119 protein-coding genes, 1 tRNA gene, 1 other RNA gene, 6 pseudogenes, 1 riboswitch and 2 other annotated features (1 of these 130 running past the window's edge) are annotated in these 115343 nt (G+C 37.3%); of the genes and pseudogenes, 101 read left to right on the top strand and 26 right to left on the bottom strand.

Annotated features, from left to right (window positions below; genetic code table 11):
* The 4 genes from BM350_RS19185 to BM350_RS19170 all read left to right on the top strand — a co-directional run.
* Window positions 1-140 carry the 3' end of a hypothetical protein gene (locus BM350_RS19185; protein WP_090915917.1) on the top strand. The gene continues 250 nt to the left of window position 1, outside the view, so 140 of the gene's 390 nt are visible here — the last part of the coding sequence; the start codon falls outside the window, past its left edge; the stop codon is at window positions 138-140.
* 46 nt (window positions 141-186) lie between these two features.
* On the top strand, window positions 187-411 hold the full coding sequence (locus BM350_RS19180) for a hypothetical protein (RefSeq protein WP_090915918.1): 225 nt from the start codon (window positions 187-189) through the stop codon (window positions 409-411).
* A 108-nt stretch (window positions 412-519) separates the two neighbouring features.
* On the top strand, window positions 520-1278 hold the full coding sequence (locus BM350_RS19175) for a MerR family transcriptional regulator (RefSeq protein ID WP_090915920.1): 759 nt from the start codon (window positions 520-522) through the stop codon (window positions 1276-1278).
* The gene (locus BM350_RS19170; protein WP_090915922.1) at window positions 1278-1889 is read left to right on the top strand and encodes a hypothetical protein; all 612 of its coding nucleotides are present in this window, start codon (window positions 1278-1280) and stop codon (window positions 1887-1889) included. Before BM350_RS19175 ends, BM350_RS19170 begins: the two co-directional genes overlap by 1 nt.
* 18 nt (window positions 1890-1907) lie before the next feature.
* Here the strand turns inward: BM350_RS19170 and BM350_RS19165 are convergent, their stop codons facing one another.
* The gene (locus BM350_RS19165) at window positions 1908-3317 is read right to left on the bottom strand and encodes a branched-chain amino acid transporter BcaP (RefSeq protein ID WP_090915924.1); all 1410 of its coding nucleotides are present in this window, start codon (window positions 3315-3317) and stop codon (window positions 1908-1910) included.
* A 254-nt stretch (window positions 3318-3571) separates the two neighbouring features.
* Here BM350_RS19165 and uvrB point away from each other — a divergent pair, with 254 nt between their 5' ends.
* From uvrB to BM350_RS19085, 16 genes and pseudogenes are all read left to right on the top strand, one after another.
* The gene (uvrB, locus tag BM350_RS19160) at window positions 3572-5554 is read left to right on the top strand and encodes an excinuclease ABC subunit UvrB (protein ID WP_090915926.1); all 1983 of its coding nucleotides are present in this window, start codon (window positions 3572-3574) and stop codon (window positions 5552-5554) included.
* A gap of 5 nt (window positions 5555-5559) precedes the next feature.
* Window positions 5560-8430: an excinuclease ABC subunit UvrA gene (gene uvrA, locus BM350_RS19155; RefSeq protein ID WP_090915928.1), complete on the top strand. Its 2871-nt coding sequence runs from the start codon at window positions 5560-5562 to the stop codon at window positions 8428-8430.
* Window positions 8431-8507: 77 nt separating this feature from the next.
* A complete protein-coding gene (locus tag BM350_RS19150; RefSeq protein WP_090915930.1) occupies window positions 8508-8819 on the top strand; it encodes a magnetosome magnetite crystal formation protein family in 312 nt (103 codons plus the stop codon).
* Between the two features lie 150 nt (window positions 8820-8969).
* The gene (locus BM350_RS19145) at window positions 8970-9344 is read left to right on the top strand and encodes a phage holin family protein (RefSeq protein WP_090915932.1); all 375 of its coding nucleotides are present in this window, start codon (window positions 8970-8972) and stop codon (window positions 9342-9344) included.
* Window positions 9345-9515: 171 nt separating this feature from the next.
* Window positions 9516-10445: an HPr(Ser) kinase/phosphatase gene (hprK, locus tag BM350_RS19140; protein ID WP_090915934.1), complete on the top strand. Its 930-nt coding sequence runs from the start codon at window positions 9516-9518 to the stop codon at window positions 10443-10445.
* 52 nt (window positions 10446-10497) lie between these two features.
* The gene (gene lgt / locus BM350_RS19135; RefSeq protein ID WP_090915936.1) at window positions 10498-11310 is read left to right on the top strand and encodes a prolipoprotein diacylglyceryl transferase; all 813 of its coding nucleotides are present in this window, start codon (window positions 10498-10500) and stop codon (window positions 11308-11310) included.
* A 397-nt stretch (window positions 11311-11707) separates the two neighbouring features.
* Window positions 11708-12355 (top strand): pyrophosphatase PpaX, encoded by a 648-nt coding sequence (ppaX, locus tag BM350_RS19130; RefSeq protein ID WP_090916132.1) that lies wholly within the window; start codon window positions 11708-11710, stop codon window positions 12353-12355.
* Between the two features lie 15 nt (window positions 12356-12370).
* A complete protein-coding gene (locus BM350_RS19125) occupies window positions 12371-12883 on the top strand; it encodes an acyltransferase (protein ID WP_090916134.1) in 513 nt (170 codons plus the stop codon).
* 122 nt (window positions 12884-13005) lie between these two features.
* The gene (locus tag BM350_RS19120) at window positions 13006-14517 is read left to right on the top strand and encodes a tetratricopeptide repeat protein (RefSeq protein WP_090915938.1); all 1512 of its coding nucleotides are present in this window, start codon (window positions 13006-13008) and stop codon (window positions 14515-14517) included.
* A gap of 84 nt (window positions 14518-14601) precedes the next feature.
* Complete coding sequence (gene trxB / locus BM350_RS19115; RefSeq protein ID WP_139207673.1) at window positions 14602-15552, top strand: thioredoxin-disulfide reductase; 951 nt, start codon at window positions 14602-14604, stop codon at window positions 15550-15552.
* Between the two features lie 68 nt (window positions 15553-15620).
* Window positions 15621-15737 (top strand): annotated as a pseudogene (locus BM350_RS19110) (LUD domain-containing protein); the annotation flags it as partial.
* 190 nt (window positions 15738-15927) lie between these two features.
* Window positions 15928-16386, top strand: a complete 459-nt coding sequence (locus BM350_RS19105) for an NUDIX hydrolase (RefSeq protein WP_090915942.1) — start codon at window positions 15928-15930, stop codon at window positions 16384-16386.
* A gap of 18 nt (window positions 16387-16404) precedes the next feature.
* Complete coding sequence (gene rapZ, locus BM350_RS19100) at window positions 16405-17286, top strand: RNase adapter RapZ (RefSeq protein ID WP_090915944.1); 882 nt, start codon at window positions 16405-16407, stop codon at window positions 17284-17286.
* Window positions 17287-17289: 3 nt separating this feature from the next.
* Window positions 17290-18243 (top strand): gluconeogenesis factor YvcK family protein, encoded by a 954-nt coding sequence (locus BM350_RS19095; protein WP_090916136.1) that lies wholly within the window; start codon window positions 17290-17292, stop codon window positions 18241-18243.
* Between the two features lie 109 nt (window positions 18244-18352).
* A complete protein-coding gene (whiA, locus tag BM350_RS19090) occupies window positions 18353-19303 on the top strand; it encodes a DNA-binding protein WhiA (protein ID WP_090915945.1) in 951 nt (316 codons plus the stop codon).
* A gap of 21 nt (window positions 19304-19324) precedes the next feature.
* Window positions 19325-19582: an HPr family phosphocarrier protein gene (locus BM350_RS19085; RefSeq protein ID WP_090915947.1), complete on the top strand. Its 258-nt coding sequence runs from the start codon at window positions 19325-19327 to the stop codon at window positions 19580-19582.
* 146 nt (window positions 19583-19728) lie between these two features.
* Here the strand turns inward: BM350_RS19085 and BM350_RS27890 are convergent, their stop codons facing one another.
* The 9 genes from BM350_RS27890 to BM350_RS19045 form a co-directional block, all read right to left on the bottom strand.
* The gene (locus BM350_RS27890; RefSeq protein ID WP_280141398.1) at window positions 19729-19863 is read right to left on the bottom strand and encodes a hypothetical protein; all 135 of its coding nucleotides are present in this window, start codon (window positions 19861-19863) and stop codon (window positions 19729-19731) included.
* Between the two features lie 11 nt (window positions 19864-19874).
* Window positions 19875-20456, bottom strand: coding sequence for an ATP-dependent Clp endopeptidase proteolytic subunit ClpP (gene clpP, locus BM350_RS19080; RefSeq protein ID WP_090915949.1), 582 nt, complete (start codon window positions 20454-20456; stop codon window positions 19875-19877).
* Window positions 20457-20839: 383 nt separating this feature from the next.
* Entirely contained in the window at window positions 20840-21715 is an 876-nt protein-coding gene (locus BM350_RS19075; protein WP_090915951.1) for a DUF421 domain-containing protein, read from the bottom strand.
* 20 nt (window positions 21716-21735) lie between these two features.
* The gene (locus BM350_RS19070) at window positions 21736-21942 is read right to left on the bottom strand and encodes a DUF1657 domain-containing protein (RefSeq protein WP_090915953.1); all 207 of its coding nucleotides are present in this window, start codon (window positions 21940-21942) and stop codon (window positions 21736-21738) included.
* 11 nt (window positions 21943-21953) lie between these two features.
* A complete protein-coding gene (spoVAE, locus tag BM350_RS19065; protein ID WP_090915955.1) occupies window positions 21954-22304 on the bottom strand; it encodes a stage V sporulation protein AE in 351 nt (116 codons plus the stop codon).
* Window positions 22305-22307: 3 nt separating this feature from the next.
* Window positions 22308-23318, bottom strand: coding sequence for a stage V sporulation protein AD (spoVAD, locus tag BM350_RS19060; protein WP_090915957.1), 1011 nt, complete (start codon window positions 23316-23318; stop codon window positions 22308-22310).
* A complete protein-coding gene (spoVAC, locus tag BM350_RS19055) occupies window positions 23319-23795 on the bottom strand; it encodes a stage V sporulation protein AC (RefSeq protein WP_090915958.1) in 477 nt (158 codons plus the stop codon).
* Between the two features lie 34 nt (window positions 23796-23829).
* Complete coding sequence (locus tag BM350_RS19050) at window positions 23830-24324, bottom strand: YhcN/YlaJ family sporulation lipoprotein (RefSeq protein WP_090915960.1); 495 nt, start codon at window positions 24322-24324, stop codon at window positions 23830-23832.
* 117 nt (window positions 24325-24441) lie between these two features.
* A complete protein-coding gene (locus BM350_RS19045) occupies window positions 24442-24648 on the bottom strand; it encodes a DUF1657 domain-containing protein (protein ID WP_090915962.1) in 207 nt (68 codons plus the stop codon).
* A gap of 326 nt (window positions 24649-24974) precedes the next feature.
* Between BM350_RS19045 and BM350_RS19040 the strand changes: the two genes are divergently transcribed.
* The 18 genes from BM350_RS19040 to ssrA all read left to right on the top strand — a co-directional run bounded on the left by BM350_RS19040 (window position 24975) and on the right by ssrA (window position 43943).
* On the top strand, window positions 24975-26888 hold the full coding sequence (locus BM350_RS19040) for an APC family permease (RefSeq protein ID WP_090915964.1): 1914 nt from the start codon (window positions 24975-24977) through the stop codon (window positions 26886-26888).
* A 296-nt stretch (window positions 26889-27184) separates the two neighbouring features.
* Window positions 27185-27260, top strand: a tRNA-Arg gene (locus tag BM350_RS19035).
* 350 nt (window positions 27261-27610) lie between these two features.
* Window positions 27611-28906, top strand: coding sequence for an RNA polymerase factor sigma-54 (gene rpoN / locus BM350_RS19030; protein ID WP_090915966.1), 1296 nt, complete (start codon window positions 27611-27613; stop codon window positions 28904-28906).
* Between the two features lie 9 nt (window positions 28907-28915).
* Window positions 28916-29164 (top strand): glutaredoxin family protein, encoded by a 249-nt coding sequence (locus BM350_RS19025; protein ID WP_090915968.1) that lies wholly within the window; start codon window positions 28916-28918, stop codon window positions 29162-29164.
* 132 nt (window positions 29165-29296) lie between these two features.
* Window positions 29297-30319, top strand: a complete 1023-nt coding sequence (locus BM350_RS19020) for a sugar-binding transcriptional regulator (RefSeq protein WP_090916139.1) — start codon at window positions 29297-29299, stop codon at window positions 30317-30319.
* Window positions 30320-30353: 34 nt separating this feature from the next.
* The gene (gene gap / locus BM350_RS19015; protein WP_020061700.1) at window positions 30354-31358 is read left to right on the top strand and encodes a type I glyceraldehyde-3-phosphate dehydrogenase; all 1005 of its coding nucleotides are present in this window, start codon (window positions 30354-30356) and stop codon (window positions 31356-31358) included.
* Window positions 31359-31492: 134 nt separating this feature from the next.
* On the top strand, window positions 31493-32677 hold the full coding sequence (locus BM350_RS19010) for a phosphoglycerate kinase (RefSeq protein WP_090915970.1): 1185 nt from the start codon (window positions 31493-31495) through the stop codon (window positions 32675-32677).
* A 31-nt stretch (window positions 32678-32708) separates the two neighbouring features.
* Complete coding sequence (gene tpiA / locus BM350_RS19005) at window positions 32709-33464, top strand: triose-phosphate isomerase (protein ID WP_090915972.1); 756 nt, start codon at window positions 32709-32711, stop codon at window positions 33462-33464.
* The gene (gene gpmI, locus BM350_RS19000; protein ID WP_090915974.1) at window positions 33461-34990 is read left to right on the top strand and encodes a 2,3-bisphosphoglycerate-independent phosphoglycerate mutase; all 1530 of its coding nucleotides are present in this window, start codon (window positions 33461-33463) and stop codon (window positions 34988-34990) included. Before tpiA ends, gpmI begins: the two co-directional genes overlap by 4 nt.
* Before the next feature lie 28 nt (window positions 34991-35018).
* Window positions 35019-36314, top strand: a complete 1296-nt coding sequence (gene eno, locus BM350_RS18995) for a phosphopyruvate hydratase (RefSeq protein ID WP_090915976.1) — start codon at window positions 35019-35021, stop codon at window positions 36312-36314.
* Between the two features lie 249 nt (window positions 36315-36563).
* A complete protein-coding gene (locus tag BM350_RS18990) occupies window positions 36564-37343 on the top strand; it encodes a DUF6612 family protein (RefSeq protein ID WP_090915978.1) in 780 nt (259 codons plus the stop codon).
* Between the two features lie 347 nt (window positions 37344-37690).
* Window positions 37691-38059: a CidA/LrgA family holin-like protein gene (locus tag BM350_RS18985; protein ID WP_090915980.1), complete on the top strand. Its 369-nt coding sequence runs from the start codon at window positions 37691-37693 to the stop codon at window positions 38057-38059.
* Window positions 38056-38745: an LrgB family protein gene (locus BM350_RS18980; protein ID WP_090915982.1), complete on the top strand. Its 690-nt coding sequence runs from the start codon at window positions 38056-38058 to the stop codon at window positions 38743-38745. The genes BM350_RS18985 and BM350_RS18980 overlap by 4 nt, the downstream gene beginning before the upstream one ends.
* 92 nt (window positions 38746-38837) lie before the next feature.
* Window positions 38838-39071, top strand: a complete 234-nt coding sequence (gene secG, locus BM350_RS18975; RefSeq protein ID WP_090915984.1) for a preprotein translocase subunit SecG — start codon at window positions 38838-38840, stop codon at window positions 39069-39071.
* 293 nt (window positions 39072-39364) lie between these two features.
* Window positions 39365-40105, top strand: a complete 741-nt coding sequence (locus tag BM350_RS18970) for an alpha/beta hydrolase (protein WP_090915986.1) — start codon at window positions 39365-39367, stop codon at window positions 40103-40105.
* Between the two features lie 462 nt (window positions 40106-40567).
* On the top strand, window positions 40568-42913 hold the full coding sequence (gene rnr, locus BM350_RS18965; RefSeq protein ID WP_090915987.1) for a ribonuclease R: 2346 nt from the start codon (window positions 40568-40570) through the stop codon (window positions 42911-42913).
* A 73-nt stretch (window positions 42914-42986) separates the two neighbouring features.
* The gene (gene smpB / locus BM350_RS18960; RefSeq protein ID WP_090915989.1) at window positions 42987-43454 is read left to right on the top strand and encodes an SsrA-binding protein SmpB; all 468 of its coding nucleotides are present in this window, start codon (window positions 42987-42989) and stop codon (window positions 43452-43454) included.
* Window positions 43455-43581: 127 nt separating this feature from the next.
* Window positions 43582-43943, top strand: a transfer-messenger RNA (tmRNA) gene (ssrA, locus tag BM350_RS18955).
* Between the two features lie 144 nt (window positions 43944-44087).
* On the opposite strand, the gene BM350_RS18950 is transcribed toward ssrA, so the two are convergent.
* Window positions 44088-44279 (bottom strand): hypothetical protein, encoded by a 192-nt coding sequence (locus tag BM350_RS18950; protein ID WP_090915991.1) that lies wholly within the window; start codon window positions 44277-44279, stop codon window positions 44088-44090.
* Between the two features lie 518 nt (window positions 44280-44797).
* Here BM350_RS18950 and BM350_RS18945 point away from each other — a divergent pair.
* The 6 genes and pseudogenes from BM350_RS18945 to BM350_RS18925 all read left to right on the top strand — a co-directional run bounded on the left by BM350_RS18945 (window position 44798) and on the right by BM350_RS18925 (window position 50272).
* A complete protein-coding gene (locus tag BM350_RS18945) occupies window positions 44798-45670 on the top strand; it encodes a YitT family protein (RefSeq protein WP_170857737.1) in 873 nt (290 codons plus the stop codon).
* Between the two features lie 517 nt (window positions 45671-46187).
* Window positions 46188-47156, top strand: a complete 969-nt coding sequence (locus BM350_RS18940) for a nuclease-related domain-containing protein (RefSeq protein ID WP_090915995.1) — start codon at window positions 46188-46190, stop codon at window positions 47154-47156.
* 256 nt (window positions 47157-47412) lie between these two features.
* A pseudogene (locus BM350_RS27685) lies at window positions 47413-48630 on the top strand (GW domain-containing glycosaminoglycan-binding protein); the annotation flags it as partial.
* Window positions 48622-49479: a GW domain-containing glycosaminoglycan-binding protein gene (locus tag BM350_RS27680; protein WP_280141400.1), complete on the top strand. Its 858-nt coding sequence runs from the start codon at window positions 48622-48624 to the stop codon at window positions 49477-49479. The pseudogene BM350_RS27685 and the gene BM350_RS27680, both read left to right, overlap by 9 nt.
* 183 nt (window positions 49480-49662) lie before the next feature.
* Window positions 49663-49821, top strand: coding sequence for a XapX domain-containing protein (locus tag BM350_RS18930; RefSeq protein ID WP_090915999.1), 159 nt, complete (start codon window positions 49663-49665; stop codon window positions 49819-49821).
* Between the two features lie 115 nt (window positions 49822-49936).
* Window positions 49937-50272, top strand: a complete 336-nt coding sequence (locus BM350_RS18925) for a zinc ribbon domain-containing protein YjdM (protein ID WP_090916001.1) — start codon at window positions 49937-49939, stop codon at window positions 50270-50272.
* 346 nt (window positions 50273-50618) lie between these two features.
* Here the strand turns inward: BM350_RS18925 and BM350_RS18920 are convergent, their stop codons facing one another.
* Entirely contained in the window at window positions 50619-51446 is an 828-nt protein-coding gene (locus BM350_RS18920) for a LysR family transcriptional regulator (protein ID WP_090916003.1), read from the bottom strand.
* A gap of 172 nt (window positions 51447-51618) precedes the next feature.
* Here BM350_RS18920 and BM350_RS18915 point away from each other — a divergent pair, with 172 nt between their 5' ends.
* From BM350_RS18915 to BM350_RS18885, 7 genes are all read left to right on the top strand, one after another.
* The gene (locus BM350_RS18915; protein WP_090916005.1) at window positions 51619-52359 is read left to right on the top strand and encodes an SDR family NAD(P)-dependent oxidoreductase; all 741 of its coding nucleotides are present in this window, start codon (window positions 51619-51621) and stop codon (window positions 52357-52359) included.
* A 154-nt stretch (window positions 52360-52513) separates the two neighbouring features.
* Window positions 52514-53029, top strand: a complete 516-nt coding sequence (locus BM350_RS18910) for a PadR family transcriptional regulator (protein WP_090916007.1) — start codon at window positions 52514-52516, stop codon at window positions 53027-53029.
* Window positions 53030-53451: 422 nt separating this feature from the next.
* Window positions 53452-53790, top strand: coding sequence for a heme oxygenase (locus BM350_RS18905; protein ID WP_090916009.1), 339 nt, complete (start codon window positions 53452-53454; stop codon window positions 53788-53790).
* 344 nt (window positions 53791-54134) lie between these two features.
* Window positions 54135-54725: a class I SAM-dependent methyltransferase gene (locus BM350_RS18900; RefSeq protein ID WP_090916010.1), complete on the top strand. Its 591-nt coding sequence runs from the start codon at window positions 54135-54137 to the stop codon at window positions 54723-54725.
* Window positions 54712-55296 (top strand): DedA family protein, encoded by a 585-nt coding sequence (locus BM350_RS18895; protein ID WP_090916011.1) that lies wholly within the window; start codon window positions 54712-54714, stop codon window positions 55294-55296. Before BM350_RS18900 ends, BM350_RS18895 begins: the two co-directional genes overlap by 14 nt.
* Window positions 55297-55375: 79 nt before the next feature.
* A complete protein-coding gene (locus tag BM350_RS18890; protein ID WP_090916013.1) occupies window positions 55376-56077 on the top strand; it encodes a response regulator transcription factor in 702 nt (233 codons plus the stop codon).
* A gap of 25 nt (window positions 56078-56102) precedes the next feature.
* On the top strand, window positions 56103-57578 hold the full coding sequence (locus tag BM350_RS18885; RefSeq protein WP_090916141.1) for a sensor histidine kinase: 1476 nt from the start codon (window positions 56103-56105) through the stop codon (window positions 57576-57578).
* A gap of 203 nt (window positions 57579-57781) precedes the next feature.
* Here the strand turns inward: BM350_RS18885 and BM350_RS18880 are convergent, their stop codons facing one another.
* A complete protein-coding gene (locus BM350_RS18880) occupies window positions 57782-58093 on the bottom strand; it encodes a heavy metal-binding domain-containing protein (RefSeq protein ID WP_090916015.1) in 312 nt (103 codons plus the stop codon).
* Window positions 58094-58509: 416 nt separating this feature from the next.
* On the opposite strand from BM350_RS18880, the pseudogene BM350_RS18875 reads away from it, so the two are divergent.
* The 7 genes and pseudogenes from BM350_RS18875 to BM350_RS18845 all read left to right on the top strand — a co-directional run bounded on the left by BM350_RS18875 (window position 58510) and on the right by BM350_RS18845 (window position 64311).
* A pseudogene (locus BM350_RS18875) lies at window positions 58510-58946 on the top strand (Rrf2 family transcriptional regulator).
* 63 nt (window positions 58947-59009) lie between these two features.
* Window positions 59010-59660: a DsbA family oxidoreductase gene (locus tag BM350_RS18870; RefSeq protein ID WP_090916017.1), complete on the top strand. Its 651-nt coding sequence runs from the start codon at window positions 59010-59012 to the stop codon at window positions 59658-59660.
* Window positions 59661-59708: 48 nt separating this feature from the next.
* The gene (locus BM350_RS18865) at window positions 59709-60311 is read left to right on the top strand and encodes a nitroreductase family protein (RefSeq protein WP_090916019.1); all 603 of its coding nucleotides are present in this window, start codon (window positions 59709-59711) and stop codon (window positions 60309-60311) included.
* 640 nt (window positions 60312-60951) lie between these two features.
* A complete protein-coding gene (locus tag BM350_RS18860) occupies window positions 60952-62010 on the top strand; it encodes an endonuclease/exonuclease/phosphatase family protein (protein ID WP_090916021.1) in 1059 nt (352 codons plus the stop codon).
* A gap of 191 nt (window positions 62011-62201) precedes the next feature.
* Window positions 62202-62753 carry a sigma-70 family RNA polymerase sigma factor gene (locus BM350_RS18855; RefSeq protein ID WP_090916023.1) on the top strand — a complete coding sequence of 184 codons (552 nt, stop codon included), beginning with the start codon at window positions 62202-62204 and terminating at the stop codon, window positions 62751-62753.
* Complete coding sequence (locus tag BM350_RS18850; protein ID WP_090916025.1) at window positions 62723-64117, top strand: DUF4179 domain-containing protein; 1395 nt, start codon at window positions 62723-62725, stop codon at window positions 64115-64117. The genes BM350_RS18855 and BM350_RS18850 overlap by 31 nt, the downstream gene beginning before the upstream one ends.
* Window positions 64118-64188: 71 nt before the next feature.
* Window positions 64189-64311 carry a DUF4023 domain-containing protein gene (locus BM350_RS18845; protein WP_035433200.1) on the top strand — a complete coding sequence of 41 codons (123 nt, stop codon included), beginning with the start codon at window positions 64189-64191 and terminating at the stop codon, window positions 64309-64311.
* A gap of 41 nt (window positions 64312-64352) precedes the next feature.
* On the opposite strand, the gene BM350_RS18840 is transcribed toward BM350_RS18845, so the two are convergent.
* Window positions 64353-64910, bottom strand: a complete 558-nt coding sequence (locus tag BM350_RS18840) for a DedA family protein (RefSeq protein WP_090916026.1) — start codon at window positions 64908-64910, stop codon at window positions 64353-64355.
* A 403-nt stretch (window positions 64911-65313) separates the two neighbouring features.
* Between BM350_RS18840 and BM350_RS18835 the strand changes: the two genes are divergently transcribed.
* The 4 genes and pseudogenes from BM350_RS18835 to BM350_RS18820 all read left to right on the top strand — a co-directional run bounded on the left by BM350_RS18835 (window position 65314) and on the right by BM350_RS18820 (window position 69485).
* Window positions 65314-65586, top strand: coding sequence for an ArsR/SmtB family transcription factor (locus BM350_RS18835; RefSeq protein WP_090916028.1), 273 nt, complete (start codon window positions 65314-65316; stop codon window positions 65584-65586).
* A 354-nt stretch (window positions 65587-65940) separates the two neighbouring features.
* Window positions 65941-66351, top strand: a pseudogene (locus BM350_RS18830) (alanine:cation symporter family protein); the annotation flags it as partial.
* A gap of 221 nt (window positions 66352-66572) precedes the next feature.
* On the top strand, window positions 66573-67997 hold the full coding sequence (locus tag BM350_RS18825; protein WP_090916030.1) for an alanine/glycine:cation symporter family protein: 1425 nt from the start codon (window positions 66573-66575) through the stop codon (window positions 67995-67997).
* Window positions 67998-68303: 306 nt separating this feature from the next.
* A complete protein-coding gene (locus BM350_RS18820; protein WP_090916032.1) occupies window positions 68304-69485 on the top strand; it encodes a NupC/NupG family nucleoside CNT transporter in 1182 nt (393 codons plus the stop codon).
* Between the two features lie 45 nt (window positions 69486-69530).
* On the opposite strand, the gene BM350_RS18815 is transcribed toward BM350_RS18820, so the two are convergent.
* Complete coding sequence (locus BM350_RS18815) at window positions 69531-70037, bottom strand: ferritin (RefSeq protein WP_090916034.1); 507 nt, start codon at window positions 70035-70037, stop codon at window positions 69531-69533.
* Between the two features lie 63 nt (window positions 70038-70100).
* The gene (locus BM350_RS18810) at window positions 70101-70415 is read right to left on the bottom strand and encodes a MazG nucleotide pyrophosphohydrolase domain-containing protein (protein WP_090916036.1); all 315 of its coding nucleotides are present in this window, start codon (window positions 70413-70415) and stop codon (window positions 70101-70103) included.
* A gap of 72 nt (window positions 70416-70487) precedes the next feature.
* Between BM350_RS18810 and BM350_RS18805 the strand changes: the two genes are divergently transcribed.
* Window positions 70488-71066, top strand: coding sequence for an LOG family protein (locus BM350_RS18805; protein WP_090916038.1), 579 nt, complete (start codon window positions 70488-70490; stop codon window positions 71064-71066).
* Between the two features lie 231 nt (window positions 71067-71297).
* Here the strand turns inward: BM350_RS18805 and BM350_RS18800 are convergent, their stop codons facing one another.
* Complete coding sequence (locus BM350_RS18800) at window positions 71298-71738, bottom strand: Dps family protein (RefSeq protein ID WP_090916040.1); 441 nt, start codon at window positions 71736-71738, stop codon at window positions 71298-71300.
* Between the two features lie 232 nt (window positions 71739-71970).
* On the opposite strand from BM350_RS18800, the gene BM350_RS18795 reads away from it, so the two are divergent.
* The 4 genes and pseudogenes from BM350_RS18795 to BM350_RS18785 all read left to right on the top strand — a co-directional run bounded on the left by BM350_RS18795 (window position 71971) and on the right by BM350_RS18785 (window position 75235).
* Window positions 71971-72405 carry a DUF3920 family protein gene (locus BM350_RS18795; protein WP_090916042.1) on the top strand — a complete coding sequence of 145 codons (435 nt, stop codon included), beginning with the start codon at window positions 71971-71973 and terminating at the stop codon, window positions 72403-72405.
* A 177-nt stretch (window positions 72406-72582) separates the two neighbouring features.
* Window positions 72583-72687: pseudogene (locus BM350_RS26390) on the top strand (MarR family transcriptional regulator); the annotation flags it as partial.
* A 49-nt stretch (window positions 72688-72736) separates the two neighbouring features.
* Entirely contained in the window at window positions 72737-73435 is a 699-nt protein-coding gene (locus tag BM350_RS18790) for a pirin family protein (protein ID WP_090916044.1), read from the top strand.
* A gap of 150 nt (window positions 73436-73585) precedes the next feature.
* Window positions 73586-75235, top strand: a complete 1650-nt coding sequence (locus BM350_RS18785) for a M4 family metallopeptidase (RefSeq protein ID WP_090916046.1) — start codon at window positions 73586-73588, stop codon at window positions 75233-75235.
* A gap of 165 nt (window positions 75236-75400) precedes the next feature.
* On the opposite strand, the gene BM350_RS18780 is transcribed toward BM350_RS18785, so the two are convergent.
* Window positions 75401-75715 carry a metal-sulfur cluster assembly factor gene (locus BM350_RS18780; RefSeq protein WP_090916048.1) on the bottom strand — a complete coding sequence of 105 codons (315 nt, stop codon included), beginning with the start codon at window positions 75713-75715 and terminating at the stop codon, window positions 75401-75403.
* Window positions 75716-76120: 405 nt separating this feature from the next.
* Here BM350_RS18780 and BM350_RS18775 point away from each other — a divergent pair, with 405 nt between their 5' ends.
* Window positions 76121-76708 carry a GNAT family N-acetyltransferase gene (locus BM350_RS18775; RefSeq protein WP_090916050.1) on the top strand — a complete coding sequence of 196 codons (588 nt, stop codon included), beginning with the start codon at window positions 76121-76123 and terminating at the stop codon, window positions 76706-76708.
* Between the two features lie 161 nt (window positions 76709-76869).
* On the opposite strand, the gene BM350_RS18770 is transcribed toward BM350_RS18775, so the two are convergent.
* The gene (locus BM350_RS18770) at window positions 76870-77670 is read right to left on the bottom strand and encodes a class I SAM-dependent methyltransferase (RefSeq protein WP_090916052.1); all 801 of its coding nucleotides are present in this window, start codon (window positions 77668-77670) and stop codon (window positions 76870-76872) included.
* A 118-nt stretch (window positions 77671-77788) separates the two neighbouring features.
* Window positions 77789-78061, top strand: a binding site (T-box leader).
* A 51-nt stretch (window positions 78062-78112) separates the two neighbouring features.
* On the opposite strand from BM350_RS18770, the gene metG reads away from it, so the two are divergent.
* Together metG and BM350_RS18760 are read left to right on the top strand one after the other, a co-directional pair.
* Window positions 78113-79753: a methionine--tRNA ligase gene (gene metG, locus BM350_RS18765; protein WP_090916054.1), complete on the top strand. Its 1641-nt coding sequence runs from the start codon at window positions 78113-78115 to the stop codon at window positions 79751-79753.
* Window positions 79754-79963: 210 nt separating this feature from the next.
* Window positions 79964-80578, top strand: a complete 615-nt coding sequence (locus BM350_RS18760) for a DedA family protein (protein ID WP_090916055.1) — start codon at window positions 79964-79966, stop codon at window positions 80576-80578.
* 113 nt (window positions 80579-80691) lie between these two features.
* On the opposite strand, the gene BM350_RS18755 is transcribed toward BM350_RS18760, so the two are convergent.
* From BM350_RS18755 to BM350_RS18745, 3 genes are all read right to left on the bottom strand, one after another.
* A complete protein-coding gene (locus BM350_RS18755; protein WP_090916057.1) occupies window positions 80692-81045 on the bottom strand; it encodes a hypothetical protein in 354 nt (117 codons plus the stop codon).
* A 347-nt stretch (window positions 81046-81392) separates the two neighbouring features.
* On the bottom strand, window positions 81393-81770 hold the full coding sequence (locus BM350_RS18750; RefSeq protein ID WP_090916059.1) for a DUF3938 domain-containing protein: 378 nt from the start codon (window positions 81768-81770) through the stop codon (window positions 81393-81395).
* A gap of 525 nt (window positions 81771-82295) precedes the next feature.
* Window positions 82296-83189 carry a YitT family protein gene (locus BM350_RS18745; protein WP_090916061.1) on the bottom strand — a complete coding sequence of 298 codons (894 nt, stop codon included), beginning with the start codon at window positions 83187-83189 and terminating at the stop codon, window positions 82296-82298.
* A 204-nt stretch (window positions 83190-83393) separates the two neighbouring features.
* Here BM350_RS18745 and BM350_RS18740 point away from each other — a divergent pair, with 204 nt between their 5' ends.
* The 4 genes from BM350_RS18740 to BM350_RS27035 all read left to right on the top strand — a co-directional run bounded on the left by BM350_RS18740 (window position 83394) and on the right by BM350_RS27035 (window position 87302).
* Window positions 83394-83678: a hypothetical protein gene (locus BM350_RS18740; RefSeq protein WP_090916063.1), complete on the top strand. Its 285-nt coding sequence runs from the start codon at window positions 83394-83396 to the stop codon at window positions 83676-83678.
* A gap of 28 nt (window positions 83679-83706) precedes the next feature.
* Window positions 83707-84504, top strand: coding sequence for a membrane protein insertase YidC (yidC, locus tag BM350_RS18735; RefSeq protein ID WP_090916065.1), 798 nt, complete (start codon window positions 83707-83709; stop codon window positions 84502-84504).
* A gap of 543 nt (window positions 84505-85047) precedes the next feature.
* Window positions 85048-85285: a binding site (T-box leader), on the top strand.
* A gap of 58 nt (window positions 85286-85343) precedes the next feature.
* Complete coding sequence (locus BM350_RS18730) at window positions 85344-86654, top strand: APC family permease (RefSeq protein ID WP_090916067.1); 1311 nt, start codon at window positions 85344-85346, stop codon at window positions 86652-86654.
* A gap of 474 nt (window positions 86655-87128) precedes the next feature.
* Entirely contained in the window at window positions 87129-87302 is a 174-nt protein-coding gene (locus BM350_RS27035; RefSeq protein WP_090916069.1) for a hypothetical protein, read from the top strand.
* Between the two features lie 21 nt (window positions 87303-87323).
* On the opposite strand, the gene BM350_RS18720 is transcribed toward BM350_RS27035, so the two are convergent.
* Window positions 87324-88082 carry a TrmB family transcriptional regulator gene (locus BM350_RS18720; RefSeq protein WP_090916071.1) on the bottom strand — a complete coding sequence of 253 codons (759 nt, stop codon included), beginning with the start codon at window positions 88080-88082 and terminating at the stop codon, window positions 87324-87326.
* Window positions 88083-88282: 200 nt separating this feature from the next.
* On the opposite strand from BM350_RS18720, the gene BM350_RS18715 reads away from it, so the two are divergent.
* The 3 genes from BM350_RS18715 (at window position 88283) to BM350_RS18705 (ending at window position 90314) form a co-directional block, all read left to right on the top strand.
* Window positions 88283-88585, top strand: a complete 303-nt coding sequence (locus BM350_RS18715; RefSeq protein WP_090916073.1) for an MTH1187 family thiamine-binding protein — start codon at window positions 88283-88285, stop codon at window positions 88583-88585.
* 102 nt (window positions 88586-88687) lie between these two features.
* A complete protein-coding gene (locus BM350_RS18710) occupies window positions 88688-88933 on the top strand; it encodes a YusU family protein (protein ID WP_090916075.1) in 246 nt (81 codons plus the stop codon).
* Between the two features lie 463 nt (window positions 88934-89396).
* Complete coding sequence (locus BM350_RS18705) at window positions 89397-90314, top strand: proline dehydrogenase family protein (protein ID WP_090916077.1); 918 nt, start codon at window positions 89397-89399, stop codon at window positions 90312-90314.
* A gap of 24 nt (window positions 90315-90338) precedes the next feature.
* Here BM350_RS18705 and BM350_RS18700 read toward each other — a convergent pair whose 3' ends face one another.
* Complete coding sequence (locus BM350_RS18700) at window positions 90339-91175, bottom strand: D-alanyl-D-alanine carboxypeptidase family protein (RefSeq protein ID WP_090916080.1); 837 nt, start codon at window positions 91173-91175, stop codon at window positions 90339-90341.
* A gap of 83 nt (window positions 91176-91258) precedes the next feature.
* Window positions 91259-91405: a YuzL family protein gene (locus tag BM350_RS18695; protein WP_090916082.1), complete on the bottom strand. Its 147-nt coding sequence runs from the start codon at window positions 91403-91405 to the stop codon at window positions 91259-91261.
* 220 nt (window positions 91406-91625) lie between these two features.
* On the opposite strand from BM350_RS18695, the gene BM350_RS18690 reads away from it, so the two are divergent.
* From BM350_RS18690 to BM350_RS18645, 10 genes and pseudogenes are all read left to right on the top strand, one after another.
* Window positions 91626-94007, top strand: coding sequence for a 3-hydroxyacyl-CoA dehydrogenase/enoyl-CoA hydratase family protein (locus BM350_RS18690; RefSeq protein ID WP_090916084.1), 2382 nt, complete (start codon window positions 91626-91628; stop codon window positions 94005-94007).
* Window positions 94008-94022: 15 nt separating this feature from the next.
* A complete protein-coding gene (locus tag BM350_RS18685; RefSeq protein ID WP_090916086.1) occupies window positions 94023-95198 on the top strand; it encodes an acetyl-CoA C-acetyltransferase in 1176 nt (391 codons plus the stop codon).
* A 344-nt stretch (window positions 95199-95542) separates the two neighbouring features.
* A complete protein-coding gene (locus BM350_RS18680) occupies window positions 95543-97327 on the top strand; it encodes an acyl-CoA dehydrogenase family protein (protein WP_090916088.1) in 1785 nt (594 codons plus the stop codon).
* 373 nt (window positions 97328-97700) lie between these two features.
* Window positions 97701-98111 carry a cytidine deaminase gene (locus tag BM350_RS18675; RefSeq protein ID WP_090916090.1) on the top strand — a complete coding sequence of 137 codons (411 nt, stop codon included), beginning with the start codon at window positions 97701-97703 and terminating at the stop codon, window positions 98109-98111.
* A 147-nt stretch (window positions 98112-98258) separates the two neighbouring features.
* Complete coding sequence (locus BM350_RS18670; RefSeq protein ID WP_090916092.1) at window positions 98259-98981, top strand: MBL fold metallo-hydrolase; 723 nt, start codon at window positions 98259-98261, stop codon at window positions 98979-98981.
* Window positions 98982-98984: 3 nt separating this feature from the next.
* Window positions 98985-99542 carry a TetR/AcrR family transcriptional regulator gene (locus tag BM350_RS18665; RefSeq protein WP_090916094.1) on the top strand — a complete coding sequence of 186 codons (558 nt, stop codon included), beginning with the start codon at window positions 98985-98987 and terminating at the stop codon, window positions 99540-99542.
* A gap of 141 nt (window positions 99543-99683) precedes the next feature.
* Window positions 99684-99869, top strand: coding sequence for a hypothetical protein (locus tag BM350_RS18660; protein WP_090916096.1), 186 nt, complete (start codon window positions 99684-99686; stop codon window positions 99867-99869).
* A gap of 13 nt (window positions 99870-99882) precedes the next feature.
* A complete protein-coding gene (locus tag BM350_RS18655; RefSeq protein WP_090916098.1) occupies window positions 99883-100131 on the top strand; it encodes a spore coat protein in 249 nt (82 codons plus the stop codon).
* 228 nt (window positions 100132-100359) lie between these two features.
* On the top strand, window positions 100360-101310 hold the full coding sequence (locus BM350_RS18650) for an L-lactate dehydrogenase (protein ID WP_090916100.1): 951 nt from the start codon (window positions 100360-100362) through the stop codon (window positions 101308-101310).
* Window positions 101311-101330: 20 nt separating this feature from the next.
* Window positions 101331-101561 (top strand): annotated as a pseudogene (locus BM350_RS18645) (PTS sugar transporter subunit IIC); the annotation flags it as partial.
* A 198-nt stretch (window positions 101562-101759) separates the two neighbouring features.
* Here the strand turns inward: BM350_RS18645 and BM350_RS18640 are convergent.
* Window positions 101760-102518: a phosphatase PAP2 family protein gene (locus BM350_RS18640; protein ID WP_348272209.1), complete on the bottom strand. Its 759-nt coding sequence runs from the start codon at window positions 102516-102518 to the stop codon at window positions 101760-101762.
* Between the two features lie 997 nt (window positions 102519-103515).
* Between BM350_RS18640 and BM350_RS18635 the strand changes: the two genes are divergently transcribed.
* The 14 genes from BM350_RS18635 to BM350_RS18565 form a co-directional block, all read left to right on the top strand.
* The gene (locus BM350_RS18635; RefSeq protein WP_090916105.1) at window positions 103516-103881 is read left to right on the top strand and encodes an arsenate reductase family protein; all 366 of its coding nucleotides are present in this window, start codon (window positions 103516-103518) and stop codon (window positions 103879-103881) included.
* A 41-nt stretch (window positions 103882-103922) separates the two neighbouring features.
* Window positions 103923-104306, top strand: a complete 384-nt coding sequence (gene gcvH / locus BM350_RS18630) for a glycine cleavage system protein GcvH (protein WP_090916106.1) — start codon at window positions 103923-103925, stop codon at window positions 104304-104306.
* A 425-nt stretch (window positions 104307-104731) separates the two neighbouring features.
* Window positions 104732-105076 carry a toprim domain-containing protein gene (locus BM350_RS18625; protein ID WP_090916108.1) on the top strand — a complete coding sequence of 115 codons (345 nt, stop codon included), beginning with the start codon at window positions 104732-104734 and terminating at the stop codon, window positions 105074-105076.
* Between the two features lie 11 nt (window positions 105077-105087).
* The gene (locus BM350_RS18620) at window positions 105088-105387 is read left to right on the top strand and encodes a thioredoxin family protein (protein ID WP_090916110.1); all 300 of its coding nucleotides are present in this window, start codon (window positions 105088-105090) and stop codon (window positions 105385-105387) included.
* A gap of 154 nt (window positions 105388-105541) precedes the next feature.
* A complete protein-coding gene (locus tag BM350_RS18615; protein ID WP_090916112.1) occupies window positions 105542-105886 on the top strand; it encodes a hypothetical protein in 345 nt (114 codons plus the stop codon).
* Between the two features lie 126 nt (window positions 105887-106012).
* Window positions 106013-106120: riboswitch (SAM riboswitch) on the top strand.
* 403 nt (window positions 106121-106523) lie between these two features.
* Window positions 106524-107549, top strand: a complete 1026-nt coding sequence (locus BM350_RS18605; RefSeq protein WP_090916114.1) for a methionine ABC transporter ATP-binding protein — start codon at window positions 106524-106526, stop codon at window positions 107547-107549.
* Window positions 107542-108207, top strand: coding sequence for a methionine ABC transporter permease (locus BM350_RS18600; protein WP_090916116.1), 666 nt, complete (start codon window positions 107542-107544; stop codon window positions 108205-108207). The genes BM350_RS18605 and BM350_RS18600 overlap by 8 nt, the downstream gene beginning before the upstream one ends.
* 78 nt (window positions 108208-108285) lie before the next feature.
* Window positions 108286-109098: a methionine ABC transporter substrate-binding lipoprotein MetQ gene (gene metQ, locus BM350_RS18595; protein ID WP_090916118.1), complete on the top strand. Its 813-nt coding sequence runs from the start codon at window positions 108286-108288 to the stop codon at window positions 109096-109098.
* Between the two features lie 237 nt (window positions 109099-109335).
* Complete coding sequence (gene sufC / locus BM350_RS18590; protein ID WP_090916120.1) at window positions 109336-110121, top strand: Fe-S cluster assembly ATPase SufC; 786 nt, start codon at window positions 109336-109338, stop codon at window positions 110119-110121.
* Between the two features lie 16 nt (window positions 110122-110137).
* The gene (sufD, locus tag BM350_RS18585; protein ID WP_090916122.1) at window positions 110138-111430 is read left to right on the top strand and encodes a Fe-S cluster assembly protein SufD; all 1293 of its coding nucleotides are present in this window, start codon (window positions 110138-110140) and stop codon (window positions 111428-111430) included.
* Window positions 111430-112650: a cysteine desulfurase SufS gene (sufS, locus tag BM350_RS18580; RefSeq protein WP_090916124.1), complete on the top strand. Its 1221-nt coding sequence runs from the start codon at window positions 111430-111432 to the stop codon at window positions 112648-112650. Before sufD ends, sufS begins: the two co-directional genes overlap by 1 nt.
* Window positions 112640-113071 (top strand): Fe-S cluster assembly sulfur transfer protein SufU, encoded by a 432-nt coding sequence (sufU, locus tag BM350_RS18575; RefSeq protein WP_090916126.1) that lies wholly within the window; start codon window positions 112640-112642, stop codon window positions 113069-113071. The genes sufS and sufU overlap by 11 nt, the downstream gene beginning before the upstream one ends.
* 49 nt (window positions 113072-113120) lie before the next feature.
* Complete coding sequence (sufB, locus tag BM350_RS18570; protein WP_090916128.1) at window positions 113121-114518, top strand: Fe-S cluster assembly protein SufB; 1398 nt, start codon at window positions 113121-113123, stop codon at window positions 114516-114518.
* A gap of 448 nt (window positions 114519-114966) precedes the next feature.
* The coding region (locus tag BM350_RS18565) for a thiol-activated cytolysin family protein (protein WP_211482633.1) at window positions 114967-115343 on the top strand (377 nt) is incomplete at its 3' end.

Genomic DNA, 115343 nt, shown 5'->3' with positions numbered 1-115343 from the left:
TCATTATTCTCATTTTCTATATTGGCATAAGTAAAATGGTCGGTAGAGAAACATTACCAATACAAGAAATGTTTCTTATCTGCTGCGCTTTGATGGTTGGGAGTTTTATTGTTGCAATGGCATTTGGAAAACGAGCGTGATAGGGTGCAGTGAGAATGAATAATGGTTTTGAAGGAGATATGAATCATGAAAAGACGAGTCGATGAATACGAATGGCATATAACAGGAAAAGCTTCTAGATACACCTTTCTGTTTTACAGTACATGCCTATTAATTTGGGCATTTTACGACATGATATCGAAAGGGAAAAAAGGTTGGGAGTTTCCAATTATGGCAACTGGTAGTGCAATCTTTTTTGCGATTTGTGCATGGGAGAAACGAAAACTTAAAAATCTTGAAGATGATGAATAAGAATGATTTCGATAAGAGCTGTTTACAAGAAGATGTAAACGGCTCTTTTTTATAAAACCTCTTGAAACTAACGTTACGTCACCTTTTATAATGAAAAATGAGAGGGTGATGGAAATGATTTCTATTCAACAGTTAACGAAGGAAACAAGTGTTACAGTAAGGACGCTTCGGTATTATGATCAGATCGGTTTGTTAGAGCCGAGCGGAAAGACGGAAGGCGGACATCGGTTATATAGTAAAGCTGATGTGGTGAAGTTACAACAAATTTTATTTTTTAAAGAAATGGGTTTTTCATTAAAAGAAATTATGAATATGTTAGAAATAGAGAGTCCTATTTTCAAGGATGTTTTGCAAAAGCAATTGTTGTTCGTGCGAGAAGAACAGAAGAAGTTTTCGCGTATGGAGAAAATGCTACAAGCTGTTTTGTATTCTACTGAGCTGGAAGGCGAACTTAATTGGGATATTATGTTTGAGCTTATGCAACTTTCGCAGCGGTCCCCGCGAATGCAGCAGCTATTTCAGCAACAAGTATTTTCACAGAAAGAAGAACATTTGCTTAAAAATTTGCCAAACATGAGTGAGCAAAATGCAGAAGTGCAAGAGTGGATTATTCTATTAAAGCGAATGCGGCAACTCATGCAGAAGAAAAAAGCACCAAGTGATGCGGAAGTACAAGGAATTACTGGAATCATTTTAGAAAAATGCAGGGAGATGGCAAACGGTGATGAGGCGTTTTTAGATAAATTGTGGGAAGTACGTAAATCAAAAGAAGAGTCGAAAAGGATGAATATGTATCCAATTGAAGAAGAGCTTTTGCAGTATATGGATACGGCTTTTGAAGTGTATATAGAAGGAGAGGAGACATAATGAATATACTAATCGAGTATCGCTGGGCATTTTTAATTGGCGCTGAAATTGTGTTTTGGAGTGCAGTGATTAGTTTCTTTTTGTTAAGGTATGCTTTTCAACTGCATAAAGCAAGTTTCATTGTAGGGATTGTATTATTGTTAAATGAATTATTTATTTTAACGTTAGGTGTCGTTGATTATTATGAAACAGGGAAGTTTTCTCAATTTCAAATTATTATCGTCATCATCTTATTGTATGCTGTTTTTTACGGAAAGAAAGATTTAAGGAAGCTAGATTTACGTATACAACGAATGATTGCAAAGTGGCGGGGAGAAGCACTGCCAATGACACAAGAGGAAGTAGAATTAACAGGCTGGGCATATACGAAGCAAGAGTTGTTACATTGGGGGATTCACTTTATTGTATTTGCGGGTGTGCACATTGTGTTTTTCTTTCTGTATGGATTAGTACCACTTGAAAACATATCAAGTTGGGATGCTGATATATTTTTAAATGAAACTGTGAATCGTGTAAGTAAAGTGTGGAGAATCGTTTTCGGTGTAGATACGTTTATTACGCTTTCTTACGTTGTTTTTCCGAAAAAGAAAAAAGAAGTGTTGTCCCGTTAAAGACAACACTTCTTTTTATTAGGCAACGTCTTCTTTTTGACCATCTTTCAGCGTACTATTTTTATAACCGTAGCTGAAATATACAACTAATCCGATAATTAACCAAACGACAAAGCCAATCCATGTTGTTGCAGGAAGTTGTAATGTTAAGTATCCGCAGAATAGAATTGCTAATATCGGAACCAATGGTACGAATGGTACTTTAAAAGCACGCGGCAAGTCTGGTTGTTTTTTTCGTAAGATGATAACGCCGATTGATACAACGATGAATGCGAATAATGTACCGATGTTTGTTAGCTCTGCTAGCTTGTCCAATGGAACAAATCCAGAAAAGAAAGCAACCATAGCTGCTGTAATCCAGCTGTTCATAACAGGTGTTTGCGTTTTTTGATTTACGCGAGAAAATGCTTTTGGTAGTAAGCCATCGCGGCTCATTGCATAAAATAAACGAGTTTGTCCATATAGCATAACGAGTAATACTGTTGTAATCCCAGCAATTGCTCCTAAAGAGATAAGTCCAGCAACCCAATCTTGATGAATATATTGCAAAGCATATGCAACAGGGTTCTTTACGTTTAATTGGTTGTAGGGAACGATTCCTGTCAATACTAATGAAACAACGATATATAAGATTGTGCAGATTGCTAAGGAAGCAATAATACCAATTGGCATATTACGCTGTGGATTTTTTACTTCTTCAGCAGCTGTTGATACAGCATCAAATCCGATATAAGCAAAGAATACAGTTGCTGCTCCAGTTGTTACGCCAGAGAAGCCAAATGGCATGAATGGCGTCCAGTTCTCAGGTTTTACATAGAAAGCACCAACGCCGATGAATAGAAGAACAACAAAAATTTTGATAGCTACCATAATGGCATTGAAGCGAGCTGATTTTTTTGCGCCTCTTGTTAATAACAATGTCATGATAAAAATAATACAAATTGCTGGTACGTCTACGTATGTGCCAGCTGCAGGATTATAAGCGCTGGTTAAAGCGTGAGGCAATTTAATACCAAATCCAGCTAATAATCCTTGGAAATATCCTGACCAACCAGATGCAACGGCTGAAGATGCCAATCCGTATTCTAGAATTAAGTCCCAACCTAAAATCCAAGCAATGATTTCTCCAAATGTTGCATAGCTGTAAGTGTAAGCACTACCTGATACCGGTACAGTTGAAGCAAATTCGGAATAACATAATGCCGCAAATACACAGGCTAAACCGGATAAAATAAACGATAAAATAAGTGCTGGTCCTGCATGTTTTGCTGCTGCAACGCCGGTAAGAACGAAGATGCCTGTTCCAATAATAGCGCCGACTCCTAACATTGTTAAATCAAATGCACCTAGCTCCTTTTTTAAAGAAGCGCCTTTCTGCTGCGATTGCGCTAGCAGTGCAGAAATCGATTTTTTTCGAAATAGATCCATATAAGCTCCCTCACCCTCTAGTTGTTGTAATATTCTGAACTTTACGTTCGATTTGTCGTATAATGTCGAATCTTTAAACGTATTGTAATATGAAAAGTGGGTGTTGTAAATATTAATTTTTTAGAAAATTCTACCTATACAAAAAATAATTCATTGTCGAATTGTTTATCGAATATTTGTTCGTTTTTTGGTTTTTTCATGAGTGTTCGTGTTAAAATAAAAATACAGATTTTTTACGAGGAGGGCGGATTTATTTGGAACATCAATTTGAAATTGTCTCAGAATATTCTCCGCAAGGTGATCAGCCAAGAGCGATAGAGCAGCTGGTAGCTGGGATCAAAAATGGTAAGAAACATCAAGTGTTGCTTGGAGCGACAGGAACGGGTAAGACATTTACGATTTCAAATGTCATTAAAGAAGTGAAGAAGCCAACACTTGTAATGGCTCATAATAAAACGTTAGCAGGACAGCTATACAGTGAGCTCAAAGATTTCTTTCCGAACAATGCGGTTGAATATTTTGTTAGTTACTACGACTATTATCAACCGGAAGCATATGTACCACAAACAGATACATTTATTGAAAAAGACGCAAAAATTAATGATGAGATTGATAAATTGCGTCACTCAGCGACATCGGCTTTATTTGAAAGAGATGATGTTATTATTGTAGCGAGTGTGTCTTGTATTTACGGTTTAGGTTCTCCAGAAGAATATAGTGAGCTTGTTGTTTCTTTACGCGTTGGTATGGAGAAAGATCGTAATCAATTGCTTCGTGAACTTGTTGATGTGCAGTATGGCCGTAATGATATTGACTTCCAGCGTGGGACGTTTCGCGTGCGCGGTGATGTAGTTGAAATTTTCCCGGCATCTCTTGATGAGCATTGTATCCGAATTGAATTTTTCGGTGATGAAATTGATCGTATCAGGGAAGTAAATGCATTAACAGGTGAAGTATTAGCAGAACGTGAGCATGTGGCAATCTTTCCGGCATCTCACTTCGTTACACGCGAAGAAAAGATGAAAGTTGCCATCGAAAATATTGAAAAAGAATTAGAAGCACGCTTAAAAGAATTAAATGATAACGGTAAATTGTTAGAAGCGCAGCGGATAGAGCAGCGGACACGTTACGATTTAGAAATGATGCGTGAGATGGGCTTTTGTTCAGGGATTGAGAACTACTCCCGTCATTTGACGCTTCGCCCAGCTGGTTCAACACCGTATACATTATTAGATTATTTTCCTAAAGATTTTCTCATCGTGATGGATGAGTCGCATGTATCAGTGCCACAAGTAAGAGCGATGTATAACGGAGATCAGGCGCGTAAGCAAGTGCTTGTTGATCATGGATTTCGTCTGCCATCAGCGCTTGATAACAGACCGCTTATGTTTGAAGAGTTTGAAGAGAAAACGAATCAAGTTGTGTATGTATCAGCAACGCCAGGTCCATATGAGCTTGAGCATTCACCAAAAGTGGTGGAACAAATTATTCGTCCAACAGGGCTTTTGGATCCAAAAATTGATGTTCGTCCAATAGAAGGACAAATTGATGATTTATTAGGAGAAATTCATGACCGAATTGCCAAGAATGAGCGAGTGCTAATTACGACATTAACAAAGAAAATGTCGGAGGATTTAACTGATTACTTGAAGGATGTTGGCATTAAAGTAAACTACTTGCATTCTGAAATCAAGACGTTGGAACGAATTGAAATTATTCGCGATCTTCGATTAGGAAAGTTTGATGTGCTTATTGGCATTAACTTACTTCGTGAAGGACTGGACATTCCCGAAGTATCGCTTGTAGCTATATTAGATGCAGATAAAGAAGGATTCCTTCGTTCAGAGCGTTCGCTTATTCAGACGATTGGTCGTGCAGCTCGTAATGCAAACGGTCATGTTGTGATGTATGCAGACCGAATTACAAAATCGATGGAAATTGCAATTGAAGAAACGAAGCGTCGTCGTCAAATTCAAGAAGCATATAATGAAAAGCATGGCATTACACCGAAAACAATTCAAAAAGAGGTGCGCGATGTCATCCGTGCAACGATGGCTGCGGAAGATACCGAAACGTATGAGACAGCACCACTAGTTTCTAAGAAAATGACGAAAAAAGAACGAGAAAATGTAATTGCAAAAATGGAAGCGGAAATGAAAGAAGCTGCAAAAGCGCTTGATTTTGAGCGAGCAGCTGAGCTTCGTGATTTATTATTAGAACTAAAAGCAGAAGGGTGAAGGCAATGAGTAAAGATTTTATCGTTGTAAAAGGTGCGAGAGCCCACAACTTAAAAAATATAGATGTCACCATTCCGAGAAATCAGCTTGTTGTTGTAACAGGGCTATCCGGTTCAGGGAAATCGTCGTTAGCGTTTGATACGATTTATGCAGAAGGACAGCGCCGTTATGTAGAATCGCTATCGGCGTATGCACGTCAATTTTTAGGGCAAATGGATAAACCGGATGTCGATGCAATTGAAGGGTTATCGCCGGCGATTTCAATTGACCAAAAAACGACGAGTCGCAATCCGCGTTCAACAGTTGGAACGGTGACGGAGATTTATGATTATTTACGTTTATTATTTGCGCGTGTCGGAACACCGATCTGTCCAAATCATGGCATTGAAATTACATCGCAAACAGTTGAGCAAATGGTAGATCGTATTTTAGAATATCCAGAACGTACGAAGCTGCAAGTGCTCGCACCGATTGTATCGGGACGTAAAGGTGCGCATGTGAAGCTATTAGAAGATATTAAAAAGCAAGGATATGTCCGCGTTCGCATTGATGGAGAAATGCTTGATATATCGGAAGAAATTACGTTAGATAAAAATAAAAAACATTCCATTGAAGTCGTGATTGACCGTATTGTGGTGAAAGAAGGAATTGCAGGTCGCCTTGCCGATTCATTAGAAACGGCTTTGAAGCTTGGTGAAGGCCGCGTTTTAATTGATGTGATTGGAGAAGAGGAGTTGCTGTTTAGTGAGCATCACGCTTGTCCGTATTGCGGGTTCTCCATCGGTGAACTTGAGCCGCGCATGTTTTCTTTCAACAGTCCGTTCGGTGCGTGTCCGTCTTGTGATGGACTTGGTTCAAAGTTAGAAGTAGATCTTGATTTAGTCATTCCAAACTGGGATTTATCATTAAACGATCATGCAATCGCACCTTGGGAGCCAACAAGCTCACAATATTATCCGCAATTGTTGCAGTCTGTTTGTAACCATTATGGCATTGATATGGATGCATCAGTAAAAGATATTCCGAAGCATTTGTTTGAAAAAGTGTTGTACGGAAGCGGAGAAGAAAAAGTGTATTTCCGCTATGTGAACGACTTTGGTCAAGTGAAGGAAAGCGAGATTATTTTTGAAGGTGTAGTTCCGAACATTGAGCGCCGTTACCGAGAAACGAGCTCCGATTATATTCGTGAGCAAATGGAAAAATATATGGCGGAGCAAGCTTGTCCAAAATGTAAAGGCGCTCGTTTGAAACCGGAAACTTTAGCTGTTTTTGTAGGTGGAAAAACGATTGCGGAAGTGGCGCAGTTTTCTGTGCAGGATGCGCACGAATTCTTTACAAATATCGAATTAACAGAAAAGCAACAAAGTATTGCGAAGCTGATTTTGCGCGAAATTAAAGAGCGTCTTAGCTTCTTAATTAACGTGGGACTTGATTATTTAACGCTTAGCCGTGCAGCTGGAACGTTATCGGGCGGAGAAGCGCAGCGCATTCGCTTAGCGACGCAAATTGGTTCGAGCTTAACAGGTGTATTATATATTCTTGATGAACCTTCTATCGGTTTACATCAGCGTGATAACGATCGCTTAATTCAAACACTGAAAAATATGCGTGATTTAGGAAATACACTTATCGTTGTTGAGCATGATGAAGATACGATGATGGCCGCGGATTATTTATTAGATATTGGTCCTGGTGCAGGTATTCATGGCGGGCAAGTTGTTTCAGCTGGGACGCCGCAAGAAGTGATGCAAGACGATAAGTCTTTAACAGGACAATACTTATCCGGTAAAAAGTTTATTCCAGTTCCGTTAGAGCGTCGTAAAGGTGATGGTCGTAAGATTGAGGTTATTGGGGCAAAGGAAAATAACTTAAAAAATGCGAAGATGTCCTTTCCGCTCGGTACATTTGTTGCTGTAACGGGTGTATCTGGTTCAGGAAAAAGTACATTAATTAATGAAGTGTTATATAAAGCAGTGGCTCAAAAATTATATAAATCGAAGAGTAAGCCTGGTATGCATAAGGAAATTAAGGGCCTTGAGCATTTAGATAAGGTAATTGATATTGATCAATCACCAATTGGTCGGACGCCGCGTTCTAACCCAGCAACATATACAGGTGTGTTTGATGATATTCGTGATGTGTTTGCGCAAACGAATGAAGCAAAGGTGCGCGGTTATCAAAAAGGCCGCTTTAGCTTTAACGTAAAAGGTGGCCGCTGCGAAGCGTGCCGCGGTGATGGAATTATTAAAATTGAAATGCACTTCTTACCAGATGTGTACGTTCCATGTGAAGTTTGTCATGGAAAACGTTATAATCGTGAAACACTGGAAGTAAAATATAAAGATAAAAATATTTCTCAAGTGTTAGAGATGACAATTGAAGATGGGGTAGAGTTCTTTGCTAATATCCCAAAAATTAAACGTAAGCTCCAAACGCTTGTGGATGTAGGGCTTGATTATATGAAGCTCGGTCAGCCGGCAACGACGTTATCGGGCGGAGAAGCACAGCGTGTGAAGTTAGCATCTGAGCTGCACCGCCGTTCAACAGGCCGCACGTTGTACATTTTAGATGAACCGACAACGGGGCTTCATGCACATGATATTGCTCGTCTGTTAAAAGTGCTTCAGCGTCTTGTTGATAATGGTGAAACTGTACTTGTTATTGAACATAACTTAGATGTCATTAAAACGGCAGATTATCTGATTGACCTTGGTCCTGAAGGCGGAGATAAGGGCGGACAAATTGTTGCTACAGGTACGCCGGAGCAGGTTGTGAAAGAAGAGCGATCTTACACAGGAAAGTATTTAAAAGGTGTTTTAGAACGTGATAAAGCACGTATGAAAGAAAAAGTAAAAGAAGTAGAATTAACACAGTAAAGAAACATGTAACAGAGGGGCTGTGCTTCTCTGTTACATGTTTTCTGCTATATACAACATCCAAAGGGGATGAGGATGTGGATTCTACCGAAAAAGTGTTAGCCTCTTGTTGTTATTTTAGTATTTTTGTGGCTCCGCTATTATTTCCGATCATTGTATATTTTGTTGTTCCTCATGAAGAAGTGAAATGTCATGCAAAGAAAGCTTTCATTTCGCATTTACTACCGTTCTTTTGTTTATTTCTCATTTTTCTACTTGTATTTGTTATGAACACACCAGAACAAATTGGTGCAATCGTGCTTATTGCGATGTTGTTATTTGGATTTGTGAACCTTGTTATTTTCATCTGGAATATTGTGAAAGGTGTACAATTGCTTGTGAATGAGTAAATAAATTTAAAGAAGAACTGTTCGTAAGAGGAATCTTATGTGTGTTTTCATTTCATTTGTTCTTGGTAATCTTTGCGGATTTCAAGTATTATTGTTGGTATATGTAGTTTGGGTATTCATTGTCCCTAGTGAAAAGGAAGTGTAAAGAACATGAGATGGATTATATCACTTATTGTAAACAGTATTGTGCTAATCGTTGTATCAGGTCTTCTCAAAATATTTGCACCAGGTGCGTTTGAAATAGCAAATATACAAACAGCAGTGATTGCGAGCGTTATTTTGTCTCTTCTAAACGTATTTGTTAAACCGTTATTAATTTTAATTACGCTGCCAATTACTGTGTTAACATTTGGGTTTTTCTTAATTGTTATTAATGCGATTACGCTAGAAATTACAGATTCGATACTTGGTGATGCGTTCAATTTATCTGGATTTGGCGCAGCGATTATTGCGGCAATTTTCATTTCAATTTTAAATATGTTAATTGAGAAAGTGATTATTGAACCGTTATATGAGAAAGAATAATCGGAAGGCAGAAAGTATCCGACAAAACGTAAAACATTTTGCGCAAAGCGTGGAATGTTTTTTTCTTTTTCAAAAGAAAGCGTGTTTCGTGTTTTCAGAAAAAAATGGTACAATAGCGGGTAGAGTGGTAGTACGCTGCTTAGATACATTCCGCAACGTGGAGGTTTATATATGCCAAAAGTTCGAACGAAAGACTTAATTGAACATTTTCAGTTAGAGTTAGTAAGTGGTGAGGAAGGAATTCACCGTCCAATTGATACAAGTGATTTATCACGCCCTGGAATTGAAATGGCAGGATTCTTTACATATTATCCAGCTGATCGTGTTCAGCTTCTTGGGAAAACGGAGCTTACTTTTTTTGATACGTTAACAGAAGAACAAAAGAAAATGCGCATGCAAGCGCTTTGTACAGAAGAAACACCGTGCATTATCGTAACGCGCGGTCAAGATGTACCAGAGGAGTTAATGCAAGCATCTCGTCAGACTGGCGTACCGTTATTATGCTCGCCGTTAAAAACAACACGTTTATCGAGTCGTTTGACGAATTATTTAGAAAGTAAATTAGCGCCAACAACAGCTATTCACGGTGTGTTAGTTGATATTTATGGTGTTGGTGTAATGATTACAGGACAAAGTGGTGTCGGGAAAAGCGAAACAGCACTTGAGCTTGTGAAGCGTGGACATCGCCTTGTGGCTGATGATAGTGTAGAAATTCGTCAAGAAGATGATGATACATTAGTCGGGAGTTCACCGGAGTTAATTGAACATTTACTTGAAATTCGTGGACTTGGCATTATTAACGTTATGACGTTATTTGGTGCAGGTGCAGTGCGTAACCATAAACGTATTTCACTTGTAATTAATCTTGAGATTTGGGATCAAAAGAAAAATTACGACCGCCTTGGTTTAGATGAAGAAAAAATGAAAATCATTGATACAGAGATTACAAAGATCACACTTCCAGTACGACCTGGTCGAAACTTAGCTGTTATTATTGAGGTAGCAGCGATGAATTTCCGTTTAAAACGTATGGGCGTCAATGCAGCGCAGCAATTTTCAGAGCGTCTTATGAGTGCGATTGAACTAGGGAATCAAAATTAAATACAAATGAAATTTCCATTAGTGAAGGATAAAAAGAAAGGGAGTGGAGAGTATGCTATTAGGATCTGTACCGCAGCTTGATCGCGTGGCAATTCAGCTTGGGCCGTTTCCGATTTATTGGTATGGTGTCATTATTGGTACTGCTGTTTTGCTCGGATTGTGGCTCGCAACCCGTGAAGGAGAGCGTCTTGGTATTCCGAAAGATACATTTATTGATTTGGTCCTAATTGCAGTGCCGCTTGCAATCCTTTGTGCACGTGCATACTATGTTATTTTCGAATGGGATTACTATTCGCACAATCCAAGTCAAATTATTAACATTCGTCAAGGTGGTTTAGCGATTCATGGCGGATTAATTGGTGCGGTTCTTACAGGAATTGTATTTGCGAAAAAACGCGGTCTGTCTTTTTGGAAGCTAGCGGATATTGCAGCGCCGAGTATTTTACTTGGACAAGCGATTGGACGCTGGGGAAACTTTATGAACCAAGAAGCTCATGGCGGTGAGGTAACGCGTCAATTTCTTGAAAGTTTACATTTACCACAATTTATTGTGAATCAAATGTATATTGATGGTGTATATTACCATCCAACATTTTTATATGAATCGTTATGGGATTTTGCTGGGGTTATTTTACTTCTACTTCTTCGAAAAGCAAATTTACGACGCGGGGAACTATTTTTTATATATTTAACTTGGTATTCTATCGGTCGCTTCTTTGTAGAAGGATTACGTACAGATAGCTTAATGCTTGGCCCGCTTCGTATTGCACAAGTTGTATCAATTACCTTAATTCTCGTTTCTATTATTTTTGTGTTTGTGAGACGAAAAATGGGGTATGCGGATAAACGATATTCAGAACAATAAGGATAGAACTTCAGAGGTGAATGAGAAAAAGTAGCGTCAAACATGCGGCGCTGCTTCTTTTCTTATCCTGCTATTCGCGGGTTTTCCATCAGCGGGATAAAATCGCTGATGGAAGTTTCACTTTATCCCGCTCTAACAAGCAGTAAGCGCAGAAGGGAATACGAGAAGAGGAACTGCTTGTAAGAGCCCGATTGGGCGGGCTAACCATTCGAAGGAAAAAGTAACTTCGAATAGAAGTTTCACTTTATCCCGCTCTAACAAGCAGTAAGCGCAGAAGAGAATGCGAGGAGAGGAACTGCTTGTAAGAGCCCGATTGGGCGGGCTAACCATTCGGAGGAAAAAGCATCTCCGAATGGAAGTTTCACTTTATCATACAACAACTAAGGGTGGCGAAAAGATGAACATAAATACAGTGTTATTTGATTTGGATGGAACGTTGATTAATACGAACGAACTTATTATCTCTTCATTTTTACATACTTTAGAAAAGTACTATCCAAATCAGTATAAGCGTGAAGACGTACTACCGTTTATCGGTCCGTCATTGCACGATACATTTAGTAAAATTGACGAAAAACGAGTAGAAGAACTCATTCAATGTTACCGCAATTTTAATCATGAACATCATGATGAGTTAGTAGAAGAGTATGAAACAGTGTATGAAACTGTACAAGAACTTCGGAAGAAAGGTTATAAAATCGGGATTGTAACAACGAAAGTGCGCCAAACTGTCGAAATGGGATTAAAGCTATCGAAATTAAAAGAGTTTTTTGATGTTGTGGTGACAATTGATGATGTAGAGCATGTGAAGCCGCATCCAGAACCGATTCAAAGAGCACTGCAATTATTAGGAGCAAAGCCAGAAGAAGCTTTAATGGTAGGGGATAATCATCACGATATTGTTGGCGGACAAAATGCTGGCGTGAAGACAGCGGCTGTTGCATGGACAATTAAAGGACGCGAATACTTAGAGTCTTATAAACCGGACTATGTGTTAGAAAAAATGAGTGACTTGTTAACAATCTTGCCTCATGAATTGAGTTGACAAGGGGAGAGAATGGTGCGACGGACAACACGCTATCCTGTGTCAGGAGCAAATTCATTATGGAACGTATATAAGACAGTTTCATTTTGGAAAGTGATGAAAAACTTCATTGTCATTCAAATTGCACGTTATACTCCATTTTTACGGATGAAAAATTGGTTATATCGCACATTTTTGCGAATGAAAATTGGAGAGCAAACTTCTTTTGCACTTATGGTTATGCCAGATATTATGTTTCCAGAGAAAATTACAGTTGGGCATAATTCGATCATTGGTTATAATACAACATTATTAGCTCATGAATATTTAATTACAGAATATCGCCTTGGTGAAATTACAATTGGAAACGAAGTAATGATTGGAGCAAATTCGACTATTTTACCGGGTGTTGTCATTGGAGATGGAGCGATTGTTTCAGCGGGCACACTTGTTCATCGTGATGTACCGAGCGGTGCTTTCGTTGGTGGAAATCCGATGCGTGTTATTTATACGAAAGAGGAAATGGCAGTGAGAGAAGGGAAATGTTAGAAATGTAACATTTTCCTTTTCTTTTCGGGAATGAAAAGGAAATATTTGCGTATAATATACTGTTTTGTTTTTAGAAGAATCGTTTATACTTATAGATAGAAGAATGAAATAATGGAGGATCTATGGGGAAAAATCAAGAAATTCATAAAGATAACGGACAAGTTATTTCTTTTAATCAATTAGCCGATTTCTTTTATGATAAAGGAATGAAGGCTTATCGCAATCATCATTTAGAAGATGCAATTAAATATTTTAAAAGAGCGGCACAAAATCAGAAAGAGCCGTTTATTTTATGTCAATTAGCAACGGCATTATCAGAAGCGGGAGAGTATCACGAATCTAATCAAATTTTATTACAAATTGTTCGTACGGGTGAACAAATAGAAGAATGCTATTATTTTATGGCAAATAATTATGCGTATCTTGGTCTATTCCAACAAGCGAAAAAGTATGCAGAGCGGTATTTAGAAATTGCGACGGATAAAGAGTTTATTGCGGAGACGATGGAACTTTTAGAGATTATTGAAGAAGAAGAAATGGATGCGCCGGAATTTGAAGATGAAGATGGATTAATTGTGATGCAAGAGCAAGCGAATCATTATATTCGGAACGGTCAATTAGAAGAGGCGATTGCGACGCTTGAAGGGGTTATAACGGAATATCCGGAATTTTGGTCGGCACATAATAATTTAGCAATTGCTCATTTTCAGCTTGGAAATGTTGATCAAGCATTGAAAATGACAGAGCTAATTTTAGAGAAGAATCCAGGGAATATTCATGCCTTATGTAATACGCTTATTTTTCTATATTCCGTTGGGGAATATAAGCAAGTAGAAAAGTTAGCAGAGCAATTGGAGACAGTGTATCCGATGTCGTTTGAACATCGTGTGAAATTAGGGACAACATTTGCAACAATTGGTCGTTTCGAAAGTGCATATAAATGGTTAAAAGTTTTAAAGCGTCAAGGTTACGAAGGTGATGTTAGTTTTTATTATTGGTTTGCATATTCTGCTTATATGGTAAACGATGAACAAACAGCAGAGAAAATGTGGACGCATGTTGTAGAGTTACATCCTGATAAAAAAGGAAAGGAGCCTTGGAATGCTATTAATTTAGCAGATGAAGGCCAAAATATTTTATTTCGAGAACTGCAGCAATCTTTTCAGCAAAGTGAAACGTTAGAAGAACAAATGCTAGCTTTATATTTAATGAATGAGCTGACAACACCAGAGAAAGTCGGTTTTTTCTTTGATGTGATGCAATCTCCTAAGCGTGTTCCGATTGTATCACAGCTGGCGCACTATTTCTTTTTAATTAATAGTCATAAAAATATTCCGCAGGAGCTTCAGCCGTTTGAACAATGTGTCCGTATTGCAGATGCTTTATATAATTATACAAAAAAAGATGATGAGCTGATTGAAGAATGTTTACATCTTTGGTTTTGTACATTTATACGCTTATACACAAGCGGAACGACGTTTACAAATGTATATGGCTGGTCAGCGGCAGTTGAATATATTGTAAGAGGCGAATGTCAAAATAAATTGACGCAGGCAGAGCTTGGGAATATATATAATGTATCGGTAGCAACTGTACGAAAGTATGTGCAAGCAGTAAGATGTGTGCATGCATAAGCGCGAGCAAATCATTGGGAAAAAAACATTACCGACAGTATAATGAGGGTATCAAAAGAGCGATAAGAATAGGAGATGAAGAATATGGCAGAAGAAAAAATTTATGATGTAATTATTATCGGAGCTGGTCCGGCAGGGATGACAGCAGCTGTGTATACCTCTCGCGCAAATTTAAGTACGTTGATGTTGGAGCGTGGTATCCCGGGCGGACAAATGGCAAATACAGAAGAAGTAGAAAATTATCCAGGTTATGATCATATTTTAGGACCGGACTTATCAAATAAAATGTTTGAACATGCGAAGAAATTCGGTGCAGAATATGCATATGGTGATGTGAAACAAGTTATTGATGGAAAAGAATATAAAACAGTAATCGCTGGAAAGAAAGAATATAAAGCACGCGCAATTATTGTAGCGAGCGGTGCGGAATATAAGAAAGTTGGCGTGCCAGGCGAGAAAGAACTTGGTGGACGCGGCGTGTCATACTGTGCAGTATGTGACGGTGCATTCTTTAAAGGAAAAGAACTTGTCGTTGTTGGCGGCGGCGACTCAGCTGTTGAAGAAGGTGTGTATTTAACACGTTTTGCAACGAAAGTAACGATTGTTCACCGCCGAGATCAATTGCGTGCACAAAAGATTTTACAGGACCGTGCTTTCCAAAATGAAAAAGTTGATTTCATTTGGAATCACACTGTAAAAGAAATTAATGAAGCAAACGGAAAAGTAGGCAGCGTAACACTTGTAGATGTAAATAGCGGTGAAGAGCAAGAGTTTAAAACAGAAGGCGTATTTATTTATGTTGGTATGTTACCACTTTCTAAACCATTTGCAGAATTAGGTATTACAAATGAAAATGGTTATATTGAAACAAATGAACGTATGGAAACAAAAGTTCCTGGTATTTTCGCAGCTGGTGACATTCGTGAAAAAATGCTTCGCCAAATTGTAACAGCAACAGGTGATGGAAGTATTGCAGCGCAAAGTGCACAGCATTACGTGGAAGAGCTGTTAGAAGAATTAAAAGTAGAAAAATAATGAACAAAAAAGAGAAGCTGTCTTTATTGAGACAGCTTTTTTCTATATAAATACAAAGGGAAACCCCTCCATCCTGTTTGAATTTCATCTCTGGTCCATCAAACAGTGCTGATATTGAAATGAATCTTGTCGTAGGTGTACATGGACCAATAAGAACAGCGTATATTATTGTAGATGATCAATAATTTCTATCTAAATCATTATGAGATATGCAGTTTTTTCATTTTTTCCTGAATGGTGATGGGAATAGTCTCCCATCATCTTTTTCATTTGCTTTAGACAAGAGGTTCATTCGTTGTGACAAACTGTATTTGATAGTATAATGAAGGAAGTATATAATGGGGATTTCTCCGTTAATAGCTGAGGTGAAGAAGCTTGCAAAGAGTGACAAACTGTGTGTTAATCAAGGGTAATGAAGTTCTTTTATTACAAAAGCCTCGTCGAAATTGGTGGGTTGCCCCAGGCGGTAAGATGGAACGCGGGGAAACAGTAAGAGAATCGGTTGTTCGCGAATATCGCGAAGAAACGGGGATTTATTTGAAAAATCCAGCATTAAAAGGTGTCTTCACTTTCGTAATCCAAGAAGGAGACAAGGTTGTTTCCGAATGGATGATGTTTTCTTTCTTAGCGACAGATTTTGCAGGAGAAAATAAACTGCAAAGCGAAGAAGGGATAATAGGCTGGCATACATTTGATAAGATTGATGAGCTGCCAATGGCACCAGGAGATTATCATATTATTGATTATTTAATTAAAGGAAATGGTATTATTTACGGTACATTTGTATATACACCAGACTTTGAATTACTTTCGTATCGGTTAGATCCGAGTTAAACCATGAGGGGGGATATAATGGACGCGCATAATGATATTAAAATGGTTATTATTACAGGAATGTCTGGAGCCGGGAAAACAGTTGCTTTGCAAAGTTTTGAAGACCTAGGATATTTTTGTGTGGATAATTTACCGCCCATGTTGTTGCCGAAGTTTGTTGAATTAATGGCAGACTCGAAAGGCAAAATGAATAAAGTAGCGCTCGGTATTGATTTACGCGGACGAGAGTTCTTTGATCATTTATGGGGAGCGCTTGATGATTTAACAGAACGCACATGGATTATTCCGCATATTTTATTTTTAGATGCAAAAGATAGTACGCTTGTAACACGTTACAAAGAAACAAGGCGTTCACATCCACTTGCTCCAACAGGTCTTCCATTAAAAGGAATAGAAGCAGAACGTACGCTATTAACAGATATGAAGGCGCGTGCAAATATTGTACTTGATACGTCGGAATTAAAGCCGAAAGAACTAAGAGAAAAGATTATTCAATTATTCTCAACAGAGGATGAACAAGCATTTCGCGTAAACGTAATGTCATTTGGATTCAAATATGGTATTCCAATTGATGCTGATTTAGTATTTGATGTTCGTTTTTTACCAAATCCATACTATATTCCACACATGAAGCCATTAACAGGTCTTGACGAGGAAGTATCATCATATGTGCTGAAATTTAATGAAACGCACAAATTTTTGGAGAAGTTAACAGACCTTATTTCCTTTATGCTTCCGCATTATAAGCGCGAAGGAAAAAGTCAGCTTGTTATTGCCATTGGATGTACAGGAGGACAACATCGATCCGTTACACTTGCAGAATATTTGATGAAACATTTGAAGCAAGAATATACAACCCATGTGTCTCATCGTGATGTGGAGAAAAGAAAGGGACATTAAGTGATGGGAAAAGAGAAGAAACCGAAAATCGTTATTATGGGAGGCGGAACTGGTCTATCCGTTTTATTACGCGGTTTAAAAAAGTATCCAGTCGACATTACCGCGATTGTAACGGTTGCTGATGATGGGGGAAGCTCTGGGAGACTTCGTGATGAGTTAGAAATCCCGCCTCCTGGAGATATTCGCAATGTGCTTGTTGCATTGTCTGATGTAGAGCCACTTGTGGAAGCGTTATTTCAACATCGTTTTACATCAGGAGAAGGATTAACAGGACATGCGCTTGGAAATTTATTGTTAGCTGGAATGACAGCTATTACAGGTGATTTTTTTCATGCTATTACGGAAACAAGTAAAGTGTTAAATGTAAGAGGACGTGTACTTCCGGCTGCGAATCAAAGTGTTGTGTTGCATGCGGAATTGGAAGATGGGCAAATTGTAAGCGGGGAATCAAAAATTCCGTATTACGGTAAAAAAATTAACCGTGTCTTTTTAACACCGGGAGACGTAGAACCGCTTCATGAAACATTAATGGAAATTCAAAAAGCTGATTTACTTGTATTTGGACCAGGAAGTGTGTATACGAGCATTTTGCCGAATTTAATGGTGAAAAAAATCGGGGATGCGGTTCTTCAGGCAAAAGCGAAGAAAGCCTACGTTTGTAATGTTATGACCCAAGCTGGTGAAACAATGGGATATACAGCATTTGACCATGTGAAAGCATTGCATGATCATCTTGGAGAAGCGTTTATCGATACAGTAATAGTGAACGATGAACCAATTCCATCTGAACTATTAGGGCGTTATGCAGAAGAAATGTCGGAGCCAGTTGCGATTGATGAAGATCGCTTTACCGCGCATAATATTAAGTTGATTAAAGGTTGTTTAGCAAAGTATGATGATCAAGTTGTGCGTCATGATACGATAAAGCTAGCTTCGATTTTATATTCATTAATATAACTTGTAAGCTTGAAAAAGTTTGCATGGTAGAAGGCGTTACTTCTTTGAGGTAACGCTACAAGTTCATTTAGGGCATAAAAGTAATTATGACTGTTAGGAGGTGGAACTGTTGTCCTTTGCATCAGAAACAAAGAAGGAGCTGACAAAGCTCGAAATGAAGGAATGCTGTGAGAAGGCAGAGTTGTCAGCATTACTTCGTATGAATGGTTCACTCTCCTTTTCAAACCGCCGTGTAATCATTGACATTCAAACGGAAAATGCAGCGATTGCTCGGAGAATTTATACATTATTGAAAAAAGGATATAATGTGACAGTTGAACTACTTGTCCGTAAGAAAATGCGTTTAAAGAAAAATAATGTATACATCGTTCGTTTAGTTGAGAAAGTACGTGAAATTTTATTAGACTTGCACATTGTACGAGAGGACTTTTCGTTTATTCGTCATATTTCACAAGAACTAATCGAGAAAAAGTGTTGTAAACGGTCATACTTACGCGGGGCTTTTTTAGCGGGGGGATCTGTTAATAACCCAGAAACATCATCGTATCATTTAGAAATTTTCTCATTATACAAAGAACATAATGACGCGATATGTGAGCTTATGAATGAATTTGCATTAAATAGTAAAACGTTAGAAAGGCGAAAAGGGTACATTACATATTTAAAGGAAGCGGAAAAGATTACCGAGTTCTTAAATATTATTGGTGCTCATACCGCTCTTTTGAAGTTTGAAGATATTCGTATTGTGCGCGATATGCGTAACTCTGTAAATCGTCTTGTGAATTGTGAAACAGCAAACTTAAATAAAACGATTGGTGCAGCTTTAAGACAAATTGAAAACATTCGTTATATTGAAGAGACTGTTGGACTTGATTTTTTACCAGATAAATTACGTGAAATCGCAGAATTGCGTATCAATTATCAAGATGTTACATTGAAAGAATTAGGAGAAATGGTATCTGGGGGAAACATTAGTAAATCGGGTATCAATCATCGTTTGCGTAAAATTGATGATATTGCTGAGAAATTACGCGCCGGTGAAGCGGTTATAAAAAAATAATGGGCAAAGGGGAATGGAACAGTGGTTCAAAAACGGGTAGAGGTGCTGTTGAAGACTGGATTACAAGCACGTCCGGCAGCGTTGTTTGTACAAGAGGCAAATCGTTTTCAAGCTGATATTTTTATGGAGAAAGACGGTAAAACGGTTAATGCTAAGAGCATTATGGGGATTATGAGCTTAGCTGTTGGATCTGGATGTGAAGTTACAATTACGACAGAAGGATCAGATGAGACAGAAGCATTGGAAGCACTCGTTGCTTATGTGCAAAAAGAACAATAAAAAAGCTATCGCAATGTGCGATAGCTTTTTTATTGTGAATGGAGTGACTGTGGCTCGGCTACTTTCCTGTCGAACATGGTCGAAGGGTCTTTCTCCCGTGTCGAATCGCCGATATATTGAAAAAAGCGCTGATAAATGAAAAAGAGCTATCGCAAATGATAGCTCTTTTCTTCTGATCCAGCTCCAGCGGCTAGAATGTTCGGTGGCTTCGCTTCTTCCGTCGAGGTAAAAAGCACCTCTTTGTCAGAAGCTCCATCCCCCTCATATTCTGAACGAGCCACTTCCGCTTTTCTTAGCGATTTGTAAAGATTTTATCAATTAAGCCGTATTCTAACGCTTTTTCTGCTGTCATGAAGTTGTCGCGTTCTGTGTCGCGCTCGATTACTTCTAATGGCTGACCTGTACGCTCAGAAAGAATTTTGTTTAGTTTATCGCGTAAGAATAGGATGCGTTTTGCAGCGATTTCAATTTCTGTCGCTTGTCCTTGTGCACCGCCAAGTGGTTGGTGAATCATAACTTCACTGTTTGGAAGAGCGAAACGTTTTCCTTTTTCACCAGCTGCAAGTAAGAAAGCACCCATAGATGCAGCCATACCGATGCAAATTGTAGATACGTTTGGTTTAATAAATTGCATTGTGTCGTAAATTGCCATACCTGCTGTAATAGATCCGCCAGGACTGTTGATATATAAATGAATATCTTTTTCTGGGTCTTGTGATTCTAAGAATAAAAGCTGAGAAACGATAGAGTTTGCTACATTGTCATCAATTGCGCTGCCAAGCATGATGATGCGGTCTTTTAATAAACGAGAGTAAATATCGTAAGCACGTTCCCCGCGATTTGTTTGTTCAATAACTGTAGGAATTAAATTCATGTGTAACTTCCTCCTTTAACACATTTGTTAATTTTATAATACAATTATGGTCAATAAAGGTCAAACGAAACCACTTCAGTTTTAAAAAATATGTAGGTGTATCATGTTAATTCGCTATAAATAAGGAATTCCCTTTTTCTATATCTTCCTCATGATAACCGAATTGGGTGAATTTAAACATATTTATAGAAAACCCCTCTTTTTTAGGTGGGCGAGAGCATCTAGCCATGCATAGAAGCGGTCAGGAACTTTTTCTGCCACGTGCGAAGTGAAAACAAAAAGAGAAAGAGAAAGCGAGTGCAGGTTCCTTGTTCGCCGCATGGCAGTGATTTATATAAGCACAAAAAAGAACGCCGTTACATATATAAGCGTTCTTTTTCGTACTATTCTTTAAGTAAATAAGTTACTTTGTTTAAGATTTCCTCTAGCTTCTTGGCGTTGTTTGCATACATGCTCGCGGCGGTACTTGATTTCGTTTCTAAAGAAAAGAGTTCAAGATCAGCATGACACTTCTTTAAAGAAGCGAGTAATAATGGTTTGTCTTGAGGAGAAGGCATTTGAATTTTATCATTGTATATGTCGACAGTTAGTTGGCCGTAGGAGTCGATTTGTCCAATGAATACGTTGTCTATTGCAACTCCTATTTTTTCGAGTTCAGTGCGAACCCAAGCTCGGTTATGACCGCTTGCTGCAAGAGGTTCATCCATTATGTTTCCATCCATAATGACTGTGTGCGTTTCTTTTTCATTTGGTAGTTTTAATCCGATATCTTTTGCAGTTAATGGTTGTCTGTCTTTCTTTAATAATACGTTTAATTCACCGCTCGGTTCTAATATAGCGAATTCAACATCGTTTATGTTGAATACATCTTTTTTTCGTAGGAGCTCTAGTAGTTCGTCGCTCGTATATTTTTCCTTTTTTAAATTATCTTCGAGTACTTTGCCATCTTTTATGAAAATAGTGGATTTACCCTCTACAAAATCTCGTACCGTCTTATTTTTTAAGGAAACTAGTCCTGCGAAAAAAGGTATGATAGCAAAAACCATCATACTAGAAATACCGTGGAAGAAGTTTTGTTCCAACCCTGTTGATACTTCTGCAGCGATATCACCAATCGTCATACCTGCTATGTACTCAAAAAAGGAAAGTTGAGAGATTTGTCTTTTTCCAAGCCATTTCGTAATGGCAAATAAAATAATTAAGACAAATAAAGAACGTATAATGACAAGCGGCCATTCTGGTATGTGAATGTCAGGCATATATATTCCCTCCAGTCTTCCTAGAATCCTTTATATTGTGGTTCTTCTCGTTCTAATGCTGAAACTCGCCCTTGTAAATCAGCAATTACACTATCCATCTCTAACATACATTCATGAAACACACGTTTCGCTTCGTCGTCAGCAGCATTTTGTGAAAGTGCACTTAAACTTGCTTGTGCACCTTTCAAACTAGCAAGGCATGTTTTTACACTTGCAACAACGGTCATGAGAACACCTCTTATCCTTTTGGTTTGAATAATAAAGCACCGATAAATCCGAAGATAATTGCGGCGGATACACCGGCGCTTGTTACTTTAAACATTCCTGTTATAACGCCAATGATGCCATGCTCAGCCGCTTCTGCCATTGCACCGTGAACGAGAGCGTTCCCAAAGCTTGTAATAGGAACTGTTGCACCTGCTCCGGCAAAATCAATTAACGGTTCATACAAATTAAATCCATCTAATATGGCGCCAATGACAACAAGTGTCGCCATAGTATGAGCAGGGGTGAGTTTGAATACGTCGAACATAATTTGTCCAATAACACAAATGAGGCCGCCAATTACAAAAGCCCAAAAAAAGATCATGTATTATACACCTCCAACTTCAATGGATACTGCATGGGCGATACAAGGAATCGTTTCTTGTTGTTGGAAAGTTAATGGAGAAAGTAAAGCTCCAGTAGCAACTACAAGTATTTTGCTAAACTCTCCTTTTTTCATTCGGTTTAATAAATGTCCATACACAACAGTTGCTGAGCAGCCTGGACCGCTTGCTCCTGCTAAAATAGGTTGATCGTCTCTGTAAATGAGTAATCCGCAATCTAGAAATTGTTCGCTTCGTATTGATGTTCCTTGCTTACGTAGTAAGTCAAAGGCAATTTCGCGTCCTACATGGCCGAGATCGCCCGTTACAATTAAGTCGTAGTAGGATACGTCGATTTGTCGTTCTCTTAAATGTGCTTCAATCGTGTCGACAGCAGCAGGAGCCATAGCCCCGCCCATATTAAACGGATCGGTTAGCCCCATATCGATCACTCTTCCAATTGTTGCTGACGTTACGCAAGGTCCATCTCCTTGATCACTTAATAAGGCAACACCGGCCCCTGTTACTGTCCACTGCGCAGTAGGGGGTTTTTGTCCTCCGTATTCAGTTGGATATCTGAACTGTTTTTCTACAGCAGTATTATGACTTGATGCTCCTGCTAATAAATATTTTGCTCCTTTTGCATTTACGATGCTTGCACCTAAAGCAAGTCCCTCCATCGAAGTAGAACAAGCCCCGAATAATCCGAGATAGGGAGTGCCAAGTGTCCGGCAAGCAAAGCTTGAAGGAGTAATTTGATTAATTAAATCTCCCGCCAGGATAAATTGAATATCTTCTTTCCGTAGTTTTGCTTTTTCTGTTGCTCTGCTGCAAGCCTCTTCAAATAAAATTCGATGTGCCTTTTCATAGGAGTCTTGTCCTAACCATAAATTATCGTGCAATGTATCGAAATCCTCAGGGATTTTTCCGTTCGCTTCAAATGGTCCGCCAATGACACCAGTTGATATAATCACGGGTTTGTTTTCAAATACCCATGTTCGGTGGCCTTGTAACATTTAAAACCCTCCCCATTGGATTAGAATCGTTCGAATCAGTGCGATTACAAAAGCGGAAAATACGCCAAATAAAATAACAGATCCGGCTAGTTTAAACATATTCCCGCCCACTCCAAGAACAAAACCTTCCGTACGGTGCTCGATACAAGCTGATATGACAGAATTTCCAAATCCGGTAACAGGAACGGCTGTACCTGCCCCGCCAAACTGAGCTAATCGATCGTATACACCAAAACCTGTTAGAAGCATAGAAATAAAGATCATTGTAGCTACAGTTGGATTACCTGCAGATCGTTCAGTAAAATCGAAATAAGTAATATAAAATGTGGAGATAAGTTGACCGATTAAACAAATGAATCCGCCAACAAAAAAAGCTTTTATACAATTTTTTAGAACAGGACGCTTTGGTTCGCGCTGCTGTTCAAATTTTTTATATTCTTGCTGCATTGGTGTTAAATCTTTGTTTTGGCTTGACATACGAATCCATCCTTTTCTATGTTGAAAAGTATTATTAAATATCGGAATGCATTTCTTCTTTTACTACTTTCAGTTGTTTTTTTATTTCTTTTTTATCTGCTTCTTTGTTTTTAATCTTTGTTTCTAATTTATCTAGCAACATTAAAATTTTTTTATCCATACTGACATAAACTTTTAAATTAGGATACATCTTTTCTAATGTCTGTTTCATTTCTTTTTTTAATTTCTTGATTTGAAAGCGTTCGTGGTGCTCTGGCTTCGCGGCTACATATAGTTCGTTATTGAAATTAACCGCTTTTACTTCAATTACTTCTTCCATGTTAAGAATCTGATCTTTCGCTTGATTTGCTATGGATTGATCAACAGTCTCCATGCTGACTTGTGTTAATTGTGTATCTTTTTTAGTTGTTTTGTGCTCTTCTTTCTCATTCGCTTCTTTTTTTACTTTTTTATCTAGAGGACTGTTACAGCCGCTTAGGAAACTGAAGAAGAGAAGGAATAACAAAGTAATGATCCTGAATTTTCGCATTGTATCATTCCATTTCTATAGCTCTATGTAATTTGAGGTGAAAAAAGGATGATATTGTATCACCCTTTTTTCGATTCAGCATAAAGTGGGTATCATTATGTTTGCTTTAAGCGCCCTTTACTGCTGTGTATATTGAGGTTCTTCTTGTTGAACCTCTTGAACGCGTGGATTTAAAGATTCAATAATTGATTGCGTTTGCTGTGCTGCACTTTGAAATAATTGCTTCGCTTGTTGGTTATCAGTATCAAGAGCGAATCCCTCTAAGCTTGCTTGTGCGCTTTTTAATCCTGAAACAGTTTGTTTAAGTTTTGTAATTACAGTCATAACGTAATTCCTCCTCTAATTGAATTGAATTTCAATCATTAGAATTTGTGAATGTGTATTGAAATATAATTACCAATTTTAGGTTCTTTTCGAAATATAAATTTTCATCCATATATAATTTGAAAATATAAGGATTTATGCTGACGAATTATAATATCGGTAGTTATGTTTATTTAAGAATAACGATTATATATGAATTTGTAGAACTTTAATTGAGGGTATTTTCAGAAAGTACATATTTTATATTTCGTTGTTTAAAATATTATGTATCAATTTAAATTAGGAGAATAAAAATTAGCAAATAGCGATTAAAAGGAGAAAGAGTTATGGATCATCATACTTTAGTTAGATGGTTGGAAGCAGTGTTAATTATATTCGCATTAATTGCAATTTGGTTTTCTGCAAGTAATTTCAGTAGTGTGAAGCGCTTTTTAATTGGTCGTCCGATGCGAACGTCAGAGCTTCATGCGCAGCACAACAAATTATTTTGGTTAATTGCGCTTCCTATCCTTTCGGCAGATTTGTATTCATCTGTTGCCTATGGACCTGAATCAGGAATGACAGAGCTTGCAGGACTTGGTCCTGATGCGAAATGGTTGATTATGCCGATTACCATTTCGACTATCGTTCTTTTGGCAATTTTGATTGTGTCGTATATTATGGGGATTTTAGCATATCCAAACGGCGGAGGAGCGTATGCCATTGCGAAAGATAATTTCAAGCAGCGCTGGGTTTCCCTTGTTGCCTCTAGTTCTCTGCTCGTTGATTATGTGTTAACCGTAGCGGTATCTGTATCTGCAGCGATAGAAGCTGTTTCTTCAGCGTATCCTGTAGTTGCGCCTTATGAAACGATTTTGGCGATTTTATGCGTTGTTATCTTAGTACTTATAAACTTACGCGGGGTAGCAGAATCAGCTCGCGTATTTGCTTGGCCGACATTCGGGTTTATGATTTGTATGTTAACTTTAATTTTTACGGGATTTTTTGATGAATTTCGTCACGGGTTTATTCAACCAAGTACGCCGAGCTTTGGAACAGTTCCAGAAGGCTTAACAACTTTATTAGTTTTGAAAGCGTTCAGTTCAGCCTGTTCAGCACTTACAGGAATTGAGACGATTTCAAATGCAGTTCCTATTTTTAGAGAACCACAGCAAAAAAACGCAATTAGAACGTATATTGCTTTAGGTTCTATCACAGCTGTGACACTTTTAGGATTTTCGTATCATCTGTATGCGAAAGGTGTTACACCAGATCCACACAATACGATGTTGTCGCAGTTAACTGGCATGTATTTTGGACATGGAATTTTATATCAAGTAATTATATGGTTTACGTTTATTGTTTTAATTTTGGCGGCAAATTCTACATTTACAGGATTTTCTCAGCTTGCTGCAATTGTGGCGGCAGACGGATTTTTGCCTCGAAGTTTAACAAATCGTGGAGACCGTTTAGGATATTCAAATGGAATTATTGTGCTAGCATCACTAGCATGTATTTTGATTATATCGTTTCGTGCGCATACGAATGCGTTAATTCCGCTATATGCAATCGGTGTTTTCCTTTCGTTTACGGTAGCGCAAATTGGTTTGATGCGGCGCTGGAAACGAGTAAAAGGACCAAACTGGAAAGTTAAGTTTACGATTAATACGGTTGGTGCTGTAATTACATCAATCGTTGCTGTTATTTTTGCTGTTACAAAGTTTACGGGGGGCGCTTGGGTTGTATTAGTTGTCTTGCCTATTATGATTTTTATCTCAATGTCAATTCACAGTCATTATGAAGATGTTGCAAAAGAATTGCGCATCGATATGCAAACGATACGTCCAGTAGCAAGTGATGTAGTCACACTCGTTTTAGTGTCAGGCGTTCATCGTGTTGTGAACAACACGATATCCTTTGCGAAAAGTCTAGATGTTGATCCGATTGCTGTATACGTTGGTTTCGATGAACAATCTATAAATAAAATGGAGAAAAAATGGAAAGACTGGGGAACTCCTTGTAGACTGGTAGTTCTTCGCAGTAAATATCGTTCTCTTCTTGAACCGCTGAATCGCCTTATTAAAACAATAGAGGCGAAACAAGAAGCTGGGGGGCATATCCATATTATTATTCCGCAGTTTATTGCGCACAAATGGTGGCATAATGCATTGCATAACCAAAGTGCACTTCTTTTACGCATGTGGTTTATACGCAATAAAGATATCGTGATTACAACGGTTCCGTATCACTTACATAAATAATATTGTTTTATTATTGATAATTTGAGTTATGTGGTCTACGTCGTTGTGCGATGTAGGCCGTTTGTTTTATCCTGCTATTAGTGGGGAGTAAAACCACCATTGATGGAAGTTTCTCTTTATTGTATAAAGAGAATTTACGTTCAGGTAAAAAGATGATTCTTTCATATTGATGTCTAAGGTGTAGCTCTGTAAACTGCGATATTAAGAAATAATTGCTTCCAAAACGAACATATCGTATAATAAACAGTGCGCGATAGGGTAAAAAGGTGTCCTTTTGCCGTAGAGTGTATTATAATGCGCCCATAGCTCAGTTGGATAGAGCGGTGGTTTCCGGTACCACGTCTGCCGGGGGTTCGAATCCCTCTGGGCGCGTCGAAAAACCCTAACTTATATTGAAGTTAGGGTTTTTATTAATTTGTTTATAGAATTCTTAAATATAAAAGGGAAAAAGAGTAGTTTAAGTATAATGAGGTTTCATTATATTTAAACTACTCTTTTTAATTGTTATTTCTTAAAATGAGAGTTACTATTAGTATGTGGTATAAAAAATGGCGGATATTTTTAAAGTCTGTCACTAATTCCGCCTGATATTATTCATTTTTTAGTTGTAATATATAAACTTGAATAATACATATAGAGTAATAATATGTGGATATGGGTGTTTTGTAAGGATTCTCCTTTTTATAAACTTATTGTACAATAGAAGTGAGGGGGAGATTAGGGTGAAAGCAAGTCTTTTACAAGAACAAAGTTTACGTTTGGCAATGACGCAAGAGTTAAGGCAAGCGATTACAATGCTCCAGTACAATGTGCAGGAATTAACGGAGTTTTTGTATGAGCAATCGCTGGAAAATCCCCTTATTGAGCTAGGTGGCTTTGATAGGGAAAAGAAAAAGAGTAAAACAACAAGTAAACAAACTGAGAATCAAATAGAAATTTATAGTGTGGATTCCACGACGATTCAACAACATTTAGTAAACCAATTACAGTATTATAAAATAGATGAAGAGCAAAGAAAAATTGCCTCATTTATTATTTTAAATGTAGATGAGAACGGGTATTTACAAGAAACGAATGAAGAATTAGCGTCGTTATTATCGGTATGTATAGAAGAAGTAAATAGCTGCATGGAGCTCGTTCAATCGTTAGAGCCAGCAGGGGTAGGAGCGAGAAATATTCAAGAGTGTTTAACCATTCAATTAAAGCGCTTACAAAAAAGGAGTACTTTAGCGGAAATAATTGTAGATGAACATTTTGCATATTTTGTAAAGAAAGATTGGCGCAAGTTAACAAATGTATTGAAATGTAGTACAGAAGAATTACAAGAAGCTGTTCATGTGATTACATCATTGCAGCCGAAACCAGGATTGGCGTTTTCTTCGGAGAAGCCGATGTACATTGTTCCAGATATAGCGGTGAAAAAAGAAGATAATCGCTTGCTGATTCAGATGAATGAGCGTAATATGCCGAGAATTGAAATTCATTCAGAGTATAGTGAGCTTCTTCATAATAGTGAAAGTGACGTCGCTTCTTATGTTTCGGAAAAATATCAGCATGTACAATGGATTATGCGTAGTTTAAAACAAAGAAAACAAACGCTTTTAAATGTAATGGAAGTAATTATTGAAAAGCAGCGCGACTTTTTTATGAATGGTCCGCAATATTTAAAGCCGCTTGCGTTAAAAGAGGTGGCTGAAATATTAGGTGTCCATGAGTCAACCATTAGCCGTGCAACGCGTAATAAATATGTGCAAACACCGTATGGTTTATTTGAAATGAAGTCATTCTTTAGCAATGCGGTAGCAACAACAGAAGACGCGGCAATTTCAACGAAGAGAGTGAAGCAGCTCATCGGGAAGTTTGTAGAGAGAGAAAATAAGAAAAAACCACTTTCAGATCAAAAGATTTCAAAAATGTTAGAAGAAGAACACGAAATTATTGTTTCGCGCAGAACAGTAGCGAAATATCGAGAGCAGTTAAATATTCCAGCTTCTTCTCTGCGAAAAACGATTGTATAGGTGATAAGTATGGAGGTTATTCTATATACAAAGGAAGAATGTGGTCTTTGTCAAAAGGCGAAACAACTTCTGCAAGAGTTGAAAGATGAATACGTATTTGATTTGAAAGAAATAGATATTTATGAGGATGAACAGCTGTTAGAAAAGTATCATCTTACGATTCCCGTCGTTGAAATCGAAGGGGAAGAGGTAGGATATGGAATTATTCACAAAGATGTCATAATGAACAGCATAATTCGTGCGATAAGAGTTGAATAACTTTGCATCTCCTGTTACAATACTAAATGTAGCAGGAATATTTTTTTACTCTATGCGGGACACAATATGTCACCACGGGACATATAATGACCACATAGAGAATGAACCAATGTGGTGAGGAGATACAATATGATGCGCTCATGGATTCAGTATACAAAAAAATTATTACCTGATCTGCTACCTGTTATGCAAAAGAGAATGCAAATTCTTCAGTACATCCGGTTAACACAACCTATTGGTAGAAGAAATTTATCTGCAAGTCTTGGTATGACAGAACGAGTATTACGAAGTGAAGTACAGGTTTTGAAAGATGAGAACTTGATTCACGTCGCCTCTTCTGGAATGACATTAACAGAAGAAGGAACAGCTGTTATTCTTGCTTTGGAAGACTTTATGAAAGAAATTTCTGGTTTGAAGGTTTTGGAAAAGCAGCTTAAGGAAACATTAGACTTAGATGAAGTTTTCGTTGTCCCTGGTGATAGTGATGAATCACCTTGGGTCAAGCTGGAGATGGGCCGCGCTTGTGCCTCTTGTATAAAAGATCGTCTGACAGCGAATAATATCGTTGCTGTGACTGGAGGAACCACGATAGCTGCCGTAGCTGATATGATGCAAATTGATTGCAGGGACCTACATATGTTATTTGTCCCAGCACGCGGTGGAATAGGAGAGAGTGTTGAGTTAGAAGCAAACACGATTTGTGCGAAAATGGCACAAAATACGATGAGTAATTATCGCTTATTGTATGTTCCTGACCATGTAAGCAGCGAGGCATATGCATCCATTGTGACAGAACCTTCTGTGAAAGAAATTCTTGAGTTGATTCGATCTTCCAACATTGTCATTCACGGAATCGGTGATGCCTTAACAATGGCGCGTAGAAGAAGTACTTTAGAAGCAGATTGGATGAAAATTAAAGAGAACAAAGCGGTCGGTGAAGCCTTTGGATACTACTTCAACGAACAAGGTGAAGTAGTTCATAAAGTACAAACAGTTGGCATGCAGCTTGAAGATTTACAGCATGTATCTCATGTCGTGTCAGTTGCTGGAGGTTCATCAAAAGCAAAAGCAATTCAAGCAGTAATTAAACAAGGACACACTTCGTTACTTATTACAGACGAAGGTGCAGCAAAAGAGTTAGTAAAGGGTAAATAACCCTTAATATACATCCCCCAAGGAGGAAATTCAAATGACTAAAATTGGTATTAATGGATTTGGCCGTATCGGACGTGTAGTATTCCGCGCAGCTCTTAACAACCCTAACGTAGAAGTAGTAGCAATTAACGACTTAACAGACGCTAAAACTTTAGCTCACCTTTTAAAATATGATTCTGTTCACGGAACAGTAAATGCAGAAGTATCTGCAAACGGCGACAGCATTATCGTTAACGGTAAAGAAATCAAAGTTATCGCTGAGCGCGACCCAGCTCAATTACCATGGAGCGACTACGGCGTAGAAGTAGTAGTAGAATCTACTGGCCGTTTCACTAAAAAAGCAGACGCTGAGAAACACTTAGGTGGATCAGTTAAAAAAGTTATCATCTCTGCACCAGCTTCTGACGAAGATATCACAATCGTTATGGGTGTTAACCATGAGCAATATGATGCAGCTAACCATAATGTAATCTCTAACGCTTCTTGTACTACAAACTGCTTAGCTCCATTTGCTAAAGTATTAAACGAAAAATTCGGTGTAAAACGTGGTATGATGACAACTATTCACTCTTACACTAATGATCAACAAATCTTAGACTTACCACATAAAGATTTACGTCGTGCACGTGCAGCAGCAATGAGCATGATCCCAACTACAACTGGTGCAGCGAAAGCAGTAGCTTTAGTATTACCAGAACTTAAAGGTAAATTAAACGGTGGTGCAGTTCGTGTTCCAACTGCTAACGTATCTCTTGTTGACTTAGTTGTTGAGCTTGAGAAAGAAGTAACAGTTGAAGAAGTAAACGCAGCATTCAAAGCAGCAGCTGAAGGCGAATTAAAAGGTATCCTTGGATACAGCGAAGAGCCATTAGTATCTATCGACTATAACGGATGCACAAGCTCTTCTACAATCGATGCATTATCTACAATGACTATGGAAGGCAACATGCTTAAAGTTCTTTCTTGGTACGACAACGAAACTGGTTACTCTAACCGCGTAGTTGACTTAGTAGACTACATTGCTTCTAAAGGTCTTTAATTCTTAAGTTTATCAGTTATCAATGACAAAACGAGGGGGAGGGTTTGTTCCCTCTCTCTTCTTTCGTTTTATAAGCAAATGTGATAAGCTTTTGAATGGGTTTTGTCAATCCTAACTAGTCGGAGGGAAATCCAATGAACAAAAAATCAATTCGTGACGTAGATTTAAAGGGTAAACGAGTATTTTGCCGCGTTGACTTCAACGTACCAATGAAAGAAGGCAAAATTACAGACGAGACTCGTATTCGTGCGGCTCTTCCTACAATTCAATATTTAGTAGAGCAAGGTGCGAAAGTGATTTTAGCAAGCCATTTAGGTCGTCCAAAAGGACAAGTGGTAGAAGAAATGCGTCTAACTCCAGTAGCTACACGTTTAGGTGAGCTTCTTGGTAAAGATGTGAAAAAAGCGGACGAAGCATTCGGACCTGCTGTACAAGAAACGATTGCAGCAATGAACGAAGGCGACGTATTAGTTCTTGAAAACGTTCGTTTCTATGCGGGCGAAGAAAAGAACGATGCAGAACTTGCGAAAGAATTTGCAGCTCTTGCTGATATTTTCGTAAACGATGCATTCGGTGCAGCTCACCGTGCTCATGCTTCTACTGCAGGTATTGCAGATTACTTACCAGCAGTATCAGGTTTCTTAATGGAAAAAGAATTAGAAGTACTAGGTAAAGCACTTTCTAATCCAGATCGTCCATTTACAGCAATCATCGGTGGTGCGAAAGTAAAAGATAAAATCGGTGTAATACGTCATCTACTTGATAAAGTTGATAACTTAATCATTGGCGGCGGACTTGCTTATACATTTGTAAAAGCAGCAGGTCATGAAATCGGAAAGTCTCTATGTGAAGATGACAAAATTGAACTAGCAAAAGAGTTTATGCAACTTGCACAAGAAAAAGGTGTAAACTTCTACATGCCAGTTGATTGCGTCGTTGCAGATGACTTCTCTGAAACTGCAAACCGACAAGTTGTAGATATCGATTCTATTCCTGCTACTTGGGAAGGATTAGATATTGGACCGAAAACAAGTGCAATTTATGCAGATGTAATTAAAAACTCTAAGCTTGTTGTATGGAACGGACCAATGGGTGTATTCGAAATGGCTCCATATGCAGAAGGTACAAAAGCAGTAGGACAAGCATTAGCAGATGCGGAAGGTACATACTCTGTTATCGGCGGTGGTGACTCTGCAGCAGCTGTTGAAAAATTCGGTATGGCTGATAAAATGAGCCACATTTCTACTGGCGGCGGTGCGTCATTAGAATTTATGGAAGGTAAAGAACTTCCTGGTGTAGTTTGTCTTAACGACAAATAATTAGCAGCCAAGAAAAAGGACGGTGCAAAGCATGCGTAAACCAATTATCGCAGGTAACTGGAAAATGAATAAAACTCTATCTGAAGCAGTTAGCTTCGTAGAGGAAGTAAAAGGTCAAATCCCAGCAGCAGCAGCTGTTGATGCAGTTGTTTGCTCTCCAGCTCTTTTCTTAGAGCGCCTTGTAGCAGCATCTGAGGGAACTGACTTACAAGTAGGTGCACAAAACATGCACTTCGAAAAAAATGGTGCATTCACTGGCGAAATTAGCCCAGTAGCACTTAGCGACTTAAAAGTGAGCTACGTAGTACTTGGCCACTCTGAGCGTCGTGAAATGTTTGCTGAAACAGACGAAACAGTAAACAAAAAGACTCTTGCAGCATTTGAACACGGTTTAACACCAATCGTTTGCTGTGGTGAAACGTTAGAAGAGCGCGAAAGCGGAAAAACATTTGATCTTGTAGCAGGTCAAGTGACGAAAGCACTTGCAGGCTTAACAGAAGAGCAAGTAAAACAGACTGTTATCGCATATGAGCCAATTTGGGCAATCGGTACAGGTAAATCTTCTTCTGCACAAGATGCAAACGAAGTATGTGCACACATCCGTAAAGTTGTTGCTGAAGCTGTTTCTCCGGCAGCTGCAGAAGCAGTTCGTATTCAATACGGCGGTAGCGTAAAACCTGAAAACATTAAAGAATACATGGCACAATCTGATATCGATGGTGCTTTAGTTGGCGGCGCAAGCTTAGAGCCTGCTTCCTTCTTAGGTCTTTTGGGGGCGGTAAAATGAGAAAGCCAACAGCTTTAATCATTCTTGACGGTTTCGGTTTACGTGAAGAAACATACGGGAATGCTGTAGCACAAGCTAAGAAACCTAATTTCGACGGTTACTGGAACAAGTTCCCTCACACAACGCTTACAGCGTGCGGCGAGGCGGTAGGTCTTCCAGAAGGTCAAATGGGTAACTCTGAGGTAGGTCACTTAAATATTGGTGCCGGCCGCGTTGTATACCAAAGCTTAACACGTGTGAACGTTGCAATTCGTGAAGGTGAGTTCGATCAGAACGAAACGTTCCAAAGTGCAATGAAACACGTAAAGGAAAAAGGTACAGCTCTTCATTTATTCGGTTTACTTTCTGATGGTGGTGTGCATAGTCACATTGACCATATGTTTGCCCTTCTTCGCTTAGCTGCAAAAGAAGGCGTGGAGAAAGTATATCTTCATGCATTCTTAGATGGCCGCGATGTTGGTCCGCAAACAGCAAAAGGGTATATCGATGCAACAAATGAAGTAATGAAAGAAACAGGAGTAGGCCAGTTCGCGACAATCTCCGGTCGTTACTACTCCATGGACCGTGACAAGCGTTGGGATCGCGTTGAAAAATGTTACCGTGCCATGGTGAATGGTGAAGGCCCTACTTACAAAACTGCATATGAGTGTGTGGATGACTCATACGCAAATGGTATCTATGATGAATTCGTATTGCCGTCTGTAATGGTAAATGAAGATGAAACGCCAATTGCAACAATCAATGATGATGATGCAATCATCTTCTACAATTTCCGTCCAGACCGTGCAATTCAAATTGCTCGTGTATTTACAAACGAAGACTTCCGTGAGTTCGATCGTGGTGAAAAAGTACCTCACATTCCAGAATTCGTTTGTATGACACACTTTAGCGAAACGGTAAAAGGTTACGTAGCATTCAAGCCAATGAACTTGGATAATACGTTAGGTGAAGTTGTTTCACAAGCGGGATTAAAACAACTTCGCATTGCGGAAACTGAAAAGTATCCGCACGTTACATTCTTCTTTAGCGGTGGTCGTGAGGCTGAATTCCCAGGAGAAGAGCGTATCTTAATTAACTCACCAAAAGTCGCAACATACGACTTAAAACCAGAAATGAGCATTTATGAAGTAACAGATGCTCTTGTAAATGAAATTGAGAATGACAAACATGATGTAATCATTCTTAACTTTGCAAACTGTGATATGGTTGGCCATTCTGGGATGATGGAACCAACAATTAAAGCAGTAGAAGCAACTGACGAATGTTTAGGAAAAGTTGTAGAAGCGATTCTTGCAAAAGATGGTGTAGCACTTATTACTGCTGACCATGGTAATGCTGACGAGGAGTTAACTCCAGAAGGCACACCAATGACAGCTCATACAACAAACCCGGTTCCTTTCATCGTTACAAAAGAGGGTATTGAGCTTCGTGAAGGCGGTATTTTGGGAGATATCGCACCAACAATGCTTACACTTCTTGGCGTTGAACAGCCAAAAGAAATGACAGGTAAAACAATTATTAAATAATTACTCATATAAAAAGGAGAGAAATAATATGCCAGCAATTTTAGATGTTTATGCTCGTGAAGTTTTAGACTCTCGTGGTAACCCAACTGTAGAAGTTGAAGTATACACAGAAAGCGGCTCATTCGGACGCGCTTTAGTACCAAGTGGTGCATCTACTGGTGAATACGAAGCAGTAGAATTACGTGACGGTGACAAATCTCGTTACTTAGGAAAAGGTGTTCTTAACGCAGTAAATAACGTAAACGAAATTATCGCTCCAGAAATCGTTGGTTTCGATGTAACTGACCAAGCTGGAATCGACCGTGCTATGATCGAATTAGACGGCACTCCAAACAAAGGTAAATTAGGCGCTAACGCTATCCTTGGTGTATCTATGGCAGTAGCTCATGCAGCAGCTGACTATGTAGGTCTTCCATTATACCGTTACCTTGGTGGATTCAATGCAAAACAATTACCAACTCCAATGATGAACATCATCAACGGTGGTTCTCACGCTGACAACAACGTAGACTTCCAAGAGTTCATGATCTTACCAGTTGGTGCACCTTCATTCAAAGAAGCAATCCGTATGGGCGCTGAAGTATTCCATGCGTTAAAAGCTGTATTACATGACAAAGGTCTTAACACAGCAGTAGGTGACGAAGGTGGATTCGCTCCAAACCTTGGTTCTAACCGTGAAGCATTAGAAGTAATCATCGAAGCGATCGAAAAAGCTGGTTACAAAGCTGGCGAGAACGTATTCTTAGGAATGGACGTTGCTTCTTCTGAGTTCTACAACAAAGAAACTGGTAAATACGACCTTGCAGGCGAAGGCCGCACTGGCTTAACTTCTGCAGAAATGGTTGATTTCTACGAAGAGCTTTGCAAAGACTTCCCAATCATCTCTATCGAAGATGGTTTAGACGAAAACGACTGGGATGGTCACAAATTATTAACTGAGCGTCTTGGCGATAAAGTTCAATTAGTTGGTGACGACTTATTCGTAACTAACACGCAAAAACTTGCTGAAGGTATCGAAAAAGGTATCTCTAACTCAATCTTAATTAAAGTTAACCAAATCGGTACTTTAACTGAAACTTTCGAAGCAATCGAAATGGCTAAACGTGCTGGTTACACAGCAGTTGTATCTCACCGTTCTGGTGAAACTGAAGATGCTACAATCGCTGACATCGCAGTTGCAACTAACGCTGGCCAAATCAAAACTGGTTCTATGAGCCGTACAGACCGTATTGCTAAGTACAACCAATTATTACGCATCGAAGACGAACTAGGCGAAATCGCTGTTTACGATGGTTTAAAATCTTTCTACAACTTAAAAAAATAATTGTAGAATGTAAAAACCGGCCGTGAGAAATCACGGCCGGTTTTATTTTTATCCCGCTACTCGTGGGCAGTAAGACCCCCACCTCAAGATTGAGAGAGAAGCAAAGAAGATAGGTGGGGGACAACTGTTGGCATGTGCCCGATTGGTGAAGGTCTTATGTAAATGTAAAAGTATGGATAAAAAATACTTGTGAATTACTGTAATTCAATATATAAATAAGGGTGTGGGACAGAAATGGGGGAGAATTTTATGAAAAAAATTATTGCAGTTTCTAGTTTAGCACTTATGGTAGGAATAGTAGGAGTAGGGTGTAGCAGTGAAAAAACTGCAACAAAGATTGATGAGCCTAAAACAGTATCAGTACAAAAAGAAAAAGAGAAAGAACTAGCAGCGAAGGATATTTTTAAGAACGCTATTGATAATTTCAAAAAAGAAGAACATGTTACAATGACATGTGATATGAACACGAAAGCTTTAAATATGTCAACAGATACAAAAATGAAATCACAGTTTGAGCCGAAGAAAGGAAACTCTCGAACTGAAACGAATATTGGGGGTACAGATCTTGTAGTCTTTGATGTAGGTGGGAAGATTGCGGCTGAAGTAAAAGATCCCAATTCAGGAAAGTTTGTCCCAGTTCCAGCAGATCGATTAAATCAAGTAAACGCGAATAATTTCAAAACATCTAAAAATACGATGGAAGAGTTCGAGAAAACATTACAATTGACAGGTAAAATGAAAGTGGAGAAAAATGGAGATACATATAAACTTTCATTTCAGTTGAACGGACAAGAAGCAAAGGACTATTTAATCAGTGTTAATGAAAACGCGAAAAAAATATTTGAACGGCAACAGGCAACTGTTGACTCAATGCATGTAGAGTATATCATTACAAAAGAATTTAAACTGGAATCTATTAAGACAGATGCCAAGATGAAAATGAATAAAGAAACAGTTCAAATTATAGGAGATACAAAAATTTCTTATGATGAGAAATTCGATCCAATCCAGTTACCAGAAGGAAACTAAAAGGATTTCTTGCAAAAAAACAGTTGCTAAGTTAAGCAATTGTTTTTTTTTTTTTTTTTTGTGCCAATAAGGCAAAGGTATAGTGCAGACTATGGGCTTATTTGCTGCTATGTAGAATACAACATGACCTACAGCTGCAAGTCTTTCGGAAATTTTGGAGATATAAACTTTATATAACAATAAAAAACTCTAATTGCTAATTCTGTTGTAAATACAGAAAAATAAGAATGTAAGCGCATACCATATTGTTCTGAATTTGTCAACAAAATAAATTGAAGGTCTTCACAATTTGTACTATGATGAATGTAGGAGATGTCAACAATCGCATAATAAAGGATGATAGACAGATGAAATTCACAAAAATTATTATCCAAGTAGCAGCACTTTATATATTTTATATGATTGGAGCGTGGATAGAAAGAGCGCTTCATCTTCCGATTCCGGGAAGTTTAATAGGGATGTTTTTGTTATTTATATTGCTTGGTTTGAAATTCCTTCCTGTGAAATGGTTTGATTTTGGAGCAGAAACATTGGTTGATCTTATGCCATTTTTATTAATTCCTTCAATTATTGGTTTAATGAATTATGGTTCTTTTTTTGTGCATAAAGGTATTTCGCTATTACTTACTGTTGTCGTGAGTACGTTTTTAATTATTGTTGCAGCAGGACATACAGGACAATACTTTGCGAATAGGAAGGAAAAAGAGATACAATGAGCATAGTAATTGGAATTGGTTGGATTATATTAACAGTGCTATTATATCAATTTTCAAAGAAGATTTATAAGTGGTTTCCAACGCCGTTTACCATTCCCATGCTTGTAACAACAGCTTTGATGATTATATTGTTAGTTGTATGTGATATACCGTATCAACAATATATGCAAAGTGGTGGGGGCTGGATTTCGAAATTGCTTGGACCTGGTGTAGTAGCTTTTGCGATCCCTCTTTATAAACAACGCGGTATTTTAAAGAAATATATTGTACCAATTGCTGGCGGTGTATTGGTTGGAACAATAGTTGCCATTACAAGTGATATGATGATTGCAACCGTTATTGGAACGGATAGAACCTTAATTTTATCTTCACTACCGAAGTCAGTAACGATGCCAGTAGCTATGAGTGTGTCAGAGGAAGTTGGTGGTGTACCATCGTTAACAGCGGCTTTCGTAATAATTGCTGGGATATCTGGAACAATTTTTGGTCCTCTTTTATTAAAATGGAGCAGAGTGACAAATTCTGTTGGAAGAGGAATTGGGTTTGGCTGTGCATCGCATATTATGGGCGTTATGCAGGCGATGAAAAATAATGAAAACGAAGGCGTAATCGGATCTGTAACGATGACATTAACAGCAATCTTAACATGTTTACTAGGTCCATTAATTGTAACGTTTTTTATTTAACCTGGTGAAATATTAGGTGTATGAGACGCTCTCGCTTTTCCAATTCTTTTATGTTACATTTAAAGTAATTGAAACTTTAGGAGGCATGTAAAGTGCATACGTTTTTATCAGTTTTACTTATTATTGTATCGCTGTTATTAATTGTACTTGTATTAATGCAATCTAGTAAGAGTGCTGGTTTATCCGGTGCAATTTCTGGCGGCGCGGAGCAATTATTTGGCAAGCAAAAAGCACGTGGAGTAGAGGCTGTATTAAACCGCATTACAATTGTTCTTGCTGTATTATTCTTCGTGTTAACATTTGCTGTTACGTATTTACAAGTATAAATAAAAAAGATTCGCCTTCCCAGGTTGAATCTTTTTTTATTTATCGAGAGAAATTTCTGATTAGATTATGGAAAAGAAACTATGTTACACTATGGATAGACAATATATAAATACAAATTAAAAAACGACATAAAAACCCCTTTTCTTTTTAGGGGAGGACGAGAGCATCTGGCCATGCATAGAAGCGGCCGGTTCCTTTTTCTGCCACGTGCCAGGCAGCGACTTATGTGTCGGAAAATTAAAATGGACATATATATGAGGATTACATTATAGATAGAGAAGGAGAAAGAGAAATGAAACTAGCATCCCCAAAACCATTTACATTTGAGGCGGGAGAACGTGCTGTTTTACTATTACATGGTTTTACAGGAAATTCTGCAGATGTTCGTATGCTTGGACGTTATTTAGAGACAAAAGGTTACACATGTCATGCTCCGATTTATAAAGGTCATGGTGTACCACCAGAGCAGCTCGTGCACACGGGTCCAGAAGACTGGTGGAAAGATGTAATGGAAGCATATCAACATTTAAAAGATAAAGGATATGAAAAGATTGCAGCTGTTGGCTTATCACTTGGCGGTGTCTTTTCGTTAAAACTTGCTTATACAATGCCGATTATCGGAGTGGTACCGATGTGTGCTCCGATGTATATTAAAAGCGAAGAAACGATGTACCAAGGTATACTAGCGTACGCACGCGAATATAAAAAGCGTGAGCGTAAATCACCAGAGAAGATTGAAGAAGAGATGTTTGCGTTTAAGCAAACACCGATGAACACATTAAGAGCACTGCAAGATTTAATTCGCGATGTGCGTAATAACATTGATATGATTTATGCACCAACGTTTGTTGTGCAAGCGCGCCATGATGAAATGATTAATACAGATAGCGCAAATATTATTTATAATGGAGTAGAATCAAATGTAAAAGAAATTAAGTGGTACGAAGATTCTACACATGTAATTACGCTTGATAAGCAGCGTGATGAGCTGCATGAAGATGTATATAACTTCTTGGAGCAACTAGATTGGTAAGATCTAGTTGCCTCTTTTTTACATATATAAATACAGATTGAAAAATCGATATAAACCCCCTTTTCTTTTTAGGATGGGCGAGAGCAACTGGCTATGTATAGGAGCGGTCAGTGCCTGTTTCTGCCACATGCGAAGTTTCAAACAAAGGGAGGAGGCAAGAGCAGGTCTTATTTTGTTTTGGATAGCGGTGATCTGTATGTTGAAAACCCGGCATAAAAATCCTTTTCTTTTTAGGTGGGCGGGAGCAACTGGCCATGCGTAGAAGCGGTCAGTGCCTGTTTTGTGCCACGTGCTAGGTTTAAAACAAAATGAGAAGGCGAGAGCATGTCCTGTTTTGTTTTGGATAGTAACGATTTATATGTGAAAAGCGAAAATAGATTTATATAGGACAACATCATTTATATATGGTTATCTTTTCGGATACAATATACAATACGAGGATTTAGAAGGAGGTTTTTGTACTTGGAGGAAATTATTCAAGAAAACATCGATAAATTGTTATCGTTTATGAAAGAAGAAGCATATAAACCGCTTACTGTGCAAGAGTTAGAAGAAGCGTTCGGTATTGAAGATGCAGCGGATTTTAAAGAGTTTGTGAAGGCACTTGTCATTATGGAGGAAAAAGGACTTGTTGTGCGGACAAGAAGTAATCGCTACGGTCTTCCAGAGAAAATGAACTTAGTGCGCGGCAAGCTTATTGGACATGCCCGCGGCTTTGCATTTGTCGTACCGGAAGAAAAAGGCACAGATGATATTTTTATACCGCCAACAGAATTAAAAGGCGCACTGCATGGTGACACAGTATTAGCACGTATTAGTTCAGAGTCAAGCGGTTCGCGCAAGGAAGGGACAATTGTTCGTATCATAGAGCGCGGAACAAAAGAATTAGTTGGTACATATACAGAATCGAAAAACTTTGGCTTTGTGATTCCTGATAATAAACGCTGGACGAGCGATATTTTCGTTCCCAAAAATGCTTCTATGGGTGCGGTAGAAGGGCATAAAGTTGTTGTTAAAATTACAAGCTATCCGCAAGATCGTTTAAGTGCAGAAGGAGAAGTTATTCAAATTCTTGGTCATAAAAACGATCCAGGCGTTGATATTTTATCCGTTATTCATAAGCATAACTTACCGCTTGCGTTCCCGGAAGATGCAATGGAGCATGCGAACAGTGTACCAGAAACAATTGATGAGAACGATTTACAAGGGCGCCGTGATTTACGAGATCAAACAATTGTTACAATCGATGGTGCGGATGCGAAAGACTTAGATGATGCAGTTACAGTAACGAAGCTTGAGAACGGTAATTATAAGCTTGGTGTACATATTGCAGATGTAAGTCATTACGTGACAGAAGGCTCAGCAATTGACCGCGAAGCAGCTGAACGCGGAACGAGTATTTATCTTGTAGACCGTGTTATTCCGATGATTCCGCATCGTTTATCTAACGGAATTTGTTCATTAAATCCAAAGGTAGACCGCTTAACTTTATCTTGTGAGATGGAAATTAATGAGCAAGGGGAAGTAGTGAAGCATGAAATTTTCCAAAGTGTGATTAAAACAGCGGAGCGTATGACGTATTCTGATGTGAAGCGCATTTTGGACGATGAGGATGAGGAATTAATGGCCCGCTATGAGCCGTTAGTCCCAATGTTCCAAGAGATGGGGAAACTAGCTGCTATTTTACGTGAAAAGCGTATGCGCCGCGGAGCCATTGACTTTGACTTCAAAGAAGCGAAAGTATTAGTGGATGAAGAAGGCAAGCCGACAGATGTTGTGTTACGTGAGCGTTCTGTTGCTGAAAAGCTCATTGAAGAATTTATGCTAGTAGCAAACGAAACAGTTGCAGAGCATTTCCACTGGATGAACGTACCGTTTATGTACCGTGTTCACGAAGATCCGAAAGAAGATAAATTAGAGCGTTTCTTTGAGTTTATTACAAACTTTGGATATGCGGTAAAAGGCCGCGGAAACGAAGTGCATCCGCGTGCGCTGCAACAAATTATAGAGATGGTACAAGGTCAACCAGAAGAGGTTGTTATTTCAACAGTTATGCTTCGTTCTATGAAGCAAGCACGCTACGATGCTGATAGTTTAGGTCACTTCGGTTTATCGACAGAGTTTTATACACATTTCACATCACCAATTCGTCGCTATCCAGATTTAATTGTGCACAGATTAATTCGCACGTATTTAATTAACGGAAAAGTGGACAATGAAACACAAGCAAAGTGGCGTGAAAATTTACCGGATATTGCGGAGCATTCTTCTAATATGGAGCGCCGCGCTGTTGAAGCAGAGCGTGAAACAGATGAACTGAAAAAAGCTGAGTACATGCTTGATAAAATTGGTGAGGAATACGACGGAATCATTAGTTCTGTAACAAACTTCGGTTTATTCGTAGAACTTCCAAATACAATTGAAGGCCTTGTTCATGTTAGCTATTTAACAGATGACTACTACCGCTATGACGAACGTCATTTTGCGATGATTGGCGAACGCACAGGTAATGTCTTCCGCATTGGTGATGAAATTACAATTCGCGTGATTAACGTAAACAAAGATGAACGCGCGATTGACTTTGAAATTGTCGGCATGAAAGGCAGTGTGAAACGACAACGAAAAGATCGTCCTGTTGTCATTGAACAGCCGAAAGGAACTAGAAAAAAACGCGGCGACCGTGATAATAATCGCGGCGGGCAAGGAAAAGAATCAAGCCGTAATGGAAAACGAAACGGCAGCAAAAAGAACAAGCCATTCTTTGAAAATGCACCGAACTTTAAGAAGAAAAAGAAAAAACGTAAGTAAGAAAGAAGCCATATATGGCTTCTTTCTTCATATTTTGCTACAATAGTACAAATGAAGGGAGGCAAAGATAGAGATGCCAAAAGGTCAAGGAAAAGTTATTTCACAAAATAAAAAAGCATATCATGATTATTTTATTGAAGAAACATATGAAGCAGGTCTTGTCCTTCAAGGAACGGAAATTAAGGCAATTCGCGCAGGTCGTGTAAATTTAAAAGATGCCTTTGCCCGTGTGCAAAATGGTGAAGTATGGGTACATAATATGCACATTAGTCCGTATGAACAAGGAAATCGTTTTAACCATGATCCGCTTCGTACAAGGAAGCTACTTCTTCATAGAAAAGAAATTTTAAAGTTAATCGGATATACGAAAGAAACAGGTTATACGCTTGTGCCGCTTAAAATTTACTTAAAAAATGGGTTTGCGAAAATGGAACTTGGTTTAGGTAAAGGTAAAAAGCAATACGACAAGCGCCACGACTTAAAAGAAAAAGAAGCAAAACGTGAAATTGCACGTGCATTCCGCGATCGTCAAAAAATGTAATACATAAATTTACAATTGCAAAATGGCGATCGTGTGCTATAATAACAAATGTAAGGTCAGTTGAACATTGAAAAACAGCTCATTAGCAGCTATCACGAATATACTTCGTATGCTCCATTTCTTATATGGGGACGTTACGGATTCGACAGGGGTAGTTCGAGCTTAAGTTGCGAGTCGAGGGGATCGGCCTCGTTAAAACGTCAAAGCCAATAACTGGCAAACAACAAAACAACTTCGCTTTAGCTGCTTAATAACAGCTTTTAGCGGTTCGCCCCTCCATCGCCCATGTGGTAGGGTAGCGGACTCACTCTAAGTGGGCTACGCCGGAGTTCGCCGTCTGAGGACAAAGGAAGAGAACAACCAGACTAGCAATTCGGAAGCCTGTCGATAGGCTGAAGGGTTTGCGAAATGCCAATATATCGACTACACTCGTAGAAGCTTAAGTGCCGATACTTTTGGACGTGGGTTCGACTCCCACCGTCTCCACCAATACATATTTGGTGGTTTTTTTATTTTGTATAACAAGAAGCATAAGATGGCCGTTTTGGTCAATTTATGCTTCTTTCTGTTTACAGCAGCTTTATTCTTCCTATATGAAAAATTGGTTTCGTGAACTATCAGGGTTATCCGTTCTTATATTCTGTTTTTTTTAAGTAAGTAAAGCCCTGTAAGAGAAGACCCAAATGTAATTACAATTCCAACAGCAAGGATTCCCCAGGACAAAGTATTGTTAGGAATCAACTTAGCAAAACCCGATAAGGCTGCCCCGAAAATTCCTAACCAGACTAAATGCATCAGATTATTCCAACCTATTTTTTTTTCCATAGCTCATTCACCTTCCTTTCCCTGATTATACCATCTGGAAGAAATGGTGTGTCGGATGATTTTGAATATCGTGATTTATAAAAATAAAGTCCGTATTTTAATCAAACTTTTTTCTATACTCTGTATGTATAAACTAACGGCAAGCTTATGAGTTCATTATTAGCTCGCGGTAAACTTATACTTTCACTTTTCATGAGAAATCATAGAAATGTGTTTAAAAACAAAAAATTTCAGGCAATCGGGTCATTTTATCCCGCTATTCGTGGGCAGTAAGACCCCCACCTCAAGATTGAGAGAGAAGCAAAGAAGATAGGTGGAGGATAACTGCTGGCATGTGCCCGATTGGTCGGGATTTCCATCAGTGGGAGAGGAAGAAAACCCCCACTGATGGAAGTTTCACTTTATTGAAAAACAGCTTAAAAAAGTATTTGGATGGTAATATGTTAGAATAGTTATTAGGAATGATTCTCATAGGTATGGTAATGAAAAGAGAAACTAGTTTGAAACGGAGGAATTACATGAGTAAAATCAAAAAGCACAAGCCGAATAAACTAAAAATCGTTTTACGAGTATTGATGATTATTATTGGGGCGTTTATAACAGCATATGGACTAGAATCGGTATTAATCCCAAACAACGTTTCAGATGGTGGCGTGACGGGTTTAAGTATCGTTAGCTCAAAACTACTTGGATTACCATTAGGACTTCTAATTGCAGTCATTAACATCCCTTTTGTTTGGTTAGGGTATAAGCAAATTGGTAGAAATTTTGCTATTTATTCGATTATCGGTATTGCTTCATTAGCAATCGGTACGATTCTTATGCACGAAGTACCAACTATTATTCATGGTGATACATTGTTAGTTACCGTTGTTGGGGGGATTATCATCGGTTTTGGTATGGGGTTAGCATTGCGTAATGGGGGCGCATTAGATGGAATTGATATGTTAGCCGTATTACTTTCTCGAAAATTACCTTTTGGGACAAGTGATCTCATCTTATTTTTAAACATGTTTGTCTTCATTTTTGTCTCGGCAGTATTTGGTCTTGAAGGAGCTATTCTTTCAGCAATTGCTTACTTTATTGCTTCTAAAGTCATTCACATCGTTGAAGTAGGTTTAAGTGGTTCTAAAACATTTAAAATTATCACAAAGGAACCTGAATTAATGGTAGAGACAATTCGAGATCGCTTAGGTCGAAGTGCAACGTATAATGAAGTTTACGGCGGTTATTCACGTGAACAATTTAAAGAAATCACTTGTGTCATTAACCGTTTAGAAGAAAGTAAAATGAAAGAAATCATTTATGAAATTGATGGAAATGCCTTTGTTACGGTATATGACGTAGCAGAAGTAAAGGGCGGTAATTTCACAAAACATGATATTCACTAGTTATAACTTAGAAAATTTTAATATAGTTTCACGAAAAATCACCTTTTTAGTTTGGTTAAAAGGTGATTTTTATATTGGTTTTTTTTTATAAAGGTTCCGATGAAAAGTACTTAATATGAACTAACGGCAAGTTTATGAGCTGATTATTAACTTGCCTTATGTTTTTTAATTGCATCACTAAAAAATAACTTTACAATACATAGTTTGTTAATTGTCCATCGTGATTATGAAATAGTCACCTTTTGTATCGTGAGGCGATTTTGCTATACTGTATCAGTGCGATTTATCTATAGAGGAGTGCTAGGTGGACTGTCATCATTTAAAATCGATCGTTATATCGCCGATGTTTTAGAATGGAGCTCTTATTATGTTATATGTGAGTAACAGGTGCCGCTTTTTGTCGAAGGATCTTTATTCTTTGTCGAGTCGCCGATATATTCGAAATTTCGCCGATATATGAGGAGAAACGATCGATATATTACAAAAATCGCCGATATTTTATAAAGGGGTGGCTGAGATGATTGTGAAAGAGCGGAAAATACCAATTTATCTTCGGCAGTTGGAAGCTTTATTCAGAAGATTACCCGCTGATCATCCGAAAAGGAATGCTATTTCTGAAACATTGGCCAAATACAAGGCGGGGTATAAAGGTGAACAAGCTATTGATTATCCGTTAAGCTTTTTGCCAGATAAAGAGTACAGCATTTTACATGATATAAGATTGTTTGATCAGGATCATTATTTTCAAATTGATACTCTCATCCTTTCCTCACGATTTATTCTTTTGCTAGAAATTAAAAATATAACAGGTACATTACTGTTTGACTCTGAATTTAATCAACTTATTCGCATATCTGAACAAAAGTCAGAAGGATTCCCAGATCCTATTTTGCAAATGAAAAGACAAGAAAAACAACTTCAAAAATGGTTAAACTTATATGGATTTTCAGCCCTAAAAATTGAATCTCTTATTGTTATTAGTACACCTCGTACAATTATTAAGACTTCCTCCCATAAGCAAGATTTTTCCCGAAAAGTTATTCATAGCGCAAATCTTCCAAATAAAATTGAGGATTTGGAACGTATGCATGTAGAGATTCTATCAGCGCAAGAAATACAAAATCTTACGCTTCAAATAATGACGAATCATTCTCCTTTATACCGAAATATTCTTGAGCAATATCAAGTTACGAAACATGAATTACTAAAAGGAGTACACTGCCTGGAGTGTTCCTATCTTCCAATGATTAAGGTAAACAAAGGATGGCATTGTTCGAATTGCAATGGTATTTCTAAATTTGCACACAAGGATGCTTTGCAAGATTATGCCCTCCTTCTTGGAACGACTGTTACGAATAAAGAATTGAAAGAGTTTCTTTACATTACATCAAGCTCAGTAATAAAAAGGTTAACCCGTGCAATGAACTTGCCTTATAAAGGTGAATACAAAGGGAGGAAGTACGATTTAACAAATCTAATTCAGTAATCATTTTTTGAAATTTGGTGATTCTTGTCGAAGGATCTTTATTCTTTGTCGAATCGCCGATATATTCGAAATTTCGCCGATATATGAGAAGAAGCGATCGATATATTTAAAAAATCGCCGATATTTTAGAACGCCCCCCATTATTAGTATCCCGCGTACATCGATAATGATAGAATAGAAGGGAAAATTACAGGAAATTTAGGGGGAGCAAGGTTTGCGAAATAAGAAATTGTATTCCAAGTTATATAGTAATGTTGTGCTGGCAGGAGGAGCTGTACTGCTTTTGGCACTTCCTGTTCAAGCAGCGGATAATCCTCCTGCGACTAGTGTACAAGAGAATCAAATTGTGGCATGGACGACAGGTAATTCCATTTGGACGTTTCCTTATGGATTAGCGGGTGCTAGTTATGTGGGGTCTACGAATGATTATGTAGGTCGAGATATTCAGTTGGTTCAGAAGATGACATTAAATAATGTAGTATGGTATCAATTTCGTATAGATGGTCAAGTAATTGGTTGGCTTGATAGTAGGGCGTTAAGTAATTTGAAAAATATCCAAACAATGAATCAGACGGCTGTGATGGGGGCAACGGCAGCTAACGGTATATGGTCGATGCCGTATGGTATACCCGGTGCGAATTATTTAGGTTCAACGGATCTTTATGCTTACCGAGATATTCAGTTAGTAGAAAGTGCTACATATGGTGGTGTGCAGTGGTATAAATTTAGCATAGATGGCAAAGTAATGGGCTGGATAGATCAAAAGGCGTTAGATAATGCTGGGGAAGCGCAGGCTGCCAATTTTACGGTTACAATCGGAAGAAGCTCTAATAATGGTATATGGACAACACCTTATGGGATTACAGGTGCTCAGTATGTTGGAAGCACCAATGATTATGCTTATCAAACGGTTCAGGTGGTGAAGACTGTAAAGAGAGGGAACACAACTTGGTACCAAGTAATGAAAGATGGTAAGCTGTTAGGCTGGATCGATGGGGAGAAGGCAGTGTCAGGTTTAACCAATGTAAAAGATGAAAATTCCGCTGCTGTAATTGGTTTTTCCATGAAAGGAGACGGAATATGGAGTGATCCTTACGGCGAATATGGCGCAAGTTGGATTGATTCTACTAATAAATATAGTTATCAAAACATCCAGGTTGTCCAAAGCGCTATGAAAGGAACCGTTACGTGGAATAAAATTATGACAGGCAGCAAAGTATTAGGTTGGGTGGATGCGCGTGTCTTTACGAAGACGGTATCGAATATAAAAGATGAAAATCGAATCGCACTTGTTGGAGATACGGATGGGAATGCAGTATGGAGTACGCCGTATGGTGAAAATGGTGCATCCTATGTTGGATCTGCAAGTAATTACGATAGTCGTCCGCTTCAAATTATCCGCAGTCTAGATAAAGATGGTACACATTGGTATTATTTTAAAGTAGATGGTCATGAAGAAGGTTGGATTGATGCGAAGGCAATTTCTAGTGCAACGAATATTCAAGCTTTAAACAAAGTAGGGCATGTGACCAATGCAGCGGGTAATGCAGTTTGGACGAAGCCTTACGGAATGCAACATGCTAATTATGTTGGTTCTGCAGCGGATTTTGCTAATCAAAACTTGAATTTGTTACAATCTGCAACCTATAACGGAGTGACGTGGTACCAAATTGAGCAAAACGGACGCAAGGGCTGGCTTGATAGCCGAGCGGTTAGTTTAGGTGAGGTCACACTTGCAGATCGCTTCCATACAATTGGTAATAACAATCAATTAATTGTTGTGACTACAACTGGTTACGGAACAAACTTAGCACGCATTCGTACGTTTGAACGTGTAAATGGTGCTTGGAAGCAGCTGTTAGATATGAATGGACACATTGGCCGTGATGGATTTGCACCCCAAATGAGTGAAAATGTCGTGCAGTCGCCGAGAGGGAAATATTCTATTGGTACCGCATTTGGTCGTTATGGTAATCCGGGTACAAAATTACCATTCCGTCAGATTACGTCGGATGATGTTTGGGTTGATGATTCGAACAGCGCTCTTTATAACACGTGGCAGTCTCGCAGTGCGACGAAGGGACAATGGAGAAGTGCTGAAAATATGGACATACCTGCTTATAATTACGGATTTGTTATCAACTATAATACAGATAGAACTCCGGGAGCAGGAAGTGCAATCTTCTTCCATGTTTCTGATATGTATACACATGGCTGTACTGGCACGGATCAGCAAGACGTTATTTCTATTTTGAAGTGGCTAGATCCAGCTAAGAATCCGGTGATCATTCAGAGTCCTGAATCAGAGCTCGGGAATTATTAAAGAGAAAGAGAAGGATAGATACAAGCAGTTACATACTGCCTGTTCTATCCTTTTTTTAATAGTAGCTCAACGCATGCGAAAAATATCCTATTTTAGGGAATGCTAATACAAGCTGTGCTAGCAATTATCTGGATGTATAAATGAAAGAAAAGCAGCAAATAAAGCATCTAGGAGGAAGACAATATGCATGAAATTTTAATGTCAACTTTAGCAGGATTAATCGTAGGGGTACTATTTACGCTATTAAAACTTCCAATTCCTGCACCTCCAGTTTTCTCAGCGATTATGGGAATCGTTGGGGTGTGGGGGGGAATGAAGTTAGTACAATTTTTTTGGGGTTAACATAAAAGGAAGCGGGTTATGCTTCCTTTTTTTGTTGTACCCGGGTAGGGTTGTCAATAAAAGAAGACTATGGCAGTATATAAAAGTATATATAGCGAGTGGAGGAAATAAACTTATGTCAAATTTACCAAGTTGCCCAAAATGTAATTCAGAATACACTTACGAAGATGGAGTTCTGTTTGTTTGTCCAGAATGCGCGCATGAGTGGACGTTAGAAGCGGGAAATAGTGAAGATGAAAAAGTGGTGAAAGATGCGAACGGAAATGTTTTAAACGATGGTGATTCTGTAACAGTAATTAAAGACTTAAAAGTAAAAGGAACTTCATTAGTTGTAAAAATTGGTACGAAAGTAAAAAATATTCGTTTAGTTGATGGCGATCATGATATTGATTGTAAAATCGATGGTTTCGGACCGATGAAGTTAAAATCTGAATTTGTGAAAAAAGCATAAAGTATTGATAGAAATTAAAAAGGATTACCTTGTCTCTTCATACGAGGTAATCCTTTTAATCTGTTTTTTAATCATCGAGGAACTTGTACACATCGAAGTCTAACTCCTTTAAGAGATTTCTATCATTACATGAAAAAATGATGAACGACTTTGATTAAACCAGCAATACAAGAGAATAATACAAAGCCACCTAAGCAAGAGCCAGTAACAATTTGAGTGAATAATAAATCTTGATTTTCGTTCATGAGAATCCGCTCCTTTGTCATATCTTTGAACTTTAGCTTATATTGAATTAAGAAGCGGAAACATCGAATTGCCTAACAAATTTCTTACATTATTGTAAGAATTATAATTCCTTCAAAAATGAAATAAACTTCTCCAAACTTTGTGACATTTGTTTTCCATGTTTAATAATAAAATCAATCTTCATTTTGTCTGGTAGTTCTTGATGATGAGTGGACTTCATTTCTTTTCGGCTATGTATAACATCTGCTGGTAGGATGCTTATCCCAAGTCCGGCATGAACCGCTTGGAGAATGGCTTCAAGTGAATCGAATTCTATGATAGCTGGTTGATTGAAATGATGTTTCTCTGCAAAATCCAACAATTTATTTCTATATATACAACTTGGATCGCTATTCACAAGTAGTGTTGGATGATGCTGTTCAATTGGAGAAACGAGTATGATGTCTTCAAAATAACGGTAAACATTTTCGAACTGCGAATCGTTATATGAACCGCTTATGAAAACTCCGTCAATCTCCCCGTAAGCAAGCATTTCTTGTAATTTTAGTTTACTATTTGTTTTTATTTTTACATCAATGTTGTTATTAGACTGTAAAAAGGAAGAGAGTAGGCGGGGAACTTTTACAGCGGAAATAGTTTGCGGTGCCCCGATAATTAAAGATTCTCGCCACTTTTTAGGGTTTATTTTTGATTTTGCTTCATCCATTAACATCATAATTTGATTTGTATAATGCAATAAAATTTTTCCGTCTTCAGTCAATGTTACGCCTCTGTTATTACGTCTTAATAATTTAACGCCTAGTTCTTCTTCTAAGCTTTTTATCCGCTGACTTATATTTGGCTGCACATATCCGAGTCTTTCAGCGGCTCTAGAGATAGATTGTAATTCGGCAACATGTTTAAAAATCCATAAGTCATGACTTTCCAAAATAGATCCCTCCACTGATATCATTTGAAATGATATCAACTTCATTATTCAGTATTATACCTTTTGCAGGAGCAAGGATACAATGAGTGATAGAGTGAAACTTCCATCAGTGGGAGGCTTACTGCCCACGAATAGCAGGATAATAAATACGATAAGAAGAGGAGAAAAGGCAGTGGAGATAAAAGATAAAGTAGTCATTATAACAGGCGGCGGTACTGGTATCGGAAAGACAACGGCTTTGAAACTAGCAGATGCAGGGGCAAAGGTTGTAATAAATTACAGCCGTTCGGAAAAAGAAGCAGTAGAAACAAGGGACGAGATTGTAAAGCGCGGAGGTATAGCGCTTGTTTTGAAAGCTAATGTAGCCATAGAAAAAGAGGTAAAAGACATGGTGCTGCAAACTGTGAAATCTTTTGGAGCGGTAGATGCTTTAGTAAATAATGCGAGTATAACGGCACAAATACCGATGGATGATTTGCAGTCTGTAACAGATGAAGTGTGGGATTCTCTTTTTAATGTAAACGTAAAAGGGATGTTTTATTGTATAAAGGCTGTTGTTCCTCATATGAAGAAGAAAGGAGCGGGTGCGATCGTGAATATAGGCAGCGTTGCTGGAATAACGGGACTAGGTTCGTCTGTTCCGTATGCAGTAACAAAAGGGGCCATTCATACGATGACAAAATCGTTAGCGATTTCACTCGCACCTCAGATTAGAGTGAATAGTATTGCTCCTGGTGCAGTTCATACAAGATGGTGGGCGAACCATGAAGAGAAGATGCATCAACTTGCTGGGAACATACCACTGAAAAGAATTTCAACACCTGATGAAATTGCTGAGGCGATCCTGTTTCAATTGACGCAAGAATCGATTACGGGACAGATATTTACAATTGATAATGGACAGACGCTTTGAAGTTGTAGCTTATAAAAGAAAGAGTGGGCGCTAAGAGATAGTTTTCCTATACATATTTGTCGTATAATAATTCCTAACAATCCACGTAATTGAGTTATTGTCTAGTTCTCATTTCCATCATCAGATATAATATGGTTTAGAAAGGATGATCTCTATGGAACAGCGCTCACTCGTCCTGCTTGGTTTGCTTATGAGCCAAAGTCAGCATGGATATCAAATTAATGAATTTATTGAAAGAAATTTAAGTACAGTTACAGATATGAAAAAACCTACTGCTTATGCAACTTTAGATAAACTCAATAAAAAGGGATACATTGATGTTCAATTGGAACAAGAAGGAAACAGACCATCTCGAAAAGTGTACTCTATTAATGAAAAGGGTAAACAATATTTTTATAAGTTGTTATTGAACAATTTATCTTCAGCTGAGAGCGTTAATTATCAAGGTGATATAGGACTCATGTTTATGGATTTTCTTCCATTAGAAAAATATTTGCCCGCTTTAGAGGAACGATTAAATAAAAATAAGAAATTAATTCATATTTTTAAACAAACTCCAGTGCATGAGATGAGAGTTGGGGTCAATCTGGCAATAGAGCATAAAATAACAATGTTAGAAGCAGAAATTGCGTTTCTTGAAAAAACTGTTAAAACGCTTAGTTCTAAGTGAATCGTTCAAAAAGAGAACCTCTGTATAGTAGGTTCTTTAATATAATATCTATAAATTCATTTTTATTTCGCAACATATAAGTCGCTGCTATGCAGGGCCGGATGCTCTTGCCCGCCTAAAAAGATAGGGATTTTTATGTTGCTTTTTCATTTGTATTTGTATAGTCACATTTTATTAGTCAAAGTTGACTAATAAAATAGCTGTGTATATAATGATTTTAATTAGTCACACATGACTAATTAAAATGAAAGAGTGATTTACATGATTCTCCTAGTCAGGGGAGAAGAGTTCGAAAACTTATAAACTCACTCAATCATAGCAATAAAACCTTATAGTAAAGCATGATGAACGAAAAAAGCATAGATGTCATGCAGATAGTTCATTCGAGGAAGTTTTCACAAACATTAAGGAGGTTTTTGAGGATGATCGTTGTTACAAACAGAATAAAAACAAAAGTAGGATTTGCACAAAAAATGGCTCCAGCATTCACTCGTTCAGGTGCATTACAGCAAATGGAAGGTTTTGTGAAGGTTGAAGTGTTAATTACACAAAACTTAACTGAGTATGACGAATTAAATGTAAATATGTACTGGGAAAATGAAGAGAGCTTTATGAAATGGAGAAATAGTGATGCGTTTAAAGAAGCGCATAAACGACCAGAACCAGGCTCTAAAGAAGCGCAGCAAGAATCACCAATTTTAGGAAGCCAGATCATTGTTGCAGAAGTGGCGTCTGTAATGGAAGCACTTCCTGAAAAATAATATACAATTGTTTAAAAATGTTCCCAAAAGATACTATCTTTTGGGGACATTTTTCATTTGGAAAGAATAAAGTGAAACTTCCATCAGTGTGGGGCTCTTCATCCCCCACCTATCTTCTTTGTTTCTCTCTCAATCTTGAGGTGGGAGCCTTACTGCCCACGAATAGCGGGATAAATCGGTAGGGGAATTTGAGGTGTATTTTAACAAGCGTAAATCAGTAGGTAAAGAGAATTCTTATAGGTGAAGGTTTCTTAAGAAAAACTTAAGAAACCTCCCTGCTATTTGTTAAGAAATGCTACTTATACTGAGACCTATACAATACTGATTAAACGAGGAGATGTTTTATGAAACTCTTTACATTTTTAACTGAGTTTATTAAGCATCCTAAACACACTGGAGCGATTGCACCGAGTTCGAAAATATTAGCAAAAAAAATGGTGGATGCAATTGATTTTGAAGACGCAAGGTACATTGTGGAATTAGGGCCAGGCACAGGGGTTTTTACAAGAGAAATTATGAAACGAAAAAAGAAACATACCAAGTTTATTCTGATTGAAATTAATGAAGTTTTTGTGAGAGATTTACAGAAGCAGTTTGGGGATGATCCAAGTGTTTTCGTTATCCACGGATCAGCTGAAAAGATACAAACGTACATGAGAGAGATACAGATAGATAAAGTCGATTATGTATTATCTGGTTTACCGTTTACCTCGTTACCGATGGAAGTATCATCGCGTATTTTAAGTAATGTGATGGATGTGTTACGAGAGCATGGTGAGTTTATCACATTTCAATATTCGCTCATACGGAAATCGTTTATACAAAATTTTTTCCCACAAGTATCTGTTACAAAAGTTTGGTTTAATTTCCCGCCAGCTTATGTACTGGATTGTAGAAAAGAAGTAGGGAGTGCTGTTATGTATGGAGTTACATGAATTGTTATCATATATTCAGCATTACGGTTACGGTGCTTTGTTTTTTTGCTTATGGTTAGGAATTGTTGGTATGCCGATTCCGGATGAAATGATTGTGATGAGCGGCGGATTGGTTTCATCTATGCATATCTTAATGCTGATTCCAGCATTTCTGCTAACGTATTTCGGCGTTGTATCAGGACTCTCTTTAGGATATATCCTTGGAAAGACAGTAGGTTCGAAAATTCTTGATGCATTGATGAAAAAGAAGAAGGAAAAGTATCTTTGGAAATCACAGGCACTGCTTGAACGATATGGACATTATGCATTAGTAATCAGCTACTTTATACCGGTAGTGAGACATATTATTCCTTACTTAGTTGGAATCAACAATATGTCATTTAAAACGTATGCTTTGTACTCATATATGACAGGATTTGTTTGGACGTTATTGTATTTTATGCTCGGGTATATGTTTGGAGGTAATATCGAGCGTATTGTAGCGCTCACAACGAAGTACGGTTTGTTTTTGGGGATTGTTGTTGCAGCGACATGTGGTGTGTATTATATAGGTAGAGAGGTTAAGGGATAATTTAACAATATTCTAATCTTATTTGTTAGAATATTTATATAATAAGAAATGATAGATTGATAATGTTGGAGGAGAGATTGTGAGTCGAGAAACAATACTTGTCGTAGATGATGAAAAAGAAATTCGCGATCTAATCGCGATTTATTTAAAAAATGAAGGATATGAAGTGTTGCAGGCTGGGGATGGTGCAGAGGGATTAGAAATATTACAAAAGCAACAAGTGCATTTAGTTGTATTAGATATTATGATGCCGAAACTAGACGGTATTCATATGTGTATGAAAGTAAGAGAAATAGCTGAGATGCCAATTATTATGTTATCCGCAAAAACGCAAGATATGGACAAGATTTTAGGATTAACAACTGGAGCAGATGATTATGTAACGAAGCCGTTTAATCCATTAGAATTGATTGCGCGAATTAAATCGCAGCTTCGCAGGTATATGAAAATGAGCGGAGGCTTTATCCAAAACGAAGATGAAATTGAAATTGGTGATATGAAAATAAATGTTGCGACGCATGAAGTAATTGTGGGACACGACGAAGTGAAACTTACACCGAGGGAATTCTCTATTTTAGAGTTACTGGCGAGAAATTGCGGGATGGTATTTAGTGCGGATCAAATTTATGAACGAGTATGGAATGAACCGTCCTTTCAATCTGATAATACGGTAATGGTACATATTCGAAAAATCCGCGAGAAGACGGAAGAAAATCCAAGGAAGCCTCGTTATATAAAAACGGTTTGGGGAGTGGGATATAAGATTGAGAAAGATATTTAAAAACATATTCAGACCGATTGGTTGGATGATTCGAACTTTAAAAAAAATAATATATAAAATCGTAAGAGGGGTACAACAGAGTATACGTGTACAACTGATAACGACATTTGCTTTTTGTATTTTGCTTGGTGTGATAGGAGGGTGGGCTTCGTCTCCACTTTTTCAAGGAGCCAATAAGCACGCTGTCATTGATTATTCGTCGGGTATGCGAGGAATCGATACAACCGCTGAAAGGCTTGTTGGGGTAATTACAAGAGAGAGCACTTTTCATGTACAAGAAATTCTTGAATGGCCAGAGTACCAGAGAACATTGAAAGTTTTAATTGTAGATGAGGATGGAAAAGTTGTCTATAAGACAAAAGGTGCTCAGGAAGAACAGATTAATCTTCATAGTACCATTCGTAATATCATGAGTTTTAAAATAAATCGCTCTAGTTATGAAGATCAAGATGTAATACATGAAAGCAAGCGTAAAGAATTTACAACGTTTTATCCTGTTACTATTCAAGAAAAAAACATGTATTTAATTGCAAGTGGTATACCACAAGGGAATATTATTGAAGTTCAGGATGATAGTCCGTTCCCATTTTTGATTGGTTTTGTTGTCTTTTTAGCTTCTTTCTTCTATATAACAAAGCGAAAGATGAAGCAAATTGAAGCGATGGCAGAAGGTGTGAAAGAGATTGCAAAAGGAAACTTAGCATATCGGATTGAAGAAAAGGGCAAAGATGAAATGGCCTTATTAACAGAGAATATTAATCATATGGCAGAAGAATTATTTTCTAATATAGAAAAAGAAAGAAGAATAGAGAAGCAAAAAAATGAATTAATTACAAATGTATCGCATGATTTACGAACACCGCTTACTTCGATTATGGGGTACTTGCGCTTATTACGTGATGGTAAATATGAAGATAAAGAACAATACGATGAGTATGTAAGAATCGCCTTTTCCAAGTCAGAGCAGTTAAAGAATTTAATAGAAGATTTATTTGAATACACAAAGCTAACAAATGAGAAGATTATATTAGAAAAACAAGAAGTATGCATAAATGAACTACTTGATCAATTAATTGAAGAACTTGTACCACAAGCAGAGGAACATGGTCTTTCATTTGTGAAAGAATTTCCTGAAGATCGTCTATACGCTTCCTTGGATTCAGAAAAAATGGTTCGTGTGTTTGATAATTTATTAATGAATGCCATTAAGTATAGTAAAGATGAGGGAGAAATTATCGTTTCACTTCAAAGGGAACGCCGTAACATTCGCATTTCTATTGCAAATGAGAGTGAGGAGTTTACAAAAGAAGAGTTAGAGAACCTATTTGAACGCTTTTATAAAAAGGATCAATCAAGAAGTAGAGTGTCAGAAGGCTCAGGGCTTGGGCTTGCGATTGCCAAAAGCATTGTGGAATTAGAAGGCGGAGAAATTCGAGCGGAATATGCAGATGGGATAGTTCGGTTTATTATTGTATTGCCGGTTGTGGCGGGAGAATGCTGATGAAAAAAGACAGCAAAGATGATATGTCTTGGCGAATCTTGAAGTTATGGATATCAATCCCGAGGAGTATCCGTTTAGCATTTTTGTGGTCCATCATTATAGGATTTTCTTACTTAGGTTGGGTGAAAATCATACGTAGATTATTTGAGTGAATAGATAGAAAAAGCACCTCAATCTCCAATGAGGTGCTTTTTTCTATCTATTTACACACGTACAGCTGTACCGCTTACCGCAACCATTAACATTCCGTCGCGAACCACTTCGTAGTCTACGTCGATACCAACGATTGCATTGGCACCTTTTTGAGCTGCAAGTTGTTTCATTTCTTCCATCGCAATGTCACGAGCTTCTTTCAATTTACTTTCATATGCACCAGAACGGCCGCCGACAACGTCACGAACAGAAGCAAATAAGTCGCGAACGATATTTGCACCCATAATTGCTTCACCGTTTACGATGTCTACATACTCAATAATTTCTTTACCTTGAATAGTATTAGTTGTTGTTACGATCATGATTAACACGCTCCTATAATCTTTAAAAGTTTATTGTTATTTCTTATGTTCTTATTATTACATGGAGACAGTAAAGTAACTATCTCATAACCTTACATAAAGATGACAGTTTTGTAATATTTCCTAAGTACTGAAATGAACGATATATACAAGTTAAAAAATAGGCATAAAACCCCTTCCTTTTTAGGTGGGTGAGAGCATCTGGCCGCGCATAGAAACGGTCAGGGCCTTTTTCTACCACATGCAAAGTTTAAAACAAAAGAAGAAAGCGAGTGCAGGTCATAGTATAATTTCCGTAGCATCGACTTATATGCTGAACGCTTAAAATGGATATCAAGTTGAAAAAATCTTTTTTAAGGCCACTTGACTTCTGTTTGTGTTGTAACTATAATGATTACAACTAAGGGGTGATAAATATGAAAATTAGTAGCCGTTTTACGATTGCTGTGCATATTTTATCTCTCCTAAAAAGTAATCCACCTTCTATTTGTACTTCAGAGTATATAGGGGAAAGTGTAAATACAAATCCAGTAATTATTCGGAAAGTACTATCGTATTTAAAAAAGCAGGTTTTGTTGAAGTACGCCGCGGCGCAGGAGGAGCTTACCTCGTGAAAGAGTTGTGTGAGATTACCTTGTTAGATGTGTACCGAGCCGTAGATGTGGTGGAAGAGGAAAAGTTATTTCATTTTCATGAAAATCCAAATCCTAATTGTCCGGTAGGAGCAAATATACAAGCCGTTTTAGAAGTGATTTTAGTTCAGGCACAAGAAGCGCTTGAGCTCGTATTGGAAAGCATAACAATGGAGAAATTAGTTATATCATTAGTAAATCAAATACATTCTGCAAAGTAATTTTTTTTAACTTAGTTGTAACTTAATTGATTACAACGGAAAGAAAAGTTAGGGAACATAAACATGACTGTAAAAATTAAAGCTTATTCTGATTTTATATGTCCATTTTGTTTTTTAGGAAAAGCTCCTTTGGATGAGATTGTAAAGGGGAAAGATGTAGAAGTAGAATGGATGCCATTTGAATTGCGCCCAAGTCCATATCCAAGAATCGATCCATGGAAAGAGCCTGACAAGCTAGGTTCATGGGATTCATTTATTGTTCCTACCGCAAAAAAATTAGGAGTAGAAATGCGTTTACCTCGTGTTTCTCCGCACCCGTATACAAACCTTGCCTTTGAGGGATACCACTTTGCGAAGGAACATGGAAAAGGAAATGCGTTTCACGATAGAGTGTTTGCTGCCTTTTTCCAAGAAGAACAAAATATTGAAGATATCGAAGTATTAACAAAATTGGCAGGGGAAGTTGGACTCCCTAAAGAAGCATTTAAAGAAGCATTAGTATCAAGAAAGTATAAAGACGTACAAGAAGAAGCGTTGCAACACGCTTACGAAGAAGCACAGATTATGGCCGTTCCAACATTCGTTATTGGTGATGAAGTGATTCAAGGATTAGCGAGCAAAGAAAGATTAGCAAAAGCAATCGATCAAGAGCTAGCAAAAAGTAAGGAAAATGAATTAGATGGAATGCAATGTAATGTAGATGGATATTGTTGATAAGAGATTGAATGATAATCAACATATAAGGTATTGGAGGAATGAAACATGTCAGTTACTACAACAAATTTAAAAGATGCAATTATGAATCGCCGTTCTATTCGTAAAGTAAAAAAGAACGAAAATATTACGCAAGAAAGAATTAGTGACGTTTTAAAAACTGCTTTATACGCACCATCAGCTTTTAACATGCAAAGTGGTCGCATCGTTGTATTAATGGATGCAGAGCATGAAAAGTTTTGGGATATCGTAAAAGAAACGCTTCGTGCCCTTGTTCTAGCAGAAAATTTTGAGGCAACTGCAGCAAGACTGCAAGGATTCCGTGATGGAGTAGGAACAGTGTTATTCTTTGAAAATCAAGAAACTGTGAAGAGAATGCAAGAAAACGCACCGTTATACAAAGAGCAATTCCCATTCTGGTCTCATCAAGGAAGTGCAATGCTGCAATATGCAACATGGATGGCTTTATCTGCAGAAGGAATCGGAGCGTCTCTGCAACACTACAACCCAATTGTTGATGAAGAAGTAAAACAAACTTGGAACATTCCAGCAGAGTGGAGTCTAGTAGGACAAATGCCATTTGGTGAGCCGGATGAGCAGCCAGGCGAAAGAACGTTTTTAGCTTACGAAGATGTAGTTAAATTTTATTAAGATAAACATGTTCAAGGACTAGGGGGAGTCAAAAGAAGAATTTAGAAATTATTCGCAGCATCTATTTGAAGTTCTTTCAGAGAATGTAGGGTGGATAGAGGTTGCAGACTTTCCCTACTGAGAAATACACATTAGTTTAGAAGTTATTATGGAGAACGTATTTAGCTGCTTAGATTTGTGAAATGTGATAATGAGAACAGGAGTATCACTATATTCAAAGAGAAAACGTCTCGAAAATTAGAGACGTTTTTTATATTTATCCCGCTATTCGTGGGCAGTAAGCCCCCCACCTTAAGATTCAGAGAGAAGCGAAGAAGATAGGTGGGGGATAACTGCTCGTAAAAGCCCGATTGGTGAGGGCTTTCCATCCGTGGGGGATGAAGAAAGAAAACCCCCACGGATGGAAGTTTCACTTTATATAATAATTAAAAACATTGCTAACATCCTTATCTATTGTGATATGGAAATGTAAAATAATTGATGTAATAAAATAATTTTGTTTCCTTATAGAATAAGTAATATCTATTTATTATAACCTAACAATTAATATTCAGAATTATTTTTATTTATTGAAAGGAGAGGGGTTTTACAGTATATTTTTTGAGGAACATTTATTTTGATATAAAAAGGGGTTATTTATTTGAAGAAAATATTTAAAGTGCTTTTATTACTAGTAGCATTAGTGGGCGGTAGTGTAGCTGTATTTTTAGCCTATATTATGATTACGGATGAGAAACCTGTTAGTGTTCGTAAATTAAATGTAGAAAATAAAAATGAAAAAGTCTTAAAACAGGGAGACACATTTACAGCAACGACTTTTAACATAGGTTATGCTGGTTTGGATAAAGACCAAGACTTTTTTATGGACGGAGGAAAAAGTTCTCGTTCTAGCAGTAAAGAACAAACAGAAAAGAATCTTAACAACATGCTATCTTTTTTACAAAAAGAAGATTCTGATTTTATCTTATTGCAAGAGGTGGATACGAAATCTTCAAGATCATTTGATGTGAATGAATATGACGTATTTAAGAATGGTTTGAAAAACTATGAATCTTCTTTCGGATATAACTATCATGCACAGTGGGTACCTGTTCCGATTACTAATCCAATGGGATATGCGAATTCAGGAATGAGTTCATTTTCTAAGTATAAGATTGATACAGCAACAAGATTTCAACTGCCAGGGAAAGAGCCTTGGCCAAAACAATTATTTGATTTAGACCGAGCAATCGTTGAGCATAAAATCCCTGTGAGTAATGGGAAATATTTAAGACTCGTTAATCTTCATTTATCTGCTTATGATAAAGGCGGAAAAATAAGAAGGCAGCAAGTTGATTATTTGAAAGAGTATATGAACGAACACTATAAAAACGGTGACTATGTGATACTGGGCGGTGATTGGAATCAACTAGTCTCTGATGTACAGCTAAAAGATCCTAAGTTTCAAAAAGTATGGCCTGAATGGTTAGTACAATTGCCAAAAGATTTCACGGACGGTGGATTCCAGTGGGCGGTAGATCCTAATGTTTGGACCGTTCGCGATGATGTGAAGAAATATGTAGAAGGTGAGAATTTCGTTACGATTATTGATGGGTTTTTAGTTTCGCCAAATGTAGAAATCGTAAATGTACATGGAAATGATCTGAAGTTTGAAAGTAGTGATCATAATCCGGTAAGTGCGGTGTTTAAATTAAAATAAGTTTTATTTTGTGAATAACTTTTTGTAGCGACACAAGTGAAACAGCTAGAAGTAATTTTAGAGAAATAGATGAACAGACTTGTCTTAAAAAACGTCTCAAGCTTTGTTGGGACGTTTTTTTATGCAAGAAATATAAATTTTTGAAACCAAAACATTCCATATCCTATCTAATAAGTGGAAGGAGGGATAAGATGGATGAAATAAAATTAGTGAAAAAAGCAAAAAAGGGTGATGATGCAGCGTTTGAACAGCTCATTAGCCTTCATCAGGATCAATTATATCGTACAGCTTATATGTATGTGCAAAATAAAGAAGATGCATTAGATATCGTACAAGAAACGGTTTATAAAGCGTACTTATCTTTAGAGCAATTACAAAAACCAAACTTTTTTCTGACGTGGTTGACGCGTATTTTAATACATAACGCTTACCAAGTATTAAATGAGAAGAAGAAGGTTCAACAATTAGAAGATAGCAGGGAATGCAAAGATGTACGAAACGTAGCAAACCGAATTGAGCAAAACATTGACTTACAAGCAGCAATTGGAAAACTAGATGAAAACTATCAAACGGTTATTATTTTACATTATTATTATGATCTTCCGATAAACCAAATTGCTTGGCATATGCATGTGCCAGAAGGAACTGTCAAAACGTATTTGCATCGAGCGAGAAAATCGTTAAAGAAATTATTAGGAGGGAGTGATGAGAATTGGATAAACAGTGGTTTAATGATGAAATAAACAAAATCGAAGTTCCTCGGGAAGAGTTACAGATCGCGATAACAAAAGGTATGAATAGAGCGAGGCAAGAAAAACCGGTAAAAAGAAAATATAATCGAAGAAAGATTGCATGGTTAGCCGCTGCATCAGTATGTATAGGTGTGCTAGGTTCAGGCTTTATTTTCCCACAAATGAATCGTGTATTAGCAGAAGTTCCGCTTATAGGAAAAATGTATGATTATTTTCATGATACGATGGGGCAAAATCTTACAGAGAGTAAACTTGTGACAGAATTGAATCAACAAGCAGTGAGTAATGGCGTTAGTGTAACGATGAGAAGCGTTTATTACGATGGTGGACGGATTAGTGTCGTATTTAAAGTGGATAATTCTGAAAAAGTAAGGATAAAAAAGACTTTTGCTAATGATTTTTATTATGATTTTAAACTTTTTGATGGGAGTCGGAAATGGCAGAGTTCCACTTCATTTATTGGGAAGAGAACAGAAGATGGTTGGCTGGGGAATATCAAAATTGACTATCCCGAAAAGGAATTACCTCCAAATACAACGCTCCCAATTACCATTACATCTATTGGTGAAACGAAAGGATTTTGGAAGTTCGATATTCCTGTGAAGCAACTAGAGAATAAAAAGATTAACCCGCAGCAGTCCATTAGAAGTGAGGATCAGCAGCATACATTTAACTTTGAAAATATTACAATCGGTAAAGGAGCAACAACGATTGACTACAAAGCAATTTATCCGCTTGTAGGCGAGAACGACTTAGCACGAATCCACAAAATAACAGATGATAAAGGGAACGAAATTGATATGTCTACTTCAGGGATTGAATTTGGGAGAGAAAAAGTGGGGGATCATGTAGAATCTGAAGAACGTTCTATTTTCGGGAAAATTCCTGATGGTGCAGAATTTATTACAATATATCCTTTTGTTCGTTTATCTGAAAAACCAGTAATTATGAAGTTAGATGAAAAAACACCATTTGAAATTAAGAGTACACGTAGTGATTTCAAAATAATCATTAATAAAGTTCAGCATAAGAACAAGCGATTAATTGTGAATTATACACTTCAAAATGTAGATACAAAACATATATCTATGGATGAGTTAATTAATCGTGGTGAAATTATGAACCTTAAGGATTCTGCGTATATAGATAAGGAATTTGCACCGATTGGTCATGTTGTAAAAGGAAGCACTGTGAAAGTATTAAATAAGAAGAAACTCCAATTTCAAGCAACGTTTCAATTGGATGGGGAATATGGCGTGAAAAATTTTAGCTTAAAGGATTATGTACTAGAAGTGGAGATGTCATCGTATCAAGCAGAAAAAACATTACCGCCTGTTCAAATTAAAGTAAAATAAGGTTACACCTCATGATTTTACATGTACTTGGTTATAGTAACAAAAGAACGATAACCAAGGAGGCTGCAACTATGGATAACAGTAGTAATTTTGTAGAGAAACTGCACGATACACAGGAGAAAGCGGAACGAAATAAAAAGCGTCAAGGTAACGGAAACCCGGGCAAGAAAAAGCCGAATAAAACGCATAAATAAAAAAGAAACCCACCTTTTTGGGAAGGTGGGTTTTGTTGATTTCATTGCGTTGCATTTGTTTTTTTTCTGCGAATGTATAGAAAAGCCAAAGCGGCAAGAACGGCAAAAACGATTAATACAACTAATAAAATAAGCCCGTAACGGTGAACGTAATGACTGATTAGATGCCAGTCTTTCCCGAATTGTAATCCTAATTGAATAAAAGTAAAGCTCCATATGAATGCTCCTAGATAAGCGTACAGACAAAATGTCCGAATACGCAGACTGGAAATGCCGGTTAAATAGGCAGTAACATGCCGCACACCTGGAATGAAGTAGCCAAAAATAAGTAAAGGAGGACCAATTTTTTGAAAGAGATCTTGTGTCCGAGCAATTTTGTTTTCTGTAATGTGCATTTTAGGGCCAAATTTCTTTAAGAAGGGAAGCCCAAGTCTTTTTCCTAATATGTAACTAAGCGAAATACCAACTGCCGAGCCAAACCATGCGCTTAATAAGGCGATAAAGAAGTGCATTTTTCCTTGAAATATATAATATCCTACAAAAGTTAATAACGTTTCATCAGGTATTGGTAATCCAATAATTCCCCCAACTAACGCCATGATTAGTCCGAAATATCCATAATGCGAAATGACATAATTTAAGTGCTGTTCTATTTGTGATCACCATCCGTTTCATCTGCAATAAGAACTATTGTATATGTCTTTTAGTTTCACCCAATTACGCACAATCATTACTATATTGCTGCTTCATTTTGTGTGAAAGGGTATGTATAAATCTACCATGTAGCTAAATATATTTTTTTATTATAACAAATTTTGTTTTAGAACCCTCTGAAAATAAGGGGGAGTAGCTCCGCTCAACGTTTTGCGTTAGCATAAACCGTTATTATTTTCATTTCTAAAACTTTTTTAAAATTTTTTAAAACGACGGACACAAAATCATATGTCCTTTCGAATAATATAGTGGAAAGTTATAAACATAATTATATATAAAGAGGAGAAAATGAAAATGATAGGAAAATATGAAGATATCGCTGAAATATTAAAAGTATTGGCGCATCCTGTGCGTTTAAATTTAGTTGAAACATTGATTACGAAAGGCCCTACGAATGTAACAACAATGTATGAAAAGTTGGGAATGCCTCAAAGTACAGTTAGTCAGCACTTAGCGAAATTAAAAGCTGCTAAAATTGTTTCGGGCACTCGAAAAGGGTTAGAAATTTATTATGAAGTAGTGGATAGTCGTACGAAGATGATTGTAGCCAATATTATTTAAATGAAAATGACGGAGTTCTTATATTTTTTAACAGTCTAATATTTTATTGTAGACTCTAAAATATAATATTAGACTGTTAAACGATTTATAGAGAGAAAAGATTCGAAATCATGTCATAGAGCACAATTCGGTTAAAGAGAATTGTGCTTTTTTTATGCATTATATTTTCATGTCAGAAAATATAACATGTATTCATTTATTGTAAGCGTTTGTATTTACGAGTATTTTAAAGATAAACAAAGAATTTGAGAGATAATGCAATATGAAATTGTTGTTTTGTCGAAAATTGTTGATTTTTGAATGTATTTAAATTACAATTGAATTTATGTAAGAAAAAAGGGAGGGGACAACATGATTAGCATTTTAGAAAAATCCGTTGAAACAAAGAATAATATTCTATGGACTTATGTAATTATTACAATGTTAATTGGCTTAGGCCTTTATTTTTCTTTTAAACTGAAGTTCGTTCAAATTCGTCATCTAGGGGAAATGGCGGGTAAAAAAGGCAGTGTTTCTTTTTTTCAATCTTTTTGTATAAGTTCTGCAGCCCGTATCGGGATTGGTAACTTAGCAGGGGAGCACTAGCGATTTTGTTAGGTGGTCCAGCTTACTATATGGAAAAAGGTTTAAATAAGCGCTGGATGGGGATTTTATTCTCTATCTTAATTACAATTAGTTATGAACTAATTTTCAACTCTGTACAAGCAAATACAGTTACACTTGCTTTGAAGAATTAAGAATGCATTTGGTCTTGAACGTTATATATAAGTCCAATTTAAAAATCCGGCATACGGAACAAGCATGATGGTGCAGCTATTAGCTGTACGGTTACATGTTATGGATATTCGCATAAATGAGGAAATACTATTTTCATAGAAAATTTTTACCTGTGTTGCATGTGTGTATGAGACGAGTTTATTTATGTCGGAAAAATAAGATTATTTTATATGAATTAGGGCTACTAAATTTTGATATGAGGTGATGATATGGGACAATTTTTGTCGGATCTATTGGGATTAACAAATGATTTTCTGTGGTCTAAATTGTTAATTATTATGCTTGTTACTTTCGGAATTTATTTTACGTTTAAATCGAAATTTGTACAGTTTCGAATGTTAAAGGAAATGGTCCGTGTGTTAATGGAAGGGAAATCTGGTTCTAAAGACGAAGTTTCCCCATTTCAAGCGTTCTGTATTGGTATGGCTGCTCGCGTTGGAACGGGAAATATCACAGGAATTGCGATTGCGATTGCATTAGGCGGTCCTGGAGCGGTATTCTGGATGTGGATTATTTCTATTATTAGCTCAGCATCCAGCTTTGTTGAAAGTACGTTAGCACAAATATATAAAGTAAAAGATAAAAATGGTTTTCGTGGTGGTCCATCCTATTATATGGAAAAAGGATTGAACAAACGTTGGATGGGAGTATTATTCTCCATTTTAATTACGATCACTTTCGGTCTTGTATTCAATTCTGTACAATCAAATACCGTTACAATTGCTTTTGAGAATGCATTCGGTACAGATCGTTTAACTTTAGGAATTATTATGGCTCTTGCTTTCGCTGCGATTATCTTTGGCGGTGTGCAGCGTATTGCAAAAATGGCTGAATACAAAGTGATGTTTCTAGCGGTGTTATACATTGGTATTGCATTATTTGTTATAGTTACAAACATAACAAAAATGCCAGAAGTTCTTTCTCTTATTGTTCAAAACGCATTTGGCTTTAAACAAATAGCAGGCGGTTCAATCGGCGCAGCGCTCATGCATGGGGTTAAACGTGGTTTATTCTCAAATGAAGCTGGTATGGGAAGTGCGCCAAACGTTGCCGCAACGGCAACAACAAGCCATCCGGTGAAACAAGGACTTATTCAAGCATTTGGTGTATTAACGGATACACTGATTGTCTGTACAAGCACAGCATTTATTATTTTACTTTCTGATGCATACAAACAACCAGAGCTAAATGGTATTGCACTTACACAAGCAGCATTAAGTGAACATGTCGGCTCTTGGGCATCAGGGTGTCTTGCTATCTTTATTTTCCTATTTGGATTCGGTGCGTTAATTGGTAACTATTATTACGGAGAAACAAATATTCGATTCTTAAACAATAGTAAAGTATGGTTGATGGTATACCGAATAAGCGTGTTAGCCATGATTGTATTCGGTTCTGTTGCAAAGATCCAATTTGTATGGGATTTAGCTGATTTATTTATGGGCTTTATGGTTATCATAAATTTAATTGCGATTGCGTTTCTTGGTAAATTTGCATTTGCTGCACTTACAGACTATATGAAGCAGAAGAAACAAGGGAAAGATCCTGTATTCCATGCAAGTTCTATCCCGGGACTAAAAAATGCAGAATGCTGGGAAGATCCAGTAATTGAAAAAGAAAAACAATTAGGTTAGTAACGCAAAGGAACATAGAGGCGGGACTCTATGTTCCTTTTTTTTGTATATTTTTCCCTTTGAAAAATATATTGCTTTTTGTAAAGATAACGCTTACAATCAGTTTATGGATGAAACAAAATGATATCATTCTCATATTCCACAATAATTATTCAGTATAGAATTTTGTCTAATGCAAACGCTTACTCATATAGGAAGTAATTTGCATGTAAAGGTATTTATCTTTTTAATCTGAATTGTCAGACGTCTATCATTAGACAACTGTTGCATCTTGGTAAATCAAACTACAAAATGGAGGATTCAAGTATGAAATTTGTCATGTTTCTTGTAGGACTAATTGCTGTATTTATACTAGCGTTTCTTGTAAGTAGCGATCGGAAAAAGATTAAATATAAGCCAATTGCTATTATGCTTGTTATTCAACTAGGATTATCATATTTCTTATTAAATACACAGATTGGATACTATTTAATTAAAGGAATTTCTGATGGATTTAGTACAATTTTAAAATTTGCGGACGCTGGAATTAACTTTGTATTTGGTGGAATGGTAAATAAGGGAGAATTCACATTTTTCCTTTCTGTATTACTTCCAATTATTTTCTTAGCAGTGTTAATTGGAATTCTGCAACATCTTAGAATTTTACCAGTCATTATTAAAGCAATTGGATTCTTATTAAGTAAAATAAATGGTTTAGGAAGATTAGAATCTTATAATGCAGTAGCAGCGGCAATTGTTGGCCAAGGGGAAGTATTTATTACAGTTAAAGATCAACTAAGTAAGTTACCAAAAAATCGTTTATATACACTCTGTGCATCTTCTATGTCGACAGTTTCCATGTCAATCGTTGGTTCTTACATGAAAATGCTTGACCCTAAATATGTTGTAACAGCACTTGTTTTAAACTTATTTAGTGGATTTATTATCATTCACATTTTAAATCCTTACGATGTAAAAGAAGAGGATGATATTTTAGAGTTACAAGAGGACAAGAACCAAACATTCTTCGAAATGCTAGGCGAGTACATTATGTTAGGATTTTCAATTGCAGTTACAGTAGCAGCAATGTTAATCGGATTCATTGCATTGATGGCAGCAATTAACGGTCTATTTGATTCTATTTTCGGTATCACATTCCAAACAATCTTAGGATATGTGTTCTCACCATTAGCATTCATCATGGGTATTCCAGCATCTGAGATGGTAAAAGCTGGACAAATTATGGCAACAAAATTAGTAACAAACGAATTTGTTGCGATGCTTGATTTAGGAAAAGCAGCTGGTGGTTTAACACCTCGTACAGTTGGTATCTTATCTGTATTCCTTGTATCATTTGCAAACTTCTCATCTATCGGAATTATCGCAGGTGCAACGAAGAGTATCGATGAAAAACAAGCAAATGTTGTATCTTCTTTCGGATTAAAACTTGTATACGGTGCAACATTAGTAAGTGTCTTATCAGCGATTATCGTTGGGGTTATGCTATAAGATAAAATAAAAAGCAATGAGCAGCGGGCTCATTGCTTTTTTTGTTTACTCAGCAGGCGGAGTAAATGTACGTTTTTCTAATTCGGCATCTAACATAAACAATGCGTTGGAATCGCTTGTAATCCGTTTTAATTTTTGAATGATGCTATCGAAAGATGCTTCTTCTTCTACTTGCTCATCAACGAACCATTTTAAGAAGGTGATGGTAGCATGTTCGCGTTCATCCCATGCAATATCAGATAGGTTATAAATACGTTTTGTAACCTCACGCTCGTGCTCAAGGGCGATTTCAAAAGCTGATAAAATCGATTCGTATTCGTTATTTGGATGATCAAATCCAGTAATGATTGCACGCTCACCGCGATCGTTAATATAATTGTACAGCTTCATAGCATGGAAACGCTCTTCCTCTGCTTGTACAAGAAAGAAATTTGCAAATCCATCATAGCTCTCTGATGTACAGTATGCTGCCATTGCCATATACACATGGGCTGAGTAAAATTCAAAATTCATTTGATCATTTAGTGCTTCACGTAATTTTGAAGATAACATAAAAAGACCCCTTTCATATTATTACAATATAATCATATCATAGTTGAAAATAATTCTCATTTATTATTTAAATCGTTTGGAAAGTTTTTTCACATGTGTTTCCATAATATCTTGCAAATCTAAGTTATATTTTTGCGCTAAAATTATAAGGTTTCCTAGTACATCTCCAAGTTCTTCTTTCAACTCTATTGTTAATTCTTCTTCGCTCTTCGTCGTTTCATCTGGGCGATCGCGGCCAATTTCGATAGCACGCACAACGCGAGAAACTTCGCCAACTTCTTCCGCTAAAAAATTAACGCGAATAAAAGAATTATATTGGGCCCAGCCCCGCTCATGATAAAATTGTTCCACCCATCTTTGAAATTCATTCGTATCCATCCTTTTCTCATCCTCCCAATATGTAGTATGATTACATTGTAGCATAACAATATATAGTTTTGGGGTGGCGGAATGAAACGGATTTGTGTGTTTGCAGGATCGAATGTTGGGGAGCGTCTAGAATTTCAAACAGAAGCTCGTCAGCTTGGAAAGATACTAGTTCAAAATAATATAGAGCTTGTATACGGCGGCTCTTGTGTTGGATTAATGGGAGAAGTAGCAAATCAAGTATTAGAGCTAGGGGGCCGTGTAACAGGCATCATGCCGCGTGGGTTATTTAGAGGAGAAATTGTTCACCACGGTTTAACGAAACTAATCGAAGTAGAAACAATGCATGAAAGAAAATCGAAAATGAGTGAACTTGCTGATGCATTTATTGCATTGCCAGGTGGATATGGAACATTTGAAGAGTTGTTTGAAGTTGTATGTTGGTCACAAATCGGGATTCATGAAAAGCCTGTTGGATTGCTCAACATTGCAGAATTCTACACACCATTATTACAAATGGTGGACCGTGCAGCAGAAGAAGGATTTATGAATCCATCAAATAAAGAATTGCTTGTTTCTGCACAAACAGCTAACGAATTATTTGTGCAGATGAAGAGTTACAAAAGGCCAGTTATGGGTAATAAGTGGAAACAGTTAACATGATGAAAAACCGAGTGGGGTGTCCCACTCGGTTTTTTGTATATTCTTCTTGTCGAATATTATCGAAGGATTTTTATATTGTGTCGAATCGCCGATATATTGGCACCGCTTTTCTTATGATCCAGCTCCAGCGGCTAGAACAGGCGGTCGTTTCGCGCCTTCCGCTGAGGCAAAAAGCACCTTCTGTGTGAAAGAACCTTAGCCAACGGGGCTAAACAGTCGGCTCTGCTTTTCTTATTGATTCAAGAATGCGCGCAGCATCCATGCGTGTTTTTCAAGTTCTGTGTAGATGCCAAGTAGTAGGTCAGATGTCATTTCATCGTCTGTATCTTGTGCGATTTCCATGCCTTTTTTTAGTTCGCTTAGCATCATTTCGTAGTCCTTCATAATCGCTTCGACCATCCCTTCTGCAGTTTCTCCGTAATCTGCCTCTTGAACAGAAGATAATGTTAAGTATTCTTTCATTGTTGCTACTGGTTTGCCGCCAATTGCTAAAATACGTTCTGCGATTTCATCGATGTGCGTAGCTGCTTCTGTATAAAGTTGTTCGAATTTCTCATGAAGTGTAAAGAATTGAGGTCCTGTAACGTACCAGTGGAAGTTGTGTAATTTTGTGAATAAAACGTTCCAGTTTGCTACTTGTTTGTTTAATACTTCAATTACTTGTGTGTTCATGTAATCAATCCCCTTTTAAATTATTATACTGTTTGTTAATGTGGTCAATTTCTTTTTAAATTATTATTTTATACTATTTACTAATTTATAATTATTATAATCTAATAACAGGTATAAAATCAACTCTTTTTGCATATATAATTTTAAAATATTTTGTGACGCACATGTATGTTTAAAATAAAAGCTAATGTGACATACAAGTAACAGAGAGTAAAGAGAAAGGAGAATGAAAATGCAGCTCCCATTTCAAAAGATATATCAACAAGCTGGGAACTGGTATGTACTTGATGACAATTTTCCATGGGATATAAATCAAGTAAAGAGGGATGTTTTCTCGTTAATTGAACGACGTGAGGTACCTGTTATTTTCTGTGATACGTGCGAAACGAATGATGTGTTAATACGATTAGGAGAAGAGGAAGAAGAATTTTTATTTCCTTTGAGCGGATTTTATCATAAAGAAAAGCGGCTCATTTTTGTTTGTATGTGGGAGAAGTATGAGAATGTATTAGAAACATTGTTGCATGAGTTTCGGCATGATATGCAGCATGAACATAAGTTATTGTATGTTGGGGATGAAATGTATGAAAAGCGGTGGATTGAAAAAGATGCAAGGGTGTTTGCGAAGAGAAAGCTGAGAGAATATAGGAGAAGGTATGTGAACTAAAACATAGTATATACTATATTTTAGTTTTAAACTTACAAAAAGAAAGTAATTGACATTTATTAAGTTTAGTTCTAAACTGTAGTTACAAAGCTTAGTGAGATGAATCAACATGTAAAAGATAAGATTTTTCTGCTGCACAATTTAATGAATTAGTATAAATCGGACAGGGGGCAGACAGAAGTAGTTCCCCCGTAAGAAAGTTTTTAAGCAATCCAATTTTATAAGCTCACTCGTGAGGAGCAGAAGCAACTGCTGGAATTATTAAGAAAGTTACAGTTATAAAAAATTTTAAATAAATATCTCGGATTCGAGATAATATGAGGTGAAAAATATGTTTAAAAAAATTGATCATAAACAAATGGGAAGAGCAAATCACGGTTGGTTAAATACACATTTTCATTTTTCATTTGCAGATTACTACAACCCAAATAATATGAGATTTGGTGCACTTCGCGTTATTAACGATGATTTAGTAGCAGCACAAACAGGATTTGAGATGCATCCGCATCGTGATATGGAGATTATTTCTTATGTAGTAGACGGGGCATTAACACACCAAGATAGTATGGGAAACCGCGGAACAATTGAGCGTGGACATGTGCAATATATGAGTGCTGGAACAGGCGTCTTCCATAGTGAACACAATTTAGGCGATGAAACATTGCGTCTTCTGCAAATTTGGGTTTTACCAGACCGTGCTGGTCATACACCAAATTATGGTGAATTTAAATTTGATTGGGATAAACGTGAGAATACATGGTTCCACATGGTTTCACCAATTGATGGCGGTGCACCGATTGAAATTCATCAAGATGCAAACTTGTACTCTCTTGCTTTAGAAAAAGGAAAAGAGATTGTGTTCTCAGTTGGTGAAGGGCGTCAAGCTTATTTGGTTCAAATTGAAGGAGGCGGCGTTGTGAATGGTGAAACATTAGGGATGAGAGATGCAGCAGAAGTAATTGCGGAAGATATTCACATTCAAGCAACGGAAACAGCTCATTATTTGGTAATTGAGATGAAGAAACAATAATTGTAGTAAGCGAGTAGCGTCTAAAAAGGACGCTACTATTTTTTTTGAATATTCTGTCTAAATTTTCTAAAAATTCAATTAAAGGTTATTGCTAATTTCTCTAGAACTGTATAAAAGTGTCAAACAATTTAGGGATGGGGAGTGTTGTTTTTGAAAAAGAAGGTTCTATCTTCAACGTTAGCTTTGTCTATGGCTTTAGGAGCATTTGCGACATTAGGTACGTCACGTACATATGCAGATGAGCAAAAAATTCAATACAACCAAGAGTTCCAGACACCATCTTATATTGGGGAAGAGTGGAAAGCACCGGAAGGATTAGATAAAAAAGAAACGGTGTTTGAGTATTTAAAAAGTAAAAAAGATATGTTTAAATTAGCGGGAAATATTGAGAAACATTTTGAGGTCGTTAGCGAAGAAAAAGATGCAGAAGCAGAAACAACACATGTGAAGCTTATTGAAAAACATAATGGTGTTTCTGTATATGGATCTGATCAAACAGTAACGCTAGATAAAGATAATAATGTAAAAGCATTTTTCGGACAAGTTATTCCGAATTTAGAAAATAAAAATATCCCATCATCTGCGAGCATTTCAGAAGATGAGGCCGTAAATATTGCAAAGGCCGGTATCGAGAAAGAAATTGGAAAAGTAGATAACTATGATGGTATTAAGAAAGATTTATATGTATATGAAAAAGATGGACAATATTATCTTTCTTATCTTGTAAAAGCATCTACTTCAAATCCAGCACCAGGCTATTGGCATTATTTCGTTGATGCAACAAACGGAAATGTAATTGAGAAGTATAATGCGATTGATCATATTACTGGGTTTGGTTACGGTGTATCAGGAAATCGCACAATGTTTGAAATGTCCCGAAATGAAAAAACAGGTGCTTTTCACTTATTTGATGGTACGCGTGGACAAGGCGTTCATACATTCGATGCGAAAAATATGAATCCATATTTATTTGATTTATTGTCGCAATGGTTCGGATATACAGGGTATGAAGTTGAGAGCAAAAACAAATTCTTTGAGGATAAAGCAGCTGTCGATGCTCATGCTAACGCTGCGAAAGTATACGATTATTATAAGAAAACATTTAATCGTAATTCCTATGATAATGAAGGGGCAAAATTAATTTCTACTGTTCACGTAGGAAAGAACTGGGATAATGCAGGGTGGAACGGTATCCAAATGATGTACGGAGACGGTGATGGAAAAGAATTTATTCCATTCTCAGCAGGACTTGATGTTATTGCGCATGAGCTCACTCACGCAGTAACAGAGTACTCTGCAAATCTAGAATATAGAAATGAATCTGGCGCATTAAATGAATCGTTATCTGATATTATGGGTGCAATGGTTGACCGTGATGATTGGGATATGGGAGAAGATATTTATGCACCAGAGATGCGAGGAACTGTACTGCGTTCTTTAAGTAATCCGGCTTCTATTCCAAATCCATTAAAGCCAAGTGAAGGCTATCCTGATCATTATAGTAAGCGCTACAAAGGAACGATTGATAATGGCGGTGTTCATATTAATAGCAGCATTAACAACAAAGCGGCACACTTAGTTTCTGAAGGTGGTACGCATTACGATGTTACTGTAAATGGTGTAGGCCGCGAAGCAACAGAAAAAATTTATTACCGCGCTCTTACAAAATATTTAACTGCAAACTCAAACTTTAGCATGATGCGCCAAGCTGCAATTCAAGCGGCTACAGATTTATATGGCCAAAATTCTAAAGAAGTACAAGCTGTAAAGAAAGCATACGATGCAGTAGGAGTAAAATAAAGTGAAACTTCCGTCAGTGGGGATTCTTCATCCCCCACTGATGGAAAGCCCGCCCAATCGGGCTTTTACGGGCAGTTTTCTTCCTGGTTTTCCCATCATTTACTGCCCGTTAATGCGGGGTAAGAAACGAAAAGACCTGATTTCATATCAGGTCTTTTTTATCGTTTAATCACGAATGCCTAATGCAATTTTAGCAAATCGGGACATGCGATCTTTTGTCCATGGCGGATTCCAAACAACATTTACTTCAATTTCATTTAATTCAGGAACATTTGTTGCTAATACCTTTTTGACATCAGACACGATTTGTCCAGCCATTGGACAACCAATAGAAGTCATTGTCATTGTAATAACAGCATTATGCTGTTCGTCAGTTGTGACATCATATACTAACCCAAGATTTATAATATCGACGCCAAGCTCAGGATCAATAACAGCTTCTAAATTGGCATATACTTTATCTTCCAAAGTTTGAGACATATAAGCACCTCTATTAATAATTGATATTTGTTCTCATTATAATGGATTTGCAATAAAGATGCAGTGATCTAGCTCATAGTATTTTTCATATAGAAAAAAAGCATTCCTCATAACAATAAGTAGTTCGGATAACGTGGAGAAACAATAGAAATAGTACAGTAAATTGCGTATGAAAGTGCAGAGGTTTTATGCTCAACTTTTTATTGCAAAATAATTTAGTAGGTTATTAAAAGTGAAATCATAGTTTATGTGCGACTTTGGTCATATAAGATGTGAAAAGAAAATTTTAGGATTTATAGGTAATTTATGTTAAATTATAAAGAGAAATGATAAATTTCCTTTATTCAATTAAAGGGCAGTTTAATAAAATAAGTAATGAAAATATGACATACAAGGGGAAGCGTTATGGGGCATAAAACTTCAGAAAGATTATTTAGATTAGATTGCAGTGATATATATCTTCAAGAGTTTTCCATTGAAGATGCAGAAAGTATATATAAAATCTCAAATCAACCTGAAATATTTAATTTCTTGCCAGACTGGAAATCAACAAAAGAACAAAGGGTTGATTGGATTACTAATTATGAAATACCAGCAAATAAAGCATTTCTTGATGCAGCTACAAATACCTCAAACATAGATGGTCATTTTTTAAAACTGGGAGTATTTATTAAAGACACAGATGAATTTATTGGCTGGTGCTGTACAGGGATTAAAGATGAGCTACCTTTACCGAATAGAGAAATTATGTATGCCATCTCAAGTGAACATCAAAAGAAAGGCTACGCTACTAAAGCGACTAAAGGATTGATTGACTATTTGTTTGCAAATACAAATTTAGATGTCCTTAACGCAGTAGCTTTAATTAACAACATTTCATCAAATAAAGTTATTGAAAAATGTGGATTTACTTATCTACGTCAACAGACGATAGAAAATGAACGATATAATCACTATAGATTGAGTAAGTCAGAGTGGATAAAAAATGATTAAAAGAAAATGTTTTTCCACCAAAAGGAGCTGTAATGAAATAAGACCATTTGAGAAGCAACTATATTAATTTGTTTTACAATTGATGATAAAGCTTGTTCTTATACTCTTTTGACTGTGTCGTCAAAAAACAGAAGCTCTCCTCATTTTTGAAGAGAGTTTTTCTATATATTTTTGGCGATAAGTGTATAAAGTCCAGGGATACGATCTTCAATTCCATTCGGAGCATGAGGGGGGAAGACCCATTTTTGTTTTGGACCGCATTCTTCTGTGAGCTCCTCGATGCGGAGTCCCGATTGCGCAATTTTTGTTACAATTTCGCCTAATGTCCATCTGCGAATCATGTTTTTGGGTAAAGAGTTACGCTCTGTTTCTGATAAGAGCATACTGTAGGCTACATCTACTTCGATTACATCTTCATGAAAATAATTGCCACTTGCAACTACTTCGTTATTTTCTATTTGCACTAGTTTTGTGTACAGTGGATGATAGTCGCGTAAAATAAATGTTCCACCTTGTTTTAGTAATTGAGAAATGATTGTAAATAAAGGCTTTAAATCTATGAAATAGTGGAGCACACCAAGCTCGAGTAATACTACATCAAATGAGCCGATTGTTTTTTGGATATGGAGCACATCAGACACAATGTATTCAATATGTGTTTTGGCAGCTGCGGCAAGCTCTCTCGCATATTTTGCGTTGCTCTCTGAAATATCGACGACCGTTACCTCTGCTCCTAGCAATGACAAGGCAACCGCCTTACTCCCTTTTGATCCCATTAGATTTATAATTCGTTTTCCTCGTACATCATCTATGTAAGGCAAATAATAAGCGACCTCAGCAGCGGGATTTTCTCGTATTTGTTTTCCGTAAGAATACGGCGTTCCGTGGCGATTTGTCCAAGCTTCATAAGCCGATTTGTTCCATCCTGTTTTATTCATTGCACTTAATTGTTGTTGATTCAATCCTATCGCTCCTTTCTGTGAAGGTATATAGTTTCCTTATAAAGGTGAAAAATCCTGCTTTTTATTTCCAAAAAAGTTTGATTTTTCTGTACAATTTTCATACAATGTATATTACATATGAAAAGCGTTGAAGAGGAAAAGTAGAATGACCCCATTCTTTCCAGAGAGCTTCGGGAGCTGAAAAGAAGCAAGAATGATCATTTGAACAATGGCCTCTGAGCTTCGTCCTGAACTTATCACTTGATAATAGTAGGCGGCGACGAGCGTTGACTCTCGTTATCAAAGTCACAGTATACGAGCAATGATTGCTCCGTACTTGTAGAGGTCAATTGTGTGAGCAATTGACGAAATAAGGTGGTACCACGACTGTATATACAGCCTCGTCCTTATCTTTTTAGAAGATAAGGACGAGGCTTTTTTATTTTTAAAGGAGGAATGTAGGATGAATATTTTTATTGGAGGCGCTTGGCCATATGCAAATGGATCGCTGCATCTTGGTCATATTGCTGGTTTACTGCCAGGAGATATTTTAGCTCGTTATTATCGGTTAAAAGGGGACAATGTGTTATATGTATCGGGAAGTGATTGTAACGGTACACCGATTACAATTCGCGCTAAGCAGGAGAAGGTAAGTGTCAAAACAATTGCGGATCGCTATCATGAAGAATTTGAACGATGTTTTCAAGCGCTTGGTTTTTCATATGATTATTATGCTCGTACTGACTCTGTTTCTCACCATCAAGTCGTTCAGAGCATTTTCTTAGAGCTTTTAGAAAAGGGATTGATTTATAAAAAGACAGTAGAGCAAACATACTGTGAGACTTGTGTACAATTTTTGCCAGATCGTTATGTCGAAGGGATTTGTCCACATTGCGGTGCAGGTGCGCGTGGTGATCAGTGCGATGCATGTTCTGCTATTTTAGATCCGATAGATTTGCTGGGGAAAACATGTAAACTGTGCGGCACTGCGCCGACAATTAAGGAGACAGAGCATTTTTATTTTGCATTAACGTCATTACAACAGAAGCTAGAAGACTATGTAGAAGCGGTAAAGAAAAGCGGTACGTGGCGTGAGAACGCTCTGCAATTAACACTGCGCTACCTACAAGAAGGTTTACAAGACCGTGCTGTTTCAAGAGATTTACCAATTGGTGTGAGTGTTCCTGTTTCTGGATACGAGGATAAGAAGGTGTATGTGTGGATCGAGGCTGTGTCTGGTTATTATTCAGCAAGTAAACAATGGGCACAAGAAACAAACAGTGATGATTCACCATTTTGGCAAGAGGATACACGAACGTATTATGTGCACGGCAAAGATAATATTCCGTTTCATACAATTATTTGGCCAGCTATTTTGCAGGGAATACAAGTGAAAGCATTACCTGCATATATTGTTTCGAATGAATATTTAACAGTTGAAAAAAGAAAGTTATCGACGAGTAAAAACTGGGCTGTTTGGGTTCCAGAAATTTTGAAGGAATATCATCCGGATTCGATCCGTTATTTTTTAACTATAAACGCACCTGAAAATCGAGATACGGATTTTTCATGGCGGGAATTCATTTATAGTCATAATAGTGAATTGTTAGGAGCGTATGGAAACTTTGTAAATAGAACGTTGAAGTTTCTTGAAAAATATTATGAGAATACTGTACCGACTGGTCAAGTGAATGAGAAAATGGAAGAAAAGCTAAAGGGATTATACGTTGAAGTAGAAGAGTCTATTGAAAAAGCGCATTTTAAACAAGCGCTAGAGACGATTTTTGAACATATTCGCTACGCGAATAAATATTTCGATGAAAGGCAGCCGTGGAAGCAAATAAAAGAGGATAAGATAGCGTGCGATGATACAATGAGAAACTGTATTCACCTTATCGTGAATTTTGCCCGAGTGTTAACACCGTTTCTTCCGTTTTCGTCTGCAAAAGTGCAACAAATGTTAGGAGTTTCCCAGAACGGATGGAATTGTACGGTGGAAAGCCCAGTTCGTATTTTGAATGTGTCACCGTTATTTGAACGCATTGATGTGAAGAAAATTGAGGAAGAAGTGAAAAAGTTGAACGAATCTTTTCGTGATAGATGAGAAGTGGAACTCGCTTTGGTTCAACGTTTGTGCAATAAACGAATGAAGATAAGTATTGTTTAGTAATTTGCAGAATGTTTTCTCCTTACAAAAATGTAAGCTTATTGTAAGTTATTACAATAGCAGTTTTCTAGAAGTTTTTATACAATAAAAATACAAACTAAGTACGTTATAGAAGATTGCGTATCAGCAGGAAAAGGAGAGGTCGACATGGAATGGATTCACGAATTATTTCAACAGTACGGCTACTATGTTGTACTTGTTGGACTACTGTTAGAATATATTGCACTTCCGTTTCCGGGAGAGCCAACATTAGCTTATGCGGGATATTTAGCGCATACAGGTGAGTTACACTTACCATTATTAATCTTCTTCTCCTTCTTAGGGACAAGTGTTGGGATGACAATTCAATATTTTCTAGGGAACAAGCTTGGTATGCCATTTATTCAAAAGTATGGCAAATATGTTTTTCTAACGCAGCGCAAAATTGATTTAACGCGAAAGTGGTTCGATAAGTATGGGTATTCCTTAATATTTATTGCGTTTTTTATTCCTGGTGTGCGTCATTTTACAGGATATTTTGCAGGAATTATTAATTTACCATTTCGCCGCTTTGCGGTAACAGTCTATAGCGGGGCTTTGTTTTGGGTAACGTTCTTCTTAGTAGGCGGTTATTGGTTAGGTGGCAACATAGATGCAATTTTTGGATTGCTTGAAGATCATATCGGAAAGATTATTATTGGTATTGTGGTGATTGTGGCGGTATGTGTAGCTGTCCGATTCCGTAAAGAAATTAAGCGTGTGTTTGCACACACAGTAAATTAAAATGATCCATTTCATGTTGAGAAAGGCAGTGCTTCTGTTGAGAGAAGCGCTGCCTTTTTGTATAGGTAAGCTAGTGTGTTATTCATTATCGGTAGGAACAGAAATGTATGTAGTTATAATATAAAACCAAAGGTAGGATAGACCCAAAAACCAGAGATAACAGAGAACCAAAAAGCAGTAGTACATATTTGTATAAAGCTCATTATGAGTGCTACTACATTCTTTTTTAATACACTTATAACAAAAAGTAAGCTGTAAAGGATGGTAAGAATACTCCAAAATACATTGATAGAATTTGTAATAGGCAGCGGATTTTCAGGTATTCCAAGAATGAGGGACAGAATAGGCATGAAAATCATGAGAAAGGGAATACAAGCTAGCAGGGTAAAGGGTATACTTCTATCACGAATACCTTGAATTACTAATAGAAGTGCAAATAATATAATCGACAAAAGTAATAATGCCATAATACATACTCCTCTTCACAATAAAAGTGTAATTTTACACTTTTATTGTAAGTTATATTATAGAATATGTAAATATGTTAAAAAATGAGGATATGAAAAATAATACAAGTACATTTTTGTTATGAATTGTTTGTTAAAAGGAAAAGGTCAAGTTTATAGAGTGATATACAAGCTTCTGTTGTTGATAAGATTATGCATAACTTGTTGGCATATAGAATGGTGAAACTTGTATTTATAGCGATTCAGTTAAAAAAACAATAGAAAAAGGCCATCCTTCCTCAAAGCTAACTGAGTTAGGATGGCCTTTTTCCTCTTATTTCTATAATTAGCGGTAAACAGCCTTGCTATTAAGAATTACTTTCCGCCTGAACATGACTGTCATCTTGTAGCAACTGAAAGATATCTGCCATGAAAAATGCGATAAACCAAGTCCAAAGACCATGGAAGAAGGCTGTGCTAATCTGCAGCGGTAAGTCATAATTCGTTGTTGAAAATGAGATGCAAGCGCCGACGATACCGATCATTGTTAAAAGCGTCGTTTTTCTAGTATTTTTTGCCTGATTGAAAAAGAAGAAAATAAACGAGCCTAAAACGGAAGCGCTTACAATGGAATCAATACCATTAATATATAAATTTTTACCAATATGATTATTTGTCCAAAAGCATAAGAGACCGCCTGCTATGGCAAATAATGTTGCGATAATAAGTCTAAATTTCTTGTTCATATGCTCTGCTCCTTTATCATCATAATTTGAATAGGAGAACTAATATATAAATCCATTTTAATTTTTCGACATCTTTGTCTAGCTCTGCCCCCTAGGCCCTCATGTCTCAGAACCTTCCACACGAGAAGGTTCTGAGACATGAGGGCCTAAACAGTCGGCGCCGCTTTTCTTTATAAGTCGCTGCCATGCAGAATAACATGATCGCTACTTACTTTCTCCTTTTGTTTTAAACCTTGCATGTGGCAGAAACAGGCACTGACCGCTTCTATGCATGACCAGATGCTCTCTCCCGCCTAAAAAAAGAGGTTTTTTTATGTCGATTTTTTAATTTGTATTTATATAAAAATGAAATAATATGCTATATGTATTGCTTGCTTTTATGATGTATACATAGTATAACATGTTTTAGATTCGAATTAAAATAATTATCAGATATTTTGAATTTTGGTATACGTTATCCAGCAAAGCGCTTTACTTTTTTATAAAGTGAAAATAAAAGCGCAAGGACATCATCCTTGCGCTTTGTTATATACGTTTAAATCGTCCGACTACTTCTACTGTTTCTGTAATATTAATAAAAGCATGGCTATCAACGTGCCTTATCAGACGTTTAATTTCTCCTAGTTCATAGCGCGTAACAACTGTGTAAATCATTTTTTTATTATGATTTGTATATCCACCGACAGCATCAACCATTGTTACACCGCGAATCCCGTTTTGGAGCAATGTATTTTTCACGATATCTCCTTTTTCTGTAACGGTCATCACTGTTAATTTAATGTGCTTTGTATGAATGGAATCGATTACTTTACTTGCTACAAATCGGCTGATGAGTGTGTAAAGTGTAATATCCCAACCGAAAATAAAACCAGCGATTACAAGTAGAATGAGGTTAAAGACAAATATAATAGATCCAATCGAAATATCTCTATGTTTTGCCACAATTAACCCAATAATATCGAATCCGCCTGTCGAAGAAGCAAAGCGGAAAATGATTCCTGTTGCAGCCCCGCACAGCACACCGCCAAAGACAGAAGATAATAAAATATCATCTGAGATTTGATGAACGGGAATGATGTTCATAGCAAGCGTCGATACAGTAACAAAGTATGCTGTTAAAAAAGTCGTTTTCTTTCCTAAGTAAAAATAGCTAAGAAAGAGAAGTGGAATGTTTAATAAAAAGATGAGTGCACCAATGTTGTAGTGCATTAAATAACCGATAATCATCCCAACGCCAGTAAAGCCGCCACTAATCATATGATGTGGAATAAAAAACATATTCATTGAAACTGCATAGAAAATTGAAGCAACTAAAATAACAATAAGTTGAATTACAAATTCTAAATGCCATGTTTTTGCAGCTGGGAATGATAAAAAGGCGGTATCGGGAACGTAATCGGCGTCTCCTAGTTGGCCCATGTCTATTTTCATCTCCATATTCGTTTTTGATTACAAGAAGAGGATAATGCTTTTTTCAACAACTGACAATAGTTTTATTATTATGCAAAAATTTTATAAAATTTTTACAACTTAAACGCATGTATAAAAACATAAATATGTAAAATATAAGGAATTTACATGTTGAAACAGTATGATATAATCCTGTCATAAGGATGTGAAGAGATGGAATTTCTATTGCAAGATGCAATGTTATATATATCTGTTGTAACAACGGCACTTTGTTTATTAGAAGTTTTGTTTCTCACTAATGTTTCGCGTTTTGTGCGCCAGCAAACATATAGAGGGAGACAGAAAGCTTTCGCATTTGTTGAAACGTGCGAGAAGCATATAGGGAATATCTCGTTTTTCTCTATCTTTTATAAACATGGAATGGCCCGCTCAGTCCGCAGGCAAGAAGCAAGTGGAGAGAGTGATGATGTAGGTCCGTATATACCAATGTTTCGCTAACGAATTATGAAACATTGGAGGAATATATATGTTCAAATCATACCGAGCTTGGCTCGTAAGTTTATCATTATTACTTGTTGTTGTTTTATCAGGGTGTGGTAATGCAAATGCGAATGCAAATGCAGCACCAATTGATGCGAATAGTCCTGGATTTTGGAATCACTATATTGTATATCCAATTTCTGTTATGTTGCAGTTTGTGGCACACCATTTGCCGAATCATAGCTTTGGGATTGCCATTATCATCATTACGATTGTAGTTCGTACGATATTATTGCCGCTGACGATTACGCAATATCGCAGTCAATTAAAAACAAAGAAAATGCAGCCAGAGCTTCAGAAGTTGAAGGAAAAGTATGGCGATACGACGAAAAATCCGGAGAAACAAAAACAATATCAGCAAGAAATGATGATTTTAATGAGAACAAACGGTGTGAACCCGGTGATGGGTTGTTTACCATTGTTACTTCAAATGCCGGTCTTCTCAGCATTGTACTATGCCATTAGTCATACGGAAGAGATTCGTTCAGCTTCTTTCTTATGGGTGAATTTAGGACATGCAGATCCATATCACATTTTACCTGCCCTTGCTGCTATGGCAACATTTCTACAGATGAAAATATTGCAGTCCAACATGACAGGAGATCAAAGTCAAGCATTGAAAATTCAGCAGTTTATGATGCCGGCAATGATTTTATTTATGGGATTTGCGGCACCGTCAGGACTTGTCTTGTACTGGATTACAAGTAACCTATTTACTGTTATTCAAACTGTGCTATTAAAGAAAGTGATGGATCGTGAAGATGGACAACTACAAGAGGCATAAGAGAAGCTTGTTGTTATGATATAAGGAAGGAGTTAACCTAAAGTACTGTTTTAGCAGGATTTGGGTTAACTCTTTTTCTTTATAAATACAAAGTGAAAAACGATAAAAAACGCTCCTTTTTTAGATGGGCGAGAGCACCTGGCCGTGCATAGAAGCGGTCAGTACCTTTTTCTGCCACGTGCGAGGTTTAAAACAAAGGGAGAAAGCGAGTGGGGGTCATGCTTTGTTCTACATAGCAGCGACTTATATGTTGAAACACCAAAATGTATTTATATATAAGGTAAGTAGAAAAGATATAAATGCAAGTTGAATCCACGATAAAAACTCCTCCTTTTTTAGATGGGCGAGGGCATCTGGCCGTGCATAGAAGCGGTCAGGTCTTTTTTCTACCACGTGCAAGGTTTAAAACAAAGGGAGGAAGCGAATCGGTGAGTTCAAATAACTGTTATACTATACCAAAATAATTTTGTTCTGTACTATAAAACACACTTGCTTTTTTTCAAAAATTCAATATAATGAACATTAATAACAAAATTCGACATTATAAAAGTATTGATAAGGACATGATCTGTTTTTTACGATTTTCAGAGAGGGAAGCCTTAGGCTGTGAGTTTCCTAATACGAAAAAATAGTTTACCACCTTTGAACTGCAGCAGTGAACGAATATCTAGTAATTGTTTGCCGGCAAGTGCCGTTATCTGAAACTTGAGCAATTGGTGCTTTGTGTTTTCATGCCAATTGGAACAAGGGTGGAACCGCGAATATAACACTCGTCCCTTTTATAGGGATGAGTGTTTTTTATTTAAATTAAACTAGGATTAGAGGGAGGACACACAGTTATGCATCACGATGACAAAAACAAAATTGGCCTAACAGTCGCATTATCAATCGTTGTTGGAACAATTATCGGATCTGGCGTATTTATGAAGCCAGGTAAGGTATTGGATTATGCAGGAAGTTCTAACATGGCAATCTTTGCTTGGGTAGTAGGGGGTATTTTAACCTTAGCAAGTGGCTTAACGGTTGCAGAAATCGGAGCGCAAATTCCGAAAAATGGTGGTTTGTATACGTATCTAGAAGAGATTTATGGTAAGTTTTGGGGTTATTTATCTGGCTGGATGCAAACACTTGTATATGGACCAGCAATTATTGGGACATTGGGATTGTATTTTAGCTCATTGCTTTTAAACTTTTTTCATATTGATAAAGTATGGAATTTACCAATTGCGATTGGAACAGTTGTGTTTCTTGGTGTTGTAAATAGTGTGGGAACAAAATATGGGGGCATTGTTCAAACTGTAACAACAATTGGGAAAATGATTCCAATTGTGCTTATTGTTGTGATGGGATTTTGGAAAGGGAATAGCGATGTATTTAACGTTGTTGTACCAGAGTCTGCAAATCAAAGTATAGGGATGGCAATTTTAGCAACATTATTTGCATATGATGGCTGGATTCTACTCGCATCTATCGGCGGTGAGATGAAAAATCCAACGAAGCTATTACCAAAAGCATTGACAGTTGGGATTCTTATTGTAACAGCAGCATATGTGTTAATTAATATGGCATTGTTAAAAATTTTACCAGCGACGCAGATTGTTACTCTCAGTGAGAATGCAACAGCGACAGCAGCTGATATGTTATTAGGGCAATATGGCGGGAAATTGATTAGTATAGGTGTTATTGTTTCGATATTCGGATGTTTAAATGGAAAAATTTTAACATTCCCACGTATCCCAGTATCAATGGCAGAGCGTGGCCAACTTCCGTTTTCAAAATTTATTTCAAAAATTAATGATAAGTTTCAAACACCAGTAAACGCAATCTTTGTTGAAATTCTACTCGGTATTATTTTAATGCTGATTAGCGATCCGAATGAACTGTCTGAGATTTCCGTATTTATTATTTATATTTTCTATGTTATGACATTTATCGGAGTGTTCATTTTAAGAAAGCGTAATGCAGGACAAAAGCGTGAATATAGTGTTCCTTTATATCCAATCGTACCGGTAATAGCAATTTTAGGATCATTATTTGTAATTGGAAGTGCAATGATTAGTGAGCCAAAGCGATGTTTCTTGTCAATTGGTATCGTGTTAACAGGATTACCAGTGTATTGGTATTTAAATAAGAAGAGAGTTAATGAATAGAGATTTTTGAAATGTATAAACGCAAAAAACCTCTTTCTTTTTGGGAAGAACTAGAGCCCCTGGCCGTACAGAGAAGCGGTCAGGGCCTTTTTCTGCCGCGTGCGAGGCTTCAAACAAAGGGAGAAAGCGATTGCAGGTTATGTTGTATTCTGCATAGCAGCGGCTTATATGTTGAAAAATCAAAATGAATTTAAATAGGCATCTTTTGGAGATGTCTATTTTTTATGCAAGGATATGAGAAGAGATTGTGGAATATGTTCGTTATATATACAAGTTAAAAACTGATATAAAAATCCCTTTCTTTTTAGGGAGGAGACCAGAGCATCTGGCCGTGCGTAGTAACGCTCCTGCCACGCGCGAGGTTTGAAACAAAGGGAGCAAGCAAGTAGCGGGCATGTTGTATTCTTCATAGCAGTGACTTGTATGTCGAGAAATCAAAATAAATTTATATAAAAAGAGGAGGTGCTAGTTAGGATGGTATCATCTATGATTGGTTTTCTATTTATGATACTACCTGCTTTGTTGCTTGCCTTTGTGTTTCGCTGGATTCGGATTATGTATATAAACTCAGAAGAACAAATAAAACAGAATGAGCAAATAATCTCACTCTTATCGGATATTAAGAAGCAAAATGAAGAACGGACATGAATAGGGATACATGTCCGTTTTTTAATAGCGCAGTTTCATTAAGAGGTTTCGAATTTCCTCATCATTCATAAATAAATCATGATGTTTCTCGGTAATTTTCGCAAGGGCAACGTCATGATAGAAAAATTCCGTGAAAAATTTAACGAATGGCTGAGACATTGTTTTCATTGCTTGCCATGAGTTTTGCTCAGCGCCGGCAAATAAAATTTCGCGATCATCAATAATGATGAGTAAAAAGCGCTCAAGCGCATGGTGCTCTTCTGTTGGGATGAGGAGATGGATTTTTTCTAATGTTGTATCAAGGCTTCCTACAACAAGTGCTTCTACCTCAACGCCTTGTTTTTTCCTCTCTTCTAGAAGTGGCATATACTCTAGAAATGTATCATTCCATGCAGACATCCGAATGGATTTCTTCGCACTTTGCACAAGTTGTTTACTTTGCGCATGAATAGAAGATTGTACTTTTAAGCTCCATACACGGTCATCTGTAAATATTTTTTTCGATACGTTGTTTTGTAACTCTTCAATATTTGCTTGAAATTCTGCAGTTAATTTTTCAATAGCGAGCTGCAGTGGCAGAGCTGTATATAGCTTTTTCTTTTCCGAAACAGAATCCATCACCATGCCTTTATCAACAAGGCGTACTAATACTTCGTATATTTTTGCTTTTGGAACACCGGAATACTTTACGATGCTTGTTGCATCAAGCGGCTCTTCGCTTGAAACGAGAACTTCATATGCTTGACTTTCATATTGTGAAAAACCGAATCTCTGTAACATAATTCCTCCCGAACAAAAAATTCTTGTGTCTTAAGAATAAATAACTCTTCACCGGAATACAAGTACAGTTATTTTAATGATATTTGCTATTTTAGGAAAAATCGTTTCGTGTCGTATATTGTGTCGAAGCATCGATATATTTTTAATTAGGAAAAAATTTTTGTACAATAATAAGGAATCTATAGAAGAGGTGAACAAACATGGCAATCGTTGATGTTACCATTATTCCAGTTGGAACAAGTAATACAAGTGTAAGTGAGTATGTTGCAGAAATACAAAAAGTACTTGAGAAAAATGCAGATCGCGTGAAGTACCAATTAACACCAATGAATACAATTATTGAAGGAGAACTTCCAGTATTATTTGAAGTGATTCAGCAAATGCATGAAGTTCCGTTTTCTAAAGGGGCAGGCCGCGTAGCAACAAATATTCGCGTTGATGATCGCCGTGATAAAGTTAGCTCAATGGAGAAGAAGTTACAATCTGTACAGTCGAAGTTATAAAGTGCAAGGGAAGCAGCTAAATGAGGCTGCTTCTTTTTTGACGAATGATAAGACACTTGTTTATTATCAATTTTAAAGAAATACGAAGGAGGAATGAGAGGAATGAACGAAAAATTTCAAGAACAGTTTGATGGCTTGTTAGAGAAGTATACAGAGCTCTTATTAGGAGAGGACAATGAAGAATATAAGCAAAAGGTTGAAAAATGGGCGTTGTATTCGTATATCGCTAAAACGATGCCAGCTCTTGTAAAGCATTGGAATGAAACGTATCCGGATGCAAAAGAAGAGATGATACAGTTAATTGCAGAAATTAAAAGGTTGAATGACGAGCATAGACAAAAAAAGTAAAAAAGAAAATTATATACAAGTTGAAACGTAGACAAAAAATTTTTCTTTTTAGATGGACAAGAGCATCTGACCGTGTGTGGAAGCGGTCAGTGCCTTTTCCTGTCACATGCAGGGAGAAAGAAAGTGAAAATGTCAATGAATTATTTTTATATAATGTTTACTTGTATATCAATTTTGTATGAAAGCAAAGAAGTACTTTCGTCTTGGGTATAGAGAGGATAGGGGACTCAAAACATTTGTCGAATTTACTGGTGAGAGATGTACCTGGCTATTCATCTCTTAACATTTCTGTATGTCGAAAAATTTTTTTATGGTTTCTCCTTTTGAAATTCAAATATGCAAACATTCTCGTATTATTGTGTTAATTATCTAAATAATTATTTGTATCAAATAATTTTAAACAATGATATAATTTAGAAGAGGGGTAAAAAACAGACAAAGTACAGTCATAGGGGTGAAAGACATGGAACAATTAATGCGTAATTCTTTCCTGTTTTTATCAAAAAATAAAGCGCTAACAAAACTAGCGAAAAAGTACGGCTTACGTTTTGGAGCAGGGCGCTTTGTTGCGGGAGAAACAATTGACTTAGCGGTAGCTGCTATTAAAGATTTAAATAAACAGAACCTTTGTGTTACGATCGACTATTTGGGGGAATTTGTTGATAACGAGGCAGAGGCAAATGAGATGGCGGATGAATCAATTGAAGCAATTCGTGCAATTGGTCGTGAAAAGCTAGATTCTCAGCTTTCATTAAAAATGACTTCTATGGGTCTGGATATTTCAGAAAATTTAGTTATGAACAATATGCGCCGTATTTTAGATGCAGCGAAAGAAAACGGTGTGTTTGTAACAATTGACATGGAAGACTATTCACGTTGTGGAAAAACAATTGACATCTTCATGAAATTAAGAGAAGAATATGATAATGTTGGTACAGTAATTCAAGCGTATTTATATCGAACAGAGAAAGATATAGATGATTTGAATGCGTATCATCCAAATTTACGTCTTGTAAAAGGGGCGTATAAAGAATCTGATGAAGTGGCATTCCCAGACAAGAAAGATGTAGATGAAAATTATAAAAAAATTATTAAAACGCACTTATTAAATGGTAATTATACAGCAGTCGCTTCACATGATGATGCAATTATTGAATATACAAAAAAACTTGCTGAAGAATATAACATTTCGCGTGATCAGTTTGAATTCCAAATGTTGTACGGTATTCGTACAGAGCGTCAACTTGAGCTTGTGAAAGAAGGATATAAAATGCGCGTGTACGTACCGTATGGAAATGACTGGTATGGCTATTTCATGCGCCGCTTAGCAGAACGTCCAGCTAACGTAGCATTCGTATTAAAAGGAATGGTTAAAAAATAACCAAGGAAGTTTAAACTTCCTTGGTTATTTTAATTGTTCAAAAGCATATTCTGCCATCTTTTTGGCATCGGGATACACTGTTTTGCGGCCAGTAGAGAGGACAACGTTAATCACTCTTTTCCCGTCTTCTTCATCTATTGTAACGACTGTATATTCTGCTAACGCAGAAAGACCGCTCTTACTTCCAATCGCATGTGGATCAGCGTACAATTCTTCACGTCCATAGTTTGCGATTTTTTTCGTTTGTATTGATGTTTTTACTGTTGTATGAATGGTATTCATATCTTGCAAGACTTCTGGGAACTTTAATGCTTCTTTTGTAATAAGTGCTAAATCATAGGGTGAAATTTTATTTCCAAGTGCATCAGCTCCGCTTGCGTTTTTAAACGTTGTATGTTTTGCTCCGAGTTGTTTTGCTCGTTCATTCATCAGTTTTACAAACTTTTCTTTAGAACCGGCGATATGCTCTGCAATTGATTCGGCAATTGGGTCGGCACTAATGACAAGCATGAGCTTTAATGCCTCATTGCGCTTTAACTTTTCACCAGCATGTAGTGTGATTTTTTTACTTTGGCTTTCTGTTTTTATCGCATGTTCTGTCACGATAATCTCTTCATCTTCTTTTACATTCTCCAGTAAAAGGAGAGCGGTCATCATTTTTGCTACACTCGCTGGATAGGAACGGTCATGTTCCCGTTTTCCGTATAAAACTTCTCCTGTATTTGCATCAATCGTCACGCCATATTTCCCGGATATATCAGGCTGATTGGCCTTAACTTTTTGCCTATGCGTATATAAAGAAAAAATCATTGCAATAAATAATGTAGTTGTAATAACAAGTAGTGTAATGGTTCGTTTCATTCTGGACCCTCTTTTATGTATGAAATAGGCAGCGATATAGCCCATTTTTTATTATGCCATGTTCGCTGCCTATATTAGTACTCTTATTTTTCGCCCATGTTTTGTTTTTTATATTGCTGATTATTTCCTTGGCGGCCTTTTTCGATGCCGCGGTCAACTGGGCCAGCATTTCCTGTTACGCTTGTCGAACTAATACCTGCTTTTGAAGGATTTTTCTTAATTTTAGCCATAAGTTATGCCTCCGCTTAACCAATTATTTTAAGAAAGGAAGTTCACTACATATCATGCCCCAAAAATAAAAAAAGAAATAAGTTCAGAAAATTTTATTTTTAAATATATTGCGAAAATTTAAATGATATCATATATTTATTAGTAGAGGCTCACTCATAGATTGCGACGTTTGTCGAAAAATTGAATGAGCATTCATTCAAGAATAAGGGGGAGAATTGGATGTTCCAAATTAAAAAGGCTGCAGTTCTTGGTTCTGGTGTAATGGGTTCTGGAATTGCTGCACATTTAGCTAACATCGGTATACCGACATTATTGCTTGATATTGTACCGCCAACGCTTACGAAAGAGGAAGAAGCGAAGGGACTTACATTAGAACATAAAAGTGTACGAAATCGTTTCAGTAACGGAGCACTGCAAAAATTGTTAAAGCAAAAACCAGCTCCTCTTACAGTAAAAGGAAACTTAGCATTAATTGAAGCGGGAAATATGGAAGATGATATGGAACGCCTTGCTGATGTTGATTGGATTATTGAAGTTGTTGTTGAAAATTTAGATATTAAAAAGAAAGTATTCGAAAAGGTAGAAGCTGTTCGTAAACCAGGTTCTATTGTGAGCTCAAATACATCGGGTATTTCCGTTGAAAAGATGATTGAAGGGCGTTCAGATGACTTCAAAAAACATTTCCTAGGAACGCACTTTTTTAACCCACCACGTTATTTAAAACTTCTTGAGATTATACCGACAAAAGATACAGATCCACATGTGCTAGACTTCATGAAACTATTTGGCGAAGATGTACTTGGCAAAGGTGTTGTTGTTGCAAAAGACACACCAAACTTTATTGGAAACCGCATCGGTACGTATGGACTGCTTGTGACGCTACAAGAAATGGTAAAACGCGGCTATAGCGTTGGAGAAGTAGATTCTGTAACAGGTCCGTTGATTGGTCGTCCAAAAAGCGCAACGTTCCGCACATTAGATGTTGTCGGATTAGACACATTCGTTCACGTTGCAAATAACGTATATGAAAATGTACAAGAAGAAGAGCGCGAAGTCTTCAAAGTACCAGCTTTCATGCACGATATGTTAGAAAGAAAATGGCTTGGAAGTAAAACAGGTCAAGGTTTCTTCTTAAAACAAGGAAAAGAGATTTTAGAGCTAAATCCTGAAACGATGGAATACGAACCACGTAAAAAATTGAAAGCAGCTTCTATTGAGCTAAGTAAACAAGAAAAAGGATTAGCGAATAAATTGAAAGCGCTTGTATATGCAAAGGACCGTGCTGGTGAATTGTTATGGAACATTATTACACCAACTCTTCTATATGCAGCGAAGCTTACAAAAGAAATTGCTGATGATATTGTCGCAATTGATAATGCAATGAAGTGGGGCTTCGGTTGGGAGCAAGGTCCATTTGAAATTTGGGATGCAATTGGCGTTGAGAAGTCCGTTCAGAAGATGGAAGAGAACGGTGGGGTTGTTCCAGCTTGGATAAAAGAAATGATTGAGAAAGGTGTTACATCGTTCTATAAACATGATAATGGCGAGAGCTATTACTATGATAACGGTGAATACAAACAAATCGTTCGTAATAAAAAGGCAATTTCTCTAAAACAATTGAAAGAGAAAAATGGCGTATTAAAGAAAAATAGCGGTGCGAGCCTGATTGATTTAGGCGACGGTATTCTTTGCTTAGAGTTCCATTCTAAGAGCAACGCAATTGGCATGGATATTACGCAAATGATTAACTACGCTGTTGATGAAGTAGAGAAGAATTATAAAGGACTTGTTATTGGGAACCAATCGAAGAACTTCTGCGTAGGTGCAAACCTTGCAATGATTTTAATGGAAGCGCAAGATGACAACTACTTTGAAATTGAGTGGGTCGTGAAAAACTTCCAAGATGCAATGATGAAAATTAAGTACTGCTCAAAACCAGTTGTGGCAGCGCCTTACGGTATGACACTTGGCGGCGGTACAGAAGTTTGCTTACCGGCAGCTAGTATTCAGGCTTCTAGTGAAACGTATATGGGATTAGTAGAAGTTGGTGTTGGTTTAATCCCTGGCGGAGGCGGTAATAAAGAGCTATATATCAAACATCTGAACAAAATGGCAAATGGTGTTGAGTTTGATCTGCAAAAAGTCGCAAACAAAGTGTTTGAAACAGTAGCAATGGCGAAAGTTTCAACATCTGCACAAGAAGCAGTTTCTCATAACTTCTTAGGCGATAAAGATGGCATTAGCGTCAATGGGGATCACTTACTATATGATGCAAAACAAAAGGCACTTACTTTATATGAAGCAGGCTATAAAGCACCGATTCGTAAAAAGATTCCGGTTGTTGGGGAAACAGGATATGCAACGCTGGCGCTTGGAGCAGAAGCAATGCATTTATCTGGCTACATTTCCGAGTATGACTTGCATATTGCGAAAAAACTCGCATATGTCATTGCTGGCGGAAAAGTCCCATACGGAACAGAAGTGGATGAGCAATATTTATTAGATGTAGAACGTGAGGCGTTTATTAGTTTAGTGAGCGAAATGAAATCACAAGCAAGAATGCAGCACATGCTTGTAAAAGGAAAACCATTACGTAACTAAGGAGGAAGATTGTTCATGAGAGAAGCTGTTATTGTTGCAGGGGCAAGAACGCCTATCGGGAAAGCGAAGAGAGGATCATTAAAAACAGTACGTCCTGATGACTTAGGAGCATTAGTTGTAAAAGAAACGTTAAAACGTGCGAATAACTATGACGGTCCAATTGACGATTTGATTTTCGGCTGTGCGATGCCAGAAGCAGAGCAAGGCTTAAATATGGCACGTAATATTGGCGGGCTAGCAGGACTTTCTTATGACGTTCCGGCTATTACCATTAACCGTTACTGTTCTTCAGGATTACAAAGTATTGCTTACGGTGCAGAGCGTATTATGCTTGGTCATTCAGAGGCTGTATTATCCGGCGGCGCTGAATCAATGAGTTTAGTACCAATGATGGGGCATGTTGTTCGTCCGAATAGCCGCCTTGTTGAAGCGGCTCCAGAATATTATATGGGCATGGGACATACAGCAGAACAAGTCGCTGTAAAATATGGCATTTCCCGCGACGAGCAAGATGCCTTTGCGGTAAGAAGTCATCAGCGTGCAGCAAAAGCATTAGCAGAAGGAAAGTTTGTTGATGAAACAGTGTCTGTTGATGTAATGCTTCGCACTATTGGAGCAAATAACAAGCTGCAAGAAGAGACAATGGTGTTCTCACAAGATGAAGGAGTAAGAGCAGATACGACGCTAGATATACTTGGGAAACTTCGCCCAGCATTTAACGTACGCGGCACTGTAACTGCTGGTAACTCATCACAAATGAGTGACGGTGCAGCAGCAGTATTACTAATGGATCGTGAAAAAGCAGTAAGCGACGGGCTAAAGCCGCTTGCGAAATTCCGCTCCTTTGCAGTAGCTGGTGTACCGCCAGAAGTAATGGGAATTGGTCCAATTGCAGCGATTCCGAAAGCATTAAAATTAGCAGGTTTAGAGTTATCTGATATCGGTTTATTTGAACTAAATGAAGCATTCGCATCGCAATCAATCCAAGTTATGCGCGAACTTGGACTAGATGAAGAAAAAGTAAACGTAAACGGCGGAGCAATCGCCCTTGGACATCCGCTTGGCTGTACAGGAGCAAAATTAACATTGTCTCTTATTCATGAAATGAAACGCCGCAATGAACAATTCGGTATCGTAACAATGTGTATCGGCGGCGGAATGGGTGCTGCTGGAGTGTTTGAACTACTATAAAAGCGGAGCCGACTGTATAGCCACTAGAACTGGATAATATAAAAACGGAGTAACTACTCAGTCACTCTATGAAAAACCGATAGAAAAGCATTTTTTTAAGTGGTCGAGAGGGACTGGTTATGTATAGTAGCGGTCAGGGCCTTTTCCTGCCACGCGCAAAGTTTTAAAACAAAGGGCGAGAGCGAGTGTATATCACCTTTTGTTTAACATAACCGCAACATAAATAAAAATAGACCTAGATAGATAAACAGTGTAAGAAACAAGAGGGTATGCAAATAAAGTAATGGCTAGCTTCTCTTATAACAAGAGAAGCAGCCTATGAAAATATGAAGGAGGAATTTTTTATGGAAAAAACAGTAGGAAATGCATTAAAAGGCGGCAGCTTTTTAATTGATGATATTACAATCGAGCAAGTTTTTACGCCGGAAGATTATAGCGATGAGCATAAATTAATTGCGAAAACAACAGAAGATTTTATCGTAAATGAAGTATTGCCAGAGCTTGAATATTTAGAGCAACATGAGTTTGATCGCTCTGTTCGCTTATTAAAAGAAGCTGGCGAGCTTGGCTTATTAGGTGCTGATGTGCCAGAAGAATACGGCGGTATTGGTCTTGATAAAGTTAGTTCTGCATTAATCGCAGAGAAATTCTCTCGTGCAGGCGGCTTTGCAATTACGCACGGTGCACACGTTGGGATTGGATCGTTACCAATCGTATTATTCGGTAACGAAGAGCAAAAGCAAAAATATTTACCAGCGTTAGCAACAGGCGAAAAGTTAGCTGCATACGCATTAACAGAGCCAGGTTCTGGATCTGATGCATTAGGTGCAAGAACAACGGCTCGCTTAAATGCAGAAGGTACACACTACGTATTAAACGGTGAAAAACAATGGATTACAAACTCTGCTTTCGCTGATGTATTCGTTGTATATGCAAAAGTAGATGGCGAACATTTCACAGCGTTTATCGTAGAAAAAGAATACCCAGGCGTATCGACAGGCCCAGAAGAAAAGAAAATGGGTATTAAATGTTCTTCTACTCGTACATTAATTTTAGAAGATGCATTAGTACCGAAAGAAAATGTCCTTGGTGAAATTGGTAAAGGTCATGTCATTGCCTTTAACATTTTAAATATCGGCCGCTATAAATTAGGTGTTGGTACAGTTGGTTCTTCAAAGCGTGCGTTAGAAATTTCAGCGCAATATGCAAATCAACGTCAACAATTTAAACAACCAATTGCTCGCTTCCCATTAATTCAAGAGAAACTTGCAAATATGGCAGCGAAAATTTATGCAGCGGAAAGCTCTGTATATCGTACAGTTGGTTTATTTGAAAGCCGCATGAGCACATTATCCGAAGAAGAAGTAAAAGACGGAAAAGCTGTTGCAGCTTCTATTGCTGAATATGCAATTGAGTGCTCTTTAAACAAAGTATTCGGTTCTGAAGTATTAGACTACGTAGTAGATGAAGGTGTCCAAATCCACGGTGGTTACGGATTTATGGCAGAGTACGAGATTGAAAGAATGTACCGCGACTCTCGTATTAACCGTATTTTCGAAGGTACGAACGAAATTAACCGCTTAATCGTACCAGGTACGTTCTTACGTAAAGCAATGAAAGGCGAATTACCACTTTTACAAGAAGCACAAAAATTACAAGAACAGTTAATGATGATGATGCCAGAAGAAGTAGGCGATGAGCCATTAGCACTTCAAAAACATTTAGTGAAAAACGCGAAGAAAATCGGTTTAATGGTTGCTGGTTTAGCGGTTCAAAAATACGGTAAAGGCTTAGACAAAGAACAAGAAGTTCTTGTGAACATTGCAGACATCGTAAATAACTTATACGCAATGGAATCAGCTGTTCTTCGTACAGAAAAAGCAATCAAAGTAACAGGCCTTGAGAAGAACAAACAAAAAGTTCTTTACACAGAAGTATTCTGCCAAGAAGCATTCAACCAAATCGAAGCAGATGCAAAAGAAACAATTATTGCTGTTGAAAATGGCGATATGCTGCGCATGATGTTATCTGCACTTCGTAAACTAACACGTCACACACCAATTAACGTTATTCCGAAGAAACGTGAAATTGCAGCGAAAGTGTTAGAGGATGAGCGTTATACAGTTTAATAAATGTGAAGGAGCTGCCTTGGAGGGCAGCTCTTTCTTTCGTGTCCAACGATATATCGGCAGAAGTAGTGGATTTATCGGCGATATTTGTGATATATCGCCGATTTTTCTAATATATCGGCGATTCGACACAAGATAAAGATCCTTCGACGATGTTTGACATGCGGAACGTCGGGCGATCGTACCAAACTGTATTGCAAGTAAGTATGGATGAGGAGTATTAGCTGATTATGTACCGCCATCTCAATTGTATTTGATCGGGTCAATTACTTTATTGTTAGCAGGAATGTACTTTATCCAAAGTTCATTTTTATGTGACGCGATGAAGAAGCGGCCTTTAGAGAAAGAGACAATATAGAAAGGTATTGATGTTATGTTAATTGAACAAGAACTATATGAAGCAGCTATTCAATTTGTTAAGAAACGCTACCCGACAGGCTGGGGAGGAGCGGCGGCAATGTGTACGGAAGATGGCGATATATTGATTAGTGTTGCTCCTGAAGTTATTAATGCTTCAACTGAATTATGCATGGAAACAGGAGCGATATGTGAGGCACATAAGTTAAATAAGAGGATCACGCATAGCATTTGTGTCACAAGAGATGACGAGCATGCCGAATTTAAGGTATTGACCCCATGCGGCACTTGCCAAGAACGTTTATTTTATTGGGGGTCAGATGTGAAAGCGGCAATTTATTCTCGAGAGGGAAAACTCATTTTCAAAACGTTACAAGAAATACAGCCGTATCATTGGTATGAGGCATACAAAGATTGTACGGAATGATTTTAATAGGTAGGTGAAAAAAGAAGTAGTCATGTAAAACGACTACTTCTTTTTTTGCACAAAAATGGAATTTCTAGTGACAAAAACTAATACCATTAGTATAATTAAACTAATGATATTAGTTTTTGTAAAAAGGGAGCTGGAAATATGAGAATGATGCATGAGAAAACGGTATATCAATTGTCATTTTTACCAAGAGTGTTTCCTGTGAATTGTTACTTTGTGGAGGAAGAAGACGGTTTAACTTTAATTGATGCGGCACTGCCATATAGCGCAAAAAGTATCTTACAAGCGGCTCAGAAAATAGGAAAACCGATTACTAATATTGTATTAACACATGCACGTGATGATCACATCGGTGCGCTAGACGCATTAAAGGAAGTGCTTCCTGATGTTCCTGTTTATATTTCTAAGCGAGATGCGCGTTTGTTAGAAGGAGATACGACATTACAAAGGGATGAACCGAATACACCGATAAAAGGCGGTGTACCTAAAAAAGTGAAAACAAGACCGGATGTTTTATTGGAAGATGGAGACCGAATTGGATCGCTTCTTGCGATAATGACGCCGGGACATACACCAGGTTCTATGTCGTTTCTTGATACGCGAAATAACGCTCTTATTGCCGGGGATGCATTTCAAACAAGAGGGGGCATGGCTGTTTCGGGACAAATGAAATTTTGGTTTCCGTTTCCTGCAATGGCAACGTGGAATAAAGAAATAGCATTACAGAGTGCAGAGAAGATGAGAGAATATGAGCCTTCCTTGCTTGCGGCAGGACATGGAAAAATGATAAAGGATCCAGGCGCTGCAATAGAACTTGCTATTAAGGAAGCAAAGCGAAATGTAGAAAGTATGAAAGAAGGTTAATTTATGTCGCCGAGAATCGGACTTACATTACAGAAAATTGTAGACACAGCAGCAGAAATAGCAGATACAAATGGGATACAAGAAGTAACATTAGCGTCATTATCGCAAAGGCTGGGAATACGTTCCCCCTCTTTATATAATCATGTGAAAGGGTTACAAGACGTACGAAAAAATCTTGGTATTTACGGAATAGAACAGCTGCATGGGGCGCTGAAAGAGGCGGTAGAGGATAAAAGCATGGATGGAGCAATTCATGCATTAGGAGAAGCGTACGTGTCGTTTGTCCGAAAACATCCTGGATTGTATGAAGCAACTTTCTTACGAGATGAAGAAGTGCGACAAGCTGGTAATGGGATTGTAGAGCTTTGCCTCCATATTTTACAGCAATACGGTTTAGAAGGAGAAAATGCACTTCATGCGACGCGTGGACTGAGAAGTATTTGTCATGGATTTGCGTCGATTGAACAGCAAGGTGGATTTGGCTTGCCGATGGATTTAGACGTGAGTTTACATCTATTGTTAGGAAATTTTATAAAAGGATTATATGTTTATCGATTATAGACGTATTTGGATTTACAGTTTGAAAGTTAAACCTTAGAGGAATTCTAAGGTTTTTTGCGTTGTGGGGATTTTTAGGTGTATACAATCTGAAAAGAAATACATACTAAATGTTGAATGAAGAAAGAAAGGAAGGCTGTTACGATGCAAAATTTAAATGAGCTTGAGGTGGAAAATTTACGTCATCTTATTGGTGGGCATGCAACAGTTATTAACAAATTACAAGAGTATGCACAGGCATGTACGGATCCGCAGCTGAAGCAGATGCTGCAAAAAGATGTGCAAGATGCACAGAATACGAAGCAACGATTAATGTCTTTTCTAGGATAGGGGTGTAAAGAACATGAATGAAAAAGATATGGTAAATGATTATTTAGCTGAATTAAATGCGAGTTTAACAGGCTATGCGAATTATATTGCTCAAACGAATAACGAGCAATTGTATCAAACGTTAATTCAAATTCGTAATCAAGACGAATTGCGTCAGCGTAATTTGTATGAATACGCGAAGCAAAAGAATTATTACCAACCAGCAGCTCCGGCAAATCCAACGATTGTTCAGCAATTGAAGAGTCAATTAAGTATGCAATAAGAACAGAATCAAAAAACGGGTAACGTGATTGAGACGTTACTCGTTTTTGTGTGAAAGTAAAGCATATGGAACTTTGTCGAAATTATGTACAAAGGGACATAAAATGTCTACATTATTTGTGAAATATTTCACAAGTTGTACATGGTTTCTATGCTGAAAACTTCTATAATAAAACGTGTAAGGTACATAAAAGAAAGAAGACTACATTAAGAAGCAGGGGAGATCGTCATGAATAGAAGTACAAGAAAAATTGCAATTATAGGTGCTGGATTAGTTGGATCTAGCTGTGCGTATTCTATTGTGAATCAAGGAATCTGTGAAGAGTTAGTGTTAATTGATATTAATCATGAACGAGCAGTTGGTGAAGCGATGGATTTATCACACTGCATGAATTTTACAAATACAAGAACAAAAATATATGCAGGAACTTATGAAGACTGTAAGGATATGGATATTATTATTGTTACAGCAGGACCTACTCCAAAACCGGGACAAAGTCGTCTTGATACTTTAAGAGCAGGTGCAAAAATTATGGAAAGTGTCGTATCAGGGGTTATGGAAAGCGGATTTCAAGGCATTTTCTTAATTGCCTCTAATCCAGTTGATATTATGACTTACCAAGTTTGGAAGTTATCCGGTCTTCCGAGAAATCGCGTGATTGGTACTGGAACATCCTTAGATTCTTCTCGCTTAAGAACAATTTTGTCTGAAATATTTGAGGTAGATCCGCGTAGCATTCACGGTTACTCATTAGGACAACATGGCGATTCACAAATGGTTGCTTGGTCTCACGTAACAGTTGGCGGAAAACCAATTCTCCAAATTTTAGAAGAGCAAAAAGAACGATTTGCGGATATTGATTTAGATTCGATTGTTGAACAAACTGCAAAAGCGGGTTTGGAAATTTCTAAACGAAAAGGAACAACTTATTACGGCACGGGGAACTCCTTAGCTTATATTGCACGTTCTATTTTTAATGATGATTATCGTGTTATGGCTGTATCAACAATTCTAGATGGTGAATATGGTGAATATGAAATTTGTACAGGTGTCCCAGCTATCATAACAAGAGATGGTATAAAAGAGATTGTTGAGCTGAACTTAACAGAAGCTGAAGAAAGCCAATTTGCACAATCAAATGATATTTTACGGGACTATATGAAAATAATTGGTTACTAGATTAGAAGAAGGTAAAACAGATGAAGGAATATATCATGCCTCGTATATTTAAAGGGTCTGCAGGAATTGCACAAGGTATTTTCGTATCTCTTGGAATTGGCCTACTGATTGAGAATATAGGAAGAATTGTTGATATTCCTACGTTAATTACAATCGGAGTTGTTGCGAAATCACTTATGGCGCCGGCAATTGGAGCAGGGATTGCTTTTATGATCGGAGCAAATGGACTTGTCATTTTCTCAGCGATGGTGATTACTTATATCGTAATTCCAGTAGCTGTTTCTTATATACTGTATATAATTTTGAAAAAAGCGGGTCGCATTAAACATGGGGACATGACTGTACCGCAATCTTAAAGACTAGTAAGAGTGTTTAAAAATATGCCAATGTGAAAATCTCCTCTTACATAGAGAAAAGCAGACTGAAGAAGCCACAGTCTGCTTTTGTTGTTATATATTATACGATTGTCCGGTTCGCAATGTAACTTTTTGCTCACGTAATTCAAATACATAGTATATAGCGGCATAGAGGAAGCTTCCTAGTACGACCCCTGCTACCGCATCTACAAAGGCGTGCTGTTTTGTAAATAAAGTAGATAAAATAATGAGTACGCCAACAAATGTTAGCAGGACGTATACCCATTTGTTTTGTTCCTTTCGCTTATAGGCTGTAATCATAATGACAAATGTTGTGAGTACGTGAATACTAGGAAAACAATTCACCGGTTGATCGATACTATAAATGTAGCGCACTAAATTAGCAAACACATCATTGCCGATCACTTCAGGGCGTGTTACTGTTGTTTGCCACATATAATAGATGCTAAAGGAAGTGAGTTTACCTAATAGTACACTACTTAATGTAACGTAATAGAGCTTTCGATCAGCAAAACAGTAATAAATAAGAGCGCCATATAAATAGGGAAACCAAAGTAAATATGGAACAATAAATTCTTTAGTAAATGGAATCCATTCGTCTGCTTTTGTTGTTACATTTACAGCGCCTACTGTTAAGTGATTTAGTACGTCATAAAGAAGGCTTACGAGTACGAGCAGGAGTATATAAGATAATGGAATAAAGGCCGAAAATTTGTTATTTTTCATAGTAATTCTCCTATTTGTTAATGTAATAATATGGAACCTGAAAATTATAATATATAAATTGCAAATGAACCATCGTTTTTTATAACATTTTTTACAAATAACCATACAGTTTTGTCACTGTATGAATACAAATTGAAAAAACGAGTGCAGATCATGGTTGTTCTGCGTAGCAGTGACTTATATATATCGTATTGTAAGTTGCCGATATAGGTGCGTGTAGGGGAATATACAATTAAACAAACGTTTGTTTAAGACGTATGTTCGAATTTGTGGTCTTAATCAAACGTTTGTTTAAGGCATATGTTCGACTTTATAGTATGAATCAAATTATTCAAATGAAAGAATAATAAATTGTGGAAATAATAAATCAATCTATATAAATAATAAGTTCAAGAATAAAAATTAACATAATAAAAAATGAGAGACGGCTAATGTAAAGTCGTCTCTCATTTCAAAAAATCTTAGTGTTTTGTTCTTAATTTTTTAAACTTACACAAATGATCTGTATATCAGAATTTTGTTCATTTGATATACAGATCATTTGTGCGATAGTTATTAAAAATAAGTGCAAAATATGTTTACATAAATGCTTTTAACAGCTGTTGTACCAATGGAATTATTCCACCTAGGAATGATAAGATTGCCATAGCAATTGCCATATCCAGTTCCTCCCTTTTCAGAATATTTAGTTATTACACTTTTATTGTATTTTAAAATAATGAAATTAGCAATCCCTTTTAATATGCAATATTGCATATTAAAAATGAGAAAGGAATATTCTATTTCTTTTATTTGAAAACTAGTAACACCCTTTTTAAAGAGTGAATTGTTTTGCTAAGTCTAAATATATTGTATTTAAGATGATTAGAATTTTAGTATTTTAATATAAAGGTTTAATTAATGTTTTAGGATAGGACTGGAAATTAAGAGTCATTATTGCGGATATTATGATAAAGTATTTTTCCGATTAGTAAACTGCTTTAATAATGTACGAAAAAACAAAGATTTTGCAGGAGAAAAGAAATTTTTAGCGAAATAAGTTAAAGTTTGAAATAAAAAGATATTTTTTATATGATAAGGATAGTGAAAAGTAGGTGAGTGTATGTCAGTAATATTTTATTCATATCCAAAATGTGGAACATGTCAAAAGGCAAAAAAATGGTTAGATGCAAATGATGTAGTATATGAAATGGTTCATATTGTCGAAAATCCACCTTCTAAGGAAGAACTTCGTAGTATATATGAACGTAGTGAATTACCATTAAAAAAATTTTTTAACACAAGTGGGATGCGTTACCGTGAGCTTGGGTTAAAGGACAAGCTAAAAGATGCAAGCGAAGAGGAAATGTTAGACATGCTCGCTTCTGATGGCATGTTAATCAAACGACCAATTGTAACAGGCGGTAATGATGTAACGGTTGGCTTTAATGAAGAGCAATTTGAAAGCGTGTGGAAAAAGTACCAATAAGGTGCTTTTACATAATTAATACATTCATTGGAGGTACAGACATGAGCATTCCAAAACAATTACGTTACTCTGAAGAGCACGAATGGGTACAAGTTGAAGGCAACCAAGTTATTATTGGTATTACAGATTTCGCACAACACGAATTAGGAGATATTGTATTCGTGGAACTTCCTGAAGTTGGTGCAACAATTGAAGCTGACGAGCCATTTGGAAGCGTAGAATCTGTTAAAACAGTTTCTGAATTATACGCACCTGTAGCAGGCAAAGTTGTAGCAGTAAACGAAGAATTAAATGACAAGCCAGAGCTTGTTAACGAATCTCCATACGAAGGTGCATGGATGATTAAAGTTGAGCTTGAAGATGCAGGTCAAGTGGATAACTTATTAACTGCAGAGCAATACGAGGAAATGATTAATCAAGACTAATTTGTAAAGGACAGCTATGAGCTGTCCTTTTTTAGTTGATTTGTATTATACGAAATGCCAATTGAAAAACCAACAAAAAAACCTGTCTTTTTAGGTGGGCGAGAGCATCTGGCTATGTGTAGAAGCGGTCAGGCCCTTTTCCTCCCACATGCAAGGATTAAACCAAAGGGAGAAAGTGAGTATAGGTTATCTTTGTTCTACATAGCAGCGACTTAGATATTGAAAAATTAAAATGGGTGTATATAGAACATAGAATTTTTTCTACTTAGAGATGATAGGAATGGAGATTGTCTTAGATATGTTTCTGAGCGAGCCCCTTCCGCTTTTCTTCACAAAAATAAACAGGAAACAACATTGAAATATTGAATATACTATATACTAAAGGGAAGGTTGTATCATAGTATATGGTGATCGGGTGATGCCAAGTGGTCTATGTGGACAAAGTAATTATTGTTGAAGGTAAGTCAGATAAGAGAAAGATCGAGGCAATTATTAGAGAACCGGTGGAAATTGTTTGTACAAATGGTACAATTGGTTTGTCGAAAATGGATGAACTCATTGACCAGCTGTACGATAAAGAAGTGTATGTTCTTGTGGACGCAGATGATGCAGGAGAGAAATTACGCAAACAGTTTCGTCGCGAATTTCCACGGGCTGAACATATTTACATTGATCGTTCGTATCGAGAGGTTGCGACTGCACCATCGTCTCATTTAGCGAACGTTTTATGGGGAGCTGACATTGACGTCTATACAGAATTTTTACGGTAAGGAAGGGTACAATGATTGATTGGACAGGACATGAAGCAGTAGTTGCAGTTAGAGATCAAGATAAAACGGTGTTATACGTATATACGCCAATGTGCGGTACGTGTCAGTTAGCTAAAAAAATGTTAACGGTTGTTGAAGCAGCGTTGCCTCATTTAGAAATTGGGATGCTGAATGTAAATTATGCACCGCATTTTGCACGGGAGTATGAAATTGAAAGTGTTCCGTGTTTACTTATATTTGAGAAGAATCAACTTGTAAAGAAAATATATGCATTTCAATCTGTGGAATATTTATATATGGAATTACAATAGGCGGCAAAAATTTTGCCGCCTCGACATATTTCTTGGGAAATAGTAAGAAACAAATGATTTTTCATACAGCTTTTGTCGAGAGAATGATACAGGAGAGCGTGTTATAGAAATGGAATGGTAATATGTAAAACGTGATATGGGGAGTGTGATGAAGATGAAATTGTATTCACTGCTTCAATCATTTGTAACATATGCCAATACGCAATATCACTTAGAACCACTATTACCACAATTCGAAAAGGTTGTTTGTTTTACTTTCCAAGATGAATGTTATTCATTGAATATTTCAAGAGAGAAAATTGAACTTATAAATGGTGTGGTGGGAACAGAAGGGCTTGTTTGTTCTCAAGAAATAGATTTACGGTTGTTGATTACAGGTCAAGTTCGCTTGCAGTCGCTATTGCGCCGAAATGCGATTACATATAAAGGGACTTATCGAACGATGTTATTATTAGAATCTGTATTTCATATTTGTAAACCGCTACGAGTTGGCGCTTAACTTTCAGAAAGTTTATTTTTGGCTAAAATTTCTGTTGACATCTATTTCATGCGTTGATACAATTCAAAACATAAAATAACGAAAACTTTATAACGATAAAATCAGACGAATTTTATATCTGATTTTCTCTTATCAAGAGAGGTGGAGGGACTGTGCCCTGTGAAACCCGGCAACCGTCAACTTATGTTGAAATGGTGCCAATTCCTGCAAAGCGAATGCTTTGAGAGATGAGAGGAAAGGATAATAGTAATTTATGTATATAAACCTTTCTGCTCATTTTAAAGCAGAAAGGTTTTTTTGTTGTTTCGATGTAGAAGGACACTCGAACAACAAGATGTTTTTATGGCTATAGCGGAGAGCCGCTTACGCTTTTATAATCTAGCTTCAGTGGCTAGAACAATCGGTCGTTTCACTCCCTCCTACGAGGCAAAAAGCGCCTCTGTGTCAGGAGTTCCAACGCCTTTTTGTTCTAAACGAGCCGCTTACGCTTTTTGTGTAATCTAGCTCCAGCGGCTAGAATCTCCGGTCGTTTCGCTCTCTCGGTCGAAGTAAAAAAACACTTCTCGGTCGAGAGCTCCAACGCCCTGCGATTTTGAACGAGCCGCTTACGCTTTTTAATTAAAAAGGGGTGACATCGATGATCATTTTAGAAAATGTAAAGAAAATATATCGCTCCAAACACGGTGATGTTACTGCTGTGGATGATGCGAATTTACAAATAGAAAAAGGCGAGATTTTCGGGGTTATCGGCTATAGCGGCGCCGGAAAGAGTTCGTTAATTCGCTTGTTTAATCAATTGGAGAAACCAACGTCTGGAAAGATTACGATTGGAGAGCGTGTGATTTCAGCAATTACAGGTAAGGAACTTCGCGAAGCACGTCAAGAAATCGGGATGATTTTTCAGCACTTCAACTTACTTTGGTCACGAACTGTTCGTGAAAATATTGCTTTCCCGCTTGAAATTGCTGGGGTGACAAAAGAGAAACGAAGTCAGCGCGTAGATGAATTAATTCGTCTTGTTGGTTTAGAAGGACGAGGCGATGCGTATCCATCTCAGCTAAGTGGTGGACAAAAGCAGCGCGTCGGTATTGCGAGAGCGTTAGCGAATAATCCGAAAGTATTATTGTGCGATGAAGCAACGTCCGCATTAGATCCAGAAACGACAGATCAAATTTTAGATTTGCTTCTCGATATTAATAAACGTCTTGGGTTAACGATTGTACTCATTACACATGAAATGCATGTCATTCAAAAAATTTGTAATCGCGTTGCTGTTATGGAAAAAGGAAAGATTGTTGAAAGCGGCAGCGTGTTAGATGTATTTCGTAATCCGCAGCAAGACATTACAAAGCGTTTCGTTAAGCAAATAACAGATTCTGAAGATGCAGATGAAGCAATTGAGCATTTAGTAGAGAAATACCCGGAAGGAAAGGTCGTGAAACTGCAATTTATTGGTGAAGCAGTAGAAAGACCAGTTTTACAGGATTTAATGAAGCAAGATGGAGTGGAAGTGAGCATTCTGCAAGGGAATATTGCGCAAACGACAAACGGGGCGTATGGAAGCTTAATTGTCCATTTAAATGGTGACGAAGATGTGATTGCAAAAGCAATTGCAACGATTCAACAAGAGCAAGTCGAGCTGGAGGTGATTGCACATGGATAATCTGCTTCAAAATGTCGATTGGGATACAATGCTAGAAGCTACTAGAGAAACGTTATATATGACGACAGTTGCCACACTGGCAACATTTGTATTGGGTCTTATTCTTGGATTATTACTGTTTCTTACAGGAAAAGATAATTTATGGGAGAACAAACCGGTCAATGTTGTAATTGGTACGTTTGTAAATATTTTTCGTTCTATCCCGTTCATCATTTTAATTATTTTACTCATTCCATTTACGAAGTTTCTTCTAAATACCATTCTTGGAGCAAGTGCTGCACTGCCAGCATTAATTGTTGGAGCAGCGCCGTTTTATGCGAGAATGGTTGAAATTGCTCTTCGTGAAATTGATAAAGGTGTCATTGAAGCATCGAAAGCGATGGGGGCAAAGACAAGTACAATTATTTTAAAAGTACTGATACCAGAATCTTTGCCAGCACTCATTTCGGGTATTACGGTAACGGCGATTGCACTTGTGGGCTACACAGCGATGGCTGGAGTAGTTGGTGCAGGTGGCCTTGGTACACTTGCTTATTTAGAAGGATTCCAGCGCAACAATAGCGATGTAACGCTCATGGCAACAATTCTTGTGCTTGTGATCGTATTTATTATTCAAGTGCTTGGTGACTTCTTTACGAAGCGACTTGATAAAAGATAAAGAAGAGTTTTCGTCTCAGACGAAGACTTTCTATAAAGATACTATTTTGAATATTACGAAAAGGAAGGATGTCATAACATGAAAAAGGTATTATTTTCAGTACTTATTGCTGTATTTGTATTGGCATTAGCCGCTTGTAGTAGCGGCGAGAAAGATAAGAAAACAATTGTAGTGGGTGCTTCTAACGTACCGCATGCGGTTATTTTAGAAAAAGCGAAACCATTATTAGAGAAAAAGGGTATTACATTAAAAATAAAAAAATTCCAAGACTATGTACTACCAAACCAAACGTTAGCTAGTAAAGATCTTGATGCGAACTATTTCCAACACATTCCGTATTTAGAGAAGGAAATCCAAGAAAAAGGATATAAGTTTGTAAATGCTGGGAAATTTCATTTAGAGCCTATGGGAATTTACTCTAAGAAATATAAAAGTTTAAAAGACCTTCCAAACGGCGGAACAGTAATTATGAGTAATAACGTATCAGAGCGCGGACGTATGTTAGCACTTCTGCAAAAAGGCGGCGTTATTAAACTGAAAGACGGCGTAGATGTTGTAAAAGCGACAGAAAAAGATATTGTAGAAAATCCAAAAAACTTGAAATTTAAAACGGATGTTGAACCGGGTCTTACACCAAAGTTATATGAGAACAATGAAGGTGATGCAATTTTCATTAACTCAAACTACGCAATTGATGCAAAATTAAACCCAACAAAAGATGCGATTGTAATTGAAGGATCAGATTCTCCTTACGCAAATATTATCGCTGTTCGTAAAGGTGACGAAAATAGAAAAGAAATTAAAGAACTTGTAGAAGTATTACATTCAAAAGAAATTCAAGATTTTATTACGAAAGAATACAAAGGAGCTGTGCTTCCTGTAAGTGAATAAGGTGAAAAAAAGGGCTGGAAATTCTTAGCCCTTTTTTCTTTATACAATTAGGAAGAAAGGTGTATCATAATGTAATGTGCAGAAAATTCCTGTTCGTATTTGCAGAAAAATTGTTACATTTTTTCAGCGTTTGCGATATCATTTTATTTGATATAAAATTAGAATGAGAATAAAATGAGAATGTGAACGTTTTAGGAATTTTTAAAATGTATATAGAGAATTATTGGAGGTATTGAGATGGCTGGTTCTACATTAACGATTAAAGATTTACATGTATCAATTGATGGCAAAGAAATATTAAAAGGTGTAAACCTTGAAGTAAAAGGTGGAGAAATCCATGCAATCATGGGACCTAACGGAACAGGTAAATCAACTTTATCTTCTGCAATTATGGGTCACCCAAAATATGAAGTAACACAAGGTAGCATCATCATCGACGGTGAAGATGTATTAGAAATGGAAGTAGATGAGCGTGCGCAAGCTGGTCTATTCTTAGCAATGCAATATCCAAGTGAAATTAGCGGAGTAACAAATGCTGACTTCTTACGTTCTGCAATTAATGCACGCCGCGAAGAAGGCGATGAAATTTCTCTTATGAAATTTATCCGTACATTAGATAAAAACATGGAATTCCTAGAAATGGATCCAGCAATGGCACAACGTTATTTAAATGAAGGTTTCTCTGGCGGTGAGAAAAAACGTAACGAAATTCTTCAATTAATGATGATTCAGCCAAAAATCGCAATCTTAGACGAAATCGACTCTGGTCTTGATATCGATGCATTAAAAGTTGTATCTAAAGGTATTAACGAAATGCGCGGTGAAGATTTCGGTTGCTTAATGATTACGCACTACCAACGTTTATTAAATTACATTACTCCAGATCATGTACACGTTATGATGAATGGTCGTATTGTGAAATCTGGCGGCCCTGAGCTTGCACACCGTTTAGAAGCTGAAGGTTATGACTGGATTAAAAAAGAACTAGGTATTGAAGACGAAACAGAAGAGCAAGAAGCGTAAGAGAGGAGCAATAAACATGACAATTGGTACATTACCTTTCGATCAAGATTCTATCCGTCAATTTGCAAGCGAAGCGAATGAAGCTGCTTGGTTGACTGAGTTCCGCTTACAAGCTCTTGCAAAGGCAACTGAACTTCCAATGCCAACGCCAGATAAAACGAAAATTGATAAATGGGATTTTATCGGCAAAGGTAAAACTGTAAAGCAAGAGCCTGTAGGTTCTTTAGAAGAACTTCCAGAAGCAGTGAAAAATATAATTGATGAAAATAATAACGTACTTGTACAGCGCAGTGGTACAACTGCATTCGTTTCCTTAGCAGAAGAAGCAAAAACAAAAGGCGTTATTTTTACAGATATCGTAACAGCTGCAACTGAGCATGCTGAACTAGTGCAAAAGTATTTAATGAAAGATGGCGTGAAAGTTGACGAGCATCGCTTAACAGCACTTCATGCTGCACTAATCAACGGCGGTGCGTTTGTATACGTTCCGAAAAACGTTGTTCTTGAAACACCACTTCAAGCTGTATTTTTAGTAGACGGCGAAGAAGCAAACGTTTATAACCATGTATTATTTGTTGCAGATGCAAATAGTTCAGCAACATATGTAGAAAACTACGTGGCAAATGAAACTGTTACAGGTATTGCAAATATCGTGGCAGAAGTCATTGTAGAACAAGGCGCACAAGTGAAATTTGGTGCGGTTGACTTATTAGCGAAAGACGTGACATCTTACGTAAACCGCCGCGGCGTAGTTGGACGAGACGGACGTCTTGAGTGGGCATTAGGTCTTATGAACGATGGAAACACAATTTCTGAAAACGTAACGAACTTAATGGGCGACGGTTCATTTGCTGATACAAAAACAGTAACAATCGGCCGTGGCAACCAAACGCAAAACTTTACAACAAAAGTTGTTCACTTCGGTAAACACTCTGAAGGTTTCATCTTAAAACACGGTGTTCAAAAAGATAGTGCAACATCTATCTTTAACGGAATTGGTAAAATTGAGCACGGTGCATCTAAATCAAATGCACAACAATCTTCTCGCGTTCTTATGTTAAATGAAAAAGCACGCGGCGATGCAAACCCAATTCTTTTAATTGATGAAGACGATGTAATGGCAGGTCACGCAGCTTCTGTAGGACGCGTAGATCCTACACAACTATACTACTTAATGAGCCGTGGTATTCCGAAGAAAGAAGCAGAACGTCTAGTCATCCATGGATTCTTAGCACCTGTAGTAAATGAGCTTCCAATCGAAGGAGTAAAAGCACAGCTTGTTGAGGTAATCGAAAGGAAAGTTCGCTAATGGATATTCATGAAATACGCAAACAGTTTCCAATTCTTGATCAAAAGGTGAACGGCAAACAACTTGTTTATTTCGATAGTGCGGCAACTTCTCAAAAACCGATTCAAGTCATTGAAACGTTAGAACATTACTATAAAGAGTACAATTCGAATGTACATCGCGGTGTTCATACGCTCGGTACGAAAGCAACCGATGCGTATGAAGGCGCACGCGAGAAAGTTCGTAAGTTTATTAATGCGAAATCTATGGAAGAAATTATTTTTACGCGCGGTACAACAACGGCGTTAAATACAGTTGCGGCAAGTTATGGTATGGAAAATGTAAAAGAAGGCGATGAAATTGTCATCTCTTATATGGAGCACCATAGTAATATCATTCCTTGGCAACAAGTTGCTAAGAAAACAGGCGCAACGTTAAAATATCTTCCGCTTCAAGAAGACGGAACAATCTCATTAGAAGATGTTCGTCAAACGATTACGCCAAATACGAAAATCGTTTCCATCATGTACGTATCAAACGTACTTGGAACGATTAACCCTGTAAAAGAAATTGCAGAAATCGCACATCAAAACGGTGCAATTATGGTCGTTGATGGTGCACAAAGTACACCGCATATGAAAGTGGATGTACAAGATTTAAACTGTGATTTTTACACTTTATCCGCTCATAAAATGTGCGGACCTACAGGTATCGGCGTATTATATGGTAAGAAGGAATTGCTTAACAATATGGAGCCAATTGAATTTGGTGGTGAAATGATTGATTTTGTAGATTTACAAGAATCTACGTGGAAAGAGCTTCCGTGGAAATTCGAAGCAGGTACACCGATTATTGCGAATGCAATCGGACTTGGAGCTGCGATTGATTTCCTAGAAGAAATCGGTCTTGATCATATTGAAAAGCATGAGCATGAATTAGCGCAGTATGCTTTAGAAAGACTATCAGAAGTAGACGGTGTTACAATTTATGGTCCAAAAAAACGTGCAGGTCTTGTTACATTTAATGTTGATGAAGTACATCCGCACGATGTGGCAACAGTATTAGATGTAGAAGGGATTGCGGTTCGTGCAGGGCATCACTGTGCACAGCCGCTAATGAAGTGGCTAAAAGCTTCTTCTACAGCACGTGCAAGTTTCTATTTATATAACACAAAAGAAGAAATTGATACATTTGTCGAAGCGCTGACGAAAACAAAGGAGTATTTCACAAATGTCATTTAATAATTTAGATACGTTATATCGCCAAGTTATTATGGATCATTACAAAAATCCACGTAACCATGGCGTATTAGAAGACAGTGTTACGGTGAATTTGAACAACCCAACTTGCGGCGACCGCATTCAACTTACGATGAAAGTGGAAGACGGGATTGTTCAAGAAGCGAAGTTTGAAGGAGAAGGCTGTTCCATCTCTATGTCTTCCGCTTCTATGATGACGCAAGCGGTAAAAGGAAAGAAAATTGAAGAAGCACTTAAGCTTTCGAAAATTTTCTCTGATATGATGCTAGGAAAAGAGTATGATGACAGCATTGATTTAGGGGATATCGAAGCATTACAAGGTGTATGCAAATTTCCAGCGCGTATTAAGTGTGCAACATTAGCTTGGAAAGCGCTAGAAAAAGGCTTGAACGAAGAGAAGTAATGCAGATCACTTCCTAAAAACAAGGTTATCCAAGGAGGGACATACGAACATGGCGAAACAGCTGCCAGATATCGGCGATTATAAATATGGTTTCAAAGATAAAGACGTTTCAATTTTCCGTGCTGAGCGCGGTTTAACAAAAGAAATCGTAGAAGAGATTTCACGTATGAAAGAAGAACCACAGTGGATGTTAGACTTCCGTTTAAAATCACTGAATCACTTCTATGAAATGCCAATGCCACAATGGGGCGGCGACTTAAATGACTTAGATTTCGATGAAATTACGTACTACGTAAAACCATCTGAGAAATCCGAAAAGTCTTGGGATGAAGTACCTGATGAAATTAAAGCAACGTTTGATAAATTGGGTATTCCAGAAGCAGAGCAAAAATATTTAGCGGGTGTATCTGCACAGTACGAATCTGAAGTTGTATACCACAACATGAAAGAAGACCTAGAAGCTCTAGGAATCGTATTTAAAGATACAGATAGCGCATTAAGAGAGAACGAAGATATTTTCCGTGAGCATTTCGGAAAAGTAATTCCACCAACAGACAACAAATTTTCAGCGTTAAACTCTGCAGTTTGGTCTGGTGGATCATTCATCTACGTTCCAAAAGGTGTAAAAGTTGATACACCACTTCAAGCGTATTTCCGTATTAACTCTGAAAATATGGGACAATTCGAACGTACGCTTATTATCGTAGACGAAGGCGCGCACGTACACTATGTAGAAGGTTGTACAGCACCTGTTTACACAACAAACTCACTTCACAGTGCGGTAGTAGAAATCATCATTAAGAAAGATGCATATTGCCGTTATACAACAATCCAAAACTGGGCAAACAACGTATATAACCTAGTTACAAAACGTGCAGTTTGTGAAGCAAACGCAACGATGGAATGGATTGACGGTAACATCGGATCAAAATTAACGATGAAATACCCAGCTGTTATCTTAAAAGGCGAAGGCGCTCGCGGTTTAACATTATCAATCGCGATTGCTGGTAAAGGCCAACACCAAGATGCTGGTGCAAAAATGATTCACTTAGCACCAAATACATCTTCAACAATCGTTTCTAAATCGATTGCAAAACATGGTGGTAAAGTAACTTACCGTGGTATCGTACACTTCGGACCAAAAGCGACAAACTCTCGCTCTAACATCGAGTGTGACACATTAATCATGGATAACCAATCTACATCTGATACAATTCCTTACAACGAGATCAAAAACGATCACGTTTCACTTGAGCACGAAGCGAAAGTATCAAAAGTATCAGAAGAACAATTATTCTACCTAATGAGCCGCGGTATTTCTGAGCAAGAAGCAACAGAAATGATCGTAATGGGCTTCATCGAGCCATTCACTCGCGAACTTCCAATGGAATACGCAGTAGAAATGAACCGTTTAATCAAATTCGAGATGGAAGGTAGTATTGGATAACCCTTATATATCAAGGGTTTCCGACTCCTAAAGCATCGTCTTCAATCATTTTGATAACATGTAGATACGTGTCTGCAGTGACTTTCAAGCTTGCGTGCTTAAGTCACTTGGGCACGTATTTTATTTTTGTCGAATTTGGCAAGACCTCCCCACTTCAAGATTCGGAGAAGATAAGTGACGGTAGTTTTCATGAGCTTGAAGATGTTAAGAAGTAAAGAAGACTGGGTGCATGGAGTCACTGAAAAACTGTCTACTTTGAGTAAGTAACAGAATTTTTATCAATATACAGAAATCAAAAAGAAAATAATTATTTTCTTTCTCTCTTGTAAGGGATTTTTCAGTGTTCTCGGGTATTCTTTGGTTTTCTCAATTCGTTTTTTGTTATATTAAAATAATTAGACAGGGGTCAAAAGTGTATGGTATAATTTTCTAAAAAGGAGGGATTATTTTGAAAGTTCTAAATAATGTTAAAGGAATAAAATTACTAGCATGTTTATCAATTGGCTTATGCACTTTTAATTATTCTTCTATTTCTTTCGCTGAAACACAAACAAGTAATTCAGCTGATGCAACAAAAAAAGCTATTGACATTGATACTGGTATAGCAAATCTAAAGTATAATAATCAAGAAGTTTTAGCAGTAAATGGTGATAAAGTAGAGAGTTTTGTTCCGAAAGAAAGTACAAATTCAAATGGTAAATTTGTAGTAGTTGAACGTGAGAAAAAATCACTTACAACTTCACCAGTCGATATTTCAATTATTGATTCTGTGGCTAATCGTACTTATCCAGGAGCAGTACAACTTGCAAATAAAGCTTTTGCAGA

The sequence above is a fragment of the Bacillus sp. 103mf genome (assembly GCF_900116295.1).
Taxonomy (GTDB): Bacteria; Bacillota; Bacilli; order Bacillales; family Bacillaceae_G; genus Bacillus_A; species Bacillus_A bruguierae.
This window is presented reverse-complemented; position numbering and strand designations above follow the sequence as displayed.

Bases quoted from the DNA above. Each gene is read 5' to 3' on its own strand.
- metQ (WP_090916118.1), top strand. From the start codon at position 108,286: ATGAAAAAGGTATTATTTTCAGTACTTATTGCTGTATTTGTATTGGCA.
- BM350_RS19025 (WP_090915968.1), top strand. From the start codon at position 28,916: ATGGAGGTTATTCTATATACAAAGGAAGAATGTGGTCTTTGTCAAAAG.
- uvrA (WP_090915928.1), top strand. From the start codon at position 5,560: ATGAGTAAAGATTTTATCGTTGTAAAAGGTGCGAGAGCCCACAACTTA.
- BM350_RS18800 (WP_090916040.1), bottom strand. From the start codon at position 71,738: ATGAACACACAAGTAATTGAAGTATTAAACAAACAAGTAGCAAACTGG.
- eno (WP_090915976.1), top strand. From the start codon at position 35,019: ATGCCAGCAATTTTAGATGTTTATGCTCGTGAAGTTTTAGACTCTCGT.
- BM350_RS18820 (WP_090916032.1), top strand. From the start codon at position 68,304: ATGAAATTTGTCATGTTTCTTGTAGGACTAATTGCTGTATTTATACTA.
- BM350_RS18620 (WP_090916110.1), top strand. From the start codon at position 105,088: ATGATTGATTGGACAGGACATGAAGCAGTAGTTGCAGTTAGAGATCAA.
- gcvH (WP_090916106.1), top strand. From the start codon at position 103,923: ATGAGCATTCCAAAACAATTACGTTACTCTGAAGAGCACGAATGGGTA.
- BM350_RS18795 (WP_090916042.1), top strand. From the start codon at position 71,971: ATGCAGCTCCCATTTCAAAAGATATATCAACAAGCTGGGAACTGGTAT.
- BM350_RS18720 (WP_090916071.1), bottom strand. From the start codon at position 88,082: ATGTTACAGAGATTCGGTTTTTCACAATATGAAAGTCAAGCATATGAA.
- BM350_RS18835 (WP_090916028.1), top strand. From the start codon at position 65,314: ATGAAAATGATAGGAAAATATGAAGATATCGCTGAAATATTAAAAGTA.
- BM350_RS19070 (WP_090915953.1), bottom strand. From the start codon at position 21,942: ATGACCGTTGTTGCAAGTGTAAAAACATGCCTTGCTAGTTTGAAAGGT.
- rapZ (WP_090915944.1), top strand. From the start codon at position 16,405: ATGGACGCGCATAATGATATTAAAATGGTTATTATTACAGGAATGTCT.
- BM350_RS18805 (WP_090916038.1), top strand. From the start codon at position 70,488: ATGAAACGGATTTGTGTGTTTGCAGGATCGAATGTTGGGGAGCGTCTA.
- sufU (WP_090916126.1), top strand. From the start codon at position 112,640: ATGTCATTTAATAATTTAGATACGTTATATCGCCAAGTTATTATGGAT.
- BM350_RS18815 (WP_090916034.1), bottom strand. From the start codon at position 70,037: ATGTTATCTTCAAAATTACGTGAAGCACTAAATGATCAAATGAATTTT.
- BM350_RS19175 (WP_090915920.1), top strand. From the start codon at position 520: ATGGAAATGATTTCTATTCAACAGTTAACGAAGGAAACAAGTGTTACA.
- BM350_RS19040 (WP_090915964.1), top strand. From the start codon at position 24,975: ATGGATCATCATACTTTAGTTAGATGGTTGGAAGCAGTGTTAATTATA.
- BM350_RS18660 (WP_090916096.1), top strand. From the start codon at position 99,684: ATGCAAAATTTAAATGAGCTTGAGGTGGAAAATTTACGTCATCTTATT.
- BM350_RS27035 (WP_090916069.1), top strand. From the start codon at position 87,129: ATGGTATCATCTATGATTGGTTTTCTATTTATGATACTACCTGCTTTG.
- BM350_RS18710 (WP_090916075.1), top strand. From the start codon at position 88,688: ATGAACGAAAAATTTCAAGAACAGTTTGATGGCTTGTTAGAGAAGTAT.
- BM350_RS19120 (WP_090915938.1), top strand. From the start codon at position 13,006: ATGGGGAAAAATCAAGAAATTCATAAAGATAACGGACAAGTTATTTCT.
- BM350_RS18905 (WP_090916009.1), top strand. From the start codon at position 53,452: ATGATCGTTGTTACAAACAGAATAAAAACAAAAGTAGGATTTGCACAA.
- BM350_RS18740 (WP_090916063.1), top strand. From the start codon at position 83,394: ATGGAATTTCTATTGCAAGATGCAATGTTATATATATCTGTTGTAACA.
- yidC (WP_090916065.1), top strand. From the start codon at position 83,707: ATGTTCAAATCATACCGAGCTTGGCTCGTAAGTTTATCATTATTACTT.
- BM350_RS18635 (WP_090916105.1), top strand. From the start codon at position 103,516: ATGTCAGTAATATTTTATTCATATCCAAAATGTGGAACATGTCAAAAG.
- BM350_RS19095 (WP_090916136.1), top strand. From the start codon at position 17,290: ATGGGAAAAGAGAAGAAACCGAAAATCGTTATTATGGGAGGCGGAACT.
- clpP (WP_090915949.1), bottom strand. From the start codon at position 20,456: ATGAATTTAATTCCTACAGTTATTGAACAAACAAATCGCGGGGAACGT.
- BM350_RS18650 (WP_090916100.1), top strand. From the start codon at position 100,360: ATGAATAGAAGTACAAGAAAAATTGCAATTATAGGTGCTGGATTAGTT.
- BM350_RS18790 (WP_090916044.1), top strand. From the start codon at position 72,737: ATGTTTAAAAAAATTGATCATAAACAAATGGGAAGAGCAAATCACGGT.
- sufS (WP_090916124.1), top strand. From the start codon at position 111,430: ATGGATATTCATGAAATACGCAAACAGTTTCCAATTCTTGATCAAAAG.
- ppaX (WP_090916132.1), top strand. From the start codon at position 11,708: ATGAACATAAATACAGTGTTATTTGATTTGGATGGAACGTTGATTAAT.
- BM350_RS18655 (WP_090916098.1), top strand. From the start codon at position 99,883: ATGAATGAAAAAGATATGGTAAATGATTATTTAGCTGAATTAAATGCG.
- smpB (WP_090915989.1), top strand. From the start codon at position 42,987: ATGCCAAAAGGTCAAGGAAAAGTTATTTCACAAAATAAAAAAGCATAT.
- BM350_RS19170 (WP_090915922.1), top strand. From the start codon at position 1,278: ATGAATATACTAATCGAGTATCGCTGGGCATTTTTAATTGGCGCTGAA.
- BM350_RS19045 (WP_090915962.1), bottom strand. From the start codon at position 24,648: ATGACTGTAATTACAAAACTTAAACAAACTGTTTCAGGATTAAAAAGC.
- BM350_RS18605 (WP_090916114.1), top strand. From the start codon at position 106,524: ATGATCATTTTAGAAAATGTAAAGAAAATATATCGCTCCAAACACGGT.
- spoVAD (WP_090915957.1), bottom strand. From the start codon at position 23,318: ATGTTACAAGGCCACCGAACATGGGTATTTGAAAACAAACCCGTGATT.
- BM350_RS18945 (WP_170857737.1), top strand. From the start codon at position 44,798: ATGAGTAAAATCAAAAAGCACAAGCCGAATAAACTAAAAATCGTTTTA.
- BM350_RS18690 (WP_090916084.1), top strand. From the start codon at position 91,626: ATGTTCCAAATTAAAAAGGCTGCAGTTCTTGGTTCTGGTGTAATGGGT.
- BM350_RS19075 (WP_090915951.1), bottom strand. From the start codon at position 21,715: ATGCCTGACATTCACATACCAGAATGGCCGCTTGTCATTATACGTTCT.
- sufD (WP_090916122.1), top strand. From the start codon at position 110,138: ATGACAATTGGTACATTACCTTTCGATCAAGATTCTATCCGTCAATTT.
- BM350_RS19010 (WP_090915970.1), top strand. From the start codon at position 31,493: ATGAACAAAAAATCAATTCGTGACGTAGATTTAAAGGGTAAACGAGTA.
- BM350_RS18950 (WP_090915991.1), bottom strand. From the start codon at position 44,279: ATGGAAAAAAAAATAGGTTGGAATAATCTGATGCATTTAGTCTGGTTA.
- BM350_RS18670 (WP_090916092.1), top strand. From the start codon at position 98,259: ATGAGAATGATGCATGAGAAAACGGTATATCAATTGTCATTTTTACCA.
- BM350_RS18755 (WP_090916057.1), bottom strand. From the start codon at position 81,045: ATGGCATTATTACTTTTGTCGATTATATTATTTGCACTTCTATTAGTA.
- BM350_RS19180 (WP_090915918.1), top strand. From the start codon at position 187: ATGAAAAGACGAGTCGATGAATACGAATGGCATATAACAGGAAAAGCT.
- BM350_RS18600 (WP_090916116.1), top strand. From the start codon at position 107,542: ATGGATAATCTGCTTCAAAATGTCGATTGGGATACAATGCTAGAAGCT.
- BM350_RS18930 (WP_090915999.1), top strand. From the start codon at position 49,663: ATGCATGAAATTTTAATGTCAACTTTAGCAGGATTAATCGTAGGGGTA.
- spoVAC (WP_090915958.1), bottom strand. From the start codon at position 23,795: ATGTCAAGCCAAAACAAAGATTTAACACCAATGCAGCAAGAATATAAA.
- BM350_RS18865 (WP_090916019.1), top strand. From the start codon at position 59,709: ATGTCAGTTACTACAACAAATTTAAAAGATGCAATTATGAATCGCCGT.
- sufC (WP_090916120.1), top strand. From the start codon at position 109,336: ATGGCTGGTTCTACATTAACGATTAAAGATTTACATGTATCAATTGAT.
- BM350_RS18845 (WP_035433200.1), top strand. From the start codon at position 64,189: ATGGATAACAGTAGTAATTTTGTAGAGAAACTGCACGATACACAGGAG.
- BM350_RS19145 (WP_090915932.1), top strand. From the start codon at position 8,970: ATGAGATGGATTATATCACTTATTGTAAACAGTATTGTGCTAATCGTT.
- BM350_RS18675 (WP_090916090.1), top strand. From the start codon at position 97,701: ATGTTAATTGAACAAGAACTATATGAAGCAGCTATTCAATTTGTTAAG.
- BM350_RS18900 (WP_090916010.1), top strand. From the start codon at position 54,135: ATGAAACTCTTTACATTTTTAACTGAGTTTATTAAGCATCCTAAACAC.
- BM350_RS19165 (WP_090915924.1), bottom strand. From the start codon at position 3,317: ATGGATCTATTTCGAAAAAAATCGATTTCTGCACTGCTAGCGCAATCG.
- BM350_RS19020 (WP_090916139.1), top strand. From the start codon at position 29,297: ATGCGCTCATGGATTCAGTATACAAAAAAATTATTACCTGATCTGCTA.
- BM350_RS18855 (WP_090916023.1), top strand. From the start codon at position 62,202: ATGGATGAAATAAAATTAGTGAAAAAAGCAAAAAAGGGTGATGATGCA.
- BM350_RS18715 (WP_090916073.1), top strand. From the start codon at position 88,283: ATGGCAATCGTTGATGTTACCATTATTCCAGTTGGAACAAGTAATACA.
- BM350_RS18980 (WP_090915982.1), top strand. From the start codon at position 38,056: ATGAGCATAGTAATTGGAATTGGTTGGATTATATTAACAGTGCTATTA.
- BM350_RS18910 (WP_090916007.1), top strand. From the start codon at position 52,514: ATGGAACAGCGCTCACTCGTCCTGCTTGGTTTGCTTATGAGCCAAAGT.
- BM350_RS18940 (WP_090915995.1), top strand. From the start codon at position 46,188: ATGATTGTGAAAGAGCGGAAAATACCAATTTATCTTCGGCAGTTGGAA.
- BM350_RS18880 (WP_090916015.1), bottom strand. From the start codon at position 58,093: ATGATCGTAACAACAACTAATACTATTCAAGGTAAAGAAATTATTGAG.
- BM350_RS18760 (WP_090916055.1), top strand. From the start codon at position 79,964: ATGGAATGGATTCACGAATTATTTCAACAGTACGGCTACTATGTTGTA.
- BM350_RS18745 (WP_090916061.1), bottom strand. From the start codon at position 83,189: ATGGGCCAACTAGGAGACGCCGATTACGTTCCCGATACCGCCTTTTTA.
- BM350_RS18775 (WP_090916050.1), top strand. From the start codon at position 76,121: ATGGGGCATAAAACTTCAGAAAGATTATTTAGATTAGATTGCAGTGAT.
- spoVAE (WP_090915955.1), bottom strand. From the start codon at position 22,304: ATGATCTTTTTTTGGGCTTTTGTAATTGGCGGCCTCATTTGTGTTATT.
- BM350_RS19050 (WP_090915960.1), bottom strand. From the start codon at position 24,324: ATGCGAAAATTCAGGATCATTACTTTGTTATTCCTTCTCTTCTTCAGT.
- BM350_RS18870 (WP_090916017.1), top strand. From the start codon at position 59,010: ATGACTGTAAAAATTAAAGCTTATTCTGATTTTATATGTCCATTTTGT.
- BM350_RS18990 (WP_090915978.1), top strand. From the start codon at position 36,564: ATGAAAAAAATTATTGCAGTTTCTAGTTTAGCACTTATGGTAGGAATA.
- BM350_RS18665 (WP_090916094.1), top strand. From the start codon at position 98,985: ATGTCGCCGAGAATCGGACTTACATTACAGAAAATTGTAGACACAGCA.
- BM350_RS18695 (WP_090916082.1), bottom strand. From the start codon at position 91,405: ATGGCTAAAATTAAGAAAAATCCTTCAAAAGCAGGTATTAGTTCGACA.
- BM350_RS18700 (WP_090916080.1), bottom strand. From the start codon at position 91,175: ATGAAACGAACCATTACACTACTTGTTATTACAACTACATTATTTATT.
- BM350_RS18895 (WP_090916011.1), top strand. From the start codon at position 54,712: ATGGAGTTACATGAATTGTTATCATATATTCAGCATTACGGTTACGGT.
- BM350_RS18825 (WP_090916030.1), top strand. From the start codon at position 66,573: ATGGGACAATTTTTGTCGGATCTATTGGGATTAACAAATGATTTTCTG.
- BM350_RS18780 (WP_090916048.1), bottom strand. From the start codon at position 75,715: ATGTCTCAAACTTTGGAAGATAAAGTATATGCCAATTTAGAAGCTGTT.
- BM350_RS18730 (WP_090916067.1), top strand. From the start codon at position 85,344: ATGCATCACGATGACAAAAACAAAATTGGCCTAACAGTCGCATTATCA.
- tpiA (WP_090915972.1), top strand. From the start codon at position 32,709: ATGCGTAAACCAATTATCGCAGGTAACTGGAAAATGAATAAAACTCTA.
- hprK (WP_090915934.1), top strand. From the start codon at position 9,516: ATGCCAAAAGTTCGAACGAAAGACTTAATTGAACATTTTCAGTTAGAG.
- BM350_RS18640 (WP_348272209.1), bottom strand. From the start codon at position 102,518: ATGGTTATTTGTAAAAAATGTTATAAAAAACGATGGTTCATTTGCAAT.
- metG (WP_090916054.1), top strand. From the start codon at position 78,113: ATGAATATTTTTATTGGAGGCGCTTGGCCATATGCAAATGGATCGCTG.
- BM350_RS18750 (WP_090916059.1), bottom strand. From the start codon at position 81,770: ATGAACAAGAAATTTAGACTTATTATCGCAACATTATTTGCCATAGCA.
- BM350_RS18705 (WP_090916077.1), top strand. From the start codon at position 89,397: ATGGAACAATTAATGCGTAATTCTTTCCTGTTTTTATCAAAAAATAAA.
- BM350_RS18985 (WP_090915980.1), top strand. From the start codon at position 37,691: ATGAAATTCACAAAAATTATTATCCAAGTAGCAGCACTTTATATATTT.
- BM350_RS18925 (WP_090916001.1), top strand. From the start codon at position 49,937: ATGTCAAATTTACCAAGTTGCCCAAAATGTAATTCAGAATACACTTAC.
- BM350_RS18840 (WP_090916026.1), bottom strand. From the start codon at position 64,910: ATGGCGTTAGTTGGGGGAATTATTGGATTACCAATACCTGATGAAACG.
- BM350_RS18680 (WP_090916088.1), top strand. From the start codon at position 95,543: ATGGAAAAAACAGTAGGAAATGCATTAAAAGGCGGCAGCTTTTTAATT.
- sufB (WP_090916128.1), top strand. From the start codon at position 113,121: ATGGCGAAACAGCTGCCAGATATCGGCGATTATAAATATGGTTTCAAA.
- gap (WP_020061700.1), top strand. From the start codon at position 30,354: ATGACTAAAATTGGTATTAATGGATTTGGCCGTATCGGACGTGTAGTA.
- BM350_RS18970 (WP_090915986.1), top strand. From the start codon at position 39,365: ATGAAACTAGCATCCCCAAAACCATTTACATTTGAGGCGGGAGAACGT.
- lgt (WP_090915936.1), top strand. From the start codon at position 10,498: ATGCTATTAGGATCTGTACCGCAGCTTGATCGCGTGGCAATTCAGCTT.
- BM350_RS18810 (WP_090916036.1), bottom strand. From the start codon at position 70,415: ATGGATACGAATGAATTTCAAAGATGGGTGGAACAATTTTATCATGAG.
- gpmI (WP_090915974.1), top strand. From the start codon at position 33,461: ATGAGAAAGCCAACAGCTTTAATCATTCTTGACGGTTTCGGTTTACGT.
- BM350_RS18885 (WP_090916141.1), top strand. From the start codon at position 56,103: ATGATTCGAACTTTAAAAAAAATAATATATAAAATCGTAAGAGGGGTA.
- trxB (WP_139207673.1), top strand. From the start codon at position 14,602: ATGGCAGAAGAAAAAATTTATGATGTAATTATTATCGGAGCTGGTCCG.
- BM350_RS18615 (WP_090916112.1), top strand. From the start codon at position 105,542: ATGAAATTGTATTCACTGCTTCAATCATTTGTAACATATGCCAATACG.
- BM350_RS18685 (WP_090916086.1), top strand. From the start codon at position 94,023: ATGAGAGAAGCTGTTATTGTTGCAGGGGCAAGAACGCCTATCGGGAAA.